This is a genomic window from Rhodococcus sp. PvR044, from assembly GCF_040548995.1.
In the GTDB taxonomy this organism is placed as follows: Bacteria; Actinomycetota; Actinomycetes; order Mycobacteriales; family Mycobacteriaceae; genus Rhodococcus_G; species Rhodococcus_G oryzae.
Genome location: NZ_JBEPSX010000003.1, coordinates 56,490 through 169,154 on the forward strand (window position 1 = coordinate 56,490; position 112,665 = coordinate 169,154).

Consider the following 112,665-nt stretch of genomic DNA (forward strand, 5'->3'; position numbering starts at 1 on the left):
GCGGTACCGCTGTTCGACCCGGACGAGCCCGGTCACGGCGACCGCCTGCACGCCGTCCTCGGCGACTGCAAGCCGTCGGCGATCCTCACCGCGACCCAGTCGGCCGCCGGCGTTCGCCAGCTGTTCCGTCACCTCCCCGCGGCGGAGCGGCCGCGGATCATCGCGATCGACGCGATCCCGGACACCGTCGGCGAGACCTGGGTGTACCCCGAGATCGGGCTCGACGACATCGCGTACCTGCAGTACACCTCCGGTTCGACCCGGGTGCCCGCGGGCGTGGAGATCACCCACCGGGCGGTCGGCACCAACGCGCTGCAGATGGTCGACGCGATCGAGCTGACCACCGACTCCCGCGGCGTCACCTGGCTGCCGCTGTTCCACGACATGGGCCTGCTCACGGTGATCCTGCCTGCGCTGGGCGGCAAGTACATCACCATCATGAGCCCGCGCGCCTTCGTGGCGCGTCCCTACCGCTGGATCAAGGAACTCGCCGCGATCACCGACGGCGCGGGCACCTTCGCCGCGGCGCCGAACTTCGCCTTCGAGCACGCCGCAGCCCGCGGATTGCCGAAGGACGGCGAGACGCTCGACCTGAGCAATGTCATCGGCCTGATCAACGGCAGCGAGCCGGTCACCACCTCGTCGATGCGCAAGTTCAACGACGCCTTCGGGCCGTACGGACTGCCCAAGACCGCGATCAAGCCGTCCTACGGCATGGCCGAGGCGACGCTGTTCGTCTCGTCGACCAAGCACAGCGACGAGGCCAGGGTCATCTACGTCGACCGCGACGAGCTGAACCGCGGTCGCATGGTGAAGGTCGACAAGGACGCCCCGGGCGCCATCGCCCAGGTGTCCTGCGGCTACGTCTCGCGCAGCCAGTGGGCCGCGATCGTGGACGCCGACACCGGTGCCGAGCTCGAGGACGAGAACGTCGGCGAGATCTGGCTGCACGGCAACAACATGGGCCAGGGCTACTGGGGTCGCCCCGAGGAGACCGAGCAGACCTTCCACAACCGGCTGTCCTCGACGATCGCCACGGGCAGCCACGCGGACGGCGCGCCCGAGGACTCGAATTGGATGCGCACCGGTGACTACGGCGTCTACGTCGACGGCGAGCTGTACATCACCGGCCGCGTCAAGGACCTGGTGATCGTCGACGGTCGTAACCACTACCCGCAGGACCTGGAGGCCACCGCGCAGGAGGCGAGCGCCGCGCTGCGCCCGGGCTTCGTCGCGGCGTTCGCGGTGCCCGCGAACCAGCTCCCGAAGGAGGTGTTCGAGGCAGGCGCAGGGCTGACCTTCGACGCCGACGACGCCTCCGAGCAGCTCGTGCTCGTCGGCGAGCGGGCGCCGGGGGCGGGCAAGGCCGATCCGGCCCCGATCGCCGACGCGGTGCGCGCGGCGATCTCCACCCGGCACGGCGTGACCGCCCGTGACGTGCTGCTGGTGCCCGCCGGATCCATCCCGCGTACCTCCAGCGGCAAGATCGCACGGCGCGCCTGCAAGGCCGCATACATCGAGGGGACGCTCCGTGGTGGTTACACGCAGACCGCGTTCCCCGATAGCGTGTAAAACAACCTTCTTCTTGACGGGTAGCGTGGTGTGTTGATGGCTGAGACAGAGATGACGGTCGCGCAGCTGCGCGAATGGCTGCGCAACTGGGTTGCCGAGGCGACCGGGCAACCGGTCGATCAGATCTCGGATGACCGTCCGATGGAGGAATTCGGGCTCTCGTCCCGGGACGCCGTCGCTCTGAGCGGGGAGATCGAGGAACTCGTCGGCATCACGCTGAACGCCACGGTCGTCTATCAGCACCCCACGATCGCCGCGCTGGCGACCCTGATCATCGAGGGCGAGCCGGAGGTCCCCGACGAGCCCGAGGACGCGGCGTTCTACGCGGTCAAGGACACCTCGCAGTCGCACGACATCGCGATCGTCGGCATGGCCAGCCGGTTCCCCGGCACTGGTCACAACCCCGACGAGATGTGGCGGCTGCTGATCGAGGGCCGCGACGCGGTCACCGAGCTGCCGGAGGGTCGCTGGTCGGAGTTCGCCGCGGACTCGCAGATTGCTGAGGCGATCGCGAAGGCCAACACCAGGGGCGGCTACCTCGACGACGTCAAGGGCTTCGACGCGGAGTTCTTCGCGATGTCGCCGCTCGAGGTAAAGAATGTCGACCCGCAGCAGCGCTTGGCCATGGAGCTCACCTGGGAGGCGCTCGAGCACGCCCGCATCCCGGCGAGCGAGCTCAAGGGCGAGCAGGTCGGTGTCTTCATCGGCAGCTCCGCCAACGACTACCAGCTGCTCGCGGTCAGCGACCCGGTGCACGCGCACCCGTACGCACTGACCGGGACCTCGACGTCGATCGTCGCGAACCGGGTCTCCTACTACTTCGACTTCCGCGGACCGTCGATCGCGATGGACACCGCGTGCTCGTCCTCGCTGGTGGCCGTGCACCAGGCGGTGCGCTCGTTGCGTTCCGGTGAGTCCGACCTCGCCCTGGCTGGCGGCGTCAACATGCTCGTCGCGCCCGCCGCGACCCTCGGTTTCAACGAGATCGGAATGTTCGCTGAGGACGGCAAGATCAAGGCCTTCTCCTCCGACGCGAACGGCATCGTGCGCGCCGAGGGCGGCGGCCTGGTCGTGCTCAAGCGGCTCGAGGACGCCGAGCGCGATGGCGACGACATCCGCGCGGTGATCGCCGGCTCGGCCGTCAACCAGGACGGCCGTTCCAACGGCATTGTCGCGCCGAACCCCGACGCGCAGGCCGCCGTGCTGAGGCTGGCGTACCGCGACGCGGGCATCGCCCCGTCCGGCGTCGACTACATCGAGGCGCACGGCACCGGCACCATCCTCGGCGACCCGATCGAGGCGGACGCGCTCGGCCGCGTCGTCGGCCGCGGCCGTTCTGCGGACCGGCCGGCCCTGCTGGGCTCGGCGAAGACCAACTTCGGTCACCTCGAGGCCGCCGCCGGCGCCGCGGGCCTGATCAAGGTCGTGCTCGCGATGCGCGAGGACAAGCTCCCGCCGTCGCTGAACTACGCGGGCCCGAACCCGTACATCGACTTCGACAAGGCGCACCTGCAGGTGATCCCCGAGGCCACCGACTGGCCGCGGTACACCGGCCGCGCCGTCGCGGGCGTCTCCGGCTTCGGCTTCGGCGGCACCAACGCGCACGTCGTGGTCCGCGAGTACGAGGCGCCTGCGGCGCCCGTGAGCACTTCTGGTCCGGATGGGGACCAGAAGGACTCACAGGCCACGGAGTCGCTCGATGTCGAGACGGAGGCCGCGGGCGTGCTCGCCGACGCCGCCGAGTCGATGGGCGTCGAGCCGGTCGTTGTCGCCGAGCAGCCCGAGGCCGATGCCGATGCGGAGCCGATGCCGGTGCTGCTGGCCGTCTCCGCCTCGATGCCCTCGCGCCGTCGCCGCGCCGCCGCCGACCTGGCCGACTGGCTGGAGACCGAGGCAGGCAGCACGACCCCGCTCGAGGACGTCGGCCGCACGCTGGCCCGCCGTAACCACGGCCGGTCCCGCGCGGTGGTGCTCGCACGCACCCGCGCCGAGGCCATCACCGGTCTGCGCGCGGTCGCCGCGGGCAAGCCCGGCCAGGGCGTGCTGTCCGCGGACGCACCCGCCTCCAACGGACCGATCTGGGTGTTCTCGGGCTTCGGCTCGCAGCACCGCAAGATGGCCAAGCAGCTCTACCGCGGCAACGCCGTGTTCCGGAAGACGGTCGACGAGGTCGACGAGCTCATCGAGTACGAGGCCGGCTACACGATGGCCGAGAAGTTCCTCGACGACTCGGTGGACTACGACGTCGAGACCGCGCAGGTCGGCATCTTCACCATCCAGATCGGCCTGGCGGCGGTGCTCCGCCACCACGGCGCCGACCTGGAGGCCGCGGTCGGCCACTCGATGGGCGAGGCGGCCGCCGCCTACGTCACCGGCGGGCTCTCGCTCGAGGATGCGGTCCGGGTCATCACCGCCCGCTCCCGGCTGATGGGCGAGGCCGAGTCGACGCTGTCCGGCGACGACATCCGCCTGATGGCGCTCGTGGAGTACAGCGCCGCCGAGATCGAGGCCGTGCTCGGCGACTTCCCGCATCTCGAGGTCTGCGTGTACGCCGCGCCGACCCACACCGTCATCGGTGGCCCGCAGCCCGAGGTGGAGGCCATCGTGGCCCGCGCCGAGGCCGAGGAGAAGCTCGGCCGGATCCTGCAGACCAAGGGCGCCAGCCACACCTCGCAGGTCGACCCGATCCTGGGCGAGCTCGCGGCGGAGCTGGCAGGCATCGAGCCGCGCAAGCTGAAGGCCGGGCTGTACTCCTCGGTCGACAAGGAGACCTTCTACCGCGCCGGGCATGACCCGGTCCATCCGGTCGAGTACTGGACCAAGGGCCTGCGGCACAGCGTGTACTTCACCAACGCGGTGCGCCTCGCCGTCGACGCCGGGCACACCACGTTCGTCGAGCTGGCCCCGAACCCGGCGACGCTGATGTCGGTCGCGGCCACCGCGTTCGACGCCGGGCTGCACGACGCGCAGCTGATCCCGACCCTCAAGCGCAAGGAGGACGAGGAGCTGGGCGTGCTCAGTGCCCTCGCCCAGCTCTACGTCCACGGCCACCCGGTGAATCTGCCGTCGCTGTTCGCGGACGGCGGCTACGCGGACCTGCCGCGGACCGCGTTCCTCCGCAAGGAGCACTGGCTCGACATCCGCATCTCCTCGGGCGGCAACGCCCGGGTGCCCGGTGCGCACGTCTCGCTGCCCGACGGCAGGCACGTGTGGGAGGTCGAAGCCGCCGCGGTCTCCGACCTGAACGCGCTGGCGACCGAGGCCGCCGCGCAGGTGCTCTCGGATGTGGTGCTGACCGCCGCCGTCGCGCGCGGCGAGGTCCCGGCCGCGGGCACGCTGACCACGACGCTGAACCCGCACCCGGGCGGCGCGTCGCTGCAGGTGCACGCCAAGACCGCGGACGGCTTCGCGCTGCTGCTCGACGCGGTGGTCACCGCGGGCGAACCGCTGCCCGAGCTCGTCGTCGCCGCGGCAGCTCCGTCGCCGCGCTCCAGCTCCCCGATGGAGGAGTTGCCCGAGGTGGTCGAGTCCTTCGGCGACCGTTGGGACCCGAGCAGCTCGCAGTCGATGGAGGAGCGGCTGGCGTTGATCGTCGCCGAGTCCATGGGCTACGCGCCCGAGGACCTGCCCGCCGAGATCCCGCTCATCGAGCTGGGGCTGGACTCGTTGATGGCGGTGCGGATCAAGAACCGCGTCGAGTACGAGTTCGACATCCCGCAGCTGCAGCTGCAGGCGGTCCGCGACGCGAGCCTGCGCGAGGTGGAGAAGTACCTGCGCTACGCGATCGACAACCGTGAAGAGGTCGCCGCGCTCGCCGAGAAGCAGCGCGTCGAGAAGGAGGCCTCCAACGCGGCCGCCGCCGAGGAGGAGGCGCTCGCCGACGAGGACACCAGCCCCGTCACCGAGGCCGAGGCCATCGTCGCCGCCGCCGCCGAGCAGGCCGCCCCGGCGCCTGTCGCGGAACCCGAGACGAAGGTCGACGCCCAGCAGGCGACGGCGGAGGCGACAGGAACCGATGTGCCCCCGCGTGACGCCGCCGAGCGGCTGACGTTCGCGACGTGGGCGGTCATCACCGGCCAGTCCGCGAAGGGCATCTTCAACACCCTGCCGGTGCTCGACGACGAGACCGCCGAGAAGCTGGCGGCCCGCCTGACCGAGCGTGCGGGCGGCGAGGTGACCTTCGACGACATCCTCGACTCGGAGACCATCGAGCAGCTCGCGGAGAAGGTGCGCGAGCACCTCGAGGACGGCGTCCGCATCGACGGGCTGGTCCGCACCCTGAGCCCCCGTCCCGAGGGATCCACCGCGGTGCCGGTGTTCGTGTTCCACCCGGCCGGTGGCTCGACGGTGGCCTACGAGCCGCTGCTCAAGCGGCTGCCTGCGGGGACCGCGATGTACGGGCTCGAGCGCACCGAGGGACCGATCGAGGAGCGTGCCAAGGCCTACCTGCCGCTGGTCCGCGAGATCCAGGGGGACGGCCCGTACGTGCTGTACGGCTGGTCGCTCGGCGGCGTGCTGGCGTACGCGGTGGCCAAGCTGCTCCGCGAGGAGGGCGCCGACGTCCGGATCGTCGGACTGATCGACACCGTGATGGCGGGCGAGAAGGTCGAGGACACCCCGGAGGAGATCAAGGCCCGCTGGAAGCGGTACTCCGCCTTCGCCAAGAAGACCTACAACGTCGACGCCCCGCTGCCGTACGACAAGCTGGCGGCGGCCGAGTCCGACGAAGCGCAGATCCAGATCCTGATGGACCTGCTGAAGATGAGCGGGACCAAGATCCCGGGCGGCATCCTCGAGCACCAGCGCACCTCCTGGCTGGACAACCGCGCCATCCAGACCGCGAAGCTCGAGCAGTACGACGGCGACGTGGTGCTGTACCTGGCCGATCGCTATCACGACGACGCGATGGCCCTCGAGCCCGCGTTCAGCACCCGGCAGCCGGACGGGGGCTGGGGCGAGTGCGCGAAGAACCTGGAGATCGTCCACGTCGGTGGCGATCACATCCAGATCGTGGACGAGCCGTACATTGCCAAGGTGGGGGCGGACCTGACCAAGAAGCTGGCCGACATCGAGGCCGAGAATCGGAGCAACTGAGTGAGCACCACTACGGCCGAGAAGCTGGCGGACCTTCGCGAGAAGCTCGAGCTGTCGAAGGCGCCTGGTAACCCGAGGGCCATCGCGAGGCGCAAGGAGAAGGGCCTGCCGACCCCGCGTGAGCGCATCGACATGCTGCTCGATCCGGGCAGCTTCGTCGAGGTCGGCCAGCTCGCCAGGATGGCGGGCGATCCCAACAACCCGTACGGCGACGGCGTCGTCACCGGGCACGGCACGGTCGAGGGCCGTCCGGTCGCGGTGTTCTCACACGACCAGACCGTCTTCGGTGGCGCGGCGGGCGAGATCTTCGGCCGGAAGGTCTCCGCGATCCTCGACTTCGCGATCAAGATCGGCTGTCCCGTCATCGGGATCAACGAGTCCGCGGGCGCGCGCGTTCAGGACGCGGTCGCGTCGGTGGCCTGGTACGCGGAGATGGGCCGCCGTCACGAGCCGCTGTCCGGGCTGTGCCCGCAGATCTCGATCATCCTCGGCAAGTGTGCCGGTGGAGCCGTCTACGCGCCGATCAACACCGATGTCGTGATCGCCACCGAAGAGTCGTACATGTTCGTCACCGGTCCGGACGTCATCAAGTCCGTCACAGGCGAGGATGTCAGCCTCGAGGACCTGGGCGGTGCGCGGAAGCAGGCCGAGTACGGCAACGTGCACCACGTCGCGGCCGATGAGAAGGCCGCGTTCGAGTGGGCCCGCAAGTACCTGAGCTACATGCCGTCCAGCTGCACCGAGAAGCCGCCGATCGTCAATCCCGGCCTGGAGCCGGAGATCACCGAGGACGACCTCACGCTCGACACGTTCATGCCGGACGCCGACAACGCCGGCTACGACATGCACGACGTGCTGCTCAAGATCTTCGACGACGGCGATTTCCACGAGGTCCGCAGCCAGAGCGCGCAGAACATCATCACCGGTTTCGCCCGGGTGGACGGCCGCCCGGTCGGCGTGGTCGCGAACCAGCCGATGTCGCTCTCCGGCGCGCTGGACGCGTCCGCCTCCGACAAGGCCGCGCACTTCGTGCAGGTCTGCGACGCGTACGACATCCCGCTGGTGTTGGTCGTGGACACCCCGGGCTTCCTGCCCGGCGTCGAGCAGGAGAAGGTCGGCGTCATCAAGCGCGGCGGCCGGTTCCTGTTCTCCTACGTCTCGGCCACCGTGCCGAAGGTGACGGTCGTGGTCCGTAAGTCCTACGGCGGCGGGTATGCGGTCATGGGTTCCAAGCAGCTCGGGGCCGACGTGAACTTCGCGTGGCCGACCGCCCGGATCGCCGTGATGGGCGCGGAGAGCGCGGTCGCGGTGATCGGCCGCAAGCAGATCGAGGCGGCGGGCGAGAACGCTCCCGCGGTGCGCCGCCAGCTGATCAACTACTACAACGAGCACGTCGCGACCCCCTACGTCGCGGCGGAGCGCGGCTACATCGATGCGGTGATCGAGCCTGCGGCCACCCGCCTCGAGATCCGTAAGGCGCTGAACCTGCTCCGCGACAAGGAGCTCCCGAAGAACCCGCGCAAGCACTCGCTGATCCCGTTCTAGCGCAGGGCGATCGCGCCGCCCGCGGGGCTCACGCCGGATCGACAGGTCCGGCGTCGGGGTCCGCGGCCGGCGTCAGCAACCGCGTCCGCATCAGGTCGAGGACCTGGTCGAGCGCGGCGCGGGTGGGCTGACCGGGCTCGTCGATGAGGTGCTCGGTCAGCACCGAATGCGGGGGCAGCAGCCCGTCCGGGTTCGCGGCGCCGCCGTCGATCTCGACGGCCACGAAGGCGTCGCCGAGCTGTTCGCGGAGGAAGTCGAAGCGTTCGGCCGGTGAGAGACGGTCGGAGTCGAAGCGCAGTCCCAGGACGGTCAGCCCGTTCGCGCAGCGCTGCTTCACCCTGGCCAGGTCACCGGGCGAGATGTCGATGGTTCGCCGTCGGCGCGCGGAGACGGCGAGGGGCAGCGAGGGCTGCGACAGGACCGGGGCGACCAGGACGTCGTCAACGGCCATCGCGAGTGCGTAGCCGCCGGTGAAGCACATGCCGACCGCGCCGACCCCTGGTCCGCCGCACCGATCGTGCTCGTGGGCCGCCAGCGCCCGCAGCCACGTGATCACCGGCGAGCTGCGCCCGGTCGCCAGGATCGTGAACTCGCGGCTGACACAGACCGGGACCATGGTGGTGACCGTGTCGGCCGCTGTCGCGACCCGTCCGTGGGTGCCCGGATCCGGATCCCGGCCGGGGCGCCCGAAAAGGTGCGGAAGCACTGCCGTGCACCCGATCTCGGCGACCCGGCGGGCGAACTCGAGCACCTTCGGGGTGATGCCAGGGATCTCCGCCATGATGATCACCGCCGGACCGGTGCCGCGGCGGTAGATCGCGCGCGTCGTGCCGTCGTGGGTGAAATGTGCGGCCTCGAAATCGCTCAGGTCGTCGTCCGGCATCTACCGAGTATGCGGCCGCCGACCCTCCGATGCGACGAAGACCGGCTCCCCGTGTGGGGAGCCGGTCTTCGTCGGGCGGGCGACTACTTCTCGTACACGCGCATCATGCCGGGGCTCCAGAAGCCGGAGCGTCGCACCTCGCCGGTGTCGACGACGGCGGCCTCAGCCTGTGGGAAGTACGGCGTGTACCGCTCCAGTGCGCCCCAGTCGCGGCCCCAGTCGTCGACCAGGTAGGTCGGCACCGTGGATGCCTCCGCGAGCATCTCGGTCCAGCCGAGCGGTCCGCCGTTCTCGTGGGACTGCCAGGTGTCGGTGGAGCTGACCGCGAGCGGGCGGTCGGGGAGGATGCGGAACCCGGGGACCTCGGCGACGCCGTACTTGTGGTCGAACGGGCGCTGGCAGGGGAACTGCAGGCCGACCGCCCAGTCGAGCAGCACCGGCTGGGTTGTGCCGATGTAGTCGTTGAGCGACTGCAGCTGCGGTACCCGCGGCGGGGTGAACGCGAGCCACTGATCGCCGGTCAGGTTCGGGTCGTTCGCGACGATCCGGACCACGTCGGTGCCGGCGGGCAGCTCGTCGATCGGCACCCGCAGGTTCCGCCAGGACGGTGCCGGGCCGATGTCCTTGGGCAGGTAGGTGCCGAGCGCGGTGATCGTGCCGTCGGCCTCGCGGTGCCCGGACTCGAGCAGCAGCGACTGACCGTAGGTGACCTCGCCGTCCTTGCTCTCCGACCAGATGCGCCCGGCCGCGGAGATCACGACCAGAGGCGACTGCTCGCTGCGGGCAGGCAGTCCGTACCAGCTGGAGGTCAGGCTGGCCGGCTCCTGGATCCCGGTCTGGTAGCTGCCAAGGACCGGGGTGGTCGCGGGGTTCAGGCCGTACGGCAGCTTGACGTTGCTGCCGTTGACGCCGACCGCCCCGGTGCCGCCCTCGGTGCCGGCGCCCGCGCCGGTGGCGAAGTTCGGGCCGACCGTCTGGCCGTCGGTGTTCGACTGGCCGGGCTTGACCTCGGTGTAGTCCGCGGACAGGTCGGTGGGCACGCCGTTCGGGCTGAACCCGGTCGGATCGCTGCCGCCGAGGGGGTTGTTCGGATTCAGGGGAGGATCCGACGGGTCGATGACCGGCTGCAGTCGGCCGGCGTTCGGATCCGCCTCGGTCAGCACGTCGTCGGCCAGACCGCACGGCGACCCGGTGACGGCGTCGATGTTGGAGCGGGCCAGCGAGTACGCCGGGTACTGGGAGACCGCGCCCTTGACCAGCGAGAGCACCTCGAACAGCACCATCAGCGCGGCCACCACCGTCAGCGGCACGGCCGCGAACTTCTTGATGCGCCTGCCCTTCTCGCTGGACGCCTTCACCTCGGTGCCGATGAAGTCCTCGCGGAAGTACTGCCATGCGACGACCAGCACGGCGACGACGAACAGCGCGAGCAACGCCGAGTTCAGCTGCCTACCGCCGAGCGAGACGGTCTTGTCGAACCACGGGATGCCGTAGCTGGAGACGTACCACCAGCCGTTGATGCCGGAGAAGGAGAAGGCGAGCACCAGGAGCAGTCCCGCCGCGAACATGGTGCGGTTGCGGCGCGAGCGCAGCGCGGAGGCGGAGACCGCCACCGCGGTGAGCGCGGCCAGCGAACCGGCGATGCCCGCGTACGCACCGAAGTGGTGGGTCCACTTGGTGGGGTTGAACATCATGAAGAAGATGGTTCCGAACACCACGCCGAGCAGGCGCCACGACGGGCCGACCGCCGCGCCAGGGATCTTCTTGCGGCGCAACAGCACGAACAGCGTGGTGAACAGGCAGAGGATCATCACAAGGAACGCGAACCGGCGGGCCACGGAACCGTCGACCGTCTGCACGAACAGGTAGTAGTACCGGAGGAACTCCTCGTACCAGTTCATGTTCGGGCCGATCAGGCTGCGCACCCGGGTGGCCTCGCGGACGCCCGCGAAGGTCTGGTCGGCGAACACCACGACGAGCACCACGGTGCCCGCCGCGAGCAGCGGGGAGATCAGCGGCCAGGCGCCGACCTCGCGGTGCCTGCGGACCAGGATCCGGACCATCGGCCGGGCGCCGGCCAGCAGGGCCGCCACACACATCAGGCCGGTCGGGGCGGCGCCGAGCGAGAACGCGGCGATCAGGATCGCGACCGCGGCGGGCAGCAGCCTGCCGGTGGCGATGGCGCGCTCCACCGAGCACCAGGTCAGCAGCGCGCCGAGGGCCACGATCGGCTCCGGGCGCAGGCCGTTGTTGTAGGCCATCCAGAACGCGAGGAACACCAGCCCGCCGGTCCACACCGCGGCGGAGCTGTGCCGAACCGCGCGGCCGAGGCGGGGGATCACCTCGCGGCTGATGACCAGCCAGCAGAGGATGCCTGCCAGCAGCGCGGGCAGGCGCATCCAGGGGCTGGCCGTGGAGATCTTGGCCATCGCGGCCAGCACCTCGTAGTACCAGCCGAACGGGGCCTCGGGGACACCGAACCAGCGGAAGTAGTTGGCCATGTAGCCGGCGTGCTCCGACACCCGGGCCATCGTGAGCAGGTAGCCGTCGTCCGCGGTGTTCGCGCCGATGAAGTGCCAGACCAGCAGGACGCCGACGACCGCGCCGTCGACCGGCTTGAACCGCCACCAGTGCGACGGGAAGAAGCGCCGGTGGCCGCGGCCGTCGGTGCCGTCGAGACGGGCGAGCGCGACCAGTGAGGAGATGGTCAGCAGGACCGCGAGCACCATCGCCGCGCTCTTGATCAGCGTGGGGGAGGAGGTGAACCGGGAATCGATGTTCGCCGTCAACGAGAGTCCGGCGGGGGCGGGGCCGTCCAGGCTGGTGAAGACGCCGACCACCTGAGGCCGCAGGTCTCCGGTCAGGGTGCCGGTGACCGGGTTGCCGCCGATGGACAGCCCCTCGAAGGTGGCGGTGGTGCTGTTGATGTCGGAGCTGAAGGTGATGGCCGTGCAGCCACCGGCCTCGACCCGGGCCCGCGGGGCGGATGCGACGACCACGTTGCGGTCGAGCACGTCCACGGTGTCGGCGGTGACCCGCATGAACATCGCGTTGAGCGGGGCGTCCGTGCCCTGCGGCGGGGCGGTGGCCAGCAGCAGGCCGCCCTCACGGGGCAGCTCGCGGACCAGCGCGCACGGCACCGTTGCCTGCAGGTCGATCGGCACCTGGGCCATCAGCGGCGCGTCGACGCTCGCGGCGACCCCCGCCTGCGGCCAGTTCATGGTGGACGTCGTCTGGGTGACCGGCAGGAACGGCGTCGCCAACGCGAACAGCGCACCGAGCAGACCGGTGACGACCGCGATCAGCCGCGCGGTGCGGTACTTCGCTCTGAAGTCGACCGGTGGCGGCGGTGCGGAAATGGCTGGTTCAGGGGCTGTCACGACGTCGGGCACGGTTCACGATGGTAGGCGAGGGTCGGTCGGCGTTCACATCGCTACGGAGAATCTCTGTAATCGGTGATCCACGCCCCCGTGACGCAGCCCTGAACCCCAGCTCAGCGGCCTGGTCGGCCGCTGCGGCGGAGGGATCGGCTGCGATCACGGGGTTCGCGATCGCAGCCGCCGTCACCGCGCCGGGATCGGCCCCGGGTCCCACAGCCCGGAACGGGTCACCGTCGCGGTGTCCACCCGGGCAGGCACCGCGGATTCGTCGAGCGGGGTGAACCGCTCCAGCGAGCCCCAGTCGCGGTCCCAGTCGCGGTCGAGGTAGCTGGGCATCGTCTGCGCGGCGAGCAGCAGGTCGGTCCAGCCGAGAGGTCCGCCGCCGAGGCTGTCCTGCCAGCCGTTGGTGGAGTCGGCGCCGACCCGGTCCGGCAGGATCCGGTACTCGGGCGCCTCCGCGACCCCGTACTCGTGGTCGAACGGCCGCTGGCAGGGGAAGGACAGGCCGACGGACCAGTCCAGCAGCACCGGTGCGCTCGAGCCGACCACCTCGTTCAGCGTCCGCAGCTGCGGCACCCGGGGCGGCGTGACGGCCAGCCACTGCCGCTGGGAGAGGTCGTGGTCGTTCGCGACCAGCCGCACGGCGGTGGCATCGGCTGGGATGTCGGCCATCGGGACCCGGAGGTTCCGCCACGACGGCGACGGGCCGATGTCGATGGGCAGCAGGCTGCCGCGTGCCTCGATCGTCCCGTCGGCTGCGGGGGCGCCGTACTCGACGACGAGGTCCTGGCCGTAGGTGACGACGCCGTCGGCGTCGACGGACCGGATCCGGCCCGCGGCTGTGACCACCAGGATCGGCGCCGCATCGCTCCGCTGCGTCGATGTACCGGCAGAGCCGGTATCCGGCAGCCCGTACCACCCGGAGGTGAGCTTCGCGGTGGACTGCTCGCCGGTCTGGTAGCTGCCGAGGACCGGGGTACGCGCCGGGTCGAGCCCGAACGGCAGCGCCACGGAGCTGCCGTTGATGCCCGTGCTGCCGGTGCCGCCGCCGGTGCCCGACGCGGTGCCGGATGTGGTCGTGGTGGCGTCGCTGTCGATGGTGTTCGCGCCGCCCGCGGCCTTGTTCTCCTCGTCGGCGGTCAGGTCGACGGGGACCCCGTTGGGGGTGAAGCCGGCGTCCGACTCCGCGCCCAGCGGATTGTCCGACGGGCTCACCGGGATGAGCGTGCCTGCGTTCGCGTCGGACTCGACGAGCACGTCGTCGGCCAGCGCGCAGGTGTCGCCCGCGAGTGCCTCGACGTTCGAGCGGGCCACCGAGTACGCCGGATACTGCGCGACCGCGGCCTTGGCCAGGGACAGCACCTCGAAGAGCACCACGAAGGCGGCCGCGAGCGTGAGCGGGGAACCGAGCAGCGCCCGCAGCCCGCGCGGCGGGGCCGCCTGCTCCTCCGGCCGGTACGGGGCCCGCAGGTGCTGCCAGCCCGCCAGCAGCAGCGCCAGCACCGCCAGGCCGAGCAACGCGGTGGAGAAGGCGTTGCCGCCGATGGACGGCGGCTTGTCCCACCACGGCACGCCGTAGCTGGAGACGTACCACCAGCCGTTAGAGCCGGTGAAGGCCAGCGCGAGCAGGAACAGCACGCCCGACGCGAACAGCGTGCGGTTGCGGCGCGAGCGGAGCGTGGCCGCGGCGACCGCGACGGCGGTCAGCGCGGCGATGGAAGCCGCCAGGCCCGCGTACACGCCGAAGTGGTGGGTCCACTTGGTGGGGGTGAACATCATCAGCACCAGCGAGCCGAACACGATGCCGAGGATGCGCCGCGACGGACCGGCGGCGGCGCCCGGGATCTTGCCACCCCGGCGCAGCATGATCATCGCGCAGACGACCAGGCAGAGGATCATCGTGAACACGCCGAACCGGCGGGCCAGCGACCCATCCGGGGAGACGTTCATCAGGGCGTCGTAGCGGTGGTATTCGTCGAACCACTTCACGTTCGGGCCGACCAGGGTGCGGACCCGGGTCGCCTCGAGCACGGTCGCGAGGGTCTGGTCGGCGAAGACCACGGCCAGCACCAGGGTGCCCGCCGCGGCGACCGGCGCGAGCAGCGGCAGCCACCCCACCTGGCGGGCCCGCGTGACCAGGATCGCCGTGATCGGCCGGGCACCGACGATCAGCGCGGCGACGGCGATCACCCCGGTCGGCCCGGCCGCCAGCGAGAACGCCGCGATGAGCACGCCGACCGCGGCGGGCAGCAGCCTGCCGGTGGCGATCGCGCGTTCGATCGAGCACCAGGTCAGCAGCGCGCCGAGCGCGATGATCGGCTCGGGTCGCAGGCCGTTGTTGTAGGGCAGCCAGAACGCGAGGAAGACCAGTCCGGCGGTCCAGATCGCGATCCGGTTGTGGCGCACCGCGTTACCGAGGCGCGGGATCACCTCGCGGCTGATCACCATCCAGCAGAGGATGCCTGCGAGCAGCGCGGGCAGGCGCATCCACGGGCTGGCGGTCGAGATCTTGGCCATTGCGGCCAGCACCTCGTAGTACCAGCCGAACGGGGCCTCGGGGACGCCGAACCAGCGGAAGTAGTTGGCCATGTAGCCGGCCTGTTCCGACACCCTGGCCATGTTCAGCAGGTAACCGTCGTCGGAGGTGTTCGCGCCGATGAAGTGCCACAGCGCCAGGGTGCCGACCACCAGACCGTCGACGCCGGTGAACCGCAACCAGTGCCGGGGCAGGAAGCGGCGCGCCGCGCGGCCGTCGGTGTTGTCGAGGCGGTGCAGCGCGATCAGCGCGATCAGCGTGGCCAGCGTCCCGACGACGATCGCGAGCAGCTTGAACACCGTGGGGCTGGAGGAGAACCGCGAATCGATGTCCGCGCGGACCTCGAGGCCGGCGGGGGCGGTGCCCCCTGTGCCGTTTGCGGCGGCGCCCTTGAGGTCGCTGAAGATGCCGACCATCTGCGGGCGCAGGTCGCCTGCGACGTCGACGCTCAGCGGCTCGCCGGCGTCGTCGGTCAGCCCGGCGAAGGTGGCGGTGGTGTGCGCGGCGTCCGAGAACACGGTGATCGCCGAGCACTTCGCGGCGACGTCGGCCAGCGGTGCCGAGAGCAGCACGCTGTTGCGCAGGATCACCTGCACCTCGCGGCCGGTCTCGCTCGCGGGATCGCCCGCGACCTTGACGGTGAGGCCGTCGAGCTCGGCGTCCGCCGCCTGCTTCGGGGCGGTGGAGAGCAGGACCTGCCCGTCGGGCGGTAGCTGCGTCGCCACCGCGCACGGGATGTGCGCGCTGAGGCTGAGCGGTTCGTAGCTGACCAGCGGCGCGGACACGCTGGTCAGTGCGCCGTTCTGCGGCCAGGACACGCTCGCGGTGGTCTGCTTGACCGGCAGCAGCGGGGTGAGGACGGCCAGCAGCAGCCCGGCCAGACCCGCGACAACCGCGATCAGGCGGGCGGTGCGCAGGGAGGTGCGGTCGGCTGGCGTGGATTCAGGCGCGTCGGACACAAGGTCCGATCGTATGGGACGGCGCCCGGGTCAGTGACCCGCGGCGACCAGGGCGCGCACATCCCACACCCAGACGTCGTCGGCGGCATGGCCGCTGTCCCGGAGCAGCTCGCTCACCGTCTCGCGGAGCACCTGACGGTTCTTTCCCGGCGGGAGCACTAGCACGTCGGCCCGCCAGAACCTCAGGTCCGCGACCGCCTGCGCGCGCAGTTCGTCGGTGATCGTCGGCGCCGCGCCGGTCTTGTCCACCTGGGCCAGCAACAGCGCCGTCGGCCGATCGTCCGGGCCGTACTTGGCCTTCTTGGCGGCGCCGGCCGGTCCGACGAAGTAACCGCCCGCGAGCGGGAAGCCGAAATCGGCCTTGGCCTGCCAGGACAGCGCGCGCGCGTCCTCGGGCCTTGGCAGCGGGACCGTCACGACGGAGCCGTCGTCGACGTATCCGCGCCAGGTCCCGTCGGCGAAGAACTCGGGAGCGGGTTTGCGGTCGACCGCGGGGAGCGGCATCGGGGTCAGCGGCAGCAGTGCGAGCACCAGACAGATGCACCAGGGCACCAGCGTCGCCCGCTCGCGGACGGCCCGGTCCGTCGCCATCGCCAGCAGCAGCGCGATGGCGGGGACCGCTCCCATCGCGAACCTGGTCTCGAGCACCGATTCGAGCAGCGGGACGTGCTCGAACCAGGCCCACGGCAGGGTGATCCCGGTCTTGTTCCGCCCGACGGTCAGCTCGGACCCGAGCGAGAGCACGCCCATCGCGAGCGTCGTCACCGTCGCCGCCCGCGCGAGCGGTGAGCGCCACAACCAGGCCGACGCCGCGGCGACGAGGGCCAGCAGGGGCCAGCCGAAGTAGGCGTTCTCCTCGGTGGCGCCGATCGAGACGTCCTGCCCGGGGTTGGTGCGCCCGCCGAGCGACTGCTCCGGGAACTGCAGCAGCGCCTTGAGATCGTTGCCCATCGCCCCGTGGTCGATGACCCGGTAGCTCTGCGGCCCGAAGAACTGCCACCACAACGGGATCGCGGTGATCGCCAGCGCGATCGCCGCCGCGAACAGCAGCGGCCGCCACGCGGACCGCACCGCGGCGCCTGCGAGCCGCGGCCGAAAGGCGAAGTACGCCACCGTGAACACGGCGAAGGACATGGCGCAGATGAGCAGCGGTTCCTCGCCGAGCAGGATCTGCGCCGCGACCAGCAGTCCGAGCGCGATCGTGGTCCGGACGCCCGCACCGCGGCTGAGCCGGATCACGCAGCCGAGGATCAGCGGCAGCAGCGCCAGCGCCACGAAGTTCGGGTGACCGTTGGCGTGCGAGATCATCCCAGGGGCGAACCCGCAGAACAGCCCGCCGACGGCCGCCGCGGCCCGCGACCGCACCGCGAACCGGGACAGCAGCCAGTACCAGGCGAAGGCGGTCCCTGCCAGGCCCGCGGTCAGCACCAGCGTCCAGGTCGCGGTCGGGCCGAACAGTAGCGTGACGGGCGCGAGCGGGATGCTGACGCCGAACATGGCCGTGTTGGCCATCAGGTTCACGCCATCCGGGTAGTTCTGCAGGAGCGTGCCCAGGGGGTTCTCCAGCCGGGTGACCGAGTGCGCCGCGACCGCGAAGAACCACTCCCACATCCGCTGGTCCTGGCCGCTGCCGGTCAGGTAGCCGACGGTGGGGGAGCGCCACTGGCGACCGAGCACCACCATCGCGAGCGCGGTGAACCCGAGCGCGGCGGCCACGTCCGGCCCGGCCCGGTGTCCCCGCAGGCGCCCGACGACGGCGCGCGCGGACCTCGGTGTGGTCGAGGTCCTCGCGGGATCCGCCAGCATCGGTGCCTGGGGCATTGCACGTTCCTGTCCGTCGGCGGGCCGACGGATTGCCGAGCCCTTGGCCCCGGCCACCGTACTCACCGGCCCCTGTGAGGTTCCTGTCGGCGGTCGGCCGGGCTCAGGACCGGGCAGCCACGAAGCGGTCCATGCAGCGCTCCGCCACCGCGGTGATCGTCAGCGCCGGGTTGACCATCGCGGAGGACCCCGGCAGCAGGGCGCCGTCGACGACGAACAGGTTGGAGTAGCCGTCGACCTGGCCCTCGTGGCTGCACGCCCGGCCCATCACCATGCCGCCGAGGCCGTGCCACGTGCACCCGGAGCCGAAGTCGCTGAGCCGGGTGTAGATCGGGATCCCGGTGGCGGGCGAACCGAACCGGGTCTCGGTCCGCTCGTGGAAACGGCCTGCGAAGTTCCGCCCGCGCGCGTCCACGTTGCTGTTCGACTCGCCGAACGGGTAGTTCAGTTCCGCTCGCCCGGTCGCCGGGTTGTAGTCGATCGAGCCGCGTTCGTCCGAGATGACCTGGATCAGGTTCGCCATGTTCGAGCCGCCCGCGATGTCCGGGAACGGCGACGCCTCCCAGGACATCGAGATCGGGCCGTCCGGATTGTCGTCGTCGTACATCACCGCGACGCCGGGGCCGCCCTGCTTGGCGCCGCAGTCCCGGCGCAGGAGTCCGCGGGCGATCAGGAAGTCGCCGTTGTTGCCGTATCCCTTGCCGACGTGGTCGTTCAGCCGGGTCAGCGAGCCCTTCGCCTTGGCGGTCGCGAGCAGCGCGGAGGTGTAGTACGAGCCGGCCGCCATGAACACGTAGTCGGCCACGAGCGTCTGGTGTTCACGCACCGCGCCGGACTCGTCGATCCGCTTGACCACGACCTCGAACCGGTCCTGCCCGGAGATCTCCCGGATCTCGATGACCTCGTGCAGCGGGAGGATCGTCACGTTCCCGGTGGCCTCGGCCTCGGGCAGGTAGTTGCGGTCGACGCTGTTCTTGGCGCCGGAGTTGCTGCCGTACGGGCCCTCACCGATCGAGTACGACGCGGGGGTGCGGCCGGCGAGCTCCGCGCGGACGACGTCCCAGTCGACGCAGAAGTCGTGCAGGACGGGCTCGCCGCCGAAATCCTCGATGTAGTCCAGCCAGGCTCGCGCACCCCGGTAGGCGGGGTTCGCGAGGAGGTCCGCCGGGAGGGGCGAGGTGCCGAGCATCTTCTTGGCGCGCGGGTAGTACGTCCGGTCGAGCTCGTCGTAGTCGATCTGGGCGGGGAAGACCGTGGCGAAATCCTTGCGCCGGGGCTGCGGCGTGAACGCGCCGAACGCGAGCGAGCCGCCGCCGACCCCGACGCCGTAGATGGCGTCGATTCCGTTGCCGTACACCCGGTCGATGAGGCCCGGGTACCGGGCGATGGACTGCAGCCGCGTCAGCTGGTTGATCGGCGGGTGGTCGGCGAACCACGCGGATCGGCCGTCGGGTTCGTTGATCGTGCAGAAGGTGGTGCCGTCCGGGTTGACCGGCCAGCGCCTGCCGCGCTCGAGGACCGTGGTCCGGACGCCGGCCTGGCCGAGCCTCAGCGCCGCGACCGCGCCACCGAATCCGCTGCCGACCACCACGGCGGTCTTGCCGCTCAACGCCGTTGGGGAGGCGCCCGCTCGCGCGGCGGTGAGGGGCCCGAGGGCCGCGCCCGCGGCCAGCGCGCCGACGCTCAAGGCGGCGCCGCGCAGGAGGGACCGGCGGTTCGGGTTGGGTTGCGGTGCTCGCTCGTCGATGGTCACGTCGGCAACCTACGCGGCCGCTGCGCAATCGAATAGTTAAACAATAAATTGGGAGCGCGTCGGATGGCCGCGACGGTGCTCGGTCGGAGGCTGGTGCCGCGCGCCGGATGCCGTGACCGGCTCTGGCAGGGCGCGGTCGAGCGATTCCACGTAGCGGCCGAGCTCGCCGGCCGCGTCGAGCATGGCGAGACCCTGGGCGGTGAGCCGTCGTTGCCAGTCGTCCAGCGCGGCGGCCACAGCGTCTGTGCCGCCGGCGCTTCGGACCTGCTGGACCACGGCGGCGATGCGGTCCAGCGGATAGCCCCCTCGCCGGAGGAGATGGGCGAGGTCGGCGTCGCGGACGTCGATCGCGCGGTAGCGGCGGTACCCGGTGGCCGCGTCGCGTGCCGGGGCGAGGATGCCGGAATCCTCCCAATTGCGAAGCGTCGCAGGGGTGACGCGGAGGTGGTGCGCGAGTTCGCCGATGGTTCTTGTTTCGGTGCCGTCCGATGGGTCCGTGGCGGGACCGGAATCGGCTGTCAGGTGACGCACCGCCTTCCTGACGGCCTCGAGGGTGTCCCGGTCGCGGAGGGACTGGCTGTGGCCGCGGTCGATGATCATCAGGAAGTCGTCGAGTTCGCCATCGTGGAGTGCGTTCATGATCTGTCCGCTTGCCGCATGGCCGTACGCCGGGAGGAGTGCGAGGTAGGCGCGCAGCGCCGCCGCATGCACCTCGGTGTAGACCCGGTAGCCACTGGGCGTGCGGTCGGCGGGTGGGATGAAGCCGTCCCGCTCGTAGTTGCGGACCGCCTGGGTCGAAATGCCGTGCTCGCGCGCGAGGTCGGATGGTCGCAGGTTGATCATCGATTTGAGACTTTACCGGGTATCTCGGTGGCTGATGCTTCACAAGTCTCGACGGATCTTTCAACGATACGATTGAGACACATGAGCCAGGACATCAGAGACTTCGTACCCGCATCATGTGACATTCTCGCGCTCGGAGAGCCGACGCATCTGGAACCCGCGTTCGCGCGGGTCCGCAACGAACTGTTCGCGCAACTGGTCGACCGCGGCTTCCGGTCGATCGCCCTGGAGACCGATCGCGTGGCAGCGCTCACCGTGAACGACTTCGTGCAGGAGGGGGTCGGGAGCCTTGATCTGGCGATGAGCGAGGGCTTCTCGCACGGCCTCGGGGACCTGGAGGCCAACCGGGAACTGGTTGGCTGGATGCGCGACTACAACGAGAACAGGCCGCCGACAGAGCGATTGGCCTTTCACGGCGTGGACGCCTCGACGGAGAACACCAGCGCACCCAGCCCGCGACGCTACCTCGAACACGCCCGCGACTATCTGGGGCTCGACCTCGACATCGCGGGCCTCTGTGGCGATGACGAACGCTGGAGCCGCGCCGAAGCGGTGATGGACTCGGCCGCGTCGATCGGCGCCACGGCCGAGGCCGAACGGCTGCGGACGACCTGCTCACCACGCTCTACGTACGGGCGCCGGAACTGATCGCGACCACATCGCGCGCCGAATGGCACAGGGCCGAAACGTATCTCACGGCAGGCCTCGGCCTGCTCCGCTACCACAGGCAGGCGGCGCAGCGCATCGACGAGAGCGAGCGGATATCGCTCCTGCTGGGCACCCGCGACGCGCTCATGGCCCGAAACCTCCTCGACATCCGAAGCATCGAGGATCGGCGGGGAGCGACGCTGGTCTTCGCGCACAACAGCCACCTGCAGGAGCGCCCGAGCACCATGCGGATGGGGGAGATGGACCTCGAGTGGTTCAGCGTCGGCGCCATCGTCGGGTCACTGGTGGGCGACCGGTACGCCTTCATCGCGGGCAGCCTCGGCCGCAGCGACGCGATCGGGCTCGGCGACCCGGAACCGGACACCTACGAAGGCTTCCTCCAGGCCCGGGTCGCCACCTGGGGTCTGACGCCCGCCGCCGAGGTCGCCGCCGGTCGCACCCGCACCGACAACACGCCGGCACAGGGCTACTTCCCGCTCGACCGGGCGACCCTCGACACGGTCGGTGCGATCCTGTACATCAGCTCCGGCGCAACGGCGCTCACGCACGCTCCCGGCTAGGCCTCGCCGGGGGCAGGCGGCGAGAGGGTGCGCATCGCCTCGCAGATCGTGGCGTGGATCCTCGACTCCTCGGCGAGGGCGTCGGGATCCCATGTCGGTTCGGGTGCGCCCTCGATCGCCGGGCCGAACAGCCACCACACGTTGTGCCAGGGGTCGACGAACCGGGCGAGGGAGCTGTCGCCGTAGAACGGCGTGGTCGATGTGATCACCCGGGAGCCTCGGTCGCCGGCGCGCCGGAGTACCTCGTCGCAGTCGGCGACGTTCACCTGGAGCAGCGCGGGGGTGAACGCCCAGTCCGGCTTGGAGTCGACGACCATCAGGCAGGAGTCGCCGATCCGGACCTCCGCGTGGATCAGCAACCCGTCGGTGTCCACCGCGTGCGCTTCCTCGGTTTCTCGGCCGTCGAGCACCTCGGTGAGGAACCGGATGAACGCCCGGGCGCCGCCACGGCCCTTCACCGCCGCGAAGGCGTTCAGGCTGCCGTAGCCATTGTGCAGGTCGGAATTGGATCGGATCAGCGCTCTCGTGGTCATGCCTGCGAGGCTGTCATCGAATGCGGTCAGCGGCTGTCCGCGGTTTGCACCGCCGGTAGTCAGGATCGGGCAGCCTGAGAGGGACCAGCATGCAGGGGCGGGTGACCAGGACACCCGGGTCGTGTCGACCCGGGTGACCCTAGCTGGTCGGTGATCGGACTGTTTCTTATCCGTGAGCGGTTCCCCGGGTCATTTCCGCCAGAACAGGTGGTGGGCCACACCACTCGGGCTGGGCACGATCTCGAGGTGGAACCGGTCGCGCAGTTCTTCCGGTGACTCCCAGAGCCGGAGCCCGGATCCGAACGTTATCGGGGAGACCGCCACGTGCATGGTGTCGACGAGGTCGGCGTCGAGGAACTGCTTGATGGCGGTGACTCCGCCGCCGAGTCGGACGTCCTTGCCCTGCGCTGCCTCGCGAGCCTGCTCGAGGATCGTGGCCGGGTCGCCGTCGACGAAATGGAACGTCGTGTCGGAGAGCGTGAACGAGGGCCGCTTGTGGTGGGTCATGACGAACACCGGGGTGTGGAACGGTGGCTCCTCGCCCCACCACCCGCGCCATTCGTGATCCTCCCAAGGGCCGCGCTGGGGGCCGAACTTGTTGCGTCCCATGATCTCGGCGCCGATGTTGCGGGCGAAGTCTCGTGTGAAGTAGTCGTCGAGGCCGCGGCTGCCGCCGGGGTCGGTGCGGGTGGGCCAGCTGGCCGTGGCGCCGCCCCACGCGAACATGGCACCGGGGTCGAGGCCGAACGGGCTCTCGAAGCTCTGGTTTTCCCCGGCGCCGATTCCGTCACTCGAAACATTGAAGTTCTGGACCCGCAGTAGCTGCTGACTCACTCTGTGCTCCCACTCTCGATGATGGTGATCAAAGTAGAGACTCCCGGAGACGCACAAACTCATCGGAAGGCTGACCGGCATCCCAGGAACGGCAGGCTACGAGGCCGCCTCGCGCCGCGAAGGCGGATCGGCCAGGGCTTCGGCGACCAGGTCCAGCGACAGGCCGAGAACCTGGGCGAGGGCGGCGACGGTGAAGAACGCGGGCGTCGCGATCCGTCCGGTCTCGATCTTGCGCAGCGTCTCCACGGAGATGCCGGCGTCCAGCGCGACCTCGACCATGCTGGCCTCGCCGCGGGCCCCGCGCAGCAGCTCGCCGAGCCGCCTGCCCCGTTCGAGTTCCTCCGCCGTCAGCGGCACGCGCACCATGATGCCTATAGTAATACCGGTATAGTTATTCGTAACCGGAGGTGGAGTGGGAATGGTCGAGATAAAGACCGAGGATGAGGTGCGTTCGATGCGGGCGGCCGGACGGGTGGTGGCGCAGGCCCTCGCGGCGGCGCGGGCCACGGCAGCGGTCGGGGTGAGCCTGCGCGACCTCGACGCGGCCGCCGCGGCGGTGATCCGAGAGGCGGGCGCCACCCCGGCCTTCCTCGACTACCACCCCGCCTGGGCGCCGTCGCCGTTCCCCGGCGTGGTGTGCGCCAGCGTCAACGACGCGATCGTGCACGGCATCCCGACGGACCACCGGCTCGCCGACGGCGACCTGGTGAGCCTGGATTGCGGGGCCTATCTCGACGGGTGGTGCGGTGACTCGGCGATCAGCTTCGTGGTCGGTGAGGCCGACCCCGAGGACCTGAGCCTGATCGCGGACACCGAGGCGGCGCTCGCGCGGGGCATCGAGGCCGCGCGGGTGGGGAACCGGATCGGTGACATCGCCGACGCCATCGGCGCCTTCGCCAGGAGCAGGGGGCGTGGGGTCCTCGCCGATCACGGCGGCCACGGCATCGGCCGCGCCATGCACGAGGACCCCGACGTGCCCAACGAGGGACGGCGCGGCCGGGGGATGAAGCTGCGCGCGGGCCTGGTGCTCGCGCTCGAGCCGATGCTCATCGGCGGCGGCACCGACGACTACCGGCACGACCCGGACGGCTGGACGCTGCGCACTCTCGACGGAACCCGCGCGGCGCACAGCGAACACACCATCGCCATCACCCCGGACGGGCCGCTGATCCTCACCGCCGCCTGAGGGCCGCGATCACGAGGCCGCCGTCAGGTGATCGAGCAGCACCGGCGCGAGGGTCTCGGGCGGGACGTCGTGGAAGCCGCCGTCGAGCGCGCGGTGCCGGGCGCCGGGGATCATCTCCGCGGCGCCTCCCACGATGATGATCGGCCGGCCGTCGCCGGACCGCTCGTACGCAATGACGGTGCCGTCCCGTGAAATCGCCTTGTACACGGGGTTCTGCTGCGGTGTTTCGGACGTCTCGGACATGGGCTTCCCTCGCTCCTCGGATCGTGTTCCTCTGTACTGACCGAACGTGGCACGAAAATTCATCGCGCGAGACCGATGAGTTTTCACCGCGCGGCTGGTCTGTACTCGGGAAGGCATTCGACGAAGGGTGGGAAGCGATGACAGAGGGCGCGGTTCAGGAGGACTTTGCTCCGCTGGCGGAGCCGTATCGGCGGGAGTTGTTGGCGCACTGTTACCGGATGTCCGGTTCGGTGCACGACGCCGAGGATCTGGTGCAGGAGGTGTACCTGAAGGCGTGGCGCGCCTACGAGAAGTTCGAGGGTCGCTCCTCGCTGCGTACCTGGCTGTACCGGATCGCGACAACCACCTGCCTGACCGCGCTGGAGAGCAAGGGCAAGCGCCCGCTGCCCACCGGCCTCGGCGCGCCGAGCTCGGATCCCGCAGGCGAACTCGTCGAGCAGGGCGAGGTGCCCTGGCTCGAGCCGATCCCGGATGCCCTCCTCGGCACCGCCGCGAGCGACCCGGCTGTGGTCGCGACCTCCCGCGAGAGCATCCGGCTGGCGTTGATCGCCGCCCTGCAGTTCCTGCCGCCGAAGCAGCGGGCGGTGCTGATCCTGCGCGAGGTGCTGGCCTGGCCTGCCGCGGAGGTCGCGGAACTGCTCGGCATCAGCACGGCGGCCGTGAACAGCGCCCTGCAGCGCGCCCGCGCGCAGATCGATCAGGCCTCGCCCGCCGAGGACGCCGTCGTGGAGCCGGTCGCGCCGGATCAGCGCGAGCTGCTTGACAAGTACATGGCCGCCTTCGAGACGTACGACATGGCCGCGCTCAAGGAGCTGTTCACCCAGGACGCCGTCTGGGAGATGCCGCCCTTCGTCGGCTGGTACCAGGGCCCCGATGCGATCCGCACCCTCATCGAGAACAACTGCCCCGCAAATGGTCCCGGGGACATGAAGCTGATCCCCACGGTGTCGAACGGGCAGCCCGCGTTCGCGATGTACATGCGCGAACCCGACGGCGGGTACTCCGCCTTCCAGCTGCAGGTGGTCTCGCTCGGGCCGTCGGGGATCGGTCATGTGACGGTGTTCTTCGACGTGTCGCTGTTCGGCAAGTTCGGGCTGCCCGAGACGCTGCCGGTCGGGTCATGACGGGCGCCGCGGTCGCGTGGCCGCTGGCCGACCCGGTCGCGTTGCTGGAGCGTTCGATCGCCTACACGTTGGGCAGCCTGCAGCTCGTGACGGAGGAGTCGATGGACCGGGCCACGCCCTGTCGCGGGTGGGACCTCCGACAGCTGTTGGCGCACATGAACGATGCCCTCGGCACTCTGCAGGAGGCCGCTCTGGACCGGCACATCGCGCTGGTACCCGCCGCGGGCGCGGCCGATCCCGAGTCCGATCCCGTTGCGGCGCTGTGTGATCGCGCCTGCCGACTGCTCGGTGCGTGGGCTCGTTCGGGTGATCCGGAGGGGATCCAGATCGGCGGCGTCTCGATGGCCGCGGGCATCGTGCCCGCTGCCGGTGCGCTGGAGATCGCCGTGCACGGGTGGGACGTCGCAAGGGCGTGCGGGCGCAACCGGCCGATCCCGCCGGACCTCGCCGAGGAACTGCGCACCTGTGCAACGCTTTTCGTCAGTGATGCGGACCGGCCGGCGCGCTTCGCCGCCCCCGTCGAGTTGTCGGAGGGGGCGGGGCCGGGGGAGCGGCTGCTGGCCTTCCTCGGCCGCGACTCGCGCGCCTAGGCGCCGGCAATCGCCCGCAACACCTCGAAGGTCTCCTGCTCGTCCTGCTCGGTGCCGTGGTCGCTGAGCTTGACGATGACTGTGCCGGTGGCCGGGTCGACGTAGGTGTACTGGCCGTAGACACCGAGCGCGGACAGGTCCGGGCTGTCTGGGGTGGGGTGCCACCACTGCGCGGAGTAGCCCCACGGCGAGCTCGAGACCTGGTGCGGGGCAGGGGCGCTGATGCGTTCGATCCAGGCGGGCGGGACCACCTGGGTGTCGCCCGCGCGCCCGCCATCGAGCACGAGCTGGCCGATCTTGGCGTAGTCGCGGGCGGTCGCGTTGAGGCAGCAGAACGCCTTCTCCTGGCCGCCGTCCCGGTCGAGGTTCCAGGTGGCGCCGTCCTCGGCGCCGATCGGGGCCCACAGGTTCCGCTCGAGCAGCTCGGTCAGCGGTCTCCCCTCGACCCGGGCCAGCACCTGTCCCAGGAGCTGGGTCTCGACGCTCCGGTAGTCGCCCTCGCTGCCCGGGCTGTAGGTGACCTCGCGGTGGTCGGCGACGAACTCGTCGAGGTCCTGGGTCAGGTACATCCGGGCCGTGCCGGTCAGCGGCCAGTACGGGTTGTAGTTCTCGGACACATCGACGCCCGCGGTCATGTCCAGCAGGTGACGCACCGTCACGGTGTCGTACTCCCCGCCGGTGGCGAGCTCCGGCAGGACGTCGACCAGCCGGTCGTCCTCGCTGAGCTTGCCCGCGTCGATGGCCTGACCGATCATCAGCGAGACGACGGACTTGGCCATCGACCACGAGGCCATCGGTGTCGTGGCCTCGACGCCGTCGCGGTACCACTCGTTGGTGAGTGCGCCGTCCCGCAGCACCAGGAAGGCGTTGGTGTGGGTGGTCTCGAGGAACTGCGTGACCGGGATCTGCTCGCCCCGCCACGGCACCGAGTCCGGCAGCGGAATCGAGTTCGACTGCAGCGGAGCGGGATCCGGCGAGGCCGCCACTGCGCGAGATGGATACAGCTCGCCCTGCTTCGACGGGGCCTCGGTCAGCAGCCGGGCCAGGGTCGGCGGCGCGGGGATCTCGAGCGCCGCGGCGGCCGCATAGGTAGCCGCCACCAGCGTCGCGGCGGCCACCGGGACGACGATCGCGGCCGTACACAGCCGGGAGCGCTTGCGAGGCGGCTCGGCGACGGTGGGCTCGGCGACGGTGGTGGGCTCGGTGGTGGTGCTTGGCTCGGTCATGCGTGGGTGATCCTCGATATCGGGTGGGTGGGTCTTTGGCGCCTTGCGGGGCCGGGTCAGTCCGTGCGCACGCGGGCGGACGCGGTGTCGGCCTTGGCGTCGAGCGCGGTCCAGAAGGCCTCGATCATGGTGGCGAGTACCAGATCCGGGCCCACCTCGGCCAGGGCAGACGCGTGTGCGGCGATCGCGGGGTAACGCCCCGGGTCCGCGCCGACGTACTCGTGGGTCCAGGCGCGTTCGTCGCCCGCGCGCAGCTTGTCCGGCAGCAGCGCGTGGCCGGCCTGCATCCCCGCGTAGGAAAGCACGGCCTCGGCCATCATCCGTTGGTAGCGGACCACATCCGCCGGCTCCAGCCCCAGCTCGCCGAGCGCGGCGAGCATCATCTCGACCAGGGCGAACTCGCCAGGGCCGCGGGTCGTGCGCGGGGCCACGGCGGCGCCGACATGGGGATGCTCGGTGAACACCGCGACCACGGCGCCGGCGAGGTGTTCCATCCGCTCCTTCGGGCCGAGCCCGGCGGGGACGCGATCGTGCGCCATCGTCAATAGACGGTCGCCGACGGCTCGCAGGAGCGCGTCCTTGTCGGAGAAGTGCCGCCAGACCGCCGACCGGTCCACGCCGAGCTCCTCGCCGAGGGCACGTCCGGTCAGTCCGTCGGGGCGGCCCCGCGCGGCGATCCGCACGGCGGCGTCCACGATCACCTCCGGCGTCAGTCGCGTGCGCGAACTCTCCTCGGCCATCCCTGTATCCCTCCCGCCGTGAGTCCTTCTGGTCCGCCCTGGGGTCAGAAGGACTCACGGGCCGCCTGTCATCGTCGTTGTCATCAATGATGACAACGCTGATGTGGCGGTGGGGGCAAACGGCGAAAGTGCTACGCGGCGCCGTCCCAGGCGAACGGTGCGAACGGCGGGTCAAGCGGCGCCTCGGTCATCCGATTGGCGAAGGTGGACAGCGTGTAGGTGCCGACCCCGAGTACGACCTCGAGGGCGTTGCGGCGCGTGAAGCCGTGGTCGAGGAACGCCTGCATCTGCGCCTCATCGACCCCGCCCGCGGCGTCCAGGACCTCGAGCGTGAACCTGCGGATGGCCTCGAGTCGCGGGTCGGAGAGCGGCTGCCGGGAGCGGAGGTCCGTGACCAGCTGCTCCGGCGCCGCGGCACGGGTGAGGGAGGCGGTGTGCAGGGCGACGCAGACGTGACACTCGTTGCGCGTCGCGATGGTCAGGACCAGCACCTCGCGTTCGAGTTCGGTGAGCGTGCTGCGCTCGAACAGGGCGTTCGACCGGGTGAAGGCCTGCAGTAGCTCCGGCGATTCCGACATGAGCGCCACGGGGGCGGGCAGGAACCCGAACTTCCCCTCGATGGTCGCCATGGTCGGGCGGGCGGCGCCGGGGGCGGTCTGGGCTGTGTGGTGGGTGAAGGGCATCTGGCGTCCTCTCTGCGGTAATATCGTCAACGTGGTTGTCCATATAGTAAACATGGTTGTCTATATTCGGCAAGGGGTGCGCCGTGGCCGTCGATGAGAGCCCCGGCTACGAGCTGCCGCTGCTGCTGTTCGCCGGATTCCGGACACTGATCGACGAGGTGCATCGCCAGCTGGCAGAGCAAGGGCACCCGGACATGCGGCCCGCCTACGGATTCGCGATGCAAGCCATCGGGATCGCGGGGACCAGCGCGAGCGAGCTGGGACGACGGCTCGGCGTCTCCAAGCAGGCGGCGGGCAAGACGGTCGATCGGCTCGAGGGCCTCGGTTACGTGGCGCGCGAGAGCGACCCGTCGGACGCCCGCAGCAAGCGGGTGGTGCTCACCGAGCGGGGGCTCGACAGCCTGCGACGGTCCGCGGTCGCATTCGACCGACTGCAGGCGGACTGGGCGGCGACGATCGGGCCGGAACGGCTGCGCGCGTTGGAGTCCGATCTGCGCGCCGTCACCGCTGGTCAGGGCTTCCGTCTCGACGCGCAGGCCTGGTTCGGCGGATAATTGACCCGCGCGCGATGAGTTTTGCGGTCGTCGCCGGTCTATATGGCAACCGCTTCGCGCGCCATGCACGAAGCAATCCAGCATCGGAGCCCGCCATGACCACCACGCCGCACACCACGACCACCGCACCCGCCGCCGGCTCGGCCGCCCCCTCGCGGGGTGCCCGGATCGCAGGCCTGATCATCACCGGGCTGGTCGTCGTGTTCTTCCTCTTCGACTCGCTCACCCACATCGCCAACGTCGAGCAGGTGCGCACCGCGATGGCCGACCTCGGGTTCGACCCGAGCCTGAACAGGGTCTTCGGTGTGGTGCTGCTGATCTGCCTCGCCCTCTACGTCGTGCCCGTCACGTCGATCCTCGGTGCGGTCCTGCTGACCGGCTACCTCGGCGGTGCCGTGGCCACCAACCTGCTCACCGAGCAGCCCATCCTGAGCACCACCCTCGCGCCGATCTACTTCGGCATCCTGGTGTGGGGCGGGCTGTACCTGCGCGATCTGCGGGTGCGCGCGATCATGCCGCTCGTCCGCGGCTGACCGACCTCGGATGCCGTCCCCCGCACCGAACCGGTGTGGGGGACAGCCGTGTTCAGCCGACCCGGGTGACGATCACGAACGGACCGACCTCGGTGGTGGTGAACCGGGGGTCGTCGAACAGCTTCTCCGGGAAGGTCACGGTGTAGCGGCGCACGTTCGGATCGTTGGGGTACACGTCCTCCGCCAGGCGCAGCGTGTAGCCGTCGGACCCCTTGCGGAAGACGAATACATCCGGTGTGCGCCAGGGGCTTTCGTCCATGGCCCGGACCAGCTCGTCGGGGCTCTCGGTCTCGGACCAGCCGGCGATCGCGGCGGCGCGGCGGTCGAACTGCGCCAACGGGTTCGCGTAGTGCGACGTCAGCCCCTGGAAGCCGAAGTACGGGTAGAAGCTGAGGAAGCTGGTGTCGGCGGTGAGCACCACGGTGTCGGAGCGCGGTCCAGGGCGCTGCGCGGTGATCGCCGCGTCGACCTCGTCGTAGTAGGAGGCGGCGCCGGGCGGCCGCTTGTCCGCCCGCTCGCCGTTGCCGTCGGTGTCGGTGTACGCGGTGGTGATCTCCGAGGCGAGCACCTGCGGGATGTTCTGGGCGAATGCCAGCGCGCCCAGCGCGCCGATCGCGACGATCGCGGCCCGGACCCGCGGATTCTCGCTGGTCGCCAGGATCGTCCAGCGCGCGAAGTCGAGGAACCCGAAAACGCCTGCGGCGCCGAGCAGGACCCACAGCACCGGTTCGAGGCGGAAGGACAGCAGGGTGTTGCCGATCGCCGTCACGGCCATCGAGAGCAGCCACCAGGCGTACACGGCGGCGACGCCGATCCCGAGCGCCTGCGCGCGCCGCGAGGACGAGGTGCGGCCGACCAGCCACACCGTGCCGAGCAGGCAGAGGCCGCCGAGCAGCGAGAAATGGAACATCGGCAGGGGCAGGTGGGCGCCCGAATCGGGCAGGTAGTGCAGTGCCGTGCCCGAGCTCGCGGTCGGGCCGGTGCGCAGCGCGTTCAGGTACGGCAGCCACACGATCAACGCGATGAGCCCGGCGATCACGCCCGTCACCGCCAGCCGGAGCAGCGGGTCCAGCGCCGCCCGTAGCCCGTTGGCCCGCACCGCGAGCGCGGCGGCGAGCACGGCCATCAGCGTCACCGCGAACGCCGCCCAGCCGAGGTAGAGGGTGTAGAAGGTGGCGGCGACGCCGAGGAAGATGCCCGTCCCGACGATCGCACCCCAGCCGTCGGCCCCGCTCCGGCCCGGTCGGTACAGCCCGCCCCAGGCCAGCACCAGCACCGGCGGCAGCAGCACCACGAGGACCGCGCTGTACGCCTCGGGGGATGCGTAGGCCAGCGCGATCGCCGTCACGGCCGTCGCGACCAGCACCGCCACGTGGTCGCGGATCAGCTTCGACCACAACACCAGCGACACGACGGCGGCCACCGCGATGGAGGCGATCGCGTACGGCTTGAACGCTTCCCAGCCCTCCATGCCGAGCAGATTCGCGACCCGGCCGCCGACCCAGAACCAGCCCGCCGGGTAGAACGAGGGCAGGTCCGCGTAGGTCATGTCGTCGAGCCGGGCGGTGTCCGTCATCCGGGTGAGGAACTCGGTGCGGAACTCCTGGTCCACCGAGATGCCGTGCAGGTACAGCTTCGTCGCGGCCAGCGGCATCCCGAGGGTGACGGTGACGAAGCCGGACAGCGCGGCCCAGGACAGCAGTTTCGCCGCGACCACCGCGCGGCGGGCCCGCAGCAGCCACACCGACAGACCCAGCGCCGCCAAGGTCACGACCTGCCCGACCGTGGTCAGCGCCTGGGTGACGTTGGAGGAGTTGAACGCAGGCCAGTCCACCAGCCCGAAGGCGATCAGCCCGACCGCGGCGACGGCGGCCGCGACGACCGCCGCCAGCCCCATCTCCCCGGCGGTGGATGCCGCGCGACGCAGCGGATCCCTGCGGGCCGCGGACGTGCTCGGAGCTGTGTCGGGGATCGGAGCTGCGGGAGCGTCAGTCACGAGCACTGAGCTTAGTGAACCGAGGGTGAGCCGGACGCGGGCGCCGCGGCGGGGTTGCGGGGGTGGCCGAATCGGCGCCCTTGGGTGCCTGGTGGTGTGGGCCTCGACGCGCCATATTTGGTGTAGTCCACCCGCACCCGATCCCAACGGAAAGCCTCAGATGATCTCTCGAACCGCAAAGACGCTCGGCATCGCGTTACTCGTCGCCGCGGGATCGATCGGGGCCACCGCCTCGGTCGCCCAGGCGGAGATCCGCAGCTCGGCCGAGGGAACGCAGGCGGTCGTCTGCGTGCACGACGGCAAGGAATACAGCGTCGGCAGCAAGGTCTATCTCCCGGACGGCAGCTACCAGACCTGTGAGAGCAACGGCCAATGGCGGCGGGTCATGCCTGGATGAGCGACGTGCGGCCCTGCCCGAACGACGAATCGGCCCCACCACGGTGCACTGTGGTGGGGCCGATTCGTCGGGTGCTGCGGGTCGTGTGGGGCTAGATCGGCAGCTTGCGGAAGATCGCCCGCGGCACGTGCCGCAGCGCCATCATCACGAAGCGCCAGGGGCCCGGGGTCCAGACGATTTCCTTGCCCTTGTCGGACGCGGCGACGGCGAGCGAGGCGACGATGTCCTTGTTGACCGTCAGCGGGGCTTCCTTGACGTGCGCGCTGAACTGGGTGCGCACCATGCCGGGCCGGACCACCGTGACCTTCGGTCCGAACTGGGCGAGGGCCTCACCCAGGCCGAGGTAGAAGCCGTCGAGGCCGGCCTTGGTGGAGCCGTAGACGAAGTTGGCGCGCTTGACGCGCTCACCGGCGACCGAGGACATCGCGATGATGCGGCCGAAGCCCTGCGCCTTCATCTTCTCGCCGACGAGCACACCGACCGACACCGCCGCGGTGTAGTTGACGTTGGCCACCAGCACGGCCTTGCGCTGGTTCTGCCACAGCTCCTCGGCGTCGCCGTCCAGCGCGAACGCGACGATCGCGACATCGACGTCGCCCTTGGACCAGGCCGCGTCGATCACCTTCGGGTGCGACTCGGTGTCCACGGCGTCGAAGTCGACGAGCTCGACCTCGGTGGCGCCCTTGGCCTTCAGCTGGGCGACGGCGGCGTCGCGGCCCGGATCGCCAGGCAGTGCGGCCAGTACCACCCGCATCGGAGCCTTCTTCAGGTACTCCTCGCAGATGGCCAGGCCGATCTCGGAGGTGCCGCCGAGGAGCAGCAGGGTCTGGGGGTTACCCACGGCGTTGATCACAGTTCCAACCTTCTGGACATATCGGAGGCGAAAACGCCTGTGGGGTCGTACTTCCGGCGGGTCGCGATCCACTCGTCGATCCGCGGGTACATGGCGTGGAAGGTCTCGGCGGTGGTGCGCGAGTCCTTGGCGGTGTACAGCCGGCCGCCGAATTCGAGGACACGCTTGTCGAGTTCGGTGACGAACTCGTTCAGGCCGGCCTTGATCGGGAAATCGACGCAGACGTTCCAGCCGTGCATCGGGAAGCTCAGCGGCGCCTGGTTGCCCTCGCCGAACAGCTTGAACACGTTGAGGAACGAGTAGAAGCCCGACCGCTGGATGTCGACGATGATCTTCTTGAACTCGTCGACCGCCTCGGGCGGCACCACGAACTGGTACTGCAGGAATCCGTTGGATCCGTAGGCGCGGTTCCACTCCCCGAACAGGTCGAGCGGGTGGTAGAACGCCGTCAGATTCTGGACCTGGTTGGTGGCGTTCTTCGTCTTCCGGTAATACAGCTCGCCGACGATCGTGAAGTCGAGTTTGTTGGCGAGGCCGTTCGGGAAGATGTCCGGGAACGTCACCAGAGGCTTGGCGTTGAACCGCAGTGGATCCTTCTGCAGCTTGGCCGGCAGCTGGTCCAGCTTCGCCAGCGAGCCGCGGGACACGGCCGCTCGGCCCAGCTTCGGCGGCGCGGAGATCGCGTCGAACCACGCCGACGAGTAGTCGTAGTTTTCCTCGGAGCCGTCGCTGTGCAGCGCGATGGTCTCGTCGAGGCTGGTGGTGCGGACGCTGTCCGCGATGAAGTACGCCGTCTCGGTGGGCGTCATCTTGATGGTGGCGCGCAGGATGATGCCCGTCAGGCCCATGCCGCCGACCGTCGCCCAGAAGAGCGCGGCCTTGGGATCGTTGCGCCCGCCCTTGGGGGTGAGCGTGCGGACCTTGCCGTCGGCGGTCAGCAGGTCCAGCGACACGACGTGGTTGCCGAAGCTGCCGGCGCTGTGGTGGTTCTTGCCGTGGATGTCGGAGCCGATGGCGCCGCCGATCGTGACCTGGCGGGTGCCCGGAAGTACCGGAACCCACAGGCCGAACGGCAGGGCCGCCTTCATCAGCTGGTCCAGATTCACACCGGCGTCGACGTCCACCAGGGCGGTGTCGCGATCGATGCGATGAATGCGATTGAGCGCATTCATGTCGATGACCAGGCCGCCTGCGTTCTGCGCCGGATCGCCGTAGGACCGGCCGAGCCCGCGGGCGATGACGCCGCGCCGCAGGTAGGACGGCTTGCCCTCGTTCTGCTCGGCGACCTGCGCGACCGCGCTGGCGATCACCTCGACGTCGGGCGTGGACAGCACCTGGGCGGTGGTGGGCGCGGTGCGCCCCCAGCCGGTCAGGGTGCGGGTCTGGGTGGTCAGAGGCTGCGGCTGCACGGCGGCGGCCGGGGACTCTTCAGCTGTCGTGGACATCGTTGTAGAGGTTACCTGGCGGTAGCGGATCCGACCCCTGGCGAGTGTGCAGGTATGGCCGCCGCCACTCGACGTTTGGCCCGGTAGCTGCACACTCGGCGCCCGGCCCGGACCCGCCGAGTGTGCAGCTCCCGTCGCCGTTCCTGGGGGTTTGGCCCGGCAAGTGCACACTCGGCCGGGCGGGACTAGACGATGAGTCCTGCGGTCTGGGTGCGGGCGCGGTCGAAGCGTGCGGCGACGTCGTTCCAGTTGACGATGTTCCAGAAGGCGTTGACGTAGTCGCCCTTGACGTTCTGGTAGTCGAGGTAGAAGGCGTGCTCCCACATGTCGAGCATGAGCAGGGGGGTGAGGCCGATGGAGATGTTGCCCTGCTGGTCGTAGAGCTGGACGATGATCAGTCGCTGGCCGATGGAGTCCCAGGCGAGGATGGACCAGCCGGAGCCCTGGATGGCGTTGGCGTTGGCGTTGAAGTGGGTGCGGAAGGCGTCGAAGCCGCCGAACTGGTCGTCGATGGCTGCGGCGAGTTCGCCTTCGGGCTTGTCGCCGCCGTCGGGGCTGAGGTTGTTCCAGAAGACGGTGTGGTTGGTGTGGCCGCCGAGGTGGAAGGCGAGGTTCTTCTCGTGCAGGTTGACGACGGGGGCGACGGCGTCGGCGGCGCGGAGTTCGGCGAGCTTGTCGAGGGCGGTGTTGGCGCCTGCGACGTAGGCGGCGTGGTGCTTGTCGTGGTGCAGCTCCATGATCTTGCCGGAGATGTGCGGCTCGAGGGCGGCGTAGTCGTAGGGCAGTTCAGGCAGCGAGTAGACAGACACGAGATGCTCCTTTAGCGGTTGACGTGAACCCGATCCTGCAACCTCAACCGCACTGGAGGTCCAGGGGTTGTGTGAGAGGTCACGCGCGCGCACCGGTGGCGGCGTCGCCTACTCTCGACCGGTGTCCGGAACCGCCAGCGCCCCCGAGCCGCACCTGCCGCTACCCGTCGAGCTGCCCCTCGTCGACGAGCCGGGCGGCACCGATGTGGACCTCAAGACGCAGATGGTGCGCTTCATCGCGACGGGTGGGTTGTCCGCGGTCGTCGACTACGGGCTGTACACGCTGTTCCTTGCGCTCGGGCTGCCGCGCTTCGTGGCCAAGTCGATCGGCTTCGTCGCGGGCACCAGCACCGCGTACCTGATCAACCGGCGCTGGACGTTCAAGGCGCCGCCCAGCCGCGCCCGATTCGTCGCGGTGGTGGCGCTCTACGCGGTGACCTTCGCCGTGCAGGTCGGGCTCAATGAGCTGATGAACAACGTGTTCGCGGACGAGTGGTGGCGGACCCCGCTGGCCTTCGTCATCGCGCAGGGCACCGCGACGGTGATCAATTTCGTCGTCCAGCGCGCGGTCATCTTCAAGATCCACTAGCGAACCGGTAGCGCGGTCGCGCTGTGACACGCTGTCCGCGTGGAACACAATCGGTTGTGGCCGATCGCGGACAGGGTGTCGCGGTTGTGGTGGCGCACGGTGGGGCGTCCCGTTGACCTGGGCGGTGACCACGCATGGCTGACGGCACCCACCTCGGCGGCGGGAGTCGTCCGGGACCACTGGCTTCCGGTCGAGGCGGAGCGACTCGGCGGAGCGCTCATCGCCGCGGATGCCGACGCCGGACTGCTGCCGGACATGGAGTGTCTCGCCGGACCCGGATTCGACCCCGAGCGGCTCGATCCGGCGATCCGGGATTTCTACGAGCACACCAGCCAATGGCGGATGGAGATCTGGACCAAGTGGTCACCGTTGTTCGCGCCGGCCGGATCGATCATCGGCCGGTTGTACGGCAAGCGGGTGCAGCAACTGGCGCTCCCGGTCGATCCGCTCGCCGCGGCGCACGGGGTGGACACCACGATCACGAAAGTGGTTGACGGCGAAGGCAACCACGCCGGCTCGGCCTGGTTGCGGACGCTGCGCGGTACGGGCGACTTCATGTACAGCGGGTACTACCGCAGCGCCCTGCTACCCGGACACGACCGGCCCAGTATCCACGTGAGCTTCCCGCTGGAGCACGGCAATGTCCAGGTCTTCCTGCGCCCGCAGAACGGCCCCGACGGGTCGCTGCTCCTGGAGTCCCCGGCAGGCGAGTTCGGTGCCGACGGCGCCTATGTCACCGTCCTCGAGCGGGGGCGCCACTATGCGGCCCGGGTCCCGATCCGCGAGGAGTTCCGCATCTACGTCGACCGTGAAGGCGTCCTCCGCACCGACCACGTGCTGCGGATGTGGCGACGGGTGGCGATGCGACTGCACTATCGGCTCGATCGGGTATCCGCGCCTCGAGCGGCCGGCGAGCAGGCGCCCGTCGTGCGTTCGGAAGCCACCGGCTGAGCTGGAGGGGCAGGTCACCGAGGCGGACCGGTGGTCAGCACGATCGTCGCGGACCGCGACCCGCCGCTCGCGTCGGTCCACCCCAGTTCGATGCGATCGCCTGGATGCCGGGCGACCATCATCGCGGTGAGTTCGGCCGCGGTCCGGATCGGCTTGCCGTCGAAGGTCGTGATCACGTCGCCGCGCGCCAGCCCGGCCCCCTCGGCAGGCGTGCCGTAGCTGACCGCGACCACCCGGGCGCCGGGGACCGTGACGGAGTCGCTGACGCTGATGCCGAGCAGGGCCGTCGGCCCGACGTGCACGGTCTCCGAGCCGCGGCCCTCGCGGACCTGGTCCACGACCGTGATCGCCTCGTCGATCGGGACCGCGAACGACTTGATCTCCCGCGGCGGTGCGGGTGTCGGCCCCTCGTCGTGCGAGACGGCGGTGCCCGCGGTGCTGACCCCGATGACGGAGCCGGTGGCGTCGACCAGCGGCCCGCCCGAATCGCCCGGCCGGATGTCGGCGTTCACCTCGATCAGGCCGGACAGCTTGTTGGTCGAGCCGTCGGCCGAGTCGCGCGCGGTGACGGATCGGTTCAGGGCGGTGACGATGCCGCCCGCCGCCAGCGGGACGCCAGCGCCCTCGGCGTTGCCGATGGCGGTCACCGGATCGCCGGTCCGTACCGCGGCGGAGTGGCCGAGCGCGGGCGTCGGCAGCCCGGTGGCGCCCGCGAGTCGCAGCACCGCGAGGTCGCGGGTCCGGTCGTACCCGGCCACCTCGACGTCGTAGCTAGCGCCGTTGCCCTGGTTCACCGCCATGATGTCGGTGGCGCCGTCGATCACGTGATGGTTGGTCAGGACGAGGCCGTCCGGGGTGAGCACGATGCCGGTCCCCGCGGTCTCGCGCCAGCCGACGCGGGAGATCAGGTGCACGGTCGTCGGCGCCACGCGTTGGTGGATCTGTTCGGGGGTGAGCAGGATCGGCGGCGGTGGTGCTGGTGGCGGAATCGACTGCGGGGTCGCGACTTCCGGGGCGACGACACCCGATTGTGCCGGGGCGGGAAGCTGGTTCGGCGGGTCCGAGGCCAGGCGTTGGCCGGCGAGCAGGCCGGCGGTGACGGCCGCTGCGACGGCCAGGATCGCCAGCGTCCGGCGGGCACGGCGACGCTGCGGGGTGGTCCGGTCGCGCTCGGTCCTGCTCATGTCCACCCGGCATCCGGAGGGGGCTCTGGTCGGCGTGGTGCGGTCGTTCAAGATTACGCGGACGGCCCATGCGCGGTCGGGCGTTTGGCGCCCCGCTTCACTGCCGGACTCGCCGAAAAGTGCCGATTTCGGCAGTTCGGCGCGGTTGCGGCGGTAGCGTCCCTGGCGCGTGCACGTTCATTCGTTGCGAACCGGGGAGGGGCACTTCCATGGAGGTCACATCGAAGGGGAGGTCGCGTCGTCTCGCTCGGGCGACGACCATCGCCCTCGCATCGGCGCTCGTGACGGCCGGCTCGGCAGGTATCGCCGTCGCGTCCACCGGCCCTGCTGCGCCCGGCGCCGCGCCGCCGACGGGCCTGGCGGAGTTCGCGGACTCGCTGACCCACCCCGCCATCGGCAGCCTGAACACCGGCTTCGCCGGGCTCGGCAGCCTCGGGCTCACCTTCGACTCCGGCAGCGCGGGGTCGTCCAACAACGGCCCCGACAACACCGGCTCGCAGAACACCGGGTCCTACAACACCGGCTCCGACAACGTGGGGTCCGCGAACACCGGCTCGGGCAACATCGGGTCCGCGAACACCGGCTCGGGCAATGTCGGGTTCGGTAACACAGGATCCGGCAACGTGGGGTCCCTGAACACCGGCTCGCTCAACACCGGCTCGGGCAACACCGGCATCCTCACCGAGGGAATCCTCGTCACCGGACTGGGATCGGTCGGCTTCGGATCCCTTGGCATCAACTGGAACTGAGCGCCTGCTCGGTCAGCCCATTCGTCGCTTGAGCACCATGTACACGGCGCGGCGCATGAACGAGGTGCCCAGCGCCTTGGCGTTGCCGATCCGCACGTCCATCGCGGACAGCAGTCCCGGTTCGGCCGCCCGCAGCGTCTCGTGGAAGGCCGCCGCCTGGGAGGCCTGCTGGCGCGCCAGCCGCACGCTCCACTGGCCGGCGTTGATGCGGAACGACGCGAGTGGACGGGGGATCGCCACGACGTCGCCGTGCAGGGCGACGCCGACATAGGTGGCCTCGTCGATCAGGTACGGGTTGGCGTCGTCCCACCAGCCGATCTTCTCGAGCACGGCCCGTCGCATCAGCACGCAGCCGGGCTCGCCGAAGATGTTCGCTCCCGCGGTCACGGCCCGCCGTGCGGCGACCCGACCGCTGACCGGCCCGGACAGGCCCGCCAGTCCGCGGGCGGCGAGCACGGTCTTGCCCGCCGCGTCGACCAGGGTGCGCTGCGAGGCGACCAGCACCGTCTCCGGGTGCTCGTCGAACGCGGCCACCTGCTCGGCGAGGCAGGTCGGGAAGATCGTGTCGTCGCCGCACACCAGCTTGAGCAGGTCGCCGTTCGCGGCCTGGCTGACGCGGTCCCAGTTGGCCTTGGCGCCTCCACCCGCCGGGGTGTTCAGGATCGTGACGCGGGGGTCGTCGGCGTAGGGGGCCAGGGCGGCGAGGGTGCCGTCGCTCGACGAGTGGTCGGCGATGATCAGCTCGAAGTCCTCGAAGGTCTGTCCGAGGATCGAGTCGATGGTTTCGGCGATGTAGTCGGCGTTGTTGTACGCCGGAACGACGACGGAGACCCGAGGCGTCATGCGGAACCAGACCTTTTCTTTCTACTGAAGGAGAAATCTCGATACCCGAAGAAGCTCGCGGTCGCGGTCACCGCGGTGATCGCGATCTGCGCCGGGATCGGCGGGAACCCGAACACCGACACCGCCAGCGTCATCAGGGCCATGTTGATCGCGAAGGCGCCGAAGTTGACCACGACGAACCGCCACAGGTCACGCAGCAGGTGCCCGCGGACGCGGAACACCAGGTAGCGGTACATCGCGAACGCGCACAGCACGTTGCACAGGTAGCCGGCGACGATCGCGAAGTGGTAGCCGAGCTGGTCGCCGAGGGCGAGCTGCCAGACGATGAACCAGGCCGTGCCGAGCGCCGTGTTGAACCCGCCGACCACCAGGAAGGCCAGCCCCTGGTTCTTCACCAGCCGCATCAGCGGTCCGGCACCGCCCGACATGCCCGCGGGCGGGGTCGCCTCGGCGGTGCCCGAACTCGGGTCGTGGGGACCTCGGTCGGTCAACTGGTGGTCCTTCATCGCTGGTGGTACTGCCCGGTGCACCCTACCCGAGGGGTTGGGTACCGGCGCCGAACCGCGGCAGCAGCCCGGACTCGAGCGCGGCGGCGAGCGACGGCGCGGCCGCGTCCTTGTCGGAGAGTCGGAACTCGAACTCGGCGCCGTCCCGGCCCGCGGTGGGCCAGTCGATGCCGACCTCCGGATCGAGCGGATCGATGCCGTGCTCGCGGCCCGGCGCGTACCCGGTCGAGCACAGGTAGACGACGGTGGAGTCGTCCTCGAGCGAGAGGAACGCGTGTCCGAGACCCTCGCTCAGGAACACCGCACGGCGGTCGACGTCGTCGAGCAGTACCGCGTCCCAGACCCCGAACGTCGGCGAGCCGACCCGCAGGTCCACCGCGACGTCGAGGACCGCGCCGCGGACGCAGGTCACGTACTTGGCCTGGCCGGGCGGCACGTCGGCGAAGTGGACGCCCCGCAGCACGCCTGCCGCGGAGACCGAGCAGTTGGCCTGCTGCAGGTCGAGGGTGCGGCCGGCGGCCTCGGTGAACGTCGGGTCCCGGAACCACTCCAGGAACACCCCGCGGTCGTCACCGAGCTGCTTGGGGGTGAACTCCCAGGCGCCGGGCACTTTCAGTTCGCGAAACTGCATTCCTCACCATTCCTTGCCGCGGTCGAGCAGACCGAGCAGATAGTTGCCGTAACCGGACTTGACGAGGGCCTCGGCCCGCACCCGCAGCTCGTCGTCGGTGATGAAGCCCCGCCGCCAGGCCACCTCCTCCGGTGCGCCGATCTTCAGGCCCTGCCGCTCCTCGATGGTGCGTACGTAGTTCGAGGCGTCGAGCAGCGAGTCGAAGGTGCCGGTGTCCAGCCACGCTGTGCCGCGCGGCAACACCTCGACCTGCAGCCGGCCCGCCTCGAGATAGGCGCGGTTGACGTCGGTGATCTCGTACTCGCCGCGTGCCGACGGCGACAGGTCGCGGGCGATCGACACCACGTCGTTGTCGTAGAAGTACAGCCCGGGCACCGCGTAGTTGGAGCGCGGCCGCTGGGGCTTCTCCTCCAGCGAGATCGCGCGACCGTCGCCGTCGAACTCGATCACGCCGTACGCGGTCGGGTCGGCGACCCAGTACGCGAACACCGCGCCGCCCTCGATCTCCTCGAACCGCGTCAGCCGGGTACCAAGGCCGGGTCCGTAGAAGATGTTGTCGCCGAGCACCAGCGCGGCGGAGTCCGAACCGATGTGCTCGGCGCCGAGCACGAACGCCTGCGCCAGCCCGTTGGGCTCGGCCTGCACCTGGTAGGTCAGGGAGACACCGAAGCGGGATCCGTCCCCGAGCAGCCGCTGGAACTGTTCGGCGTCCTCGGGGGTGGTGATCACCAGGATGTCGCGGATCCCTGCCAACATCAGCGTCGACAGCGGGTAATAGATCATCGGCTTGTCGAACACGGGCACCAGCTGCTTGCTGACCCCGAGCGTGATCGGATGCAGCCGGGACCCTGTTCCACCGGCCAGAATGATTCCGCGCATAGCGGGCAGTGTTCCAGTGTTCGGTTCCCTGGCAAACTCCGGCCACCGGTATCGTGCGGACCGTGAAGCTACTCGTGACCGGCGGTGCTGGATTCATCGGCGCCAATTTTGTCCAGCAGACCGTCGACGAGCGGCCCGATGTGGAGGTGACCGTCCTCGACGCGCTGACCTACGCGGGCAACGTCGAATCGCTGGCGCCGGTCCGGGACCGGATCGAGTTCGTCCAGGGCGACATCGCCGACGCCGACCTGGTCGACCGGCTGATCGCCGGGACGGATCTCGTCGTGCACTTCGCGGCGGAGTCGCACAACGACAACTCGCTGGGCGATCCGTCCCCGTTCGTGCGGACCAACGTGATCGGCACCTTCACGCTGCTGGAGGCCATTCGCAAGCACGGCGTGCGCTACCACCACATCTCCACCGACGAGGTGTACGGCGACCTGGAACTCGACGACCCGGCGCGGTTCACCGAGGCCACCCCGTACAACCCGTCGAGCCCGTACTCCTCGACGAAGGCGTCGAGCGACCTGCTGGTGCGCGCCTGGGCCCGCTCGTTCGGCATCTCCGCGACCATCTCGAACTGCTCGAACAACTACGGGCCGTACCAGCACGTGGAGAAGTTCATCCCGCGGCAGATCACGAACGTCCTCGACGGTGTCCGTCCGAAGCTCTACGGTCAGGGCCTCAATGTCCGTGACTGGATTCACGTCGAGGACCACAACCGCGCCGTGTGGACGATCATCGAGCGCGGCACGCCGGGGGAGACCTACCTGATCGGCGCGGACGGCGAGGTCGACAACCGCACCGTCGTGCGGACCATCCTGGAGTTGCTCGGCAAGGATCCGGACGATTTCGACGCGGTCACCGACCGGCCGGGCCACGACATGCGATACGCCATCGACGCAACCCGGCTGCGCACCGAGCTCGGCTGGCAGCCGCGATACCGGGACTTCCGCTCCGGCCTGGCCGCGACCGTCGACTGGTACCGCGACAACGAGCAGTGGTGGCGTCCGCAGAAGGACGCCACGGAACGGGCCTACGCCGCGGCGGGCGAGACGGTGCTGGGGTCCGCCGACCCGGCGAGCTGACCCGACTACCGGCCGAGTGAGTGCCGGGTCGCCTCCAGTGTGGCGGCGATGCCGGCGGGCAGGGTCCGGTACGGCCGGCGATCCAGTTCCGGCCAGACCGTCGAGCGCAACCGCAGGTCCCCGGACTGGACGTTCGCGAGCGGCGACGATGCGAGCACGACGGTGGGCTTGCGGCGGAAGACCGTCCGGCAGGCGCCGAGCAGGGCGCCGATGGTGGTGCTCTGGCCCGAGGCGAAGATCTTGGTGACCCGCTCGCCGGGCCGGGACTGCGCGAGGTCGAGGGCGTCGGCGACCATCGCGGCCGCGTCCGTCACGAACAGGTAGTCGCGCATCGTGTCCATCGGCACGTAGATCGAGATCGGTGCCGACATCAGGTAGCCGCGGCACAGGTGCGAGATGAGTCCCTGCGGCTTGGTCAGGTTCTGGCCGGGTCCGTACAGGTTGGCGAACCGCCCCACGACGACGGACGACCCCGTGTCGGCGCCGAAGCGGTGCATCAGCTGCTCGGCCGCCAGCTTCGCGCGGCCGTAGTCGCCGAGCGGTACCGGGTCGGTGTCCTCCGTGTAGGGCGCCCCGGACGAGCCGGCGTACACCCCGCCCGCCGAGGAGGCGTGCAGGACCACGCCGGGTCCCGCGGGGCCGCGGGCGATCCGGGCGATCTCGCCCAGTACGTCGGACACGACGGCGTTCTCCGCGGCGAACTCTTCGGCGGTGGTGCCGTTCACGCCGATCCCGGCGCACCAGACGAGCCGCCACGGTCCACCCTCGGCCGAGTCGATCACCCGGCGAGCGTCCGCGAAGAGCACCTTCCTGGCGAGGTCGCCGTCGTGCCAGGGAACCCGGCTGGTCTCGACCCGCAGGCCCCGTCGCCCGAGCTCGCGGGTGACGGCGCTGCCGAGCAGTCCGCCGCCGCCGACGACCCAGGTCGGGGTGTTCAAGTCAGGCTTCCGCCGGGTCGGTTCGGTGTTCGTGCGGCACCGGCTCGGCCCGTCCGAGCGGGCCCGCCGCCGGATCGCCGACGATCAGGTAGGGCGGCTTGCCCATCGCGGTCTTCACGTTGACCCCGACGTACTCGGCGATCACCCCGAGGGAGAACAGGATCGCACCCATGCCGAACAGCAGGATCACCATCGTCGAGGCCCAGCCCCGAACCTCGCTGTGGACATCGAAGAACAGGTACGACACCAGCACGTACAGCACCAGCGCCAGGCCGAGGGCGGCGAACAGCACCCCGATGAAGCTGACCATGCGCAGGCCCTTGGTCCCGCTGGAGAGCACCATGCGCCAGAAGTGGGAGAGCAGGCTGCGCAGGTGGTAGCCGGAGCGGCGGCCGTGCTCGGCGCGCAGCGCCACCGGGCTGGTCGTCACGTCGCCCGCGATCCAGCCGAGCGCGACGTCAAGGTAGGCCTCGGACCCGGCATATGCGGCCACCGAGCGGCCGACCTCGCCGAGGACCAGCCGGAAGCTCTGGAAGCTGCGGGTGTTGTCGCCGGACAGAGCGCGCGCGATGAGCCACTTCGAGCCCCTGGAGGCGGCGTTGCGCAGCATCCCGTGCGGCGCGGCGTTCGTCGGGCTCGCGTAGACGACGGTGGCCTGCTCGTCGAGTGCGGTGTCGAGCAGTCCGCCGATCGCGGCGGGGTCGTGCTGACCGTCCTCGTCCATGGTGACGATCCACTCGCCCCCGCTCGAGGCCATACCTGCCAGGGTCGCGGGGTGCTGTCCGAAGTTCCGACTCAGCCAGATCGGCCTGACGAAGGAGTGTTCGGATGCCAGCTGCCGGATGACCTCGGCCGAGTCGTCGGGGCCGTGGTCGAAGACGAGCAGGACCTCCTCGACCAGCATCGGTCGGCCTGCGGGGGTGAAGCGGGGCGTCGTCCACGGCAGGATCTCGTCGATCAGGGCGCGCAGCGTCTGAGCGCCCTGGTACACCGGCACCACGACGGAGATCCGGTGCGGAGCCACCGTGGGTCGGGCGTCATCGGAGGTCACGGGCTGGGAGTTTACTCGGGACGACGACGGTCGAACGCCCACGTCGTGTGTTCGCCGCCACCGTGTGATGTCTGCCGCGTTGTCGGCCTACGGGCAATCGTCGCCGTAGACCCATAGCCGGGCATTGCCCGCGACCAGGAGGGGCCGGTAGGTCCAGACCATCGCGGCGTCCTCGCCAGGGCGCTCCGCGACGCTCACCAGGTAGCAGGAGCGGTTGCCGGGGAAGATCCACGAACCGGGCGGCGACATGCCGACGGCCGAGTGATAGCCGTTCCATTCCAGCCCGGCGTCGACGTCGACGGCCGGGACGCCCGTCGCCACCAGGTGTTCGGCCGCGTTCCACCGGGCGGAGTCGTAGGCGAGACCGGCGGCGGTGATCATCAGCGAGACGACCGCCAGCCCGGCGAGCGCGGCCGCGGCGGGCAGTCGCTCGGCGACGCGGGCGAGGGTCGGGTGCCGCGGCGGCGTCGGCGGGAGTCCGGTCCGTTCGGACAGGACGATCGCCAGCAGCGTCGGCAGCAGCAGCAGCCAGTAGCGGTCGAACAGGTTCTGCCCGGTCAACGCGGTCGCGAGATTGCCGAGCACCATCAGCGCCCCGAACGTGCCGAGCACCGGGTCGACCCGGCGGAGTTGTCGCGTGAGCACGCCGGCGAGCAGCACCCCGGAACCGCACGCGAGCGCCACGATGAGCCACCACAGCACGCTGGGGAAGATCGCGGCGGGGCGGCCGTGGCCCGCTGCCCAGTACGGCCCGGCGGGGTCGAGGTAGTTGCCGACGAAGAAGTTCTTGGTGCCGTAGCGGTACACCGTCCACAGCGCGACCCCCGCGGCCGCGGCGGAGGCGAGGAGCGCGCCGCGGCCCCAGCGCCACGGGCGAGCCACCAGCAGCACCGCGGGCGCCGCACCCAGTGCCAGGACGAAATAGCCCTGGACCAGGATGCGTCCGCCGACCTTCGCCAGGCTCTCCGGCACGGCCAGCACCGGCGGGTCGCCTGCGCCGAAGGACTGGCGCCACAGTTCGAACCCGACGACCGCGGTGAGCAATATCGCGCCGGCACCCGCCACGGCGATCCAGTCACGCCTGCGCCGCGAGCGCCATGCGGTCACCGTGGCGACCGCCAACACCGCGGCCGGTGCGGCGAGCGCCTGCTCGCGGATCGTGAAACCCCAGAATCCGACGGCCATCGACACCGCCAGCAGCACCAGCGACCCGCTCCGCAGTGCCCTTCGGCCGACGGCGAGGCAGACCATGATCGCCGCCATCGCGGGCACGTCGAGCATGAAGCTGGTGGTCAGCAGGCCGAATCCCGGCCAGATCGCGACGATCAGCACGGCGAGGGCGGCGCGCGCCCGACCCACCGACGGCGCGACCAGGTCGTACACCGCCGCGAGCGCGACCACGCCGAGCACGGCCACGAAGAGGTGCTGGGCGACCAGCCAGCGGGCGAGCGGCCCCAGCACGATGAATAGCCCGAACAGCGCCGAACGGTTCCAGCCGAGCAGTTCGATGCCCCCGGTGCTCCCGAAGGTCTGCGCGATCCGGCTGTACGACCACGCGTCGTTGTGCGGGATGGACAGGCCGCCGGTCGCCGCGGACAGGGTCAGCGGGACGAGCACCCCGAGCAGCCCCGCCGCGGCGAGCAGCACCCAGGCGAGCCGGCTCCTGCGCGACGCCGCGCCTTCACCCGCGGGCAGCGAGTCGCTCCCGGTCGTCGCCATGACGTCGGGTGAGGGCGTTCGACTCATCGACAACCTTTCCGGTCCGCCCGCTCACGCCTCGCTGGTGTTCGCATCCACCGGGGCGTCGGCGCGGGAGGTGCGACGGCCGCGGTAGTACAGCCCTGTGAGTATGACGATCACCACGATCCCGAACCCGGCGGCTGCGAAACCCAGTCGCTGCCCCGGCGGACGGAACGTGATCTCGAGCTCGGCGTTGTCGGTGCCCGGCGGGACATCGACGTAGAGGAACGTGTCGCCGAGTCCCTTGGTCTGCAGCGGCTGACCGTCGAGCGTCGCCCGGTAGCCGGGCCACGCCAGCCGGGCGAAGATCACACTTCCTCCGTTGGGCGAGGTCACGCGCACGCGTTCGGAATTGACACTCGCCGATTCCGGGACCGCGTCGGCACCGACCGTCGCGGAGACCCGGCCCGGCTGGTCAGAGACGCGCCCATCGATCCGTTCGAGTACATAGATCTGGTCCGAGGCAGGTCGCGGGGCAGAGGTCTCCGGCGGCGTCACCCACTGCCAACCCTCGGGCGCTGGTTTCCGATCGAGGCCAGGGTGCTGCGCCTTCTGCACCACGACACGGTCGAGGAGCATCAGGTCGGCGAAGGTCTTTCCCGTGTACCGATCGATCGCGAACACGTTGCGGAAGGCGTCTTTGCAGGTCGACCCCTCGTACTTGATGCAGAGCAGATCCCCGAAGCCCTGGTGTCCGATCGGGGTGTAGGCGTTGACGTAATCGAGGTCCAGCACCTTCGCGTAGTTTCCGTACACCTGCGAATGCCACGGCAGGTTCGGGCTGTCGGGTGCATCCTCCGTCAGGCTCCTGGTACCCAGTTGCAGGGTGGTGCCCTCCCAGCGAGGGAACTCGGACTTGGCCTCGGATTGGCTCGACGGAAGGTGCCAGGTGCTCAGGACGGGCGAGTAGGTCGAGACCTGGTAGAAGAGGATCGGCAGGCTGGTCGCGATCAGCAGCGCCGCGACGGCACGATCGCCGAACCGCCGGGCCAGGTACAGGGCCAGGACACCGAAGACCGCGATCAGGGCGCCCCACATCACATGGCGCCCGAAGTACTGCGGTCCCGACGAGCTCGCGCGCAGCACCAGCACCAGGACCAGCAGGCCTGCCGCCACCAACCGTGGGCGCAGCGGGCGGGTGGTGCCGTAGCGGCTGAGCAGGGCCGCCAGCAGCACCAGGGAGATCACGGCCACGAACGGCAGCAGCCGTGCCGGCCACCGGATCTGGCCGATATCGCTGGGACCGGAGGTGAACAGCAGGATGAAACCGAGCAGCAGCAGCGGGGCGGAGAACTCCCGCAGCGCAGGCTGGGCCTTGCGCCACGCGATGAACGCGAGCGCCGGGATCGCGAACCAGGCGATGTAGGTGATCGGCGCGGTGGTCGTCTCCCCGGTCCACGACTCGATGCTCGACACCGACGACGGGATGCTCGCGGTGAACGTCTCCGACCACGGCGCGGTGAGGAAGTTGTCGTTGAGCGCGCCCTCCTCGCCGGTGCGCCAGGTCACCGACGAGGACAGCATCCCGGGCAGGAAGGTGATGGCGCCACACGCCGCTGCGGCCACGCCGGCCCCGCCGAGCAGCAGGGACGGTCGCCAGCGTCGCTGGTACAGGTATTCGCCGATCATCAGGCAGCCGATCAGCACGCCGGCCATCAGCGCGGAATGCGCGTAGCCGACGCTGATCGCCAGATAGAGGAACGCGAACAGGGGCAGCGGCCCGGACCGGCCGCGCGCGTACCGGACCCCGCTGGCCCAGGCCTGCACCACCCACGCCATGCCGATCAGCGAGGTGACCCAGGACGGGTCCTCGAAGTACAGGGTGAAACCGCCGAACGGGGCGGCCGCGCCCGCGACCGCGGCCCAGGCCGGGCGGGCGCCGTACTCCATCGCCACCCGGTAGACGCCCCAGCCGAGGACGATCGAGAACCCGAGCTTGACCGCCGTCGCCAGCAGGGCGAGGTTGTCCACCGACGGGGCGGCGTAGTTGATCGCCATCTGGACGGGATTCCACAGGCCGCCCTGGCCCTCGACCGGGTAGTTACCCGCCATCCACTGGTCGAGAACCAGCGTCGGGAACCACTGACCCTCGCGCATCAGGTGGCCGAGCTGGATCCAGTTGCCGACCGCGCCCGACTCGGTGTCGTCGACGTAGAAGTACCGGGGGTCCACGCTGAGGATGAGGAGGAACCCGAGGCAGATCACACCCGCGACCACGGCCCCCCATGCCCATCGGGTGCTCCGGGTGGATGCGGGCGGTTCGAATGTCACGAGAACTCCAGATAGCGCGGTCGGGTGCCCAGTGACATTAACCGAGGTCGGGCTCGGTGGTTTCGTCGGTCAACTGCACGTCGGGATACCCTGCGGGTGGACATTGGCGACACGATCGAGAGTTGGCGGTTGGATGAACAAGCCCGAATTCCTTGAGTCCGGGGCCCCGGCGGCCGAGGTCGCGGCGCGGTTGCTCGTGCAGCGCGGCGTCTTCGTCGGCATGTCGCCGATCGTCAACGACGACCTCTATGTCGCGTTCCGCAAGGGTTCCGGCGACCGGGAACGTCACACGCTCCGCCTGGACGCGGGTGCGCGCGCCCACACCAACACCTACTTCGGACGGTTCGCGGCCAGCTACTGGCAGCGCTGGACCACGGTCACCGAGGTGCGGGTCAGCCTGCGGGCGGCCGGCTCCGGCCGTTTCCGGGTCCGCCTGGTGGCCTCCGACATCGCGGGGCACCGCCGGATCGTGGGTGCCGTCGCGGGCTCGGGCGACGAGACCGTCGAACTCTCCTCGCCGCTGGACAAGTTCGTCGACGGCGGCGCCCTCTGGGTGGAGATCGACGCGCTGGACGCCCCGCTGACCGTGGACCGCCTCGAGTGGACCGCGGCCGCGCCCGAGACCGTCCGCCCCGTCGCGATCGCGATCTGCACGTTCAACCGCGCCGACGACTGCGCGAAGACAGTCGCGGCGCTGGCCTCCGACGATCGCGTGCTCGAGGTCATCGATTCCGTCTACGTGGTCGACCAGGGGACCGACCTGGTCCGGGACCGTGAGCTGTACGGCGAGGTCGCGCCCAGGTTCGGCGACAAGCTGCACTACCTGCGGCAGCCCAACCTCGGCGGCGCGGGCGGCTTCACCCGCGGTCTCTACGAGGTCTCCGCGGCCGACGGGCACGCCGACGTGATCCTGATGGACGACGACATCCTGTGCGAGCCGGAGACCGTCCTGCGACTGAACGCCTTCGCGAACGTGACCGTCGAGCCGACCCTCGTCGGTGCCCAGATGCTGTTCCTGCTCAACCCGGACTACCTGAACGTGGGCGCGGAGGATGTCGATCTCGGCACCCTGCAGCACGGGCAGAAGGTGCCGAAGGCGCTGCGCAACACCAGCATGCTGAAGAAGAACCAGGAGCGCCGGGTCGACGCTGGATACAACGCCTGGTGGACGTGCCTGATCCCGGCCGAGGTGGTCGCGAAGGTCGGCCTCCCCGTCCCGATCTTCTTCCAGTGGGATGACGTCGAGTACGGGGTCCGCGCCCGCGAGGCGGGGTTCGTCACGGTCACCCTGCCGAACGCGGCGGTCTGGCATGCGGACTTCTACTGGAAGGACTTCGACGACTGGGCGCGCTACTTCAGCACCCGCAACTCCCTGATCGTCGGCGCGCTGCACAGCGACCTGGACACCAAGCGGCTGGGGCGGCAGTTCTTCCGGCAGATCAGCGAGTACCTCGTCGGCATGCAGTACGGGCTGGCGGCGACCACGCTGCGCGGTATCGAGGATTTCCTCGAGGGCCCGAAGGTGTTGCAGGACGGCGGTATCGCGGCGATGGCCGCGATCCGCGCGGAGCGGGCCGAGTACCAGGAGACGGTCAAGCACGACGCGGCCACCGCCCCGGTGCGGTCCGCGGACCTCACCACCCGGCGCTCGGGCGGCGAGCCGAGCGCGATGCGTCTGATCCTGATCAAGCGGGCCATCGACCAGTGGTTCGGCCGCACCCAGCACGGCCTGGTCAGCGTTCCGCGCGAGGATGCGCACTGGTGGCACATCTCGCTGTTCGACCACGTGGTGGTCACCGACGCCTCGCAGTCCGGGGTGCGGATCCGTCAGCGCGACAAGGGCAAGGCGGTCGACCTGCTGCGGCGAACGGTCCGGGTGCTGCGGCGCCTGCGCGAGGACGGCGCCGCCGTTTCCCGCCAGTACCGTGACGCGGCCCCGCAGCTGACCAGTCGCGAGAACTGGGAACGCCTCTACGAGCAGTAGGCGGCGGCCGGAGGTCGTCCCCGTGCGGTCGGACCGCACGGGGACGCCTTGATCGGGGCCGGTGCGGCGGTCAGTTCCGCTCGAACCGTTCCTGCCTGCCCATCTTGCGCAGCCGCACCCAGTCGCGCAGACCGGCCGGGTCGCGACGGTTGATCAGGAAGAACCAGCCGAAGCGCAGCCACTCCTGCGGGAGCAGTCGTCGCATGCCCGGCTGCGAGAGCAGGTACCCGCGGTTGCGGTAGGTGTAGAACCGCTTCGTCTCGTTGTCCGGGTACTGGGTGTGCATCCGCCCGCCCAGGATCGGCTTGAACTCCTCGGCCCCGTTGGGATGCACGTACGCGGTCTGCAGGCAGGTGCCGAACGGCAGGCCGGAGCGGACCAGGCGGCGGTGCACCTCCACCTCGTCGCCGCGGACGAACAGGCGCAGATCCGGGACCCCGACCGCGTCGACCGCGGCGGCGGAGAACAGCGCCCCGTTGAACAGGGAGGCGATTCCCGGGAGCAGATCCTCGGTTCCGAGTTCGGAGCGCAGTCGTCGCCACTCGACGCCGCGGCGCAGCGGAAACGCCAGCCGGTCGGGGTCGTCGATGTCGCACACCACCGGGGACACCTCCGCGAGCCCGTGCCGGGTGGCGCAGTCGAGCAGGGTGGCGAGTACCTCGGGCCCCTCGGGGCGGCCGTCGTCGTCGGCCAGCCAGAGCCAGTCGGCGCCGAGGGACAGCGCGTACAGCATGCCGAGCGCGAACCCGCCCGCGCCGCCGAGGTTGTGCTTGGAGCCGAGGTAGGTGGTCGGCACGTCCGAGCCCTCGACGAGCGCGCGCACCTCGGCCTCGTCGGCGTTGTCGACCACCACGAGGTGGTCCAGCGGCCGGGACTGGGTGGAGAGCACCTTCAGCGACTCGGCGAGCAGCTCGCGGCGCTTGTGGGTGACCACCACGCCGATGATCCGTTCGGTCACAGGGCGGTCCCCGGCTGGTCCTGTTCGCGCTTCATCTCGGCGATGACGTGCCGCACGTGGTCGGCGGCGTCGTCGCCCTCGTAGGCGCGCACGACGTCCTCGATCTCGCCCCGCATGCGGATCTGGCCGTGGTCGACCCACATCGCGCTGTCGCAGAGCTGGGCGAGGAACTCGTTGGAGTGGCTCGCGAAGACCAGGATGCCGGAGCGCTCGACCAGCGCCTGCAGCCGGATCCGGGCCTTCTTCATGAATTCCGCATCGACCGCGCCGATGCCCTCGTCGAGGAGCAGGATCTCCGGGTCGATGCTGGTAACCACGCCCATCGCGACCCGAACCCGCATGCCCGTCGAGTACGTGCGCAGCGGCATCGACAGGTATTCGCCCAGTTCGGTGAACTCGGCGATCTCGTCCATCTTCGCCAGCATCTGCTTGCGGGTCTGGCCGAGGAAGAGGCCGCGGATGATGATGTTCTCGTAGCCGGAGATCTCGGGGTCCATGCCGACGCCGAGATCGAACACCGGCGCCACGCGCCCGCGGATCTTGGCGCTGCCACGGGACGGCTCGTAGATGCCGGACAGCAGCCGGAGCAGCGTCGACTTGCCCGCGCCGTTGTGGCCGACCAGCCCGATCCGGTCGCCCTCCTTGAGCGAGAGGGTGATGTCGCGCAGGGCCTCGACCACCACGACGTCGGAGTCGTTGCGGCCGATCGCGCCGCCGGCCTTGCCGAGGAAGGCCTTCTTCAGCGACCGCGACTTTGCGTCGAAGATCGGGAAGTCGACGCACGCGTTGTGCGTGTCGATACTGACGTGCTTCGTCATCTGTTGACCGCTCTTCCTAGACCCAGTAGGGCACGCGGGCCCGGTACTTGCGCAGTGCCACGAGCGCCAGCGCCCAGCCGGCCACGGTGATCCCCAGCACGATGTACCAGTGGTACAGCGCCTGCGGCTGCCCGATCATCGGCGCGCGGACGATCTCGAGGTAGTGGTAGAGCGGGTTGAGCTCGGCGATCCTCGCGCGTTCGGCGACCGCGCCGCCCTGCGCGACGAGGCTCTGGGTGGTCCACATGATCGGCGTCAGCACGAAGAGCAGCAGCGTCATCGACGACAGGATGGGGGCGATGTCGCGGTAGCGGGTGGCGAAGATGCCGAAGACGATCGACACCCACACCGCGTTGAGCACGAGCAATGCCACCGCGGGGATCGCCGCGAGCGATGCCCAGCTCAGGTCCCGCCATACCGCGAATGCGACGACCATGATCACGTAGATGACCAGGTTGTGCGCGAAGAACAGCAGCTGTCGCCACACCAGGCGGTAGATGTGCACGCTCAAGGCCGAGGGCAGCTGTTTGATCAGGCCCTCGTTGGCGATGAAAACCTCGGACCCCTCGATGATCGAGGCGTTGATCAGGTTCCAGACGATCAGGCCGACGGTCACGTAGGGCAGGAACTCGTTCAGCGGCATGTCCAGCAGCGCCGCGTAGAGGATGCCGATGGCGGTGGCCTGCACGCCGGTGGCGATGGTGATCCAGAACGGGCCGATCACCGAGCGGCGGTAGCGCTGCTTGATGTCCTGCCAACCGAGGCTCAGCCACAGTTCGCGCTGCGCGAATCCGTCCCTCAGGTCCTTGAACCCGCGACGGAGGGTCTGCGAGTCGGAGACCGGGGGGACATCGGTGGCCAATGCCTCGGATTCTGGGGCGGATGCTGACACGGTGACCGAGCCTACTGGTCGGCCGCGCGGGGCCGACCAGGCGCACGGCTACAGGTACTGGCCGGTACCCGAGCCCTGCTGCGGATTCTGGTGCCCGTGGCCTGCGCCCATGCCTGGTGGCAGCGCACCCTGGCGAATCTGCTCGAGCTGGGACCGGGCCGCCATCTGCTGGGCGAACAGCGCGGTCTGGATGCCGTGGAACAGGCCCTCGAGCCAGCCGACGAGCTGCGCCTGCGCGATCCGCAGTTCGGCGTCGGAGGGGACCGTGTCGTCGGTGAACGGCAGGGTCAGTCGTTCGAGTTCGTCGCGGAGTTCGGGGGCCAGGCCCTGCTCGAGCTCCCGGATCGAGGATTTGTGGATCTCTTTGAGCCGGTTCCGGCTGGCGTCGTCGAGCGGTGCCGCGCGGACTTCCTCGAGGAGTTGCTTGATCATGGTGCCGATTCGCATCACCTTGGCCGGCTGTTCGACCATTTCCGCGAGATTCTCGCCGTTCTCTCCCTCGGGGCGGCCCGCGCCCGCGAAGCCGGTGTCGCCCGGACCCGATCCGACGCCGGGGAGGCCTGCGGCGGCGACCATCATGGGTTGCCCGTCGGGTCCGATCACGACCACCTGCTCATTGTCCGGTTGCGTCATGGCTCCATCTTGTATCAGGAGAGCAGCCCGCGCATCGACCGACGGCGAACCATGCACGGGTTTCGGCGCGCGGCGCGGAACCCGGAAAAATTTGTGTTGTATGCAGTTACAGATACTGTGATGCCTCACAATCCGGCCATCCGCATCGCACCGATTCGAAATTAGGTCCTAGGCTGTCGGGCATGGCATACGACGTCGCCCGGGTGCGGGGACTTATCCCTTCGCTCGGAGACGGTTGGATCCATCTCGATCCCCAGGCCGGCATGCAGCATCCGGATTCGGTGTCCACCGCGGTGTCGACCGCGTTCCGTGGCTCCGCGGCCTCCCACACCGGCAGGCACGTCTCGTCGCGGCGCAGCGCCGCGACGCTGGAGGCGGCCCGCGAGGCGGTCGCCGATCTCGTGGGCGGCGACCCGGCTGGCGTGGTGCTCGGCCAGGACCGGGCCGTGCTGTTGGCCTGGCTGGCCGAGGCACTCAGCTCGAGGCTCGGCCTCGGCACCGGCGTCGTGCTCTCCCGGCTCGACGAGGAAGCCAACGTCGCGCCCTGGTTGCGGGTGGCGAATCGCTATGGTGCGCAGGTTCGTTGGGCCGAGGTCGAGATCGACACCTGCGACCTGCCGAGCTGGCAGTTCGCCGAGCTGATCGGGGCCACGACGCGACTGGTCGCGCTGACCGCGGCCTCCCCGATCGTCGGTTCGGCGCCGGACGTGCGGGTGGCCGCGGACCGGATCCACGAGGTCGGTGGCCTGCTGGTCGCCGACGCCATCGCGGCCGCGCCCTACGCGCACGTGGACATCCACGAGATGGGTGCCGACGTGCTCGCGGTGAACGCGCCGAGTTGGGGCGGTCCGCAGATCGGCGCCCTGATCTTCCGCGAGCCCGCGCTGCTCGACAAGATCCCCGCGATCTCGTTGAACCCGTACGCCACCGGACCGGAGCGGCTGGAGATGGGCGGGCACCAGTACGCCCTGCTCGCCGGGCTGACCGCCTCGATCGACTACCTCGCCGGACTGGACGAGACCGCCCGCGGCAGCCGCAGGGAGCGCCTGGAGACCTCGATCAGCTCGCTGCAGGACTACCACGACCGGATCTTCGACTACCTGATGGCGTCGCTGCGGCGGCTGCCCCAGGTGATGCTGATCGGCACCTCGCACAGCCGCGTGCCGACCATCAGCTTCACGGTCGCCGGGGTGCCCGCGGAGAAGGTGTCGCTGCATTTCGCCGAGCGCCGGATCGGGACCCTCGTCGGCGAGCGCGGCGGCAGCAGGCTGCTGGACTCGCTCGGGGTCAGTGACGAGGGCGGTGCCGTGACGATCGGCCTGGCGCCCTACACCACCCGGTACGAGATCGATCAGCTCGTGCGCGCCGTCGCCGCCCTCGGCTGATCGGCCTCACTCGAGCGTCAGCACCACCTTGCCGACGGTCTCGGGCGCATCCAACAGGGCATGGGCCCGCGCGGCCTCGGTGATCGGCAGCTCGGCGTGCACGACCGGCCGGACGGCGCCGTCCGCGACCATCGGCCAGAGTCGCTCGGTCACCGCGGCGACGATGGCGGCCTTGCTCGAGCGCCCGGTCTCCGGCCTGCCGCGCAGGCCCGTCGCGAACACCCGGCCCCGCTTGGCGAGCAGCTTGCCCAGGTCCAGCTCGCCGACCCGGCCGCCCTGCATGCCGATCACGCAGAGCTGCCCGTCCTTGGCCAGGGCATCGATGTTCCGGCCGAGGTAGGCGCCGCCCATGTTGTCGAGGATCAGGTCGGCGCCGCCGCGGGGGGTCGCGGACAGCGCGGCCACGAAGTCGTCCTCGCGATAGTTGACGGCGATCGACGCGCCCAGCCGACGGCACACCGCCAGCTTGTGCTCGGAGCCTGCCGTCGCGGCGACGGTGGCGCCGAGCGCGGCCGCCACCTGGATCGCGTGGGTGCCGATGCCGCCCCCGCCGCCGTGGATCAACACCACCTGGCCCGCCTGCAGGCCGGCGATCATCACCAGGTTCGACCACACCGTGCAGGCCACCTCGGGCAGCGCCGCCGCCGCGATCAGGTCCAGGCCCTCGGGCACCGGCAGGAGCTGGGTCGCCGGGACCGTCACCCGCTGGGCGTAGCCGCCGCCGGAGAGCAGCGCGCACACCGGGTCGCCGACCGCCCAGCCGCGCACGCCGTCGCCGAGCTCGGCGATGGTGCCCGAACATTCGAGCCCGAGGATCTCGCTGGCTCCCGGCGGCGGGGGATACAGGCCCTCCCGCTGCAACAGGTCGGCGCGGTTGATCGCGGTGGCCGCGACGTCGATGAGGACCTGCCCCTGCCCCGGCCGCGGATCGGGGACCTCGGCCCACTCGAGCACCTCGGGTCCGCCGGGGCCGGTCACGGTGATGGCGCGCATGATGTCGACGCTAGCCCGCGCCCGTCCCGCTGTCGCGGGAGCGGCCGAACCGGTGCGCCGACCCCTCCCGTCCGGGGCCGGGACCCGCTACCGTCACGCGGGTGACCTACTTCGGCAACATGCAGAACGAGATCTACCTGTCCGGGGTCGGCGGCGCCAGGCCCGATCTGCCGATGACCGCGGCCGGGCTCGAGGAGCTGGCCGCGACCACGCTGTCGCCGGAGGCCTTCGCCTACATCGCGGGCAGCGCGTCGAGCGAGCGGACCGCCGCCGCGAACCTGGCGGCCTTCGAGCGGCACTCGATCGTGCCCCGGATGCTGCGCGGGACCGCGGCCCCTGACGCGCGGGACCTCAGTGTGGAGGTGCTGGGTACCCGGCTGGCCGCGCCGGTGCTGACCGCGCCCGTCGGGGTCCTCGAACTGGTGCACCCGAACGCGGAGCTGGCGGTCGGCGAGGCCGCCGACGAGCTCGGGATCGGCTCGGTGCTGTCCACGGCGTCGTCCACCCCCATCGAGCAGGTCGGGGCGGTGTCCGGCGAGAACTGGTGGTATCAGCTCTACTGGCCCGCCGACGACGAGGTGGCGCAGTCGCTGGTGCGCCGGGCCGAGGCCGCGGGCGCGAAGGCGATCGTGCTCACCGTGGACACGCCGGGAATGGGCTGGCGCCCAAGAGATCTCGAGCTCGGTCACCTTCCGTTCCTGCAGGGCAAGGGGATCGCGAACTATCTCACCGACCCCGTCTTCCGTTCCCGGCTCGCCAGTGCGCCCGAGGAGAGCGCCGAGGCGATGCAGATGGCCGTGCTGACCTGGGTGTCGATGTTCGGGAACCACACCCTGCGGCCGGCCGACGTGACCCGACTGAGGGAGTGGACGGACCTGCCGATCGCGGTCAAGGGCATCCTGCACCCGGACGACGCACGCGCGGTGGTCGACGCGGGCGCGGCGGGCGTGGTGGTGAGCAATCACGGCGGCAGGCAGGTGGACGGTGCGATCGCCGCGCTTGACGCCCTCGCGCCGGTGGCCGCTGCGGTGGGCAGCCACGCGGATGTGTTGCTGGACTCGGGAATTCGGTGCGGGGCGGACGTGCTCACGGCATTGGCGCTCGGTGCGGACGCGGTGCTCTACGGCAGGCCGTGGGTGTACGGGCTCGGCCTCGCGGGCAAGGCGGGCGCCCGGCACGCGCTGCGAATCCTGCTGGCGGATTTCGATCTGACGCTCGGATTGGCCGGGTTTGCGAACCTCGCCGAGATCGACACCTCCGCGTTGCGCGCGGTGTCCGGCTGATGCAACGCCGGACTTTCAGACCGAGCGGTATGAATCATGAGCGCAGGCAACTAGAATGGTTGCGTGACAACACAGATCGACGGTTCTGAGGACGAGACCCCCCGCTGGCTCGACGACGCGGAGATGGCCGCATGGCGCGCCTTCATCGACGGCTCCCAGCGGCTGATGGGATTACTCAACCGCGAGTTACAGGATCGGCACGGGCTCAGCACGGCCGACTATCGAATTCTCGTGATGCTGTCCGAATCGCCGGACGGGTCGGTCCGGATGAGCGATCTCGCGGACGGCGTGATCTCCTCGCGCAGCAAGCTGACCCATCAGATCCGTCGGATGGAGGCGGACGGGATGGTCACCAGGAACACCTGCCTCGACGACGGCCGCGGGGTGCTGGCGATCCTCACCGAGGAGGGGCGCCGACGGCTCGAGGAGGCGGCCCCGACGCACGTCAGCGGGGTGCGTCGCTATCTCGTCGATCTGCTGGACGCGGACGAGCTGACGAGCGTCGAGAGGGTGTTCACGAAGGTGAACGCCGCCATCGGCGAGCGATCGGCGGGCTGACCCGGCGCGGTGGATTCCGCCGGGCGCCGGGGGTGCCGTTAGGATCTGCGGTGGAAGCGTGGCAGAGCGGCCGAATGCACTCGCCTTGAAAGCGAGCGTGGCGTTAAACCCACCGGGGGTTCAAATCCCTCCGCTTCCGCCAAGCTGAACGGCTCCGACCGGGGCGTGTCCTGGTCGGAGCCGTTCTGCGTGGTACGGAGTCCTCAGCCCTGCTGGGAGGCCTTCCAGATGGGCAGGCCGGCCCCGAGGGCGAACGCCAGGAAGGTGTCGTTCTCGTCGGGATCGCCGATGGTCACGCGCACGCCGTCCCCCGCGAACGGTCGCATGAGCACCTTCGCGGCGACGCCCGCCTCGCCGAAGGCCGCCGCCTGGTCGCCGAGCGGAAGCCAGAGGAAGTTGGCGGAGGTCGGCGGCACGTCGTATCCGCCCGCGATCAGCGCGTCCCGCACCCGCGTCCGCTCGGCGACCACCCCGTCGGTACGGGCGAGCAGTTCCGCGTCGGCGGCGAGTGAGGCGACCGCGGCGGCCTGGGCGACGCTGGTGACCGCGAACGGCAGGTGCACCTTGAACAGGGCGGCGATGATCTCCGGGTCGCCGATCGCGTACCCGATCCTCAGTCCGGCCAGGCCGTAGGCCTTCGAGAAGGTCCGCAGTACAACGACATTCGGCCGGCCTTCGGCCAGGGCGATGCCGTCGGGTGCGGCCTCGGCGCCGGCGTCGGGTCGCACGTACTCGTAGTAGGCCTCGTCCAGCGCGACCAGGATGTGCGGGGGGACCGCGTCGAGGAACCGCGCGAGGGCCTCGGCGGCGACCACGGTCCCGGTCGGGTTGTTCGGGTTGCAGATGAAGATCAGCCGGGTGCGGTCGGTGATGGCCGCGAGCATGGCGTCGAGGTCGTGCTCGTAGTCGGCGGTCAGCGGGACCTCGACGGGGGTGGCGCCCGCGACCTTGACCACCACGGGATAGGCCTCGAACGAGCGCCACGCGTAGATCACCTCGTCGCCCGGCCCGGAGGTCGCCTGCACCAGTTCGAGGCAGATGCCGACCGATCCGCAGCCGGTGGTGATCCGGTCCGCGCTCACACCGAGCTTGGCGGCCAGCGCGTCGCGCACGGCGACCGAGCCGTTGTCCGGGTAGCGATTGGCGCCCGCCGCGGCCTCGGCGATCGCCTCCATCACGCTGGGCAGCGGACCGGCGGTGGTCTCGTTACTGGCCAGTTTGATCGCGCCGGGAAAGCTGCGTCCCGGCACGTAGGGGGCGATTCTCGAGAGGTCGGGGCGGGTGCGCACGGTCATGGATCGACATTATGCGCCGCTTCCGATCGGGCGTGGCGGGTGCGGCGAAAAAGAATCCGGTGACCCCGAAAAGAATCTTGAACGGGTGGGCCGTGAGCGTGCCAAGGTATACGTATGTCGGGAATCTTCACGGACAGCGCGGTGCTGCGCGCCCTGGAGGAGCATCCGGACGAGCCCCCCGTTCGCGTCCCCCTGACGGCCGTCGAACCGGACGGACCCGCCCGCGGCGGCATCGTGGTCCTGCACGAATCGCGGGAGTTCACCGACAACCTGCTCGCTCTCATGCGCTCGCTCGCGGCCGAGGGCTGGCTGACGGTGGCGCCGCACCTTTTCCATCGGGAGCCCCTGCACAGCACCGCGGAGGTGTTCGGGGACAACCTGTTCGACGACTTCGACGCGGCCTTCGACTGGCTCACCGCGCGCGGGGTGTACCCGGACTGTGTCGGGGTGCTCGGCTTCGACGACGCGGGCACGGCCGCCCTGCTCGTCGCGACGTCGAGGCCGGTGGGCGCCGCGGTCAGCGTGTCCGCGCGCGGCATCGTCCACCCACTCGCGGAGGGTGCCCCGGCTCTGGTGGAGGCGGCCCCGAGGCTGCAGGCTCCGTGGCTGGGGCTGTACGGCGAGGACGACCCGGGTACCCCGCGCGAGGAGGTCGAACGACTGCGGGACGCGATCGCGCGCGCCGACGTGGCGACCCTGGTGGTCAGCTACAGCGGTCTCGCGCACCGCGCGGACGAGCCGCCGGAGTTCCCGGTGGACGGCGACGACAACGATCCGGCCGCGCAGGCGATGATGGATGCGCAGCGCCGGATCTTCGACTGGTTCGATGGCAATCTTCGCTAGAAATCGCTGTGACCGGCCGTTTTGCGCCCCACGCCGTGCCTGTGTAATCTTTCCATCCGGCGGTTCCGAAAGGACCTGAGCCTAGGAAGCGTGCCAGAGCGGCCGAATGGGACTCACTGCTAATGAGTTGTCCTCCTCAAAGGGGACCGGAGGTTCAAATCCTCTCGCTTCCGCCACGCTGGTGCTCGTAGGCCAGCACAACTGAAGACATGCGCCCGTAGCTCAACGGATAGAGCACTTGACTACGGATCAAGAGGTTAGGGGTTCGAATCCCTTCGGGCGCACAGTGAGGAGCCCCTCGCCGGCAGCAATGCCGGTGAGGGGTTTTCTCGTGGGCCTCCGGTTGAACTCCCGTCGGACGCAGCGGCTTTCGGCCGCGCGACCGGTGGTGGCGCGACTAGCACGCACGTTCGATTACCGCTAAGGTGGTTGTCGCGGGCCGATGGAGCCAGCCAGCTCGAAGGCATGGGCCCGCACCAAACGTGCCGCCCGGTTCCCCGACCTGGGGCGGCATGCGGGCCCCGCCGATCCACGTGATCGGCGGGGCTTTTCGCATCGATGATCAGGCGCGGCGGTGCCGCGAATTGCCGGATTTCTCCTCGCCATCTGTGTGCCGCCTGTGGACGGGCCTCCGGTCGGGCTGGGGATCAACAGTCCGTCGCCTCCGCGTCATCCCGTTATCCACAGGCCTGTGGATGGCAAAGCCGCAGGTACAGGCTAATTACATCGATGTAATCCACAGATTCGTCCACACTGTCCACAGTCTGGCGCCGGGTGTTAACAGGATTTGTCCACAGCTGTGGACAAGTCGCGGGATCGGTGACGGGCACGACGGCCGCCCGGTTGGGGGACACTGGGGAACCCAGGGCCACGGAAGGACAGCAGCCATGACACTGGCGTCCGCGCTGATCGGTCGGACCGAGACCGGGCGCGCCCAGCGCAGGCCGCTGCTGCTGCGGGACGCGCAGGCCAGTTCCCTCGTCGAGGCGTTCGTCATCATCGGGGTGCTGACGATCCTGGTCACCCGTGCCTACCTGCATCTGACCGGGTACCCACAGGTCGGCGGGTCCACACTGCACGTCGCACACGTGCTGTGGGGCGGGCTGCTGATGGTGGCGGCCCTGGTCGTGGTGTTCTCGTTCCTCGGCCTGCGGCCGCGACTCCTCGCGGTGGTGCTGGGCGGCATCGGATTCGGGCTCTTCCTCGACGAGGTCGGCAAGTTCGTCACCAAGACCAACGACTACTTCTACCGTCCCGCCGTCGCGATCATGTACGTCGTCGTGGTGGTCCTGCTGCTGCTCAACCGCTGGCTGCACGACTCCCGGCCGCCGAGCGTCGCCGAGGACATCAGCAACGCCGCCGCCATCGCGGTGGACGGCCTGATCCGGGGACTGCCGCCGGAGCGCCGGGCGCTCGCGCAGGCGCAACTGCACCGGGCGCAGGTGGCGGGCGCCGACGTGGCCGCGATCGCGGACATCGGTGACCTGCTCGCGCGCTGCGATCCGCGGGAGCCCGGCCGGTTCGGGGGAGTGCGGGCGTGGGAATCGCGGCGGATCCCGTCCGCGCTGAGCAGTCGCACCGCGGTCGGCGTGGCGGCCTTCGTCCTTGTGCTCTTCTCGACGTCCGGGCTGATCAACGCCATCGTCACGCTGTCCTCCGATCTCGAGGGCGCGGCCGGGACCATCACCACCCTCGGTCAGCTCGCAGGCACCGCCGTCGCGTGCGTGCTGAGCTGGGTCGGCGTCGTGAGGCTCCGCAACGGCAAGCTGTGGCCGCTGCAGTTCCTGCGGGCCGCGGCGCTGGTCACGGTGCTGTTGACCCAGGTGTTCGACTTCGTCGCGCAGGAGTTCGGGGCGTTGCTCAACGTGGTGGTCGGGTTGTTCGCGCTGGCGGTGCTGTCGGCCAGGATCGCGGTGCTCGAGCGCCGCGCGGCCGAGGCGGCGTGAGCGGTCGGCACATCCGCGACCCGCGAGGTTCCGCGCCACCGCTGCCCGAAGGCCCCACGTCGCTTACCGTAGTCAGGTGACCAATCCAGCTCAGGGCGCCGCGGCCACCGAATCGGTCTGGCCGGCGGTCCTCACGTGGCGGGCCCACACCGCTCCTCGGATGGAGTCGGTTCGTGTGCAGCTCGTCGGTAACCGGATCAAGGCGGCCGGCCGGATCATCGGTGGTCAGTGCGCCGAGCACCCGGCGTTCAGCGCGTCCTACGACCTGGTCACCGACGAGAACGGGGTGACCCGCAGGCTCTCGCTGCGGACCAGCCTGGCGTCGGGTGAGCGGCAGGTCTCGATCAGCCGGGACTCGGAGGGCAACTGGATGGTCGAGAACGGGACCAACCCCAAGCGATCCACCTTCGGCGGCGCGCTGGACGTCGACGTGGTGCTCAGCCCGTTCTTCAACACCCTGCCGATCCGGCGGCTGGGCATGCACACCGACTCCGAGGACATCCAGGTCCCGGTCGTGTACGTGTACCTGCCCGACCTGAGCGTGCAGGAGGCGAGCCTGACCTACAGCAGCGGCTCGGACGGCATCCACGTGCTCTCGCCGGTGTCGAGCTCCTCGGTCACCATCGACCGCGACGGCTTCATCCTCGACTACCAGGGCCTGGCCGAGCGGATCTGAGGCGGCTACGCCGCCTGTGCGTGGTTACCGAGTCCCTGCACTCACGAAGCGCGCACGGGCGCGCAGCGCCCCACCCCGGCGGCCGGCGTCGCGCATCCGTTCCACCCAGCCGTCCGCGCCGACCGAGACGTCGGTGATCTCCCAGCGGTCCAGGTTCTCGTAGCGCAGGCGCGCGGCGTGGCCCGCCGTCACCAGGGTCTCCGTGCTGCCGGTGTCCGCGAGGGCGTCGCGGGCGTCGGTCAGCAGCCGCAGTGCCTCGTCCAGCGCCACGATCAGCGCGCCCGAGTTCGCCTCGCACATCGCGCGCACCAGCTCCGGCGCGGTGCCCGCGACCCGGGTGCCGTCCCGGAACGAGCCCGCCGCCAGCCCGAGCGCCAGGTCGCCGCCTGCCGCCGCGGTCACCGCCAGCGCCTCCGCCAGCAGGTGCGGCAGGTGCGAGATGCGGGCGGCCGCCGCGTCGTGCTCGTCGGCGGCGGCCGGCACCACCACCGAGCCGCAGTCCACGGCCAGCGCGGCCACCTGGCCCCACACCACGGGGTCGACGCCGTCGTCGGTGCCGACCACCCACACCGCGTCGCGGAACAGGGCGACGTCGCCCGCCGCCCAGCCCGACTGCGAGGTCCCCGCCATCGGGTGCCCCCCGACGAACCTGGCGCCGAGGCCGTGCCCACGCACCGCGTCGAGGACCGCCCGCTTCACGCTGACCACGTCGGTGAGCGCGCAGTCGGGGGCGTGTGCGGCGACCGCGCCGAGCACGGCGTCGAGGGCCGGGACGGGCACCGCGACGACGATCAGCGCGCCGGACCGCTCGGCCCGGTGCAGCACCGCCTCGATGTCGGTGTCGGCGTCGTATCCGTCGGCGCGGGCGTCCTCGACGGCGCCGGCGGAGCGGTTGTAGCCCCACGCCGTCCGACCCGCGGCGACGGCGGCCCGCAGCACCGAACCGCCGATCAGTCCGAGCCCGAGAACGCACACCGGCGGGTCAGTCGCTTCATCAGACACCCGGATAGGTTGGCACATTTGCCAGCGGACTTCAGTTACCGGCGCCCGGCGGACTACGGTGACGGCATGGCAGCTCAGCGCGCGCGTGACAACAGCGCCCCCTCGGACCAGTTCGAGGATCTCGATGGCTTCGGCGTCGCGGTTGTCCTCGACGACGGCAAGTGGAAGTGCACGGCGCTGACCTCGGCCGCACTGAACAGTCTCGAGGCCGCGGAGACCGAGCTGCGCGAGATGCGGAGCTCCGGCGCCGTGTTCGGCCTGCTCGACATCGACGACGAGTTCTTCGTCATCCTCCGGCCTGCGCCGTCGGGCACCCGGCTGCTGCTCTCGGACGCCACCGCCGCGCTCGACTACGACATCGCCTCCGATGTGCTCGACGCGCTCAACATCGAGACCCCTGACCTCGACCCCGACGAGCTCGACGACGTCGACCCGTGGGAGGAGGGCGACCTCAGCCTGCTCGCGGACCTCGGCCTGCCGGAGCCGGTGCTCGGGGTGATCCTCGCCGAGACCGAGCTGTACCCCGACGAGCAGCTGGGCATGATCGCGCAGCGGCTCGGCTTCGCCACCGAACTCTCCTCGGTGCTCGACACCCTGCCCCGGTAGATGTCGCTGCCCAGCGGGGCGAGGGACCGCGACGAGGCGATGATCCGGGCCGCGATCGCCGCAGCCTCCGCCGCGGACTCCGCGGATGTCCCGGTCGGCGCCGTGGTCTTCGACGCGAACGGCGTCGAGCTGGCCAGGGCCGCGAACGCCCGCGAGGCCAATGCCGACCCGACCGCGCACGCCGAGATCCTGGCGCTGCGCGCGGCCGCCCTGGTGCATGGCGACGGCTGGCGGCTGGAGGGCGCGACCCTGGCGGTGACCCTGGAACCGTGCACGATGTGCGCGGGGGCGCTGGTGCTGGCCCGGATCGAGAAGGTCGTGTTCGGGGCGTGGGAGCCCAAGACCGGGGCCGTCGGGTCGCTGTGGGACGTGGTCCGCGACCGCAGGCTCACCCATCGCCCACAGGTGCGCGGCGGCGTGCTGGAGGACGAGTGCGCGGCGCTGCTGGAGGGCTTCTTCCGCGAGCAGCGCTGATCGCGCGGAGGTCCCGGTCAGCGGCCGATTTAGCGCCAGGCCCGGAGTCGGGTAAAGTCACCGGCGGTGGCGTGTCCGAGCGGCCTAAGGAGCACGCCTCGAAAGCGTGTGACGGGTAACCCCCGTCCGAGGGTTCAAATCCCTCCGCCACCGCCAAGGACCCTCACCTGCTCACGCAGGTGAGGGTCTTTTTTGCCATCAGAGGCGTCGCCACGTGCGACACACGCCGAGCGGCCCGAGGGCACGAGTTCACGCGTCATGGATGGTGGGTACAGTCCAACCTGCCCGGCAGGCCAGGTCATGGATACCCGCCCCTTGGCGCGAGCGAACCCAGCGATCGGAGGTGGACATGGCAACCGCGACTGCGAAGGACGCTGCCCGCAAACTGCGAATGCAGTACTGGAACGACGGCATGGGCAACATTGCCTTCCCGATCGATCCCTGGGAGATTGCCGAGCGCCTCGGTATCGCGGTTCGGCCCGCGATGCTGGACAACAACCTGGCTGGATTCATTGTCCGGGAGCAGGCAGACGGCCCGACCGAGATCTATGTGAACGAATCCGATCACCCGGTACGTCAACGGTTTACCCTCGCGCACGAGATCGGCCACTACATTCGGCACCAAGACGACCCCGAGCCGATGGGGTTCGTCGACGAGCGGGCCGAGCTCGCCTCATCAGGAACAGACTCCGAGGAGATCTGGGCAAACCAGTTTGCCGCCGAATTGTTGATGCCTGCGGCGATCGTGAAGAAATGGTGGGCTGAGGGCTTGTCGATCGGTGATCTGCGACGGAAGTTCAACGTGTCGACTCCCGCGATGAACAATCGCCTGGCCGGCCTGGGATTGCTCGGACGGTGACCGGGGATGGAACTGCCGTCGATCAAAGTCAGGTCGGCGCCAAATTGGCGCGCGCGACCAGGCTGGAAGAGCTCCACAAGCGACAGGCAGCTGTAGAGGAGCCTTCAGGCGCCCGGTCCGGCGACACTGATGCGGCGAATGCGCCCGCTGAATCCGATGGTGGCTCGGAATCTGGAGAGCAATCGGAGCGAGATGAGGACTCGAACAGTGCTCTCCTCGCGGCAGAGCTGCGCATACGGACTCTGAAGGCGAAGAACCGCGAGCAGGACATCAAGCTTCGGAAGCGCCTCGCACTCTGGTCGACCATCTTTGTCGGGGCGCAACTTCTCATGTCGAACGTGTTCTTCGGGGTGTACCTCTTCGTAAACCGGGAGAACCCCGATTCCCAGGTGATGATCGCGTGGCTGACCGCTTCGGTCGTGGAGGTCATCGGCATCCTGCTGGTCATCGCACGAAGTCTGTTCCCCGTCAAGAACGGGAACGGGCAGGGCTCCAGCTAGCCGGTTCTCGCTGCGGTCACCGCCGGGCCGCGTCCACCGCCGTGTCGATCAGCCCGGACAGCTCGGCGCCGACGCGGTCGAGTGCCTGCACGCTGCGCTGCGCCCTCGCCACGAGCAGTGCCCCCTCGATGGCGGTGACGGCGGTGGTCGCAAGGGACTCGGCGCGGGCCGCGGGCACACCCCGCTGGGCGAGGGCCGTCGCGATGGCCTCCTCCCAGGCCGTGAAGCTCTCGCCTGCGATCTCCCGCACGGCCGCGAAGTCCCCGCTCTCCAGCGCGCCCGCGGCCACCGGGCAGCCCGACCGGAAATCCGAGTCCAGCAGCTGCCGGCGGAACATGCCGATGAGCCGCGCCAGGGTCTCGGACGGTCCGCCCTGCGCGAGGCTCGACTCGATCAGCGTCTCCATCAGGCCGCCCGCCGTGCGGGTGGCCTCCTCGGCCAGCTGGGTCTTCCCGCCGGGGAAGTGGTGGTAGATCGACCCGCGCGGGGCCTCGGCGCGCTCGATGACGTCGGCGAAGGAGGTCGCGTCGATGCCCCGCTCACGGAAGAGGGCGATGGCGCTCGTGAGCATCCGGTCGCGGGCGGTGGGGCGTTGTGTCACGTGCTCGTTCTCCCTTGCTGCCTATGTCGGTCAGCATAGTTCGGTACTGTCGGCCCTCGAGACATGTCGCGCGACACAATCGGCGGGCCCTCGAGCGAAAGCGAGCGACCATGCACTGGTTCGATCTCGACCCGATCGACGACTCCTACCTCGAGACCGCGGATTTCGTCTACACCTACGGCATGGATCTGCGTGCGGGGGCGGACGAGGTGTGGCGGGGCCTGACCGGCGCCGAGCCGCTGTCGTGGTGCCGGCTGCTCGACGTGCACTACACCTCGGTGGCCCCGCACAGCACGGCGACGACCAGGGTCGCCAAGGTGGCGGGCGGCTTCATGCAGCTGCGCGAGCAGTTCTTCGTCTGGGACGAGGAGCAACGGCGGCACGCGTTCTACGTGGAACAGGCCAACGTCCCGCTGTTCCGATCGTTCGCCGAGGACTACCGGGTCGAGCCGACGCCGACGGGTTGCCGATTCGTCTGGACCTTCGCCTTCACCGCGCGCCGCGGCTTCGGGGTCCCGGTCCGGCTCGCGCTGCCGGTGAACAAGGCGCTGTTCGCGAGCTTCGCCCGGGACACCCGCAAGCACTTCGGCGCGGTGAACTGACACCCTGCGGAGCGCGTGGGAGGTCAGTACTGTCCCCGACATGAGCAGACGCTGGTGGGTACTCGGGGGGATCGCGGTCGTCGCGGTGCTCGCCCTCGTCGTGGGGCCGTGGGTGTACGGCACCTGGATCGCCGAGGACGATGCGCCCGCCGCCTCGGTGTCCACCTCCGGCGCCGAGCCCGCGACGGGGGAGGTGAACGGGCAGTGGGTGGTATACGCAGGCCTCCCGCCGAACGAGACCGCGGCCGGCTACACGGTGCACGAGATCCTCAACGGCGCCAGCGTCACGGTGGTCGGCTCCACCGGGGAGGTGAGCGGCTCGGCGACCGTCGAGGCCGAGAAGCTGACGGCAGCCGAGATCACCGTGCAGGTCGCGTCCATCGCCACCGACGACTCTCGGCGCGACGGGCAGTTCGACGGCAGGGTGATGTCGGCCGCCGAATTCCCCACCGCCACCTTCGTCCTCGACGGACCGGTTGACCTGTCCGGCCTGCCGGTCGACGGCACCAGCGGAACCGTCACCGCGACCGGAACCCTCACGATCAAGGGGGTCGCTCGGCCGGTCACCGCCGACGTCGAGGTGCTCCGGTCGGGCGATGCGTTGGTGGCCTCCGGCAGCATCCCGGTCACGTGGACCGACTTCGGTGTGCAGCCCCCGTCGCTGGGGTTCGTCACGGTCGACGGGTCCGGGACCGTCGACTTCCTGGTCAGCCTGCGGCGGGCCTGAGCGAACGGGACCCGAGGCCAACCGCGACGGCCAGCGCCGCCAGCGCGCCCACGTCCACGGCCCGCACCCGCGACGACTGCGGGTTCGTCGGTCCCACCGCCGCGGTCAGCGCGACGTAGCTGCCCATGCTCGTCGCGGCGGCGGCGATGGTGGGCACCCGGATCGACGGCACGAACGTGCCCGCCAGCAGTCCGCCGCCGACGATCGCCAGCAGCGCAGCGCGGTGGCGCAGCAGCACTTCCAGGTCGGCGTCGCCCACCCGCACGCCGTAGAGGGACTCGAGCCGTGACGTCGAGAGCGCCGCGGCGCCGGGTGCCAGGTTGACCAGTCCGACGCCGACCAACAATGCCCGTGCGATCCGATCGGCCCACATGGTTGCCCCTTTCGTGGTGGTTGTTGTGTCAGCATGGCGGTTGTGGACCGGTCGCCGCTTCCAGAAACGTGCGCTGTCACCGCGGCGCCCGCGCTGTGGGTCGGCTACGGGCACGCCGTCTATCTCGGGCCCTCGCTGCGGCTGGACCCGCACTCGACGGCGGTGTACTGCCTGGCGGTCGGCGTGGACGCGCCGCTCATCCTGCGGGTGGACGGGAGCGCCGACGTGATGCTCCGATCGGTGCTCGTCCCGCCGCGGACGAGGCACCAGATCGTCGCGACGGGGGAGCGAATGTTGTTCTGCTACTTCGATCCCGGCTCGGCGCGGGCGGGCGGGTGCCTCGAGCGGATGGCGGCGGCGGAGAGCGGGTTCGGGATCGGGCACCAGGCCGAAGCGGAGTTGATCGGCCTCTGTGGAGGCCCGGTCCTCGACGCAGGCCACATCCTGGACGCGGTGTCCGGCCCGGTCCGTGGGCCGGTCGACGAGCGGATCGGCGGGGTGATCCGGACGATCCGCGCGCAGCCGGGCGCGCCGGTCACCGCGGCGGAGTTCGCCCGCGACACGCACCTGTCGACGCCGTACTTCCTCCGGCTGTTCGCCACGGAGACCGGGACCAGCTTCCGCCGCTACCGGCTGTGGGCCCGGATGCTGCACGTCGCGACGGCGGTGTCGAAGGGCTCGGACCTCACCCGCGCCGCCGTCGACGCCGGCTTCGCGAGCCCCTCCCATTTCAGCGACGCCGTCCATCGGATGTTCGGTCTGACCGCGACCACGCTGCTGAGCGGCGGGGCCGCGATCGCGGTCGAGGGCGGCAGCTGAACCTCCTACTTCACGTTCGGGAAGAACGGGTCGACGGGGAAACAGGGCACCGGCGTCTGGTGATCCGGATCGAGGGCATTGAGCACGAACCGCCAGGCCCTTTCGCTGTAGAGCGACGAGAGGTGTTCGGACCTGTCCGCCTCGCAGCCGTCCTGCAGCAGGACGTTCGTGACGTTCGCGCCCGTGAGGAACTGCTCGGTGTACGGGGTCACCACCTCGTCGTACTCGGTCACGATCGTCGTGTACCGGACGCCGGGCCTGGTGTCGCCGTTGCCGTAGGTCTGCGCCATCAGGTCGGAACCCAATGCCTGCTGGGTGAGGGCCGGGGTGAGCCCGGTGACCACGTCGTAGAGGCTGCGGCCCACCGGCGGGACGAGGCTGCGGACATAGACGCCCCCGCTGAGCGTGGTGCCGTGTGCGCTCGGCGAGATCCCGATCTGCTTGTCCACCTTCCGATCTCCGCCGAGGGCGGTGAGGTCCCCCCGTCGCCACATTCTTACTTTTGAGTAAGTTAACACGTGAAGTGTGACGCGGGCCATCCTCCTGGCGGTGCGGTCATGGCGTCCATCCCGGCGGGCCGAACACATACCCGAACCGCTCCCGCCACGACCCGGCGGCCCGAACGTCGCGGCCGATGGCGGCGTACTCGTGTCCCTGCAGGGTGACGATGTTGTGGGTGCGCACCGGCGTGGTCAGCCCGTAGGTGGGGCGATGCGTCTCGGGAGTGAAGGTGCCGAACATGCGGTCCCAGACGATGAGGATGCCCGCGTAGTTCTTGTCGAGGTACTCGGGGTCGCAGCCGTGATGCACCCGGTGGTGCGACGGCGTGTTGAACACCAACTCGAACGGCCGGGGCAGCCGGTCCACCCGCTCGGTGTGCACGAAGAACCGGTACACCAGGTTGATCGAGAACCCGACGAACACCATCCACGGCGGGATCCCGATGAGCGGCAACGGGATCCACATCAGGATCTCGCCGCTGTTGTTCCACTTCTGTCGCAGCGCGGTGGCGAAGTTGAAGTACTCACTGGAATGGTGCGCCTGGTGGGTTGCCCACACGATCCGGGTGCGGTGGGCGATCCGGTGGTACCAGTAGAACAACAGGTCGACGCCGACGATCAGGATCACCCAGGTGTACCAGGCGTCTACCGGCAGGTGCCACGGCGCCAGGTACGTGTAGATGGCCGTATACCCGACCAGGGCGAGCGCCTTCCACGCCGCGCTGGTCAGCACGGACACCGCGCCCATCGAGATGCTGGTCTGCGCGTCCACGGCGTCGTAGCCGCCGCGCGGGGGATGGGCCCGCCCGTCCGCGCCGTGTTCGGGCGCGGCGAGGTACCGCGCCGCCGCCCATTCCAGGGCGAGGAACAGGACGAAGAAGGGAATGGCGAACGCGACCGGGTCGCGCAGCAGCGCCGGCAGCGAGTTCCACCATTCCGGCAGGGATTCCCACATGTAGAGCAGTGTGACCTGCGATACGGGACGCTGTCACCGGATGTTCACCCCCCGTGATGCGGGAGCCGACATTTGCATCCACAATGACCGGGTGAAACGCACTGTGACCGCCCTCGCACTCGGGGCCACTCTCCTTCTTGCCGGCTGCAGCTCCGAGGACACCTCGTCCGCGGCTGAGGCCTCCGCCGCTCCCACCGCAACCTGCCCCGGCGACGCCAACGCCGACGATCCCACCGCGACCGTGATCGCGAAGTCCGCGACGTTGCCCTCCGGCGTCACCGTCGACGGTGCCGTCACCAAGCTGAACAGCGGACAGACCCCGTCGACCGTGGATCTCACGGTCCGGGTCTGCGCGAGCGACCTCGACGGCGACGCGCTCAAGGACACCGCCTCCGCGATCGCCGTGACCGCCAAGCCGTCTCTGCTCGGTTCCATGATCGGGGTGCTGACCGTCACGGAGGTCGGCGGAGACTCCGTCCACACGACCAACTTCCAGGCCGAGAACTGGGATCCGGCGCAGCCGGCCGACAGCCACCGGGCCGCCTGGACCAGCTAGTCCCTTCGACAACGAGCAGGGCCCGCCCTTTCCGTGATGACGGAAAGGGCGGGCCCTCTGTCGTTTTCGGCCCGGTGGGGTCAGACCCGCGCGGGCTCCAGGTCCTCCTCGGGGCGGCCGTGTTCGGTGACGGCGTCACCGTGGCCCGGCCACCAGGCCTTGTGGCCCAGCAGTGCGGTGATCGAGGGCACCAGGAACATCGACATCACAAACGACGAGAGCAGGATGCCCAGCGCCACCGCGAAGCCCATCTCGGTCATCATGGCGATGCCGGACAGCATCATCGACCCGAAGGTGCCTGCGAGGATGATGCCGGCCGCGCCGACGGAGGGCCCGCCGTGCTCGATTGCCAATCGGGCTGCCTCCCTGGGGCTTCGGCCTTCCCTCGCCTCCTCGCGGAGTCGGGCGATCATCAGGATGTTGTAGTCCGTTCCGATCGCCACCACGAACAGATACAGCATGATCGGCAGCGAGAACGAGATGCCGGGACGATCACCGACCACGCTGAACAGGAACGCCGTCGCGCCCATGGTGGAGAAGAACACCAGCACCACCGAGGCCATCAGGTAGAGCGGCGCCACCAGCGAACGCAGCAGCAGACCCAGGATCAGCGCGATCAGCACGCCTGCGACCGGGAAGATCACCGACAGGTCGCGGTTGTTCGCGTCGCGGATGTCCGTGAACGCCGCGGTCGGCCCGCCGACCAGCACCTCGGTGCCCTCCGGTGCGGCCGCGTGCGCTGCCTCGCGCAGCGGGTCGACCGCGTCGAGCGCCTCGTTGGACTGCGGGCTGTACTCCAGCAGCAGGTTGATCTGCGCGGTGCTGCCGTCCTTGGAGATCAGTCCGAGGTCGCCCTGTTCGTTCGCGGGCATGGCGCCGCCGATGCCGGTGGAGGTGGTCAGTTCCTTCGCCACCCGCTCCACCTCGGCCGGGTCGAGCGGGGAGCCGTCCGTGGAGTGTAGGTACACCAGCGTCGGGTTGAGTGCGCCCGCCGGGAACCCGGACTGCAGGTCCTTGATGCCGCGCGCCGACTCGGTGGTGGACGGCAGCTGGCCGAGCTGGTCGTAGTCCGTCTTGAAGCCGAACATGCCAAGCGCCATCACGACCAGCAGCCCGCCGGAGACGAGTGCGACCACGCCGGGGCGGCGGCCGGTGAACGCGCCGAGCTTGGCGAAGACGGTGCCCTTGGGCTCCTTCTGCCACGACTTCGACGGCCAGAACACCTTGGTGCCGATCAGCGACACGATCGCGGGGATCAGCGTCAGCGACGCGAGCGCCATGATGCCGACGCCGATGGCCAGGCCGGGGCCGAGGCTGCGGAACGCGCCGAAGATCGCGAGCAGCAGCGCGCAGAACGCCACGATGATCGCGCCCGCCGCGGAGGCGATGACCTCGCCGACCCGCTCGACCGCATGGATCAGCGCGGTGGTCTTCTCCTCGCCCGCCCGCAGCCGCTCACGGAAGCGGAACAACAGGAACAGGATGTAGTCGGTGCCGACGCCGAACAGCACGACGGTCAGGATGATCTGCAGCGACTGGTCGACCTGCAGGCCGGTGCCCTTCGCGACCAGGGCGATGATGCCGGGCGCGATGGATGAGACGATGCCGACCGAAACGATCGGCAGCAGGGCCGCGACGGGGCTGCGGTAGATGACCAGCAGCAGCCCGATGATCAGCAGGACCGTGACGATGCCGATGATCGCCTCGGCGTTCTTGAACGCCTCCTCGTTGTCGACCATGAGGGCGGCGTCACCGGTGACGGACATCCGCAGGCCGCTGTCCGCGAGCGTCTCGCCGCCGATCTTGCGGATCTCCTTGACCGCCTCGCCGACCGGCTTCTCGTCGGGCATGCCCTGGAGTCCGACGCTGACCAGCTGGACTTCCTTGTTCTCCGCGAGCGCCTGCGGTCCGGTCTCGGCGACGACGACCCGATCGATATCGGTCGCGTTGATCGAACCGGCCAGGCCCTCAACCTTGGCCTGGTCCTCCGCCGAGAGCGGCTGCCCGTCCTCGCGCTTGATCACGATGGTCGCCGTGGCGTCCTCGGATTTCCCGAACTGCTCCTCGGCGAGGTGCTGTGCCTGAATGGACTCGTAGGTGTCCGGCAGGAAGCCGGACTGCTCCTTGTTGAGCACGTCGGTCAGCGTGGGCGCGAGCGCCACGACCGCGACGGCGGCGATGATCCACGCCGCAATGATTTTCCATGGATTGTGTACAACGAATCGAGCAAGTTTCCCGAACATGTGCCCCTCCACACCGCGTTCTGCAAGTTTGCCTACCGTGCGGTAGGTAGACTACGCACCCATTCGGGCCACCGACAACTGGAATGATTCGTCGCCGCGCTGCGCGGGGCCTTAGGGTGCCGTTGTGTTCGGACCGGACCGGAGGAAGAGAGGTGGTCGACGATGGGCGCGCGAGATACCAGGTCGGCCATCAGGGAGGCCGCGCTTCGGCAGTTCATCGCCAAGGGCGTCGAGCAGACCAGCCTGAGGGAGATCGCCGACGAGGTCGGTATCACCAAGGCCTCGCTCTACTACCACTACGCCTCCAAGGCCGACCTGCTGCTGGCCATCGTCACCCCGATCCTGTTCGTCATGCGTGACGTCGCCGACGTGCTCGATCAGGCGCCGCACACCGCGGACGGCATCCGGGAGGTGTTGCGCCGCTATCTGATCGGGCTGCTCAACCACCGCGCGGAGGGGTCGCTGTTCGTCCGGGACGCCTCGGCGATGACCGCAACCCTCGGCCCGATCCTGCCCGAGCTGATCGAGATCAACCGGCGGATCAACATCTGGTTGGCGGGCCCGGACGCCGCCACGGAGTCCACGATCCGCGCGGTCGCGGCGCTGGAGGTGCTCAACACGGCGCTGTCGGCGAACGCGGCGGTGCCGCAGGCCGACGACGAGGAGCTCTTGCGGGTGCTGCTCGACGCGGCGATGGGCGTGCTGCGGCTGTAGATCCGGTCGGCCGCAGACGCCCGCCCGGCTCACGCCGGGATCAGCGCCCGCTCACCCGCCAGCAGGCCCCGGCGCGCCAGGATCGGCCGCACCCCCTCGCCGAACCAGTACGCCTCCTCCAGGTGCGGGTACCCGGAGAGCACGAATTCGTCCAGCCCCAGCGAGTGGTACTCCTCGATCCGGTCCGCGACCTCCTCGTGGCTGCCGACCAGCGCGGTGCCCGCCCCGCCGCGGACCAGCCCGACGCCGGCCCACAGGTTCGGGGAGATCTCCAGCGACGCGGTGCTGCCGCCGTGCAGGGCCGCCATCCGCCGCTGTCCCTCCGACTCGGACCGTGCGAACCGGGCGCTGGCCTCGGCGACCGCGGTCGGGTCGAGGCCGGCGAGCATCGTGTCGGCGACGTCCCACGCCTGCCTCGAGGTGTCGCGGGTGATCACGTGCAGCCGGATGCCGAACCGGATGGTGCGCCCGGCACGTTCGGCGTGCTCGCGGACCGCGGCGATCTTCGCGGCCACCTGCGCAGGCGGCTCGCCCCAGGTGAGGTACACGTCGGCGTGACCCGCCGCCACCGGCAGGGCCGCCGCGGAGGAGCCGCCGAAGTAGATGGGCGGCACCGGGTTCGGCGGCGCCGAGGTGGTCGCGCCGACCAGCTTGTAGTGCTCGCCGTCGAAGTCGAACGGGGCCTCGCCCCACGTCCCGCGCAGGGCCTGCAGGAACTCGGCGGTGCGAGCGTAGCGCTGGTCCTTGGTCAGCCAGTCGCCGTAACTCCGCTGCTCCTGTGAGTCGCCCCCGGTCACCACGTTGAGCAGCAGTCGCCCGCCGGACAGGCGCTGGTAGCTGGCGGCCATCTGCGCGGCCAGCGTCGGCGAGATGACCCCGGGCCGGAACGCGACGAGGAACTTGAGCCGCTCGGTCAGCGGGATCAGGGCGGCGGTGGTCAGCCAGGCGTCCTCGCAGTGCGTCCCGGTGGGGGTGAGCACGCCGGTGAACCCGGACTGCTCGGCGGCGCGGGCGACCTGGGTCAGGTACTCGAGGGTCGGGGCCCGGTTCCCGGCGGTCCTGGGATCGGAGGTTGAGGAGTTCGAGTTGTCCACGATGCCGCGGCCGTCGCCGGCGGTGGGCAGGAACCAGTGCAGGTCGATGCTCATGAAGGGTGCTCCGAGATGTCAGTACGGCGGGCGTGTGCGCGCCGGTCGACGAGCCGTTGGGGCCAGGTCGTGGGAGGGGGGAGCGGGGCGGATCGCTACTGACAGAGCGCGGCGGCAACGCGCAGGAGGTCGACGTGGCGTCGCACCGTGAGCGCAGGGTTGCCGGACATGCGTCCAGGCTGGCAGTGGCGTGCGTGGCCTGTCAACTGCGCTTGCCCGATTTCATACCGCGATGGTAGGAATCAACCGCCGGACGGACCGGCCAGGCGAGGGGGCTGCCGTGCACATCACCGCGAAGGTGGACTACGCCGTGCGCACCCTGGTCGAACTGGCCGCGGCGGGGGAGGCGCTCGCGAAGGCGGAGTACCTCGCGAACGCGCAGACGATCCCGCACAAGTTCCTCGAGGCCGTCCTCGGTGACCTGCGCCGGGCAGGCATGGTGCACAGCAGGCGGGGCCCGGACGGCGGGTACTGGCTGGCCCGGCCCGCCGCCGAGATCACCGTCGCCGACGTGATCCGGGCCGTGGAGGGCCCGCTGGCGTCGGTGCGGGGCCAGCGCCCCGAGGAGGTCCACTACGACGGGCCCGCCGCCCCGCTGCTCGACGTGTGGATCGCGGTGCGGGTGAACCTGAGGGCCGTCCTGGAGGGTGTCAGTATCGCGGACATCGCCTGCGGCCGGCTGCCCGGATTCGTCGAGCGGCTCACCGCCGACCCGGAGGCATGGCGGAGGCGCTGAGCTGCGGGTTCGCCCGGTGTATCCCGCCGAGTCACGCGGTCGATTGGTAGCCTCGAAGCCTATGTTGTACTCACTGCTGCGCACCTACCTGCGCCCATACGGTGGTGACCTGGCGGGTGTCGTTGCGCTCCAGTTGATCTCGACCCTGACCACGCTGTATCTGCCGAGCCTCAACGCCGAGATCATCGACAACGGCGTCGCCAAGGGCGATACGGCTGTGGTGCTCTCCACCGGCGGCACGATGCTGCTCATCACGTGCCTGCAGGTCGCGTGCAGCATCGGCGCCGTGTACTTCGGCGCCCGCGCCGCGATGGGCATGGGTCGTGACCTGCGCGGCGCGGTCGTGCACCAGGTCGGCCGGTTCTCCGCGCGCGAGGTCGGCTACTTCGGGGCGCCCTCCCTGATCACCCGCAGCACGAACGACGTCCAGCAGATTCAGATGGTGGTGGTGATCAGCTGCACCATCCTGGTGGCGGCGCCGATCATGGGCATCGGCGGCATCGTCATGTCGATCCGTCAGTCGCAGGGCCTGGCCTGGGTGCTCGCCGTCGCGGTCCCGCTGCTCGGCCTGGCGATGTACCTGGTGATCTCGAAGATGGTGCCGCAGTTCCGGCTGATGCAGTCGCGGATCGACGCCATCAACCGGGTCCTGCGCGAGCAGATCACCGGCATCCGGGTGGTCCGGGCGTTCGTCCGCGAATCGCACGAGATGCGGCGTTTCGGCGCGGCCAACGAGGACCTGGCAGGCACCGCGTTGCGGGTCGGCAAGCTGATGGCGCTGATGCTCCCGATGGTGATGCTCATCGCGAACATCACCAGCGTCGCGGTGCTCTGGCTCGGCGGCCACCTCATCGACCAGGGCTCCATGCAGATCGGCTCGCTCACCGCGGTGCTCTCCTACATCATGCAGATCCTGATGGCGGTGATGATGGTGACCGTCATCGCCGTGATCCTGCCGCGCGCCTCGGTGTGTGCCGAGCGGCTCACCGAGGTCCTCGACACCGAGCCGTCGGTGCAGGCCTCGCCGAAGCCGCTCACCAGCTGGCGCGAGCGCGGCATCGTCGAGATGCGCGGCGCGACCTTCGCCTTCCCCGGCGCCGAGGCGCCGGTGCTGCGGAACGTCAGCTTCCTGGCCGAACCCGGGATGACCACCGCCATCATCGGTGGCACCGGATCCGGCAAGTCCACCCTGCTCAACCTGATCCCGCGGCTGATAGACGTCACCGGCGGCGAGGTCCGCGTCGGGGCCGCGGACGTCCGGGTCATCGACCCCGACCAGCTGCGTTCCTCGATCGGCCTGGTCCCGCAGAAGCCGTACCTGTTCTCCGGGACGGTGGCCAGCAACCTGCGGTACGGCAGGCCGGACGCGACGGACGCCCAGCTGTGGCGATGTCTGGAGATCGCGCAGGCCGCCGACTTCGTCCGGGCCATGCCGGGGGGCCTCGAGTCCCCGATCGCGCAGGGCGGCGCCACCGTCTCCGGCGGACAGCGGCAGCGGCTGGCGATCGCCAGGGCCCTGGTCAGGGAACCGGAGATCTACCTGTTCGACGACTCGTTCTCCGCGCTGGACCTGAGCACCGACGCCCGGCTGCGGGCCGCGTTGGCGCCGGTCACCCGGGACGCCTGCGTGATCATCGTCGCGCAGCGGGTCTCGACGATCATCGAGGCCGACCAGATCATCGTGCTCGAGGACGGTGCCATCGTGGGGATCGGCACCCACGCCGAGCTCGTGGACCGTTGTCAGACCTACGCGGAGATCGTCGCGTCCCAGCTCGCCGCGCAGGCGGCGTCGTGAGCGCCATGCGCGGCCCGATGGCCGCCGCGGGCCCGCCGTCGAAGAAGCCGATGGACTTCGGTCCGTCCGCGAGGCGTCTGCTCAAACGACTGTCCCCGGACAAGTTCGCGGTCGGACTGGTGCTCGTACTGGCGGCGATGAGCGTGGTGCTCAGCGTGGTGGCCCCGAAGATCCTCGGGCACGCCACCAACATCATCTTCGACGGTGTCGTCGGCAGGCAGCTGCCCGCGGGCCTCACCAAGGACCAGGCCGTCGACGAGTTGCGGGCACAGGGGCAGAACACCTTCGCGGACATGGTGTCCTCGATGGACGTGGTGCCCGGCACCGGGATCGACTTCGGCGCGCTCGGCCGGGTGCTCGCCGTCGTGCTCGTGATCTACCTGGCGGCCTCGCTGTTCAGCTGGGTGCAGGGCTACGTGCTCAACATCGTGGTGCAGCGCACCATCATGCGGCTGCGCGCGGACGTCGAGGAGAAGATCCACCGGCTGCCGTTGCGCTACTTCGACACCAACCCCCGCGGCGACCTGCTCAGCCGCGTCACCAACGACATCGACAACATCGCCCAGACCGTCCAGCAGACGATCAGCCAGCTGCTGACGTCCGTGCTCTCGGTGATCGGCATCCTGGCCATGATGCTGTGGATCTCGCCGCTGCTGGCGATGGTCGCGGTGGCGACCGTGCCGCTGTCGGTGCTGGCGACCACGCTGATCGCGAAGCGGTCGCAGAAGCACTTCGTGGCGCAGTGGACCACCACGGGCGCGCTGAACGCGCAGATCGAGGAGTCCTTCACCGGGCACGAGCTGGTGACCGCGTTCGGCCGCCAGCGCGAGGTCGGGGCCGCCTTCGACGAGCGGAACGAGCAGCTCTACCAGTCCGGTTTCCAGGCGCAGTTCATCTCGGGCATGGTGATGCCCGCGATCAACTTCCTCGGCAACCTCAACTACGTGGCCGTCGCGGTGGTTGGCGGCATGCGGGTGGCGTCCGGGTCGATGAGCCTCGGCGACGTGCAGGCCTTCATCCAGTACTCGCGTCAGTTCACCCAGCCGCTCACCCAGATCGGCGCCATGACCAACCTGATGCAGTCCGGCGTCGCGTCCGCCGAGCGGGTCTTCGCACTACTCGACGAGGACGAGCAGTCGCCGGACCCCGCGTCGCCCGCCACGCCGCTGGTCCGCCGCGGTCACGTCGAGTTCGAGAACGTGTCGTTCCGCTACAAGGAGGAGCAGCCGCTCATCGAGAACCTGTCGCTGACCGCCGAGCCGGGACACATGGTGGCGATCGTGGGTCCGACCGGGGCAGGCAAGACCACCCTGGTGAACCTGATCATGCGGTTCTACGAGGTGGACTCGGGGCGAATCAGGTTGGACGGCACCGACATCACCACCATGTCGCGCGACGACCTGCGGTCCCGCATCGGGATGGTGCTGCAGGACACCTGGTTGTTCGGCGGCACCATCCGGGAGAACATCGCCTACGGCCACCCCGACGCCACCGAGGCGCAGATTCGCGAGGCGGCCCGGATGAGTTACGTGGACCGTTTCGTGCATTCGCTCCCCGCGGGATACGACACCGTCATCGACGAGGAGGGCGGCAATGTCAGCGCGGGCGAGAAGCAGCTCATCACGATCGCGCGGGCGTTCCTCTCGCAACCGTCGATCCTGATCCTCGACGAGGCCACCAGTTCGGTGGACACCCGCACCGAGCTTCTCGTCCAGCACGCCACCGCGGCGCTGCGCAGCGACCGGACGAGTTTCGTCATCGCGCACCGACTCTCGACCATCCGCGACGCACACCTGATCGTGGTGATGGAGGAGGGCCACATCGTCGAGCAGGGCACCCACGAGGAACTGCTCGCCCGGCGCGGGGCGTACTTCGAGCTCTACAACAGCCAGTTCGTCGGACCGGCCGAGGCGGCCGTGTGAACGGGCTGATTGGATGACACGGTGAGCCAACCCTTCTTCACCCTCGGTACCCGGCTGCCCGGCCGCCCGGGCCGGACCGGCACCATCCACACTCCGCACGGTGAGATCCAGACCCCGGCGTTCATCGCGGTCGGGACCAACGCCACCGTCAAGGCGGTGCTGCCGGAGACGATGAAAGAACTTGGCACGCAGGCTGTTCTGGCGAATGCGTATCACCTGTACCTACAGCCTGGGCCGGACATCGTGGACGGAGCGGGCGGCCTGGGCCGGTTCATGAACTGGCCGGGCCCGACGTTCACCGACAGCGGCGGATTCCAGGTGATGTCGCTGGGCGTCGGCTTCAAGAAGGTGCTCTCGATGGACTCCGTCGGGGTCCAGTCCGACGATGTGATCGCCGTCGGCAAGGAGCGCCTCGCGCATGTCGACGACGACGGGGTGACGTTCAAGTCGCACCGAGACGGCTCCCGGCACCGGTTCACGCCGGAGATCTCGATGAGCATCCAGCACCGGCTCGGCGCGGACATCATCTTCGCGTTCGACGAGTTGACCACCCTGTTCAACACCCGTGGCTACCAGGAGGAGTCGGTCGAACGCACGCAGGCGTGGGCGGTGCGGTGCATCGCCGAGCACGAACGTCTGACCGCCGAGCGCAGCCACCGCCCGTACCAGGCGCTGTTCGGCGTCGTGCAGGGCGCGCAGTACGAGGACCTGCGCAGGCAGGCCTGCCGGGGGCTGGAGTCGATCGTCGGCGAGAGCGGCACCGGCTTCGACGGCTACGGGATCGGCGGGGCGCTGGAAAAGCAGAACCTCGGGACCATCGTGCGGTGGTGCAACGAGGAGCTGCCCGAACACAAGCCGCGGCACCTGCTGGGCATCAGCGAGCCGGACGACCTGTTCGTCGCCATCGAGAACGGGGCCGACACCTTCGACTGCGTGAATCCGTCACGGGTGGCGCGAAATGCCGCGATTTACACGACCACCGGACGGTTCAACATCAACACGAGCCGTTTCCGGCGCGATTACAACCCGATCGACGACGAGTGCGACTGCTATACCTGCAAGAACTATTCGAGGGCGTATCTGCACCACCTGTTCAAATCGAAAGAAATGCTGTCGTCGACGCTCGCGACCATTCACAACGAACGATTCACCATCCGGTTGGTGGACCGGATCCGGGAGAGCATCGAGGGCGGCTACTTCGACGATCTGAAGTCGGAGACTCTCGGACGGTTCTACGCCACCAGCCGCGTCTAGCCCGGCGTGCTCGCTCCGGCGAGCGAGTCGATCCAGCGTTCCAGGCGGAGGCCCTCGGCTGCCATGAGCTCGGGGTCCCGGAACGTATTGGTGAGCAGGGAAATGCCCTGGTAGGCGGCGATCAGGGCGACCGCGAGCTCACGGGAGTCGTCGCGGCCCATCGACCGGAACTGCTGCTCGGCCCAGTCGACCAGGTGACGCATGACCTCGGCGGCGTCGCGGTCCAGGCCATCGGTGCGTTTGTCGAGTTCCGATGACAGGGTCCCGAACGGGCAGCCGAATCGCGCGGCGACCTCACGCTGTTCCGTCCATCCACGCACCAGCGCATTGAGGCGCTCCTGCGGAGTGGGGTGCGCATCGAGCGCGGCGATCAACGCCTCGAGGCGCTGCGCGTGCGCGCCGATCGCCGCCCCGACCAGCTCGTCCTTGGTCTTGAAGTAGTAGTACACGTTGCCAACCGGGACGTCGGCCGCGCGCGCGATGTCGGTGAGGGTTGTCTTCTCCACGCCCTGCTCGTGAAAGACCTGGGCGGCGGCCTCCGCCAGGCGTTCCCGCTTGCCGCGCCGGGGCCCCACGCTCTCCGCTGAGTCAGTCACCTGACTAACTATAGACGGCCGCGTTGCCACCGGCTATCTTCAGTGTCAGTTAGTCAACTAACTAACTCGCGAGGGGCGTCGTCCGACGCGTGTGACCTCAGGAAACGACGAAGGGGAGCTGTTCATGATCGTGGTAACGGGAGCGACGGGGAACGTGGGCGTGCCGCTGGTGGGGGCCCTGGCCGCGGCGGGTGAGCAGGTCACCGCGGTCTCTCGGGGGTCGGCGGACGCGGTCCCCATCGGGGTCCGGCACCGGCAGGCCGATCTCACCGAACCGGACAGTCTCGGAGCCGCGGTCGAGGGAGCGGAGGCCCTGTTCCTCCTCGTTTCGGGGGAGGTCCTCGCGGCCGACGTCAGCCCGAGCCGGATCCTCGACGTCGCGCGTGCGGGCGGGGTTCGCCGAGTGGTCCTGTTGTCTTCCCAGGTCGCCGGGACCCGGCCGGACTCGCCCTCGCACGCGGGACTCAGGGCATTCGAGACCGCGGTCAAGGGGTCGGGCATGGAGTGGACGGTCCTGCGGCCTGCCGGCTTTGCCTCCAACGCGTTCGCATGGGTCGAGACGGTCCGTTCGCACCGTCGGGTCGCCGCGCCGTTCGGCGACGTCGGACTGCCGGACGTCGACCCGGCCGACCTCGCGGAGGCAGCCGCCGTGGTGCTGCGCGAGGCGGGCCACGCCGGCCGTACCTACGTACTCACCGGGCCTGCGCCGGTCTCGCCGCGTCAGCGGTCCGCGGCGATCGGTCAGGCGCTCGGCGAGCCGGTCGGATTCGCCGCGCAGAGCCGCGACGAGGCGAGGGCACAGATGCTGCGGTTCATGCCGGCGCCGGTGGTGGACGGCACTCTCGACGTCCTGGGCGCTCCGACGCCGGTCGAACAGCAGGTCAGTCCGGATCTCGAGGGAATCCTCGGCCGCCCGCCCCGGACCTTCGCCGAGTGGGCGGCGCGAAACGTCGACGCCTTCCGGTGAGTGGTCAGCTCGCGATCACGTACGTCGGTTCGTGCTTCTTGACGTAGGCGATCGCGCGGTAGGTGATCGGCATGACCAGCACCTCGACCAGCGTCTTCCACAGGAAGCCGACGATCAGGTAGTTGAAGAAGTCGCCCCACGTGCTGATCCCGATCGCGCCCGCCGCGATGGCGCAGAAGATCAGGGTGTCGGCGAACTCGCCGACCACGGTCGACCCGATGAGCCGTGCCCACAGGTGCTTCTCCTTGGTGCGCTCCTTGATGGACACCATCACCAGCGAGTTGAGCAACTGGCCGACGAGGTACCCGGCCAGGCCTGCCAGCAGCAGTCGGGGGTACACCCCCACCACTGCCTCGAGCGACGCCTGGTTGACATAGAAGTCTGCGGACGGCAGCTCCAGCAGCAGCCAGAAGCACGCGGACGCCAGGATCATGGCCCCGAAGCCCAGGTAGATGGCCCGCCGGGTGGCCTTGAAGCCGTACACCTCGCTGAGCACGTCGCCGAGGATGTAGGCCATCGGGAAGAGGAAGAACCCGCCGTCGGTGATGATCGGCAGGATCTGCAGCGGGCCGACGCTCAGCTCGGCACCCGCGAAGAAGGCCACCCCCTTGGTGGCGCAGATATTCGAGATCAGCAACACGGCGGTGAAGAGCGCCACGATCGTGGGGTAGTAGCCGCGACTGACGTGCGCGAAGGTCGCGTGCTCGGGGTTCTTCTCGGCGTGCTCTGACACTGTCACGACGCCATCCAAGCATCACAACGCCGCAGGGCGCGACCTCGACCCTGGTGGGAGGAGCTCGCGCCCTGCGGCGGGTGCGCGGTTTGTCCGGTTGTCCGGATCAGGGGGCGATCGGGCCCCTGACCACCACGCGGTAGGCGTACGTGGAGGCGATGACGGTCAGCGGGATGGTCACCAGCAGGCCGAGACCGCACAGCAGCGCGCCGACGATGTTGATACCGACCAGCGCCAGCGCGAGGAGCAGCAGGGCTCCGACGTTCTGCGAGATGGCGCTGAAGCTCGACTTGATCGCGGTGATCGCGTCCTGGTTCTGGTCGATCACGAACTGCAGCGTCCACCAGGTCAGGAACACGATGATCAGGCCCGGGATGATCAGCAGCACGAAGCCGATCGCGGACAGCACACCGACGATGACGCTGGCAAGGATGATCGCGCCGACGTTGTTGAACTGGAAGAACGAGCCGATCGCCGGCTTGTTGCCGTCCACCTCGTGCAGGGCGCCGCGGATCATGGCCGCCTGGATGAGGTATCCCACGACGGTGGTGACGATGGTGCCGAAGATGCCCCACACCGTGAAGGCCGAGGAGAAGTCGCCCGAGGTGTTCCCGGTGTTGAAGATCAGGCTGAGCGCCACCTCGATGACGGCGGCGATCAGGACGATGCCGATCCAGATCCCGGCGTTGGCCTTGAACTTGTTCCAGGAGTAGCCGAGCGCGTCACCGACCGTGAGCTGCGGGGTGCCGCCGGGGCCGCCGAAGCCGGGGGCCGAGAACGCGTCCGCGCCGTACCCGGGCGGCGGGGGATAGCCGCCTTCGCCCGCGCCGTATCCGGGGGGCGGCGGGTAGCCGCCGGGCATGTTCGGGGTTCCGCCCTGCTGGTATCCGGGCGGGGGCGGGTAACTGCCGGGCTGCGGCGCGCCCTGCTGCGGGTACCCGGGCTGCGGTGCGCCCTGCTGCGGGTATCCGGGCGGGGGCGGGTAGCCACCGGGGGGCGGCGGGTAGCCGCCGGGAGGCGGGGTGGCGCCGGGCTGCGGGTATCCGGGCGGCGGCGGGTACCCGCCGGCAGGCGGATTCTGCGGCGGAATCGGATTGTCCGGGGTGCCCTCGTTGCCAGGCTGGCCGGTCGGTGGGTTTTCGCTCACAGTCTTCCTTCTTTTGTGCGGTTGAGTTGTGGTGCGTCCCGAACTCGAACAACGGCGGGTTCGGGTGAAAATGGTCGTGCGGTGATCGATCAGCTCCTGACGACCTGGGTTCCGCCTGCCAGTTCGTCGTGCTTGCCCTGCTTGGTGGGGCTCGAATTGATGGTCACCGCGATCACGATGACCGCGATCAGGCTCAGCAGCCCGCCGATGAACGGGATGATGTTGAGCAGGTTGAACGCCTCGCGGATGGAGGCCTGCTGCGGGGTCGGGTTGCCGCCGCCGGGGCCGCGCACGCTCAGTCCGAGCATCTTCTTGCCCGGTGTCCAGCCCCTGATGTCGAAGACCACGAAATACGCGAACGTCAGGATGCCCGAGACCAATCCGCTGATGGCGATGTTGTCGGCGACGCCGAAGGCGATCAGCAGGATCCAGGTGACGACTCCGACCAGGATGTAGTCGACGAGCCGCGCGCCGAACCGAACCCCGAGGCTGCCGGGTTCGGCGCCGCCTGGGAATGCGCCCCCCGCCACCTGGTCATCGAATTGCGGCGGAGTCGGGTAGGACGGCTCGCCTGGTTGGTTCTGGTTCTGATCAAATCCACCGGTGGTCATGTTTTCCCCTCGGATGCGGTCTGATTGCTGCCATTCAACGGTGCTCGTCATACACAGTGCTTAGTGACCCTACGTGCGATCCCCATTGCCCGGTACCCTGCCGTTCGCCGAATACGTTTCGATTGCGCAAACATCCATTAAAGATCCGCGAATACCCAGGCGGTTCGCGGGAGCGCGACGGGATCGAAACCTCGAAGTAACTCGTCCAGGCCGGGCTTGTCGCCTGCCTCGGCCATTCCGAGGGAGGTTGCCAGGATTCCCCGCACCTCGTCGGGGGTGCGACCCAGGGCCCGCTGGTCGGCCAGCGTGACGGCGCCGTCGCGTTTGGCCAACCGCTTACCGTCGGAATTGAGTGCCAGCGGGACATGCGCGTAGCGCGGCACGGTCAGCGAGAGCAGCGAGGCCAGGTAGGCCTGCCGCGGCGCGGAGGAGAGCAGGTCGTCCCCGCGTACCACCTGGTCGACGCCCTGCTCCGCGTCGTCGACCACCACGGCAAGGTTGTAGGCCGGGATGCCGTCGCCGCGCCGGAGCACCACGTCGTCGATCGCGCCGGTGTAGCGGCCGTGCAGCTCGTCCTCGATCGCGAATTCGGTGATCTCCGCGCGTAGCCGGATGGCCGGGGGCCTGCCCGAGTCGTGCTTGGCCGCGATCTCGGCTGCGCTCAGGTCGCGGCAGGTACCGGGGTAGTGGCCGTCCGGTCCGTGCGGCGCCGAGACGGCCTGCTGGATTTCTCTTCTGGTGCAGAAACATTCGTAGGTTCGGCCGGCGGCGGTGAGTTCGTCGATGGCGGCGTCGTAGCGCACCAGGCGTTCCGACTGCCGGACGATCGGACCGTCCCAGTCCAGCCCCAAGGCCGCGAGGTCGTCGAGCTGTCGCGTTTCGGCACCCGCCCGCACCCGGTCGAGGTCCTCGATTCGCATCAGGAATCTCCGGCCGGTGGAGCGGGCGAACAGCCACGCCAGCATCGCGGTTCGGAGGTTACCGAGGTGCAGGTCGCCGGACGGGCTCGGGGCGAACCGTCCGGCACCGCTAGCGACTGCTTGCAGGTCGCTCGAAACGGCACCGCTAGCGACTGCTTGCAGGTCGCTCGAAACGGCACCGCTTGCGACTGCTTGCAGGTCGCTCGAAACGGCACCGCTTGCGACTGCTTGCAGGTCGCTCGAAACTGCACCGATCGGGGCCGACTGTGGCATGACGTCAGCCTATCGAGTGGGGTTGCCCGCCAGGAGGGGTCCCGGTGCGCCGTCGGCCCCCGCCCGGATGGACGGGGGCCGAGGCCGCGCAACTGAGGGGGCTCAGCTGCTGAAGGCACCGACCAGGCTGCCGAAGATGCCGCCCGCGCCGGAGAGGACCTCGGAGATGACGTCGATTCCGCTGCTGCCGGTGTCGGCGCCTGCGTCTGCGATCGGGGTGAAGTTTGCCATGGGATTCCTCCAGGAAGTCTGTGTCGTTCGATCTGCATCGCGGACTGTATCGGAGGTTCTGCGGGCGCGCATCCCTTGAAATCGCAGGGTTTCTGTTCGGTTAACGTCGGCCAAAGCTGCGGGAAACAACCTGCGCTGCAACCCTTCCGGAACATGAACAGTTCATGTAGAAGCTGGTCCGAATGGTCGCCGGCAGTCGGAGGTGGCATCCGCCGCGTCGTCCGGGGCGAATGTCGGCGAACCGTCACGGACCATGAAATCAGTTGATGGGCACTACTGTTCATCGTTTCGGACTCGGATACGAAAGGGCCCCGCCCGAAAACTGTTGGGCGGGGCCTATCTTGGGTGGGGCGAACGTCAGCTGATGGTCACGTTGTTCAACGTGTCGAGCACGGCCTTGATCGTGGTGCCGAGGATGCCCTCGATGTCGACGGCGGTCGCGGCGCCGGTGTCGAGTACGGAGCTGCCGTTGTCTGCCATGGTGGTTCCTCCCGAGTGGACTGTGCGCCGACGGCCGACGCATCGCGGACAGTAATGAAGGGTCCCGCGCCGCGCAGTGCGAGCGAAGCGGTCACCGCGTGCGGGCGTCCGCCGCAGGATCGATCGCCGTGGTCACGCGGGTTCCGGCCCGGGCGGCGTCCTTCGCACAGTGTCGACCGTCACAGCGCCTCGGGGTGGCTCAGGCCCTCCTGCCGAGCAGGCCGAGGACCCGCGTCTGCTCGTCCGCCTCGGCGGGAACCGCGACCACGGGGCCGCAGACCCCGGGTCCGTGCAGGGCCTCACCCATCCGCTCGGCGAAGCGGGCGAGCATCGCCAGGTCCCCGGGATTGATGGCCGTGTCGGCGCCGGTCGCCTTCGCGATGTCCCAGCCGTGTACCACCAGGTCGAAGGTGTAGAAGGAGCCGAAGGTGTCGGAAACCTTCGCCGTGCCCATCTGCCCCTCGTACTCACGATCGGCGCGCTCGGGATCGTCGAGGATCTCCTGCACGGCGTCGCGGGTCTGTGTCCAGGCCCCGACGGGATCGACAGCGACGTCGGGGACCGCAGGCAGCGTCATGCCCGCCGCGTTGACCGGGTAGGACTGGGTCTCGATGACATGCCCGAGCACGTCCCTGGCGGTCCAGCCCTCGCAGGGGGAGGTGTTGTCCCAGCGGTCGGCGGGCACGGCTTCGACGCGGCGGGTCAGTTCGGCGGCGAGTCGCCGGTAGAGATCGGCGTTGCTGGTCGTGGTGGTCATGGCTCCATGGTGCGACCTGCGCGACGACGCGGTCTTGAAGATTCACGACATCCGTCCTGGCCCCGGATACAACGATGGCCCCCGATCCGGAGATCGGGGGCCATCGTGTGGCGGAGGATAGGGGATTTGAACCCCTGAGGGCGTTAACCCAACCCGCGTTCCAGGCGAGCGCCATAGGCCACTAGGCGAATCCTCCGTGGGCGAGCATACCGGCTAACCCGCCAGGAAATGAAAACGGCCCCCCGATCGGGGCGAAAGCTCGGCCGCCTGTCCGCCCCCGGACGGGCATGGCTACACTCGTGGACGGATCCCGCGCGGCGCGCATCCTGTGAACTCCCCCAGGGCCGGAAGGCAGCAAGGGTCAATGGGCTCTGCCGGGTGCGCGGGGTCCCCTTTATTTTTGCGCACCTCCGACAGTCGCGCCGGTGAAAGGTCTTTCGGCATGCCTACCCAAACCCAAGTTGGGTTGATGAGCCATGAGGAACTCCGTTCGGAGCACGAGCGCCAGTCCGCGAATTACGCGCAGCTCAAGACGGAGAAGCTCACCCTCGACCTGACCCGCGGGAAGCCGTCGCCCGAGCAGCTGGACCTCTCGCAGGCGTTGCTCGCGTTGCCAGGAGTCGAGTACCGCGACGGCAACGGAGTGGACTGCCGCAACTACGGCGGCCTCACCGGACTGCCGGAGCTGCGTGCCATCTTCGGCGAACTGCTCGGCATCCCGACCGAGAACCTGTTGGCCGGCAACAACGCGAGCCTCGAGATCATGCACGACATCATCGTGTTCGCGCTGCTGCACGGCACCCCCGACTCGGTGCGGCCGTGGTCGCAGGAGCCGAAGATCAAGTTCCTGTGCCCGAGCCCCGGCTACGACCGGCACTTCGCGATCACCGAGTCGTACGGGATCGAGATGATCCCCGTCCCGATGCGGCACGACGGCCCGGACGTCGCGCTGATCGCCCGGCTGGTCGCCGAGGATCCGCAGATCAAGGGAATGTGGGCGGTGCCCACCTACTCGAACCCGACCGGTGCGGTCTTCTCGGAGGAGGTCGTGCGGACGCTGGCCTCGATGCCGACCGCGGCCCCCGACTTCCGGCTCTTCTGGGACAACGCGTACGCGGTGCACCCGCTGGTCGAGGAGTTCGAGGCCCCGCTGGACGTGCTGGGCATCGCGGCGGCGGCGGGGCACCCGAACCGGCCGTTCGTGTTCGCGTCGACGTCGAAGATCACCTTCGCGGGCGCGGGCGTCAGCTTCGTCGGCGGCTCCACGCAGAACCTGGCCTGGTACCAGCAGCACCTGGGCAAGAAGAGCATCGGGCCGGACAAGGTCAACCAGCTGCGGCACCTGATGTTCTTCAAGGACGCCGACGGCGTGCGCGCGCACATGGACAAGCATCGGGAGATCCTTGCGCCGAAGTTCGCGCTGGTCCTGCAGATCCTCGAGGATCGGCTCGGGTCGTCGAAGGTGGCGTCCTGGACCGAGCCGAAGGGTGGCTACTTCATCAGCCTCGACGTCGTCGAGGGCACCGCGAAGCGGGTCATCGGCCTGGCGAAGGAGGCCGGCATCGCGTTGACCGCCGCCGGCTCGGCCTTCCCGTACGGCACCGACCCGGAGGACAAGAACATCCGGCTCGCGCCGAGCTTCCCGTCCACCGACGACCTCGCGAAGGCGATGGACGGGGTGGCGACCTGCGTGTTGCTGGCCGCCACCGAGAAGTCGCTCGAGCAGGCGTAGCCGGGCCCGACGGGCCCGGCTACGCCTGCCCGCCGTCAGGGCAGCGGCAGTCGGCCCGCCGTCGACGCCGACCCCAGCCAGGTGTGCGGGTTTCCGTTCCAGCACCAGCCCAGTTTCGGTCGGCGCTGGCTGATCCACAGCGCGGGCACCCGCTTGTCCCCGCACCGTGACGACAGCAGCGAGAAGCACTTGTTCTTGCGGAGCATGTCGGGGCGCACGGTGATCAGCGCGACGCCCTCCGCCACGGTGAGCCCGGTGCTTCCTCTTTCGGTCAGCGACGTCAGTGCCGTCGCAGGTGTGACGTTCAGATACTCCGTCCCGGTGTCGACGTTCAGTAGCGCGTAGCCGATCCCGTCCGGAACCTCGACGGATTCGATAGGCAGGAACCGGGCGAGCTCGGCGGGCTCGAAGTCGGCGAACCCCCGTTGGGTGCCGAGGGCGGTGCGCGACATCGCCTCGTGCGCGTCGATGGAGGCGCCCTGCGCGGTACGCGCGACGACCAGGACGAACGGGATGTGATCCTCGCCCTGGTCGGCGGCGCTCTCCTGGTGCGCGAGCACCACCGCGCGGAGCGGTTCCAGCGCGGCCGCGAAGTCGTCGTCGGCCAGCCCGGCCAGGCCGGGGTAGCCCGACTCGGTGAGTGCGCCGATCTGGCGGTCGAACTCGATATCGGTCGGGGTTGCAGTCAAGGATCCCTCGCTTCCGTACGGTGTACCGAACTCAACGGGCGGCGACGCGAGATTGTTCCCTGACGCCTGCAGGGTCGAAAGTTCGCCGCCGGAAATGGCAGGATCGGGCCATGGCACTCACGCTGCACCTCGCCGGAGACGCTGATGCGGATGCGCTGCTCGCAGCGGATCCACTCGCCCTGCTGATCGGGATGCTGCTCGATCAGCAGATCCCGATGGAAGTGGCCTTCGCCGGGCCGAAGAAGCTAGACGATCGGCTGTCCGGCCTGGACGTGCACAAGATCGCGGAGATGGATCCGGACGCGTTCCTCGCGCTCTGCGCGACCCCGCCGGCCGTGCACCGGTTCCCCGGGTCGATGGGCAAGCGAATCCAGGACCTGTGCATCTACCTCGTCGAGCACTACGACGGCAGGACCGAGGCGATCTGGACCGAGGGTGATCCCGACGGTCGCGAGGTGCTGGGGCGGCTCAAGGCGCTGCCCGGCTACGGGGATCAGAAGGCCAGGATCTTTCTCGCGTTGCTGGGCAAGCAGATCGGCGTCGCGCCGGAGGGCTGGCGGGAGGCGGCAGGGGCGTACGGCGACGACGGCTCGCGCCGGTCCATCGCCGACGTCGTCGACGACCGCACCCTTGGCGAGGTCCGCGAGTTCAAGAAGTCCGCGAAGGCGGCGGCGAAGGCCGCGAAAGCGAAATGACGTGCACTGTTCCCGGCCCCTGGAGGGGAGGGCGGGAACAGTGCACGTCCGATCAGCCGCCGCTCGATCTCGAGCTACCGCGGCCGCTCGTTCCCGATCTCAACCAGCGAGCTTGCTGAAGTTCGGGAAGTTGGACAGTTCCCAGCCGCCGTCGACGACCAGGCTCGCGCCGGTGATGTAGCCCGCGTCGTCGCTGGCCAGGTACAGGCACGGCCCGGCGACCTCGTCGGGCGTCGCCGCCCGCGCCATCGGGATGCGTTCGAGGAACATCGCCTGCGCGGGCTCGTAGGCCAGCACCGGGGCGACCAGCGGGGTGTCGACGAGTCCCGGCAGCACGGAGTTGACCCGGATGCCCGACGATGCCAGCTCGAGAGCGGCATTCTTGCTGAACATCTCGACGCCCGCCTTGCCGGTCGCGTACGGGCTGCCCCCTGGCATCGGCACATGGGCGTTCAGCGAGGAGACGTTGACGATGGCCCCGCCGCGCCCACCGGCGCTCATGCGCCGCGCCTCGTGCTTGGTGCAGAGGAAGACGCCCTTCTGCACCAGGTCGATGGTGAAGTCCCAGTCGGCCTCGTCGAGATCGACGATCGCGCCCACGCGGGACGCGCCCGCCACGTTGAAGGCCAGGTCCAGCGCCCCGAACCGGGTCACCGCGGCGTCAAGGGCCGCCGCGACCTCCTCCTCCTTGGTCACGTCGGCGGTGACGGGCAGGAACGCCTTGCCGAACTCGGTGGCCATGGCGCCGAGCGCATCACCGGCCAGGTCGATCCCGACGACATTCGCGCCCTCGGCCATCAGGCGGATCGCGATGGCCTCGCCGATGCCGGACGCCGCGCCGGTCACCGCCGCCGTCTTGCCGACAAACCGGTTCTCACTCATCCGTGCTACTTCCGTTCATCGCTGGGTTGCTCATTTTTCGCCCGCTCGCAGGAACCGCCCCGTGCGACGGGTCCCGAGAACCGGAGTCGGTTCCCCTTCTCGGACCACGCATTCGCCGCCGACGAACACCGCGGACACCGCGTCGTCGTTCCGGTTGACCATCCTGGAGAGTCCGTCGTACTCCGGGACCGGGCATTCGGCATAGGCGTCGAGCGAGGCGTCGAGATGCGCCGGGTCGATCACCACCACATCGGCCCGGTCACCCTCGCGCAGGTGTCCGGCGTCGAGTTGGTACCAGTCGGCGAGTTCGCCGGTGAGCCGGTGCACCGCCTGCTCCACGGACATGATCGGTGTCCCTGCCTGCTCGGCGTCGCGGACGCGACGCAGCAGGCGGAGGCCGAAGTTGTAGAAGGCCATGTTGCGCAGGTGCGCGCCGGCATCGGAGAAGCCAAGCTGGACACCGGGATCGGAAGCGAACTTGTTGAGCACCTCGGGGCGGTGGTTCGAGATCGTGGTGCGCCACCGGACCTTGGTGCCGTGCTCGACCACCAGGTCAAGGAAGGCGTCCACCGGGTGCACTCCGCCCCGGTCGACTCCGACCTGTCCGAAGGTCTTGCCGATCACGGATTCGTCCGGGCACTCGACGATCTCGGCGTCGAAGAAGTCGCGGTGCCAGACCCGGGGCCCGTACTTCTTGTCGTAGTCCTTGCGGAACCGGCGGCGGTAGGACTCGTCGGCCAGCAGCGCGCTGCGCGCCTCGAGCTGGTTCGACAGGTCCAATGCCGCGGCGCCGGAACCGAACTCCTCGAAGACCGGCAGGTCGATGCCGTCGGAGTACACCTCGAACGGGACGGGCAGGTGCTGCCACCGGAAGTCGCCGCGCATACCGTTGACGGCCCGTGCCATCGCCGGGAAGACATGCGCCACAGCCGGTATCGCCTTGACATCGGCGGCCGAGAGCAGGCTCACCTTCAAGGGGCGACGGAAGAGCCCCACGCTGCTCAGCGCCAACGCGACCATGGACTGCGGGCGGCCGACGTCCGGGCCTGCCTGCAATGCCCTGCCCCGGCGCCGCAGGATCCCACTGAGCCTGCGACGTTCCTGCCGGGTCGAGTACGTCGAGGGCAGGGTCCGGGACCGGCAGACCTCGCCGTCGAGCTTGTCGAACAGCAGTTCCTGCGAGGACATGCCGATGAAGCCGGCGTCGAGCGCCTCCTCGAGTTTGGCCGCCATCGCGTCGAGTTCGGCTGGGGTGGGCTTGACGTCCTTGCGGGTCGCCCGGTCCAGGCCCATCTGCGCGGCACGGATGTCCGAATGGCCGATGAAGGAGGCCACGTTCGGGCCCAAGGGCAGCGCCTCGATCGCCTCGACGTACTCGTGCGCCGAGGTCCAGGTCTTGGACTCGGTGAGCGTGTCGACCACGTGTTTACGCGGGATGGCCTCGACCCGGCCGAACAGGTCGCCCGCGTCGGAGGGGCCGGCATGGACCGCCGACAGCGAGCACGACCCCAGGAAGATCGAGGTGACGCCGTGCCGCACCGACTCCTTGAGTCCCGGACTCAGGATGACCTCGACGTCGTAGTGGGTGTGGATGTCGACCATGCCCGGGATGACCCACTTCCCGGCGGCGTCGACCACCTGCGGGCAGTCAGCCTCGTCGAGTGCGTCGACCGACGCGGCGGCCACCCGCCCGTCGCGGATGCCGAGGTTCCTGGTCTCGGACCGTGCGCCGGTGCCGTCGAACCACCGGCCGTTCTTGATGATCACGTCGTAGCTCATCGCAGACCACTCCATTCTCGAACGTCTATTGCAGACCGGGGCGCCATCAGACGACCACCTTGGTGCGCATCGTCTTGCCGGTCGCGTTGCGCGGCAACGGCGAGGTGGTGATCCGCCACCGGGCCGGGACCTTGAAATAGGCTAGGCGTTCGCCGGCGAAGGCCCGCAGTTCCTCCTCCGTGACGGCGTCCTCCGACCGCGCGACGACCACGGCGGCCACCTCCTGGCCGAGGTCGGGGTGATCGACGCCGATCACCACGCACTCGAGGATCTCGGGGTGCTCGTCCAGGCACTGCTCGATCTCCATCGGGTACACGTTCTCGCCGCCGCGCAGGATCAGGTCCGACCGTCGTCCGGTGAGCCGGACCATGCCGTTCTCGATCACACCGAAGTCGCCGGTGCGTAGCCAGCGGTCCTCGGTGATCGCCGCGGCGGTGGCCTCGGGGTTGTCCCAGTAGCCGAGCATCACGTAGGGGCTGCGCGCGCAGATCTCGCCCTCCACCCCGTCGGGGACCTTCTCCCCGAACGGGTCCCGGACCTCCACGGCGACGCCGATGATGGGCCGGCCGAGGGTGCCGGGGAAATGCGCGAGATCGAGGGGGGTGGCGACGGAGATCGCGGTGGCACTCTCGGTCTGGCCGTAGCTGTCGACCAGGGAGTTGCGCGCGAACGGTACCTTCTCGCGCAGGCGGTCCTGGAACGCCGCCGAGGACGGCGCCGCCGACAGCGCGAAGGCGGTGACCGAGGACAGGTCGTATCGCGAAAGATCCTCGTGATCGAGCAGGCGATTGGCCATGGTGGGAACGGCGGCCCAGTTGGTCACGCGCTCGCGTTCGACCAGCCGCAGCATCCGGTCCACGTCGAACGAGCCCTGGTAGATCACCACCGCGCCACCCGTCGCCAGCCGGGGCACGGCCAGGTTGTGCAGGCTGGCGATGTGGAACAGCGGGGAGGTGAGCAGGTACCGCCGGTCGCTGGGTGCGTCCGAGTTCGGGTCGCCGCCGGTGAACGCGGCGGCGAGCGCGTCGCTGAACCGGTGATAGTCGATGGTCGCGAGCACGTTACGGTGCGAATGCACGGCGCCCTTGGGGCGGCCGCTGGTCCCGCTGGTGTACAGGATCACCGCCGGATCGTCCTCGGCCACTGCGGTGTTCGGCAGTTCGGCGCCGGCGAACTCGGTGAACAGTCGGGGCAGGTCCTCTTCCATGGTGAGCACGGTGGTATCGGTGCCGAGCCCGGCGAGCACCGCGGCACGCTTGGCATCGGCGATCACGACGGTGGGCGTGGTGTTGCCGATGCCGTACTCGACCTCCTGCGGCGCCCACCAGGCGTTGAAGCCGACCGCGATAGCGCCGAGAGCCTGGGCCGCCCAGAAGGTGACCAGCCACTCGGGGGTGTTCGCGGCGAGGATGCCGATCCGGTCGCCCTTGCCGACGCCGTACCGGTCCCGGAGTGCGGTGGCCAATGCGGCCACGGCGGCCCCGTGCTGGGTGTAGCTCATCCGGGTGTCCTCGGTGACCAGGTAGTCGCGGTCGCCGTAGGAGAGCGAGGCCCTCAGGACGTCGCCGAGCGCCCGGTCGCGGATGCGCATGACCGGGATCTCGGCCCCGAGCACGTTCTCGAGGCCGAGCTCGAAGCGCCCGCCGGGGCCCGTCAGCCCGGCCATCACGGAGGCGATGTACGCCTGGGGGTCAACAGACTTCGTCACTGCATTTCCTTTCGGATCGTGTCGTACCCGGTCACGGAACCAGCACCGCTCGTCCGCGGATCTTGCCCGCCTCGAGGCGGTCGAACGCCTCTCGGGCGTCGGCGAGGTCGAACCGGTCCACCTCGACGGTGAGCAGCCCGGCCTGGGCGAGGGCGACGGAGTCGACGAGGTCACTCCTGGTGCCGCCGTAGGACTTCCGAACCGACGCGCCCCACGGCCAGCCGGGGCCTCCCGCCGGATCGGCCGTCACTCCGGGGACACCGCCGCCGAGCCCGACCATCCGGTACGCGCCGTTGGGCGCCACGGACTCGACCGCCATCGTGGCGGTGGGGTCGACGCCGACGAAGTCGAACACCGCGTCCGCGCCGCGGCCGTCGGTCAGCTCGAGGATCTGGCGTGCGGTGTCGGGACCGGATTCGAGGGTGATGTCGGCACCGCAGCGCTTTGCCAGGTCCAGCTGATCCTGGCCGAGGTCCACCGCCACGATCCGGGTCGGGCTGAGCGCGCGCAAGATCTGCACCGCGACGTGCCCGAGCCCACCGATGCCGATCACCACGGCGGTCGAGCCGGGACGCAGGTGCTCGTTGGCACCCCGAATGGCGTGGTAGCTGGTCAGCGCGGCATCCGCCATCGGTGCCGCCTGGAGGAAGTCCAGGTCTCCGATGGGGACGAACGACCGGGCGGGGATCCGGACGTACTCGGCCATGCCGCCGTCCGGGCCGAGCCCGGGGCACGGCGGCATGGCGGTCCGGCCCGCGGCCAGGCAGACGTTCTCGTTGCCGCTGATGCACTCCCGGCAGACGCCGCACGACCAGCACAGGTAGACGAGCCCGCGCTCGCCGACCTGCCGCACGTCGACCTCGCTGCCGACGGCCTCGATGGTGCCCGCGATCTCGTGCCCGATGGTGAGCGGTTCCTCCCGCATCTTCACCGGGAAGTGCAGCAGGTGCAGGTCGGAGTGGCAGATGCCGGCCGCGCCGACGCGGATCAGCAGGTCGGACGGGCCGATCTCCGGCACCGGGACTTCCCGGATCTCGATGACACCCGGATCCGTGAGCTGTAGTGCCCTCACAGGGAGACCTCGCTTCGTGCCGATCGAACGGCCTCGTTGGTGGCGTGCAGGTAGGCGTCGCTGCGATCGGAGCCGATCAGTCCCGGCGCCATCTTGTTCATCGTGTAGGCGAAGGTGACCCGGTTGTCGAGGTCGTTGACGAGCATCGACCCGCCGAACCCTGCCCACCAGCACACCCGGCCGTCGCGCACCAGCGGGGCGGTGTCCGGTTGGGGGAGGCCGTAACCGATGCCGAATCGCAGCGGGGTGAGGATGGCCAGGTCGATGCCGTCGGCCTGCTGCTCGAAGATCAGGTCGATGGTGGCCTGGGAGAGCAGGCGCGTGCCGTCCAGTTCGCCGCCGCAGGAGATCAGGGACTGCAGGCGGGCGACCGAGCGCGCGTTGCCGTGACCGTTCATGGCGCCGAGTTCCGTCTGCCGCCACTCGGCGGTGTTGACCTTCTCCAGGTCGAGCCACGGGCAGGTCACCGATTTGACCAGGATGCTGTCCTGGTCGAGCGTGGACATGTCGAAGTTGATGGCCGGCGCCGGGATCATCGGTGCGATCCGGCCGAAATGCTCGGGGCCGGTGCCGATGTGGAAGTCGGCGCCAAGCGGCCCGGCCAGCTCCTCGGCGAAGAAGCGGCCCAGGCTGCGGCCGTCCACCCGCCGGATCACCTCGCCGACGAGGTGCCCGTAGTTCAGCGCCTGGTAGCCCGACGCGGTGCCCGGCTCCCACCAGGGCGCCTGGGTGGCCAGCCGGGCGCTGGCGGCCTCGGTGTCGTAGATGTCCTCGAGTTCGATCGGCCGCTCCCAGCCGGACACGCCGGAGGTGTGCGAGAGCAGGTGCCGAACCTCGATGTCAGCCTTGCCGTTCGCAGCGAACTCGGGCCAATAGTGTGCGACCTTCTGGTAGACGTCCAGCTCGCCCCGGTCGACGAGCAGCAGCGCGGACAGCGCCGTCATCGTCTTGGTCAGGGAGAAGACGTTGACGATCGTGTCCTCGGCCCAGGGCGTGGTCTGCTCCTGGTCGGCGTAGCCGCCCCAGACGTCGACGACCGGCGCACCGTCGAGGGTCACGCAGATCGACGCGCCTAGCTCCTCGCCCGACGCGAGCTGCTGTTCGAGCGCCTCGCGGACCGGCTCGAAGCCCGCCGCGCAGAATCCCTGTGTCAGTGTCATGTCGTTGTCCTCCCTCACGCGTTCTGCATGGCACGGGCAGGCACGGGCAGGGTGTTGCCTGCGGCCTGGGCGCGCTTGCCGCCGCTGACGATTTCCTTCTTCAGGTTGCGCACGTAGGGATCGAACTCGCACTGGATGGTGTGCCGTGGGGACTTGTAGTACGGCTTGAGGTAGTACTCCTCGTCGGCGGCAAGGACGGCGCCCATCTCGCTGGGTGCCGGGGGCAGGTACTTGCCCGCGAGGTAGGCGGCGACGAGCTTGCTCTGCTGCTCGGCGAAGTTCACCAGGGTCGGCATCGGCTGCGCGAGGCCCATGAAGAACAGGTTGTCGATGTCGGGCTTCATCATCCGCTTGAACAGCGGGAAGCGGTTCTCGCTGTCGGGCAACAGGTTCGGATCGGTGAAGAACGGAAAGCTGATGTGGTAGCCGGTGGCGCAGATGATCACGTCCACGTCAAGGGTGCTGCCGTCGGCGAAGCGCACCTGCTTGCCCTCCAGCGCGGTGATGGCCGGTTTGAACGAGATATCGCCCGAGCCCGCCTTACCGAGGAACTCGCCGCTCGCGGACGGGTGCGCCTCGAAGGGCTGGTGGTCGGGCTTGGGCAGACCGTAGCCCTCCATGGAGCCGAGGTTCTTGTTCAGGAAGCGCCGTTTGAGCGCCAGGGAGAGCGGGCGCGGTATCCAGGCGGGCATCGTCATCTTGTCGCCTGCCGTGCCCTTGAGGTACTTCGGCAGCACCCAGACCCCGCGGCGGGCGGAGACCGTGAGCTTCTTGGCGAGGAAGCGCTGCGAGAGCTCGGAGGCGATGTCGAGGCCGGAGTTGCCCATCCCGACCACCACGACGTTCTTGCCGCGCATGTCGATCGGGTCGAACGGGTCGTTGTATGCGTGGCTGTGGATGAGCGTGCCGTCGAACTCTCCGGGGTAGTCCGGGGTGTTCGGATCCCAATGGTGGCCGTTGCAGACGATCAGCGCGTCGTAGGTGCGCGCCTCGCCGTTGGACAGCGTGACCGTCCACAGTCCGTCGTCGTCGCGCTCCGCGTGTTCGACGGAGGTGTTGAACGTGATCGTCTCCCGCAGGCCGAAGTGGTCGACGTAGTCCTTGAAGTACTGGAACAGCTGCGAGTGGTGCGGGAAGTCGGGCCATTCGGCGGGCACCGGGAAGTCCTCGAAGGCCAGGCGCCACTTCGAGGTGTCGATGTGCAGGCTCTGGTAGCAGGCCGACATCCCGTTGGGATTCTTGAAATACCAGTTCCCGCCGACCTCGTCGGAGGCCTCGAAGCAGTCGTACGGGATGCCGTAATCCTTCAGGCGCTTGGCGGTGGTGATTCCTGACGGACCGGCGCCGATGACGCAGACGCGGGGCAAGTTCGGGGAGTGCATGGAGATCTCTTTCTGCCGGGGGCCGGGGCCGCGGTCTCGTCCCTTCCCGGCCGGCGCGGTTGTGCGCCGGTGGAATCGCGACTGTGACGATAGCGGTATGTACGACATGGTGTGACCTACGACATAGAATAGCGTTGACTGACGGCGTGTCAAGTGAATGACGTAAGGTCGCTTTGCTGGCGCTGCGGCGACTGAATGGGCCGCGAGTAAACTCCGATTGGTGGTGGATGCAGTGAGCAATGCGACGAGCACGGGCAACAGGCGTGGCACGCTCCGAGCCGAGCAGAAGCGGGCGACCCGAGCCCGGCTGTTGGAATCGGCTCGGGGGCTCTTCGCTGCCAGGGGCTACGCGGCCGTGACGGTCGATGACATCGCCGCCGAGGTCGGCTGCAGCCGGGCGACCTTTTACCTGCACTTCCCCGGCAAGGTGGACATCCTGCTGGCGGTGGCAGGGGACGGCATGGCGCCGAGCGCCCTGGCGTTCTATCAAGACCTGGACCGCGTGCTCGACACCGGATCGCGCGCCGAGTTCACGGACTGGATCACCCGGGCCATCGAGTGGTTCCACCAATACAAAGAGATGCTCCCGGCCTGGGACGAGGCGACTGCCCTGGAGTCCGACTTCCAGGCCGTCGCCCGGGATGGGATCCTCGCCCTCCCGAACTCGATGACGAGCTACCTCGCGCGCTGGCCGGAAGACAGGCGCGACGAGGCCCGGCTGCGCGTCGAACTCCTTGTGACGCAACTCGAACGGTTCTTCACACGGTGGGCGATGCTGGGGACGATCGATGTCTCCGCCGAGGAGGCCGCGGAGGTCCTGACGGACATCTGGTTCCCGGCGCTGACGGCCCCCGCCGCGTCGTAACGCCTGCCGGGCCGAACGCGTTGTCCCCCGATCGGGGGACAACGGATTCATCCGCTGTGGGGCCCGTCCGGTGGACGGAACCCGAGGCGGAAACGGGTGATAGTTGTCTCAGCGCCGGAATGGTCCGGCTCGAGATATCAAACACTCACTCGGACAGGATCATTCATCATGAGTATCGCCACCGTTCGTCGCCGTCGCCTCGCCCGCATCGCCACCCTGCCCCCGCTCGCCCTGGCCTTCGCCGCCGCGACCGTCGGCTTCACCGGTGCGGCGGCGTCCGCCGGGACGCTCCCCACGACCGGCCCGACGATCGCGATGACGATCACCAACAACACCGGTCAGCCCATGGTGCTGCAGGGCTCGGGCAATCCGTACGGCGAGTGGATCCAGGGGCCGCGCGCGGTTCTCGCGCCGTGGAGTTCGGAGATCGTCACCGCGACGAACAACGATCCGCGGGGGATCGGTGTCGATGTCACCTACGGGCTGCCCGGCGACGCCCAGGCCGTGTTCATGGCCAACAACTACCAGGGCGACGTGAGCCTCGACGGGACCCGGATGACCGGAAATGACGGGGTCTACTACGGCATCGCGAGCACCGTGGACACCGGCTTCCCGAACCTGAACGCCGGCTACACCATCACCATGCACCCCTGAGGCGGCTCCGCCGCCTGTGAGTACTTGTGGCCTCGAGGGGGGCCACAAGCACTCACGGGCGGCGCGGCACGCCTACTCGGCCATTGCGGCGCGCACCTTCTCGGTGTCCGCTGCCGTCCAGCCGTCGGGCGCGAGGATGTCCGCCCAGATGTTCACGGCGTCCGCCTGGAAGGTGTGCCCGTGGCCGTCCGGCACGTCCGCCGAGAAGACCATGTCCATGGTCACCTGCCAGAAGGTGACGAACGGGATCCAGCGCATGTCCGGATTGACGTCAGGGCCCAGCGGCTCCCGCAGCCAGTCCGGTCGGTTCAGCAACAGGTCGAACGACCACCAGGTGATCGGATCGCTCGCGTGCTGCCAGTAGACGATCCGGGGTATGCCCCAGGGGCCGTCGAGTTCGAGATCCTGTGCGGCCGAGGCGAACCGGACGTTGGCACCGCCGTCTATCACCGGAAGTCGTTCGGGCGAACCGGGATCGCGGCCCGCGGTGACGGCCGACCACTGCGGGGAGAAGTTCGGCGTACCCACCCACAGCGCGCCGTCGGTTCGGGCGAGCATGTCCTGGGCGCCCGCGAACGCGGACTGGCCGCCGAAGGAGCCGAGGCTCTCGCCGAACGCCAGCAGCTTCGGGCGGCTCTCGGCGGGCCGCGACTCCCATTCCGCGTAGACCGCCTCGAACAGCGCCCGCCCCGCCGCCTTCGGTGACTCGCGGTCCGCGATGAACGACAACGCGCTGGGCAGGAAGGAGTACTGCATGGACGCGATCGCGGAGTCGCCGTCGGCCGTGTACTCGAGGGCGCCCGCCACCGAGGCGTTGACCCAGCCGCGGCCGGTGCCGGTGGCGACGGCCAGCACCGCGCGGTCGAAGGCCCCGGTTCGCACCAGTTCCGCGACGACCTGATCGGCGGCGTCCGTGATCGACTCCGCGGACTCGCGGCCCACGTACACCCGGATCGGCGTCCGCGCGGGCCTGCCGGTGGCCGCGGTGATCTGCTCGGCGCTCGGGCCGCCCGCGACGAAGGTGCGACCCTCTCGCCCGAGGCTCTCCCACGGCTCGGCGGACGCCGGAGATCCTGAGCGTTCGGGCATCTCGGGTCGGACCACGTTGACTGCGGTGCTGTGATCGGCCGCGGCCGCCGACCGGTTCGCAAGGCCGATGAGTCCCTGGTACACGATGCCGTCGACGATCATCAGGCCGACGGCGACCACGACGACAAGGCTCGCGATCCTGGCAATCGGTGCGGGCATGTAGCGGCGGCCAAACGCCGCCATCCGGTTGGTGGCGCTCCTGGAGGCGCGGGCGATCCAGAGCAGCAACGCCGCGATGCCCAGCGAGATCATCAGCACCAGAAGGTAGTTCGCCTCGTGTTCCTCCTCGACGCCGACGAGATCGCGCACCACCTGCTGGGACACCGCGCCGAGGATCGCGAAGGCCGGGACGAGAACCACCGTGAACCCGAGCAGGGTCCATCGTCCGATCCGCTTGGTCCGCTCGGAGTATCGAGGCGAGATGCCGCATCTGCGTACCGCCCAAGCCGCGAGGCAGCCGATCCCGTAACCCGTCGCGATGCTGATGCCGGTGGCGACCCCCTGCAGGTACCACAGGCGTGGCAGCAGGGAGGGCGTCAGCGACCAGCAGAAGAAGAGCAGTGCGACGGCGAGCCCGACGGGATGCAGTGACCGGCCGTAGCGGCGTGCGCGATCGGCGAATCCGTCGGTGTTCGGGGCGTCGGCCGGGTGCGACCCGGCCGGGGGGAGCGTCGTCGTCATCGTCATCGTCGTTCCTGGTCCGGTCGCGGGCGCCTCCGGGTGGGAGGGGCGGCTGCTGCGGTCCTACCTATCCGGACCGGGCGGATCGTATCGAACCCGGAAGCGGCGCGTCCCGGTTCAGTCGGTGACGTCGTCCGGGTCGGGCTCGGCCGGGCGATGACGCTGCTCGTCGTGCTCGCGGGAGAAGATCCCCGGCGGCGGCCCGGTCGGCCCGCCGTGGGCGAGGACCGCGTGCTCGTAGGCGGACTCGGCGTGCAACGCCAGGTCGACGCCGGCGATCTCGTCCTCGCGGCTGACCCGGAAGCCCATCCACCGGTCGATCGCCTTGCCGAGCGCGTAGGTGACCCCGAAGGCGTAGAGGCCGACCACGACGACCGCCAGCGTCTGCTTGCCGAGCTGGGCGAGCCCGCCGCCGTACAGCAGCCCCTCGGCACCACCGGTCATCACCTCGGCGGCGAGCAGGCCGATCAGAACCGTGCCGACGATGCCGCCGATCAGGTGCACGCCCACCACGTCGAGCGAGTCGTCGTAGCCGAAACGGAACTTGAGGCCCACCGCGAAGGAGCAGACGACGCCGGCGAGGGTGCCGACCACGGCTGCGCCGAGGACCGTGACCCAGCCGCAGGACGGGGTGATCGCGACCAGGCCCGCCACCACGCCGGAGGCCGCGCCGAAGGTGGTGGGGTGCCCGTCGCGCTTCTGCTCGACGAGCAGCCAGCCGAGCATGCCCGCGCAGCCCGCGACCAGGGTGTTGAGGAAGACGGCCGCGGCGGTGCCGTTGGCCGCGAGCGCGGAACCGGCGTTGAACCCGAACCAGCCGAACCACAGCAGTCCGACGCCGAGCAGCACAAGCGGCAGGTTGTGCGGTCGCATGGGCTCGGAACGGAAGCCGATGCGCGGGCCGAGGACCAGCGCCAGCGCCAGCCCGGACGCGCCGGAGACGATCTCGACCACCAGGCCGCCCGCGTAGTCGAGCGCGCCGAGCTGCGCGATCCAGCCGTCCGGACCCCATACCCAGTGCGCGACCGGCGCGTAGACGGCCAGCGCCCAGATCGGGACGAAGACCATCCACGCGGAGAACTTGGTGCGGTCCGCGATCGCACCGCTGATCAGAGCGGCTGTGAGGATCGCGAAGGTCAGCTGGAAGGTGGCGAACAGGAACTCGGGGACGCCGCTGTGCACGGTGGCCGGGGTGATGTCCGCCATCCCCAGGTGCTCGAGTCCGCCGAGCAGGCCGCCGCCGATGTCCTCACCGAAGGCGAGGCTGTAACCGACGACCAGCCAGACCACGGTGACCAGGGCGATCGAGACGAAACTCATCATGATCATGTTGAGCACGCCCTTGGAGCGGACCATGCCGCCGTAGAACAGGGCCAGCCCCGGTGTCATCAATAGGACCAGGGCGGTGCTCACCAGCAGCCATGCGGTGGCTCCGGCGTCGATGGTCTCGGGCACGTCGGTTTCTCCTCACGCGTGCGGGCCTCGGCCGCACGCGAGTGGTGACGATGGCCTGTCGTGGTTTCGCCTGCGCTGCCAATGTGTTGCGGCTGTGTTTCGGATTCCGCTCACCCGGGCCGCCGCGCAGGTGCGGGTTCCGGCGCCGGAGGCCGGGGGACGGCGGTCCGCCGACGCGGTGTCGCCCTTCGCCGGTACCCTCTCCGCGTGGCCCTCTACCGGAAATATCGACCGGCAACCTTCGCCGAGGTGGTGGGGCAGGAGCACGTCACCGACCCCCTGAGCACCGCCCTCGACGCCGGACGCATCAACCACGCGTATCTGTTCTCGGGCCCGCGCGGCTGCGGCAAGACGTCGTCCGCCCGGATCCTGGCCCGGTCGCTGAACTGTGTGGAGGGTCCGACCTCCACCCCGTGCGGTGTGTGCTCGTCGTGCGTGGCGCTCGCCCCCGGCGGCCCCGGCAACCTCGACGTGATCGAGCTGGACGCCGCCAGCCACGGCGGCGTCGACGACACCCGAGAGCTGCGTGACCGGGCGTTCTATGCGCCTGCGGAGTCCCGGTACCGCATCTTCATCGTGGACGAGGCCCACATGGTCACCACCGCGGGCTTCAACGCGCTCCTCAAGATCGTCGAGGAGCCGCCGGAGCACCTGATCTTCGTCTTCGCGACCACCGAGCCGGAGAAGGTGCTGCCGACGATCCGGTCGCGCACCCACCACTACCCGTTCCGGCTGCTCGCGCCGTCGACCATGCGCGGATTGCTGGAGAAGATCTGCGCGCAGGAGAACGTTGCCGTCGAGGCCCCGGTCTATCCGCTGGTGATCCGCGCGGGCGGCGGATCGCCGCGCGATTCGCTCAGCGTGCTCGACCAGCTGCTGGCCGGAGCGGGCGACGAGGGCGTCACCTATCAGCGCGCGCTGTCCCTGCTCGGCGTCACCGACGTCGCGCTCATCGACGACGCGGTCGATGCGCTCGCCGCCGGTGACGGCGCCGCGCTCTTCGGCACCGTGGACAAGGTGATGGACGCCGGCCACGATCCGCGACGGTTCGCGGTGGATCTGCTCGAGCGGATCCGCGACCTGATCCTGATGCGGGCGGTCCCCGATGCGGGGGAGCGCGGCCTGGTCGACGCCCCAGGGGACGTGCTCGAGCGGATCCGCGAGGAGGCGGAACGGATCGGTCCCGCGACTCTGGCCCGCTACGCCGAGGTCCTGCATGCCGGACTGGGGGAGATGCGGGGGGCCACGGCACCCCGGCTGCTGCTCGAGGTGATGTGCGCCCGGATGCTGCTGCCGTCCGCAACGGATGCGGAATCGGCTGTGCTGCAACGGCTGGAGCGGCTCGAACGGCGGGCCGAGGGTGGCCTGCCGGTCGCGGAGCCGGTCGCCGGAACACGATCGAGCGCGCCCGCGGAGCCCGCGGCGCGGCCGAGTGCCCCGGAGCCCGAGCCGATCTACCAGCGTCCGTCGCAGCGCGCGGCGGCGCAGCAGCGGCACCCGGAACCGGTTCAACCGGCGTCGCCGGAACCGGCCCCGCCGGTTCGGTCCGAGCCGGTCCCGCCGGAGGTCGTCGCCCCTGTGGCGGCCGAACGTGGTGCGCCGGAGCCGAGTGTGCCGCAACCCGCGGATTACGCCGCCGCTCCGGTCGAGGTGCCCGCCGCCGCGCCGGAGCCGGTCCCGGCCCCGCAGTCGCCGGAGCCCGCCCTCGCGGCCCAGGAACCGCTTGCCCCGGCACCTTCGGGCTCGGAGCCCGTTGTCCCCGAGCCCGTTGTCCCCGAGCCCGTCGTTCCCGAGCCCGTTGTCCCGGAAGCGGTCACGCCCGAACCCGTTGCACCCGAACCTTTTGCGCCTCCCGTCGAGCCGGCGCCTGTGCGCGAACCGGAACCGGCGGCCGTCGCGGAACCCGAGCCGGCGCCGTCCGAGCAGGTCGCGCCGCCGGTGTCCGCGCCCGCTGCGGCCGGTCAGCCCGACGCCACCGCGGTCCGCGCCGTGTGGTCCGAGGTCAGGGCGAAGGTGCGAGACCGGAGCCGCACCGTCGAGGTGATGCTCTCGGGCGCCACCGTCCGGGCGGTGGAGAACGGCCGCCTCATCCTCATCCATGCCTCCGCGCCGCTGGCCAAGCGTCTGGTGGAGCCGCGCAACGCCGATGTGATCCGCGACGCGCTGCGGGAAGTGTTCGGCGTGGACTGGGCGATCGACTGCGAGGTCGGTACCGCCGCGCCGGCCGATGCTCCTCCGCGCGCTCAGCCCGCCCGCCAGCAGCAGGCGAAACCGGCTGGCGCGCCGCGATTCTCGCGTCCGAGCCAGGAGCAGGCGGCATCCGCGCCCGCCCCGCGGACCGAGTCGCCGTCGGGGCCAGGCGCCGATGACATCCCGCCGCCCGAGGAACCCGACTATCCGGACGATCCGGGCCCGCCGCCCGCCACGCCCGAGTCGGTCACCCCGGAGGACGAGGAAGAGATGATGGCGCAGGCCGCCGAGCCGGCCGACCCGTCCGTCCGCCGCGATCCCGAGGAGATCGCGCTCCAGTTGCTGGAGACCCACCTCGGGGCCAAGCGAATCGACGGCTGACAAGCCCGTCTCGTTCGCTCACCCTCCCGCGCCCGCCCCGCCGAGTGTGCAGCTGTCGTCGCCTGTCCTGGGCCTTTGCCCCGTTCCCCCAAGCACTTCGTGCAGGGAGGTGCCCCCAGGTGCACACTCGGCGGAGGGGCTCCGTACTCGGAACCGTCGCCGTCGCCGAGGTCTTGACAACCTACAACTGATTGGTTGTATGTTGGGTGAGTGAACGGAGACGATGAGGACCGGGCGGACGCCCTGTTCTTCGCGCTCGCCGATCGGACCCGGCGCGACATCATGCGCCGCGTGCTGGCGGGGGAGCACTCGGTTTCCGGGCTCGCGGCGAAGTACCAGATGAGCTTCGCGGCGGTACAGAAGCACGTCGCGGTACTGGAGAAGGCCGGCCTACTGACCAAGCGGCGCAGCGGTCGGGAGCAGCTGGCCAGCGGCGACGTGGCGGCGGTGCGATCGGTGGCGTCCATGCTCACCGAGCTGGAGCAGGTGTGGCGCGGCCGCATTGCGCGAATCGATGAACTCATTGCATCCGACTCGACCAAGGAGGAGTGAATCATGCCTGTGACCAACGTCCAGCAGGACCTCGACAACCTGACCCTGACCATCACCGCCGACTTCGCGGCGCCGGTTACGCGGATCTGGCAGGTCTACGAAGACCCGCGCCAGCTGGAGAAGGTGTGGGGACCGCCGACCTACCCGGCGACGGTGGTCGACCACGACCTCACGCCCGGCAGCCGTACGACCTACTTCATGACCGGCCCGGACGGCGAGAAGTTCGCCGGGTAGTGGCAGATCACCACCGTTGACGAGCCGACGAGCTTCTCGTTCGACGACGGCTTCGCCGACCTGGACTTCAACTCGAATCCCGAACTGCCCGTATCGAAGAACGTCTTCACCTTCGCGGAGCGCGATGGTGGGACCCGCGCAACATATGTGAGCACCTACGAGTCTGCCGAGGCGCTGCAGCAGGTGTTGGACATGGGTGTGATCGAGGGGGCCTCGTCGGCGATCAACCAGATCGACGAGCTGATCGCCTCCTGATCGACACGTCGCCGACACGCGGTTCAGCAATGAACGGCCGAACGACGGCACCGTTCTAGCCTGGGTTCGTCGGTAACCAAGCGAGAGGATGCCCATCATGGCACTGCCCACCTTGACTCCCGAACAACGTGCCGCGGCCCTGGAGAAGGCAGCGGCGTCCCGCAAGGCCCGGTCGGAACTTCGTGAGGGCCTCAAGTCGGGAAAACTCACCTTCACCGAGATCCTGGACCGAGCAGAGTCGGACGAGATCGTCGGAAAGACGAAGGTGCTCTACTTGATCGAGTCCCTTCCTCATTTCGGGAAGATCAAGGCTCGCGACATCGCCGAGTCGGTCGGGATCGCGGAGACACGACGGGTGTCCGGCCTGGGTTCGCGCCAGCGCGCTGACCTACTCGCGAAACTCGGCTGAACTCACCCCATTCGCTCGGCGAGGGTTCTCGGACAGGACTAGGGCGTGTCTGACAAATGAATCGGCGGCGCGCTGAGAGTCTGGAGCCGTGTCGCGGTTTCAGGTTCTCTCGGATGCCCAGTGGTCGTTGATCGAGGGGATGCTGCCGCGGCCGACACGGCGGGGCTTGTCGACTGGTCGCTGTCGGTGGACTCCACGATCGTCCGCGCGCATCAGCACGCGACGAACACCACCCGCCTCACAGGGGGCTGGATCGAATTACACGAATCTGCGGGAAGAGCCGCCTGACCATGCCATTGGACGGTCTCGCGGTGGGTTGTCGACGAAGATCCATCAGCTCGTCGACGGCAACGGGCTCCCGCTGGTCACACTGATCACGCCGGGGCAGGCCGGCGACTCGCCAATGTTCCTGCCGTTGATGTCACAGCTGCGCATCGGGCGCGACATCGGCAGACCACGGACCCGGCCCGATGCGGTGCGTGGCGACAAGGCGTATTCATCGCGTGCGATCCGCGCGCACCTGCGCAGCCGCGGTATCAAGGCCGTCATCCCTGAACCCGACGATCAGAAGGGACACCGCAAGCGGCGCGGATCACGTGGCGGCAGACCTGTCGGGCTCGACACCGCCGACTACAAGAACCGCAGCGTCATCTGCGCCGCTACAGCCACATCAAGCAATGGCGAGGCCTCGCGACTCGATACGACAAGCACGCCGTCGTCTACCGTGCCGCCGTCATCCTCAACGCCGTAATCGTCTGGACCCGGGCCCTATCAGATGCTGCAGCTGGTTAGTGCCATCACCGTCCTATGATCGTGCTCGTGGGTGATCATGAAGCACTCGGCCGCGACGAACTCGTCGGTATCGTCCGCCAACTTCAAGAAGCAAAGGGAACTGAGCAAGAGCAAGACAGACTTCTCGAAGTACTGCTGGCCAACGTGCCCGACCCGAATGTGTCCGACCTGATCTACTGGCCCGTGTCCACGCTCACGCCCGAAGAGATCGTTGATCGCGCATTGGCCTACAGGCCCTTCACGCTTTAGAGCATTACCAGCACTCCGAACGACGCCGATCGGGGTGGCGCAGGTGGGACTTGAGCGGGCGTCCAGAGACGACACGGGAGAGCCCCGAACACTGATCGGCGCTCTGCCGGCCTCGCCGACAAACTCAAGCTCACGGCCGCTCGGCGCACCACCAGACCAATTGTCAGACACGCCCTAGTTGTGAAAGTCGATGTAGACGACCTGCGCCGCGACACCCTCGAGCATCTGCAGGAGGTGGTCGATCCACTCGGCCTCGGTCATGTCGCGGTCATGGAACCCGAACCACCCGGTACGGCAGACCGCGATCCAGTCGGCTTCGCCGTCGTCGCCGCGCAGGGTCACGAGGTGGCCCGGGAACCACCACGGCAGCCGCCGCTCGGGCTCCTCCCCCGGGTGGCCTTCCTGCGGCGCCGAGCGCAACTGGTCGCCTCGCTCGAGTGCCGCCTTCGTCTCGGCTAGCACCGTGACCAGCTCCGCCACAGGCTCGCACTGGCTATCCCGGTACACGTCCTCCCAGCGGCCACCGACGACCCACCAGTCCCAGCGCGAGTCGGGGTTGTACGTCGAGTACACCTCTCCGTCTTCGCCGATGTCCTCGGCGTCGTAACACTTCGTTGCCTCTTCGTACAGCCACCCGGCGTCGTCGATCTTCGTCAGCTTGAATGCGAAACCCGACTGGTCGGACTCGGGAGCCGAGAGGTATGCGAGGTGTTGCGGGTTCATCCACTCCTTCGCGTACCCCGCAGGGTCGGCGAGGTACATGGCATACCGGCCGTCGCGGTACTCCTCAATCTCGGTGCGCTCCTTCGCGATCAACTGCTCGCGCGTGTACTCGACGTACCGGTCGACTTCGCGATGCTCACTGAACTTCTCGAGTACCTCGGCGAGGTACTGCTCCTGATCAGTGACTTCATTCGGGACGAGGACGGCTCCCACAAAGTGCGTCATGCCTTCGTCTCCTTCTGCTTCACGGCCGTGACCGTGACCCGCGCCGGCGACCCCTTACTCGTCACCGGCCGCGTATTCCTGAATGCCTCGCAGTGCTCCTGCCGCGCGTCGCCAGCCGCGTTGAACGCCTCCCACTCGCTACGTGTCTCTCCTCCATCGCGATGACGAGGATCTTGCGGTCGGCGACACTGCGTGCCAGCCACTGCTGTTCGTCTCGCCCCCACGGGCCGAACACCTCCGGCAGATCACGCCACGCGATCCCGCACCGACACCGGTAGATGATCCCCTCGACCATGGTCCGCGCGTCCGCGAACGGCCGCCCGTTGCGCCCCGTCGGCCGCGGCAGCATCCCCTCGATCAACGACTACTGCGCATCCGAGAGAACCTGAAACCGCGACACGGCTCCAGACTCTCAGCGCGCCGCCGATTCATTTGTCAGACGCGCCCTAGGCCGAACGACGCTCGCGCGACGCCACGTTCCGCCTCGCGAATTCGATGCTGAGCGCGATGAGGGTCTTGCTCTCCTCGAGCATGATGCCGAGCACCGGGAAGGCGTGGATCTGACCGCTCCACAGGTGGGTCTCCACCGGCCGACCGGCCCGCTCGAGCCGGTCGGTCATGATCTCGACGTCGGGCCGCATCAGCTCGTACTCGGCGGCGGAGAGGAACACCGGCGGGAACAGAGTCGGGTCCGCCGCCACCGGCGACTGCGCCCCGACGATCAGGTCCGGACCCGCGAGCCAGCGGTCCTTGAGATTGCGTACCTGACGCATCGGCAGGTAGGCGTCGCGCTTCATGTACTCCGGGTCGTGTGACTCGAGGTCGACATTGAGCAGCGGCGAGTACCCGATGACCGCTGCCGGCGGCGTGATGCCCTGCAACGCGCAGATCTCGGCAACCTTCATCGCGAGATAGCCGCCCGCGGAATCGCCGGCGACGATGATCCGGGTCGGGTCCTCACAGGTCTCCAGCAGCGCGGTGTAGGCGGCCATCGCGTCGAACAGGGAGGTGCCGATGCCGCCGTACGGCAGCTGCCGGTACTCGACCGAGATCACCGGGACTCCCGAGCGGGCCGCGAGTGCCCCACAGGCGGCGCGATGGGTGGCCAGCCCGCAGAAGACGAATCCGCCGCCGTGGAAGTAGAGGATGGTCGCGCCCTGCAGGGCGTCGGTTGCGCGCCTCGGATGGGTGACCTTCTCGCACGGCACCCCACCCAGGGTCACCGGCTCGACGCTCACCCCCTTGGGAGCGGGCGTCCGGTCGGACCACTCATCGAGCTTCCCGAGCGCGAGGATGCCGCGATCGGACATCGGCCACACCGTGAACAGCGGTTTGATGAAGATTCTCGCGAACCAGAACACCAGCCGTGCTCGAAGACTGACGTTCCAGTGCCACACAATTGATCCCTGCATCGGCCTGCTGCCCCTCGTTTGTGCCGGCTTTCGGTTCCACCACGATAGGGCGGCGGCGTGCCGCCGACCAGCGTTGCCGTCGCCCGCCCGGCGTGCGACGACTATTCCGCGCGCGCGGCCTCGCGGGCGAGCATCCGATCCCGCGATTCCTCGAACCGCTCGGCTGCGCGGCGGAGATCGTCGAGGTGCGCCGCCAGCCGGTCCCGCGCCCGCTCGCCCGCATCGGTGAAGTCGTTGCGCTCGAACACGTTCCAGATGCGGAGCACCGGCATGACGACGTCGTCGAGATGCTGCCGGAGATCGTAGATGCCGTGTTTGGCGAGGAGCACCGCGTTCCGCCGGAAGCCGGGCATGGACAGGCCGGGCATCTGGAAATTGAGCAGCACGTCGGTGATCGCCTCGAGCGCCGCGTCGGGCACGAGGTCCATGGCGGCGCCTGCGAGGGTTCGGTAGAAGACCATGTGCAGGTTCTCGTCCGCCGCGATCCGGTCGAGCATCCGCTCCGCGACGTCGTCCGCGCAGGCATGTCCGGTGTTGCGGTGTGAGAGCCGGGTGGCGAGCTCCTGAAACGTCACGTAGGCGACCGAGGGCAGGAACGCGGCGTTCAGCGGCGAGTCGAGGCCGTTGGTCAGGTGTTCCATCCGGTACTGCTCGAGCTGGACGGGGTCGACGGCGCGGGTGACCACCAGGTAGTCGCGCATGACGATCCCGTGCCGGTTCTCCTCCGCCGTCCACCGGTTGACCCAGGTGCCCCACGCCCCGTCGAGGGAGAAGCTGGCGGCGATCTCACGGTGATACGAGGGCAGGTTGTCCTCGGTCAGCAGGTTGGTGATCATGGCGATCTTCGCCAGCTCGGAGAGCCGCGACTGGTCCGGGTCCCAGTCCACCCCACCCATTTCCGCGAAGTTCCGGCCCTCGTCCCATGGCACGTAGTCGTGCGGATTCCAGTTCTTGGTCATCGACAGGTGCCGGTTGAGATTGGCTTCGACCGTCGGCTCGAGCTCCCTGAGCAGGTCGAGCTGGGTGAACGTCATGGTCATGAGAACTCCTTGGGAAGGAAGAACCTCGAGAACCAGTACCTGGCCCGCGGCGATGCCCGCGGTTGTCCAGGCCCTATTGAACACCGCGAGTCGCGACACTTCCAGGAAAGCCACAGATTCGGCGGCGGGCCACGCGCCGTTGCACGTCAACGCGTGGCCCGCCGTTGGCCCGGTCCGTGTCGCGGGTGCCCGACCGGGTGCTCAGGCGTCGACG

The 112,665-nt window shown here is 69.5% G+C and carries 107 protein-coding genes, 5 tRNA genes, 1 other RNA gene and 1 pseudogene (2 of these 114 running past the window's edge); 51 read left to right on the forward strand and 63 right to left on the reverse strand.

Annotated features, from left to right (window positions below; genetic code table 11):
- The 3 genes in view from fadD32 to ABIC28_RS08770 are tightly spaced (at most 51 nt apart) and all read left to right on the forward strand, a layout consistent with a single transcriptional unit that may run on beyond the window.
- Positions 1-1,572: the 3' portion of a long-chain-fatty-acid--AMP ligase FadD32 gene (gene fadD32 / locus ABIC28_RS08760; RefSeq protein WP_097214129.1), read on the forward strand. Its footprint begins 312 nt before the window's first position; only the last 1,572 of its 1,884 coding nucleotides appear in the window; its start codon lies off the left edge, out of view; its stop codon occupies positions 1,570-1,572.
- Between the two features lie 51 nt (positions 1,573-1,623).
- A complete protein-coding gene (gene pks13 / locus ABIC28_RS08765; RefSeq protein WP_354578821.1) occupies positions 1,624-6,666 on the forward strand; it encodes a polyketide synthase Pks13 in 5,043 nt (1,680 codons plus the stop codon).
- Positions 6,667-8,211, forward strand: a complete 1,545-nt coding sequence (locus ABIC28_RS08770) for an acyl-CoA carboxylase subunit beta (protein ID WP_269590398.1) — start codon at positions 6,667-6,669, stop codon at positions 8,209-8,211.
- Positions 8,212-8,239: 28 nt separating this feature from the next.
- Here the strand turns inward: ABIC28_RS08770 and ABIC28_RS08775 are convergent, their stop codons facing one another.
- The 6 genes from ABIC28_RS08775 to ABIC28_RS08800 all read right to left on the reverse strand — a co-directional run bounded on the left by ABIC28_RS08775 (position 8,240) and on the right by ABIC28_RS08800 (position 20,386).
- Positions 8,240-9,094: a dienelactone hydrolase family protein gene (locus tag ABIC28_RS08775; RefSeq protein ID WP_097214126.1), complete on the reverse strand. Its 855-nt coding sequence runs from the start codon at positions 9,092-9,094 to the stop codon at positions 8,240-8,242.
- An 83-nt stretch (positions 9,095-9,177) separates the two neighbouring features.
- Entirely contained in the window at positions 9,178-12,486 is a 3,309-nt protein-coding gene (locus tag ABIC28_RS08780; protein ID WP_354578472.1) for an arabinosyltransferase domain-containing protein, read from the reverse strand.
- A 171-nt stretch (positions 12,487-12,657) separates the two neighbouring features.
- The gene (locus ABIC28_RS08785; RefSeq protein WP_257017821.1) at positions 12,658-15,969 is read right to left on the reverse strand and encodes an arabinosyltransferase domain-containing protein; all 3,312 of its coding nucleotides are present in this window, start codon (positions 15,967-15,969) and stop codon (positions 12,658-12,660) included.
- A 30-nt stretch (positions 15,970-15,999) separates the two neighbouring features.
- Entirely contained in the window at positions 16,000-17,790 is a 1,791-nt protein-coding gene (locus ABIC28_RS08790) for a glycosyl transferase (RefSeq protein ID WP_097214124.1), read from the reverse strand.
- A 103-nt stretch (positions 17,791-17,893) separates the two neighbouring features.
- A complete protein-coding gene (locus tag ABIC28_RS08795; protein ID WP_097214168.1) occupies positions 17,894-19,537 on the reverse strand; it encodes a GMC oxidoreductase in 1,644 nt (547 codons plus the stop codon).
- Between the two features lie 42 nt (positions 19,538-19,579).
- Positions 19,580-20,386 carry a TioE family transcriptional regulator gene (locus ABIC28_RS08800; protein ID WP_097214123.1) on the reverse strand — a complete coding sequence of 269 codons (807 nt, stop codon included), beginning with the start codon at positions 20,384-20,386 and terminating at the stop codon, positions 19,580-19,582.
- A gap of 27 nt (positions 20,387-20,413) precedes the next feature.
- Between ABIC28_RS08800 and ABIC28_RS08805 the strand changes: the two genes are divergently transcribed.
- Positions 20,414-21,034: an erythromycin esterase family protein gene (locus ABIC28_RS08805; protein WP_354578476.1), complete on the forward strand. Its 621-nt coding sequence runs from the start codon at positions 20,414-20,416 to the stop codon at positions 21,032-21,034.
- The gene (locus ABIC28_RS08810; RefSeq protein WP_354578823.1) at positions 21,034-21,615 is read left to right on the forward strand and encodes an erythromycin esterase family protein; all 582 of its coding nucleotides are present in this window, start codon (positions 21,034-21,036) and stop codon (positions 21,613-21,615) included. Before ABIC28_RS08805 ends, ABIC28_RS08810 begins: the two co-directional genes overlap by 1 nt.
- Here the strand turns inward: ABIC28_RS08810 and ABIC28_RS08815 are convergent.
- The 3 genes from ABIC28_RS08815 to ABIC28_RS08825 form a co-directional block, all read right to left on the reverse strand.
- Positions 21,612-22,148, reverse strand: a complete 537-nt coding sequence (locus ABIC28_RS08815) for a VOC family protein (protein ID WP_097214122.1) — start codon at positions 22,146-22,148, stop codon at positions 21,612-21,614. The genes ABIC28_RS08810 and ABIC28_RS08815 overlap by 4 nt on opposite strands.
- A 189-nt stretch (positions 22,149-22,337) precedes the next feature.
- Complete coding sequence (locus tag ABIC28_RS08820; RefSeq protein ID WP_257017819.1) at positions 22,338-22,982, reverse strand: dihydrofolate reductase family protein; 645 nt, start codon at positions 22,980-22,982, stop codon at positions 22,338-22,340.
- Between the two features lie 96 nt (positions 22,983-23,078).
- Entirely contained in the window at positions 23,079-23,348 is a 270-nt protein-coding gene (locus ABIC28_RS08825; RefSeq protein ID WP_097214121.1) for a helix-turn-helix domain-containing protein, read from the reverse strand.
- 52 nt (positions 23,349-23,400) lie between these two features.
- Between ABIC28_RS08825 and map the strand changes: the two genes are divergently transcribed.
- On the forward strand, positions 23,401-24,168 hold the full coding sequence (gene map / locus ABIC28_RS08830; protein ID WP_209927893.1) for a type I methionyl aminopeptidase: 768 nt from the start codon (positions 23,401-23,403) through the stop codon (positions 24,166-24,168).
- 9 nt (positions 24,169-24,177) lie between these two features.
- On the opposite strand, the gene ABIC28_RS08835 is transcribed toward map, so the two are convergent.
- A complete protein-coding gene (locus tag ABIC28_RS08835; RefSeq protein ID WP_354578480.1) occupies positions 24,178-24,411 on the reverse strand; it encodes a hypothetical protein in 234 nt (77 codons plus the stop codon).
- A 137-nt stretch (positions 24,412-24,548) separates the two neighbouring features.
- Here ABIC28_RS08835 and ABIC28_RS08840 point away from each other — a divergent pair, with 137 nt between their 5' ends.
- Positions 24,549-25,535 carry a sigma-70 family RNA polymerase sigma factor gene (locus ABIC28_RS08840; protein ID WP_097214119.1) on the forward strand — a complete coding sequence of 329 codons (987 nt, stop codon included), beginning with the start codon at positions 24,549-24,551 and terminating at the stop codon, positions 25,533-25,535.
- A complete protein-coding gene (locus ABIC28_RS08845) occupies positions 25,532-26,125 on the forward strand; it encodes a TIGR03086 family metal-binding protein (RefSeq protein WP_354578482.1) in 594 nt (197 codons plus the stop codon). The genes ABIC28_RS08840 and ABIC28_RS08845 overlap by 4 nt, the downstream gene beginning before the upstream one ends.
- On the opposite strand, the gene ABIC28_RS08850 is transcribed toward ABIC28_RS08845, so the two are convergent.
- The 3 genes from ABIC28_RS08850 to ABIC28_RS08860 form a co-directional block, all read right to left on the reverse strand.
- Positions 26,122-27,351, reverse strand: a complete 1,230-nt coding sequence (locus ABIC28_RS08850) for a serine hydrolase domain-containing protein (protein ID WP_354578484.1) — start codon at positions 27,349-27,351, stop codon at positions 26,122-26,124. The two genes, ABIC28_RS08845 and ABIC28_RS08850, sit on opposite strands and share 4 nt — an antisense overlap.
- Before the next feature lie 56 nt (positions 27,352-27,407).
- On the reverse strand, positions 27,408-28,091 hold the full coding sequence (locus ABIC28_RS08855) for a TetR/AcrR family transcriptional regulator (RefSeq protein ID WP_354578486.1): 684 nt from the start codon (positions 28,089-28,091) through the stop codon (positions 27,408-27,410).
- 131 nt (positions 28,092-28,222) lie between these two features.
- A complete protein-coding gene (locus ABIC28_RS08860; protein ID WP_245221076.1) occupies positions 28,223-28,774 on the reverse strand; it encodes a carboxymuconolactone decarboxylase family protein in 552 nt (183 codons plus the stop codon).
- Between the two features lie 83 nt (positions 28,775-28,857).
- Between ABIC28_RS08860 and ABIC28_RS08865 the strand changes: the two genes are divergently transcribed.
- Together ABIC28_RS08865 and ABIC28_RS08870 are read left to right on the forward strand one after the other, a co-directional pair.
- On the forward strand, positions 28,858-29,328 hold the full coding sequence (locus ABIC28_RS08865; RefSeq protein ID WP_257017818.1) for a MarR family winged helix-turn-helix transcriptional regulator: 471 nt from the start codon (positions 28,858-28,860) through the stop codon (positions 29,326-29,328).
- Between the two features lie 95 nt (positions 29,329-29,423).
- Positions 29,424-29,861 (forward strand): DoxX family protein, encoded by a 438-nt coding sequence (locus ABIC28_RS08870; protein ID WP_097214114.1) that lies wholly within the window; start codon positions 29,424-29,426, stop codon positions 29,859-29,861.
- Positions 29,862-29,913: 52 nt separating this feature from the next.
- On the opposite strand, the gene ABIC28_RS08875 is transcribed toward ABIC28_RS08870, so the two are convergent.
- Positions 29,914-31,758, reverse strand: a complete 1,845-nt coding sequence (locus ABIC28_RS08875) for a galactan 5-O-arabinofuranosyltransferase (protein ID WP_354578825.1) — start codon at positions 31,756-31,758, stop codon at positions 29,914-29,916.
- A gap of 259 nt (positions 31,759-32,017) precedes the next feature.
- On the opposite strand from ABIC28_RS08875, the gene ABIC28_RS08880 reads away from it, so the two are divergent.
- Positions 32,018-32,254 carry a hypothetical protein gene (locus ABIC28_RS08880; protein ID WP_097214112.1) on the forward strand — a complete coding sequence of 79 codons (237 nt, stop codon included), beginning with the start codon at positions 32,018-32,020 and terminating at the stop codon, positions 32,252-32,254.
- Between the two features lie 91 nt (positions 32,255-32,345).
- Here the strand turns inward: ABIC28_RS08880 and dprE2 are convergent, their stop codons facing one another.
- The 3 genes from dprE2 to ABIC28_RS08895 form a co-directional block, all read right to left on the reverse strand.
- Entirely contained in the window at positions 32,346-33,107 is a 762-nt protein-coding gene (gene dprE2 / locus ABIC28_RS08885; RefSeq protein WP_097214111.1) for a decaprenylphospho-beta-D-erythro-pentofuranosid-2-ulose 2-reductase, read from the reverse strand.
- The gene (gene dprE1, locus ABIC28_RS08890) at positions 33,104-34,552 is read right to left on the reverse strand and encodes a decaprenylphosphoryl-beta-D-ribose oxidase (RefSeq protein WP_097214110.1); all 1,449 of its coding nucleotides are present in this window, start codon (positions 34,550-34,552) and stop codon (positions 33,104-33,106) included. The genes dprE2 and dprE1 overlap by 4 nt, the downstream gene beginning before the upstream one ends.
- Before the next feature lie 185 nt (positions 34,553-34,737).
- Complete coding sequence (locus ABIC28_RS08895) at positions 34,738-35,361, reverse strand: superoxide dismutase (protein WP_209927950.1); 624 nt, start codon at positions 35,359-35,361, stop codon at positions 34,738-34,740.
- A gap of 121 nt (positions 35,362-35,482) precedes the next feature.
- Between ABIC28_RS08895 and ABIC28_RS08900 the strand changes: the two genes are divergently transcribed.
- Both ABIC28_RS08900 and ABIC28_RS08905 read left to right on the forward strand, forming a co-directional pair.
- Positions 35,483-35,950 carry a GtrA family protein gene (locus ABIC28_RS08900; protein WP_097213128.1) on the forward strand — a complete coding sequence of 156 codons (468 nt, stop codon included), beginning with the start codon at positions 35,483-35,485 and terminating at the stop codon, positions 35,948-35,950.
- 39 nt (positions 35,951-35,989) lie between these two features.
- A complete protein-coding gene (locus ABIC28_RS08905; protein ID WP_209927883.1) occupies positions 35,990-36,901 on the forward strand; it encodes a hypothetical protein in 912 nt (303 codons plus the stop codon).
- 14 nt (positions 36,902-36,915) lie between these two features.
- On the opposite strand, the gene ABIC28_RS08910 is transcribed toward ABIC28_RS08905, so the two are convergent.
- Positions 36,916-38,085, reverse strand: coding sequence for a S1C family serine protease (locus tag ABIC28_RS08910; RefSeq protein ID WP_354578488.1), 1,170 nt, complete (start codon positions 38,083-38,085; stop codon positions 36,916-36,918).
- Between the two features lie 209 nt (positions 38,086-38,294).
- Between ABIC28_RS08910 and ABIC28_RS08915 the strand changes: the two genes are divergently transcribed.
- Positions 38,295-38,834, forward strand: a complete 540-nt coding sequence (locus tag ABIC28_RS08915; protein ID WP_354578490.1) for a pentapeptide repeat-containing protein — start codon at positions 38,295-38,297, stop codon at positions 38,832-38,834.
- A 12-nt stretch (positions 38,835-38,846) separates the two neighbouring features.
- On the opposite strand, the gene ABIC28_RS08920 is transcribed toward ABIC28_RS08915, so the two are convergent.
- The 4 genes from ABIC28_RS08920 to rfbA are packed head-to-tail and all read right to left on the reverse strand — an operon-like array spanning position 38,847 to position 41,693.
- Positions 38,847-39,677: a glycosyltransferase family 2 protein gene (locus ABIC28_RS08920; protein WP_354578492.1), complete on the reverse strand. Its 831-nt coding sequence runs from the start codon at positions 39,675-39,677 to the stop codon at positions 38,847-38,849.
- Positions 39,674-40,168, reverse strand: a complete 495-nt coding sequence (locus ABIC28_RS08925) for a GtrA family protein (protein ID WP_354578494.1) — start codon at positions 40,166-40,168, stop codon at positions 39,674-39,676. Before ABIC28_RS08925 ends, ABIC28_RS08920 begins: the two co-directional genes overlap by 4 nt.
- Positions 40,169-40,208: 40 nt before the next feature.
- The gene (locus ABIC28_RS08930; RefSeq protein WP_209927880.1) at positions 40,209-40,814 is read right to left on the reverse strand and encodes a dTDP-4-dehydrorhamnose 3,5-epimerase family protein; all 606 of its coding nucleotides are present in this window, start codon (positions 40,812-40,814) and stop codon (positions 40,209-40,211) included.
- A 3-nt stretch (positions 40,815-40,817) separates the two neighbouring features.
- Positions 40,818-41,693 carry a glucose-1-phosphate thymidylyltransferase RfbA gene (rfbA, locus tag ABIC28_RS08935; RefSeq protein ID WP_354578496.1) on the reverse strand — a complete coding sequence of 292 codons (876 nt, stop codon included), beginning with the start codon at positions 41,691-41,693 and terminating at the stop codon, positions 40,818-40,820.
- Positions 41,694-41,755: 62 nt separating this feature from the next.
- Between rfbA and rfbB the strand changes: the two genes are divergently transcribed.
- Positions 41,756-42,781: a dTDP-glucose 4,6-dehydratase gene (gene rfbB / locus ABIC28_RS08940; protein ID WP_097213159.1), complete on the forward strand. Its 1,026-nt coding sequence runs from the start codon at positions 41,756-41,758 to the stop codon at positions 42,779-42,781.
- A gap of 5 nt (positions 42,782-42,786) precedes the next feature.
- Here the strand turns inward: rfbB and ABIC28_RS08945 are convergent, their stop codons facing one another.
- The 4 genes from ABIC28_RS08945 to ABIC28_RS08960 form a co-directional block, all read right to left on the reverse strand.
- Positions 42,787-43,719, reverse strand: a complete 933-nt coding sequence (locus ABIC28_RS08945) for an NAD-dependent epimerase/dehydratase family protein (RefSeq protein WP_097213120.1) — start codon at positions 43,717-43,719, stop codon at positions 42,787-42,789.
- 1 nt (position 43,720) lies between these two features.
- Entirely contained in the window at positions 43,721-44,728 is a 1,008-nt protein-coding gene (locus tag ABIC28_RS08950; protein WP_097213158.1) for a glycosyltransferase, read from the reverse strand.
- 129 nt (positions 44,729-44,857) lie between these two features.
- Positions 44,858-46,516, reverse strand: coding sequence for a glycosyltransferase family 39 protein (locus ABIC28_RS08955; protein WP_354578499.1), 1,659 nt, complete (start codon positions 46,514-46,516; stop codon positions 44,858-44,860).
- Between the two features lie 24 nt (positions 46,517-46,540).
- On the reverse strand, positions 46,541-48,781 hold the full coding sequence (locus ABIC28_RS08960) for a hypothetical protein (RefSeq protein ID WP_097213118.1): 2,241 nt from the start codon (positions 48,779-48,781) through the stop codon (positions 46,541-46,543).
- A 133-nt stretch (positions 48,782-48,914) separates the two neighbouring features.
- Between ABIC28_RS08960 and ABIC28_RS08965 the strand changes: the two genes are divergently transcribed.
- A complete protein-coding gene (locus ABIC28_RS08965; RefSeq protein ID WP_097213117.1) occupies positions 48,915-50,765 on the forward strand; it encodes a glycosyltransferase in 1,851 nt (616 codons plus the stop codon).
- A gap of 70 nt (positions 50,766-50,835) precedes the next feature.
- On the opposite strand, the gene glfT1 is transcribed toward ABIC28_RS08965, so the two are convergent.
- Genes glfT1 through ABIC28_RS08985 form a run of 4 tightly spaced genes read right to left on the reverse strand, consistent with a single transcriptional unit; the run spans position 50,836 to position 54,066 of the window.
- Entirely contained in the window at positions 50,836-51,723 is an 888-nt protein-coding gene (glfT1, locus tag ABIC28_RS08970; RefSeq protein WP_209927876.1) for a galactofuranosyltransferase GlfT1, read from the reverse strand.
- On the reverse strand, positions 51,720-52,541 hold the full coding sequence (wzt, locus tag ABIC28_RS08975; RefSeq protein ID WP_097213115.1) for a galactan export ABC transporter ATP-binding subunit Wzt/RfbE: 822 nt from the start codon (positions 52,539-52,541) through the stop codon (positions 51,720-51,722). Before wzt ends, glfT1 begins: the two co-directional genes overlap by 4 nt.
- 16 nt (positions 52,542-52,557) lie before the next feature.
- Positions 52,558-53,433 carry a galactan export ABC transporter permease subunit Wzm/RfbD gene (gene wzm / locus ABIC28_RS08980; RefSeq protein WP_269589585.1) on the reverse strand — a complete coding sequence of 292 codons (876 nt, stop codon included), beginning with the start codon at positions 53,431-53,433 and terminating at the stop codon, positions 52,558-52,560.
- Between the two features lie 48 nt (positions 53,434-53,481).
- Positions 53,482-54,066: a bacterial proteasome activator family protein gene (locus ABIC28_RS08985; protein ID WP_097213113.1), complete on the reverse strand. Its 585-nt coding sequence runs from the start codon at positions 54,064-54,066 to the stop codon at positions 53,482-53,484.
- A gap of 182 nt (positions 54,067-54,248) precedes the next feature.
- Here ABIC28_RS08985 and ABIC28_RS08990 point away from each other — a divergent pair, with 182 nt between their 5' ends.
- A complete protein-coding gene (locus ABIC28_RS08990; RefSeq protein WP_097213112.1) occupies positions 54,249-55,451 on the forward strand; it encodes a cysteine desulfurase-like protein in 1,203 nt (400 codons plus the stop codon).
- A gap of 6 nt (positions 55,452-55,457) precedes the next feature.
- Here the strand turns inward: ABIC28_RS08990 and ABIC28_RS08995 are convergent, their stop codons facing one another.
- Entirely contained in the window at positions 55,458-56,444 is a 987-nt protein-coding gene (locus ABIC28_RS08995; protein WP_097213111.1) for an NAD(P)H-quinone oxidoreductase, read from the reverse strand.
- A 119-nt stretch (positions 56,445-56,563) separates the two neighbouring features.
- Between ABIC28_RS08995 and ABIC28_RS09000 the strand changes: the two genes are divergently transcribed.
- The 3 genes from ABIC28_RS09000 to ABIC28_RS09010 all read left to right on the forward strand — a co-directional run bounded on the left by ABIC28_RS09000 (position 56,564) and on the right by ABIC28_RS09010 (position 58,427).
- A complete protein-coding gene (locus ABIC28_RS09000) occupies positions 56,564-57,727 on the forward strand; it encodes an alpha-hydroxy-acid oxidizing protein (protein WP_354578827.1) in 1,164 nt (387 codons plus the stop codon).
- A gap of 123 nt (positions 57,728-57,850) precedes the next feature.
- A complete protein-coding gene (locus ABIC28_RS09005; protein WP_097213156.1) occupies positions 57,851-58,285 on the forward strand; it encodes a MarR family winged helix-turn-helix transcriptional regulator in 435 nt (144 codons plus the stop codon).
- Between the two features lie 52 nt (positions 58,286-58,337).
- Positions 58,338-58,427, forward strand: a tRNA-Ser gene (locus ABIC28_RS09010).
- 61 nt (positions 58,428-58,488) lie between these two features.
- On the opposite strand, the gene hisC is transcribed toward ABIC28_RS09010, so the two are convergent.
- Positions 58,489-59,580 (reverse strand): histidinol-phosphate transaminase, encoded by a 1,092-nt coding sequence (gene hisC / locus ABIC28_RS09015; RefSeq protein WP_097213110.1) that lies wholly within the window; start codon positions 59,578-59,580, stop codon positions 58,489-58,491.
- 114 nt (positions 59,581-59,694) lie between these two features.
- Between hisC and ABIC28_RS09020 the strand changes: the two genes are divergently transcribed.
- The 5 genes from ABIC28_RS09020 (at position 59,695) to ABIC28_RS09040 (ending at position 63,045) form a co-directional block, all read left to right on the forward strand.
- On the forward strand, positions 59,695-60,423 hold the full coding sequence (locus ABIC28_RS09020) for a dienelactone hydrolase family protein (RefSeq protein WP_354578504.1): 729 nt from the start codon (positions 59,695-59,697) through the stop codon (positions 60,421-60,423).
- A gap of 84 nt (positions 60,424-60,507) precedes the next feature.
- Positions 60,508-60,599 (forward strand) — tRNA-Ser (locus ABIC28_RS09025).
- A 35-nt stretch (positions 60,600-60,634) separates the two neighbouring features.
- Positions 60,635-60,707, forward strand: a tRNA-Arg gene (locus ABIC28_RS09030).
- 603 nt (positions 60,708-61,310) lie between these two features.
- Complete coding sequence (locus ABIC28_RS09035) at positions 61,311-62,369, forward strand: hypothetical protein (protein WP_354578506.1); 1,059 nt, start codon at positions 61,311-61,313, stop codon at positions 62,367-62,369.
- A gap of 76 nt (positions 62,370-62,445) precedes the next feature.
- The gene (locus tag ABIC28_RS09040) at positions 62,446-63,045 is read left to right on the forward strand and encodes a putative glycolipid-binding domain-containing protein (RefSeq protein WP_077043172.1); all 600 of its coding nucleotides are present in this window, start codon (positions 62,446-62,448) and stop codon (positions 63,043-63,045) included.
- 24 nt (positions 63,046-63,069) lie between these two features.
- Here ABIC28_RS09040 and ABIC28_RS09045 read toward each other — a convergent pair whose 3' ends face one another.
- Positions 63,070-64,065 (reverse strand): prephenate dehydrogenase, encoded by a 996-nt coding sequence (locus ABIC28_RS09045; RefSeq protein WP_354578508.1) that lies wholly within the window; start codon positions 64,063-64,065, stop codon positions 63,070-63,072.
- A 48-nt stretch (positions 64,066-64,113) separates the two neighbouring features.
- On the opposite strand from ABIC28_RS09045, the gene ABIC28_RS09050 reads away from it, so the two are divergent.
- From ABIC28_RS09050 to ABIC28_RS09070, 5 genes are all read left to right on the forward strand, one after another.
- The gene (locus ABIC28_RS09050) at positions 64,114-64,653 is read left to right on the forward strand and encodes a tRNA adenosine deaminase-associated protein (protein ID WP_077043983.1); all 540 of its coding nucleotides are present in this window, start codon (positions 64,114-64,116) and stop codon (positions 64,651-64,653) included.
- The gene (locus ABIC28_RS09055; RefSeq protein ID WP_257017623.1) at positions 64,654-65,127 is read left to right on the forward strand and encodes a nucleoside deaminase; all 474 of its coding nucleotides are present in this window, start codon (positions 64,654-64,656) and stop codon (positions 65,125-65,127) included.
- Between the two features lie 65 nt (positions 65,128-65,192).
- Positions 65,193-65,283: transfer RNA gene (locus ABIC28_RS09060), tRNA-Ser, on the forward strand.
- 193 nt (positions 65,284-65,476) lie between these two features.
- Positions 65,477-65,986, forward strand: coding sequence for an ImmA/IrrE family metallo-endopeptidase (locus ABIC28_RS09065; RefSeq protein WP_179800637.1), 510 nt, complete (start codon positions 65,477-65,479; stop codon positions 65,984-65,986).
- Positions 65,983-66,486: a hypothetical protein gene (locus ABIC28_RS09070; protein WP_354578511.1), complete on the forward strand. Its 504-nt coding sequence runs from the start codon at positions 65,983-65,985 to the stop codon at positions 66,484-66,486. The genes ABIC28_RS09065 and ABIC28_RS09070 overlap by 4 nt, the downstream gene beginning before the upstream one ends.
- Before the next feature lie 16 nt (positions 66,487-66,502).
- Here the strand turns inward: ABIC28_RS09070 and ABIC28_RS09075 are convergent, their stop codons facing one another.
- Positions 66,503-67,087 (reverse strand): TetR/AcrR family transcriptional regulator, encoded by a 585-nt coding sequence (locus tag ABIC28_RS09075; RefSeq protein WP_257017622.1) that lies wholly within the window; start codon positions 67,085-67,087, stop codon positions 66,503-66,505.
- A gap of 110 nt (positions 67,088-67,197) precedes the next feature.
- Here ABIC28_RS09075 and ABIC28_RS09080 point away from each other — a divergent pair, with 110 nt between their 5' ends.
- On the forward strand, positions 67,198-67,689 hold the full coding sequence (locus tag ABIC28_RS09080; protein ID WP_354578514.1) for an SRPBCC family protein: 492 nt from the start codon (positions 67,198-67,200) through the stop codon (positions 67,687-67,689).
- A 40-nt stretch (positions 67,690-67,729) separates the two neighbouring features.
- Positions 67,730-68,416, forward strand: a complete 687-nt coding sequence (locus ABIC28_RS09085) for a YceI family protein (RefSeq protein ID WP_354578516.1) — start codon at positions 67,730-67,732, stop codon at positions 68,414-68,416.
- Here the strand turns inward: ABIC28_RS09085 and ABIC28_RS09090 are convergent.
- Positions 68,397-68,789 (reverse strand): hypothetical protein, encoded by a 393-nt coding sequence (locus ABIC28_RS09090; RefSeq protein WP_354578518.1) that lies wholly within the window; start codon positions 68,787-68,789, stop codon positions 68,397-68,399. The genes ABIC28_RS09085 and ABIC28_RS09090 overlap by 20 nt on opposite strands.
- Before the next feature lie 33 nt (positions 68,790-68,822).
- On the opposite strand from ABIC28_RS09090, the gene ABIC28_RS09095 reads away from it, so the two are divergent.
- Positions 68,823-69,608, forward strand: coding sequence for a helix-turn-helix domain-containing protein (locus ABIC28_RS09095; RefSeq protein ID WP_354578520.1), 786 nt, complete (start codon positions 68,823-68,825; stop codon positions 69,606-69,608).
- Positions 69,609-69,613: 5 nt separating this feature from the next.
- Here ABIC28_RS09095 and ABIC28_RS09100 read toward each other — a convergent pair whose 3' ends face one another.
- Together ABIC28_RS09100 and ABIC28_RS09105 are read right to left on the reverse strand one after the other, a co-directional pair.
- Positions 69,614-70,057 (reverse strand): hypothetical protein, encoded by a 444-nt coding sequence (locus ABIC28_RS09100; protein WP_354578522.1) that lies wholly within the window; start codon positions 70,055-70,057, stop codon positions 69,614-69,616.
- Positions 70,058-70,163: 106 nt separating this feature from the next.
- Positions 70,164-71,063 carry a sterol desaturase family protein gene (locus tag ABIC28_RS09105; RefSeq protein ID WP_354578524.1) on the reverse strand — a complete coding sequence of 300 codons (900 nt, stop codon included), beginning with the start codon at positions 71,061-71,063 and terminating at the stop codon, positions 70,164-70,166.
- 91 nt (positions 71,064-71,154) lie between these two features.
- Here ABIC28_RS09105 and ABIC28_RS09110 point away from each other — a divergent pair, with 91 nt between their 5' ends.
- Positions 71,155-71,619: a hypothetical protein gene (locus ABIC28_RS09110; RefSeq protein ID WP_143548494.1), complete on the forward strand. Its 465-nt coding sequence runs from the start codon at positions 71,155-71,157 to the stop codon at positions 71,617-71,619.
- 80 nt (positions 71,620-71,699) lie between these two features.
- Here the strand turns inward: ABIC28_RS09110 and ABIC28_RS09115 are convergent, their stop codons facing one another.
- Positions 71,700-73,862 carry an MMPL family transporter gene (locus tag ABIC28_RS09115; RefSeq protein ID WP_209927861.1) on the reverse strand — a complete coding sequence of 721 codons (2,163 nt, stop codon included), beginning with the start codon at positions 73,860-73,862 and terminating at the stop codon, positions 71,700-71,702.
- A 162-nt stretch (positions 73,863-74,024) separates the two neighbouring features.
- Here ABIC28_RS09115 and ABIC28_RS09120 point away from each other — a divergent pair, with 162 nt between their 5' ends.
- Positions 74,025-74,576 (forward strand): TetR/AcrR family transcriptional regulator, encoded by a 552-nt coding sequence (locus ABIC28_RS09120; RefSeq protein ID WP_097213098.1) that lies wholly within the window; start codon positions 74,025-74,027, stop codon positions 74,574-74,576.
- Positions 74,577-74,605: 29 nt separating this feature from the next.
- Here the strand turns inward: ABIC28_RS09120 and ABIC28_RS09125 are convergent, their stop codons facing one another.
- Positions 74,606-75,724 (reverse strand): LLM class flavin-dependent oxidoreductase, encoded by a 1,119-nt coding sequence (locus ABIC28_RS09125; RefSeq protein WP_097213097.1) that lies wholly within the window; start codon positions 75,722-75,724, stop codon positions 74,606-74,608.
- A 95-nt stretch (positions 75,725-75,819) separates the two neighbouring features.
- Positions 75,820-75,894, reverse strand: coding sequence for a putative leader peptide (locus tag ABIC28_RS09130; protein WP_354578830.1), 75 nt, complete (start codon positions 75,892-75,894; stop codon positions 75,820-75,822).
- Positions 75,895-76,004: 110 nt separating this feature from the next.
- On the opposite strand from ABIC28_RS09130, the gene ABIC28_RS09135 reads away from it, so the two are divergent.
- The 4 genes from ABIC28_RS09135 (at position 76,005) to tgt (ending at position 81,431) form a co-directional block, all read left to right on the forward strand.
- Positions 76,005-76,460, forward strand: a complete 456-nt coding sequence (locus ABIC28_RS09135) for an RrF2 family transcriptional regulator (RefSeq protein WP_097213152.1) — start codon at positions 76,005-76,007, stop codon at positions 76,458-76,460.
- A gap of 61 nt (positions 76,461-76,521) precedes the next feature.
- On the forward strand, positions 76,522-78,255 hold the full coding sequence (locus tag ABIC28_RS09140; protein ID WP_097213096.1) for an ABC transporter ATP-binding protein: 1,734 nt from the start codon (positions 76,522-76,524) through the stop codon (positions 78,253-78,255).
- 5 nt (positions 78,256-78,260) lie between these two features.
- On the forward strand, positions 78,261-80,177 hold the full coding sequence (locus ABIC28_RS09145) for an ABC transporter ATP-binding protein (protein ID WP_097213151.1): 1,917 nt from the start codon (positions 78,261-78,263) through the stop codon (positions 80,175-80,177).
- Between the two features lie 9 nt (positions 80,178-80,186).
- Positions 80,187-81,431: a tRNA guanosine(34) transglycosylase Tgt gene (gene tgt / locus ABIC28_RS09150; RefSeq protein ID WP_502945001.1), complete on the forward strand. Its 1,245-nt coding sequence runs from the start codon at positions 80,187-80,189 to the stop codon at positions 81,429-81,431.
- Here the strand turns inward: tgt and ABIC28_RS09155 are convergent.
- The gene (locus ABIC28_RS09155; protein WP_257017619.1) at positions 81,428-82,027 is read right to left on the reverse strand and encodes a TetR/AcrR family transcriptional regulator; all 600 of its coding nucleotides are present in this window, start codon (positions 82,025-82,027) and stop codon (positions 81,428-81,430) included. The two genes, tgt and ABIC28_RS09155, sit on opposite strands and share 4 nt — an antisense overlap.
- 124 nt (positions 82,028-82,151) lie before the next feature.
- On the opposite strand from ABIC28_RS09155, the gene ABIC28_RS09160 reads away from it, so the two are divergent.
- Positions 82,152-82,994, forward strand: a complete 843-nt coding sequence (locus ABIC28_RS09160) for an NAD(P)H-binding protein (protein WP_269589574.1) — start codon at positions 82,152-82,154, stop codon at positions 82,992-82,994.
- Positions 82,995-82,998: 4 nt separating this feature from the next.
- Here the strand turns inward: ABIC28_RS09160 and ABIC28_RS09165 are convergent, their stop codons facing one another.
- The 8 genes from ABIC28_RS09165 to ABIC28_RS09200 form a co-directional block, all read right to left on the reverse strand.
- A complete protein-coding gene (locus tag ABIC28_RS09165) occupies positions 82,999-83,733 on the reverse strand; it encodes a queuosine precursor transporter (protein ID WP_306455745.1) in 735 nt (244 codons plus the stop codon).
- A 100-nt stretch (positions 83,734-83,833) separates the two neighbouring features.
- The gene (locus tag ABIC28_RS09170; protein WP_354578531.1) at positions 83,834-84,874 is read right to left on the reverse strand and encodes a hypothetical protein; all 1,041 of its coding nucleotides are present in this window, start codon (positions 84,872-84,874) and stop codon (positions 83,834-83,836) included.
- 89 nt (positions 84,875-84,963) lie between these two features.
- On the reverse strand, positions 84,964-85,485 hold the full coding sequence (locus ABIC28_RS09175) for an RDD family protein (RefSeq protein WP_354578533.1): 522 nt from the start codon (positions 85,483-85,485) through the stop codon (positions 84,964-84,966).
- Between the two features lie 137 nt (positions 85,486-85,622).
- Positions 85,623-86,567 carry a tRNA glutamyl-Q(34) synthetase GluQRS gene (gluQRS, locus tag ABIC28_RS09180; RefSeq protein ID WP_374102922.1) on the reverse strand — a complete coding sequence of 315 codons (945 nt, stop codon included), beginning with the start codon at positions 86,565-86,567 and terminating at the stop codon, positions 85,623-85,625.
- A gap of 213 nt (positions 86,568-86,780) precedes the next feature.
- Entirely contained in the window at positions 86,781-86,909 is a 129-nt protein-coding gene (locus ABIC28_RS09185) for a hypothetical protein (RefSeq protein WP_257017617.1), read from the reverse strand.
- A 357-nt stretch (positions 86,910-87,266) separates the two neighbouring features.
- A complete protein-coding gene (locus ABIC28_RS09190; RefSeq protein ID WP_257017616.1) occupies positions 87,267-87,389 on the reverse strand; it encodes a hypothetical protein in 123 nt (40 codons plus the stop codon).
- A 199-nt stretch (positions 87,390-87,588) separates the two neighbouring features.
- Positions 87,589-88,146: a TIGR03086 family metal-binding protein gene (locus ABIC28_RS09195; protein WP_354578536.1), complete on the reverse strand. Its 558-nt coding sequence runs from the start codon at positions 88,144-88,146 to the stop codon at positions 87,589-87,591.
- 108 nt (positions 88,147-88,254) lie between these two features.
- Positions 88,255-88,342, reverse strand: a tRNA-Ser gene (locus ABIC28_RS09200).
- A gap of 106 nt (positions 88,343-88,448) precedes the next feature.
- Here ABIC28_RS09200 and ffs point away from each other — a divergent pair.
- Positions 88,449-88,543, forward strand: an RNA gene (gene ffs / locus ABIC28_RS09205) — signal recognition particle sRNA small type.
- Between the two features lie 45 nt (positions 88,544-88,588).
- Positions 88,589-89,878 (forward strand): aspartate aminotransferase type Ic, encoded by a 1,290-nt coding sequence (locus ABIC28_RS09210; protein WP_097213088.1) that lies wholly within the window; start codon positions 88,589-88,591, stop codon positions 89,876-89,878.
- 35 nt (positions 89,879-89,913) lie between these two features.
- On the opposite strand, the gene ABIC28_RS09215 is transcribed toward ABIC28_RS09210, so the two are convergent.
- A complete protein-coding gene (locus ABIC28_RS09215; protein ID WP_354578538.1) occupies positions 89,914-90,567 on the reverse strand; it encodes a DUF5701 family protein in 654 nt (217 codons plus the stop codon).
- A gap of 110 nt (positions 90,568-90,677) precedes the next feature.
- Between ABIC28_RS09215 and ABIC28_RS09220 the strand changes: the two genes are divergently transcribed.
- Complete coding sequence (locus ABIC28_RS09220; protein WP_097213086.1) at positions 90,678-91,262, forward strand: HhH-GPD-type base excision DNA repair protein; 585 nt, start codon at positions 90,678-90,680, stop codon at positions 91,260-91,262.
- 99 nt (positions 91,263-91,361) lie between these two features.
- Here the strand turns inward: ABIC28_RS09220 and ABIC28_RS09225 are convergent, their stop codons facing one another.
- The 6 genes from ABIC28_RS09225 to ABIC28_RS09250 are packed head-to-tail and all read right to left on the reverse strand — an operon-like array spanning position 91,362 to position 99,245.
- The gene (locus ABIC28_RS09225) at positions 91,362-92,144 is read right to left on the reverse strand and encodes an SDR family NAD(P)-dependent oxidoreductase (RefSeq protein WP_097213085.1); all 783 of its coding nucleotides are present in this window, start codon (positions 92,142-92,144) and stop codon (positions 91,362-91,364) included.
- A 30-nt stretch (positions 92,145-92,174) separates the two neighbouring features.
- Entirely contained in the window at positions 92,175-93,923 is a 1,749-nt protein-coding gene (locus tag ABIC28_RS09230; RefSeq protein WP_354578541.1) for an N-acyl-D-amino-acid deacylase family protein, read from the reverse strand.
- A 46-nt stretch (positions 93,924-93,969) separates the two neighbouring features.
- Complete coding sequence (gene casG / locus ABIC28_RS09235) at positions 93,970-95,631, reverse strand: steroid-24-oyl-CoA synthetase (protein ID WP_354578543.1); 1,662 nt, start codon at positions 95,629-95,631, stop codon at positions 93,970-93,972.
- A 31-nt stretch (positions 95,632-95,662) separates the two neighbouring features.
- Positions 95,663-96,703, reverse strand: a complete 1,041-nt coding sequence (locus tag ABIC28_RS09240) for an NAD(P)-dependent alcohol dehydrogenase (protein ID WP_354578545.1) — start codon at positions 96,701-96,703, stop codon at positions 95,663-95,665.
- Positions 96,700-97,863 carry a serine hydrolase domain-containing protein gene (locus ABIC28_RS09245; RefSeq protein WP_354578547.1) on the reverse strand — a complete coding sequence of 388 codons (1,164 nt, stop codon included), beginning with the start codon at positions 97,861-97,863 and terminating at the stop codon, positions 96,700-96,702. The genes ABIC28_RS09240 and ABIC28_RS09245 overlap by 4 nt, the downstream gene beginning before the upstream one ends.
- Positions 97,864-97,877: 14 nt before the next feature.
- Positions 97,878-99,245 (reverse strand): flavin-containing monooxygenase, encoded by a 1,368-nt coding sequence (locus tag ABIC28_RS09250; RefSeq protein WP_097213080.1) that lies wholly within the window; start codon positions 99,243-99,245, stop codon positions 97,878-97,880.
- 220 nt (positions 99,246-99,465) lie between these two features.
- Here ABIC28_RS09250 and ABIC28_RS09255 point away from each other — a divergent pair, with 220 nt between their 5' ends.
- Entirely contained in the window at positions 99,466-100,110 is a 645-nt protein-coding gene (locus ABIC28_RS09255) for a TetR/AcrR family transcriptional regulator (RefSeq protein ID WP_257017615.1), read from the forward strand.
- 168 nt (positions 100,111-100,278) lie between these two features.
- Complete coding sequence (locus ABIC28_RS09260) at positions 100,279-100,764, forward strand: hypothetical protein (RefSeq protein WP_354578550.1); 486 nt, start codon at positions 100,279-100,281, stop codon at positions 100,762-100,764.
- Positions 100,765-100,836: 72 nt separating this feature from the next.
- Here ABIC28_RS09260 and ABIC28_RS09265 read toward each other — a convergent pair whose 3' ends face one another.
- The gene (locus ABIC28_RS09265) at positions 100,837-102,534 is read right to left on the reverse strand and encodes an alpha/beta hydrolase (protein WP_420030250.1); all 1,698 of its coding nucleotides are present in this window, start codon (positions 102,532-102,534) and stop codon (positions 100,837-100,839) included.
- Between the two features lie 117 nt (positions 102,535-102,651).
- Complete coding sequence (locus tag ABIC28_RS09270; protein WP_097213078.1) at positions 102,652-103,989, reverse strand: ammonium transporter; 1,338 nt, start codon at positions 103,987-103,989, stop codon at positions 102,652-102,654.
- Positions 103,990-104,196: 207 nt separating this feature from the next.
- Between ABIC28_RS09270 and ABIC28_RS09275 the strand changes: the two genes are divergently transcribed.
- The 6 genes and pseudogenes from ABIC28_RS09275 to ABIC28_RS09300 all read left to right on the forward strand — a co-directional run bounded on the left by ABIC28_RS09275 (position 104,197) and on the right by ABIC28_RS09300 (position 109,051).
- Positions 104,197-106,560 carry a DNA polymerase III subunits gamma/tau gene (locus ABIC28_RS09275; RefSeq protein WP_354578553.1) on the forward strand — a complete coding sequence of 788 codons (2,364 nt, stop codon included), beginning with the start codon at positions 104,197-104,199 and terminating at the stop codon, positions 106,558-106,560.
- Between the two features lie 210 nt (positions 106,561-106,770).
- Positions 106,771-107,112, forward strand: coding sequence for an ArsR/SmtB family transcription factor (locus ABIC28_RS09280; protein WP_077043144.1), 342 nt, complete (start codon positions 106,771-106,773; stop codon positions 107,110-107,112).
- 3 nt (positions 107,113-107,115) lie between these two features.
- Positions 107,116-107,601, forward strand: a pseudogene (locus ABIC28_RS09285) (SRPBCC family protein).
- 97 nt (positions 107,602-107,698) lie between these two features.
- On the forward strand, positions 107,699-108,010 hold the full coding sequence (mihF, locus tag ABIC28_RS09290; protein ID WP_269589564.1) for an integration host factor, actinobacterial type: 312 nt from the start codon (positions 107,699-107,701) through the stop codon (positions 108,008-108,010).
- Positions 108,011-108,149: 139 nt separating this feature from the next.
- The gene (locus ABIC28_RS09295) at positions 108,150-108,761 is read left to right on the forward strand and encodes a transposase (RefSeq protein WP_269589601.1); all 612 of its coding nucleotides are present in this window, start codon (positions 108,150-108,152) and stop codon (positions 108,759-108,761) included.
- A 68-nt stretch (positions 108,762-108,829) separates the two neighbouring features.
- Positions 108,830-109,051, forward strand: a complete 222-nt coding sequence (locus tag ABIC28_RS09300; protein ID WP_209927850.1) for a bacteriocin immunity protein — start codon at positions 108,830-108,832, stop codon at positions 109,049-109,051.
- A 174-nt stretch (positions 109,052-109,225) separates the two neighbouring features.
- On the opposite strand, the gene ABIC28_RS09305 is transcribed toward ABIC28_RS09300, so the two are convergent.
- The 5 genes from ABIC28_RS09305 to ABIC28_RS09325 all read right to left on the reverse strand — a co-directional run.
- Positions 109,226-109,987, reverse strand: coding sequence for a hypothetical protein (locus tag ABIC28_RS09305; protein ID WP_354578556.1), 762 nt, complete (start codon positions 109,985-109,987; stop codon positions 109,226-109,228).
- Between the two features lie 73 nt (positions 109,988-110,060).
- Entirely contained in the window at positions 110,061-110,348 is a 288-nt protein-coding gene (locus ABIC28_RS09310) for a transposase (RefSeq protein WP_354578834.1), read from the reverse strand.
- Between the two features lie 97 nt (positions 110,349-110,445).
- Entirely contained in the window at positions 110,446-111,411 is a 966-nt protein-coding gene (locus tag ABIC28_RS09315; RefSeq protein WP_097213073.1) for an alpha/beta hydrolase, read from the reverse strand.
- A 101-nt stretch (positions 111,412-111,512) separates the two neighbouring features.
- Positions 111,513-112,451 carry an acyl-ACP desaturase gene (locus ABIC28_RS09320; RefSeq protein WP_097213072.1) on the reverse strand — a complete coding sequence of 313 codons (939 nt, stop codon included), beginning with the start codon at positions 112,449-112,451 and terminating at the stop codon, positions 111,513-111,515.
- A gap of 201 nt (positions 112,452-112,652) precedes the next feature.
- Positions 112,653-112,665, reverse strand: partial view of an SDR family NAD(P)-dependent oxidoreductase gene (locus tag ABIC28_RS09325; RefSeq protein WP_269589562.1) — the final stretch only. Its footprint extends 833 nt past the window's final position; only the last 13 of its 846 coding nucleotides appear in the window; its start codon lies beyond the right edge, outside the window; the stop codon is at positions 112,653-112,655.

Excerpts from the sequence above, each read along its gene's own strand:
- ABIC28_RS08995 (WP_097213111.1), bottom strand. The coding sequence starts at position 56,444 with ATGCGCGCCATCACCGTGACCGGCCCCGGCGGACCCGAGGTGCTCGAG.
- ABIC28_RS09195 (WP_354578536.1), bottom strand. The coding sequence starts at position 88,146 with ATGACCACCACGACCAGCAACGCCGATCTCTACCGGCGACTCGCCGCC.
- ABIC28_RS08845 (WP_354578482.1), top strand. The coding sequence starts at position 25,532 with ATGACGGGCGCCGCGGTCGCGTGGCCGCTGGCCGACCCGGTCGCGTTG.
- ABIC28_RS09225 (WP_097213085.1), bottom strand. The coding sequence starts at position 92,144 with ATGAGTGAGAACCGGTTTGTCGGCAAGACGGCGGCGGTGACCGGCGCG.
- ABIC28_RS09120 (WP_097213098.1), top strand. The coding sequence starts at position 74,025 with ATGGGCGCGCGAGATACCAGGTCGGCCATCAGGGAGGCCGCGCTTCGG.
- ABIC28_RS09210 (WP_097213088.1), top strand. The coding sequence starts at position 88,589 with ATGCCTACCCAAACCCAAGTTGGGTTGATGAGCCATGAGGAACTCCGT.
- ABIC28_RS08965 (WP_097213117.1), top strand. The coding sequence starts at position 48,915 with ATGAACAAGCCCGAATTCCTTGAGTCCGGGGCCCCGGCGGCCGAGGTC.
- ABIC28_RS09020 (WP_354578504.1), top strand. The coding sequence starts at position 59,695 with ATGTCGGGAATCTTCACGGACAGCGCGGTGCTGCGCGCCCTGGAGGAG.
- ABIC28_RS08860 (WP_245221076.1), bottom strand. The coding sequence starts at position 28,774 with ATGCCCTTCACCCACCACACAGCCCAGACCGCCCCCGGCGCCGCCCGC.
- ABIC28_RS08990 (WP_097213112.1), top strand. The coding sequence starts at position 54,249 with ATGGCATACGACGTCGCCCGGGTGCGGGGACTTATCCCTTCGCTCGGA.
- ABIC28_RS09090 (WP_354578518.1), bottom strand. The coding sequence starts at position 68,789 with ATGTGGGCCGATCGGATCGCACGGGCATTGTTGGTCGGCGTCGGACTG.
- ABIC28_RS09080 (WP_354578514.1), top strand. The coding sequence starts at position 67,198 with ATGCACTGGTTCGATCTCGACCCGATCGACGACTCCTACCTCGAGACC.
- ABIC28_RS08920 (WP_354578492.1), bottom strand. The coding sequence starts at position 39,677 with ATGACGCCTCGGGTCTCCGTCGTCGTTCCGGCGTACAACAACGCCGAC.
- ABIC28_RS08875 (WP_354578825.1), bottom strand. The coding sequence starts at position 31,758 with ATGGGGCTGGCGGCGGTCGTCGCGGCCGCCGTCGCCGCGGTCGGGCTG.
- ABIC28_RS09315 (WP_097213073.1), bottom strand. The coding sequence starts at position 111,411 with ATGCAGGGATCAATTGTGTGGCACTGGAACGTCAGTCTTCGAGCACGG.
- ABIC28_RS08910 (WP_354578488.1), bottom strand. The coding sequence starts at position 38,085 with ATGAGCAGGACCGAGCGCGACCGGACCACCCCGCAGCGTCGCCGTGCC.
- ABIC28_RS09320 (WP_097213072.1), bottom strand. The coding sequence starts at position 112,451 with ATGACCATGACGTTCACCCAGCTCGACCTGCTCAGGGAGCTCGAGCCG.
- ABIC28_RS09045 (WP_354578508.1), bottom strand. The coding sequence starts at position 64,065 with ATGTGCCAACCTATCCGGGTGTCTGATGAAGCGACTGACCCGCCGGTG.
- dprE1 (WP_097214110.1), bottom strand. The coding sequence starts at position 34,552 with ATGTCCACGACAGCTGAAGAGTCCCCGGCCGCCGCCGTGCAGCCGCAG.
- ABIC28_RS08930 (WP_209927880.1), bottom strand. The coding sequence starts at position 40,814 with ATGCAGTTTCGCGAACTGAAAGTGCCCGGCGCCTGGGAGTTCACCCCC.
- ABIC28_RS09295 (WP_269589601.1), top strand. The coding sequence starts at position 108,150 with ATGCTGCCGCGGCCGACACGGCGGGGCTTGTCGACTGGTCGCTGTCGG.
- ABIC28_RS08985 (WP_097213113.1), bottom strand. The coding sequence starts at position 54,066 with ATGACGCAACCGGACAATGAGCAGGTGGTCGTGATCGGACCCGACGGG.
- ABIC28_RS08815 (WP_097214122.1), bottom strand. The coding sequence starts at position 22,148 with ATGACCACGAGAGCGCTGATCCGATCCAATTCCGACCTGCACAATGGC.
- ABIC28_RS08880 (WP_097214112.1), top strand. The coding sequence starts at position 32,018 with ATGATCTCTCGAACCGCAAAGACGCTCGGCATCGCGTTACTCGTCGCC.
- ABIC28_RS09190 (WP_257017616.1), bottom strand. The coding sequence starts at position 87,389 with ATGGCAGACAACGGCAGCTCCGTACTCGACACCGGCGCCGCGACCGCC.
- hisC (WP_097213110.1), bottom strand. The coding sequence starts at position 59,580 with ATGACCGTGCGCACCCGCCCCGACCTCTCGAGAATCGCCCCCTACGTG.
- ABIC28_RS09125 (WP_097213097.1), bottom strand. The coding sequence starts at position 75,724 with ATGAGCATCGACCTGCACTGGTTCCTGCCCACCGCCGGCGACGGCCGC.
- ABIC28_RS09000 (WP_354578827.1), top strand. The coding sequence starts at position 56,564 with ATGCAGAACGAGATCTACCTGTCCGGGGTCGGCGGCGCCAGGCCCGAT.
- ABIC28_RS09095 (WP_354578520.1), top strand. The coding sequence starts at position 68,823 with ATGGCGGTTGTGGACCGGTCGCCGCTTCCAGAAACGTGCGCTGTCACC.
- ABIC28_RS08955 (WP_354578499.1), bottom strand. The coding sequence starts at position 46,516 with ATGAGTCGAACGCCCTCACCCGACGTCATGGCGACGACCGGGAGCGAC.
- ABIC28_RS08800 (WP_097214123.1), bottom strand. The coding sequence starts at position 20,386 with ATGATCAACCTGCGACCATCCGACCTCGCGCGCGAGCACGGCATTTCG.
- ABIC28_RS09265 (WP_420030250.1), bottom strand. The coding sequence starts at position 102,534 with ATGACGACGACGCTCCCCCCGGCCGGGTCGCACCCGGCCGACGCCCCG.
- rfbA (WP_354578496.1), bottom strand. The coding sequence starts at position 41,693 with ATGCGCGGAATCATTCTGGCCGGTGGAACAGGGTCCCGGCTGCATCCG.
- ABIC28_RS09310 (WP_354578834.1), bottom strand. The coding sequence starts at position 110,348 with ATGCTGCCGCGGCCGACGGGGCGCAACGGGCGGCCGTTCGCGGACGCG.
- map (WP_209927893.1), top strand. The coding sequence starts at position 23,401 with ATGGTCGAGATAAAGACCGAGGATGAGGTGCGTTCGATGCGGGCGGCC.
- ABIC28_RS09050 (WP_077043983.1), top strand. The coding sequence starts at position 64,114 with ATGGCAGCTCAGCGCGCGCGTGACAACAGCGCCCCCTCGGACCAGTTC.
- ABIC28_RS09245 (WP_354578547.1), bottom strand. The coding sequence starts at position 97,863 with ATGACACTGACACAGGGATTCTGCGCGGCGGGCTTCGAGCCGGTCCGC.
- ABIC28_RS09250 (WP_097213080.1), bottom strand. The coding sequence starts at position 99,245 with ATGCACTCCCCGAACTTGCCCCGCGTCTGCGTCATCGGCGCCGGTCCG.
- ABIC28_RS08835 (WP_354578480.1), bottom strand. The coding sequence starts at position 24,411 with ATGTCCGAGACGTCCGAAACACCGCAGCAGAACCCCGTGTACAAGGCG.
- ABIC28_RS09055 (WP_257017623.1), top strand. The coding sequence starts at position 64,654 with ATGTCGCTGCCCAGCGGGGCGAGGGACCGCGACGAGGCGATGATCCGG.
- wzt (WP_097213115.1), bottom strand. The coding sequence starts at position 52,541 with ATGACGAAGCACGTCAGTATCGACACGCACAACGCGTGCGTCGACTTC.
- ABIC28_RS09260 (WP_354578550.1), top strand. The coding sequence starts at position 100,279 with ATGAGTATCGCCACCGTTCGTCGCCGTCGCCTCGCCCGCATCGCCACC.
- ABIC28_RS08855 (WP_354578486.1), bottom strand. The coding sequence starts at position 28,091 with ATGGCCGAGGAGAGTTCGCGCACGCGACTGACGCCGGAGGTGATCGTG.
- ABIC28_RS09230 (WP_354578541.1), bottom strand. The coding sequence starts at position 93,923 with ATGAGCTACGACGTGATCATCAAGAACGGCCGGTGGTTCGACGGCACC.
- ABIC28_RS09105 (WP_354578524.1), bottom strand. The coding sequence starts at position 71,063 with ATGTGGGAATCCCTGCCGGAATGGTGGAACTCGCTGCCGGCGCTGCTG.
- pks13 (WP_354578821.1), top strand. The coding sequence starts at position 1,624 with ATGACGGTCGCGCAGCTGCGCGAATGGCTGCGCAACTGGGTTGCCGAG.
- ABIC28_RS08775 (WP_097214126.1), bottom strand. The coding sequence starts at position 9,094 with ATGCCGGACGACGACCTGAGCGATTTCGAGGCCGCACATTTCACCCAC.
- ABIC28_RS09185 (WP_257017617.1), bottom strand. The coding sequence starts at position 86,909 with ATGGCAAACTTCACCCCGATCGCAGACGCAGGCGCCGACACCGGCAGC.
- ABIC28_RS09065 (WP_179800637.1), top strand. The coding sequence starts at position 65,477 with ATGGCAACCGCGACTGCGAAGGACGCTGCCCGCAAACTGCGAATGCAG.
- ABIC28_RS09220 (WP_097213086.1), top strand. The coding sequence starts at position 90,678 with ATGGCACTCACGCTGCACCTCGCCGGAGACGCTGATGCGGATGCGCTG.
- ABIC28_RS09140 (WP_097213096.1), top strand. The coding sequence starts at position 76,522 with ATGTTGTACTCACTGCTGCGCACCTACCTGCGCCCATACGGTGGTGAC.
- ABIC28_RS08825 (WP_097214121.1), bottom strand. The coding sequence starts at position 23,348 with ATGGTGCGCGTGCCGCTGACGGCGGAGGAACTCGAACGGGGCAGGCGG.
- ABIC28_RS09035 (WP_354578506.1), top strand. The coding sequence starts at position 61,311 with ATGACACTGGCGTCCGCGCTGATCGGTCGGACCGAGACCGGGCGCGCC.
- ABIC28_RS09160 (WP_269589574.1), top strand. The coding sequence starts at position 82,152 with ATGATCGTGGTAACGGGAGCGACGGGGAACGTGGGCGTGCCGCTGGTG.
- ABIC28_RS08850 (WP_354578484.1), bottom strand. The coding sequence starts at position 27,351 with ATGACCGAGCCAAGCACCACCACCGAGCCCACCACCGTCGCCGAGCCC.
- ABIC28_RS09145 (WP_097213151.1), top strand. The coding sequence starts at position 78,261 with ATGCGCGGCCCGATGGCCGCCGCGGGCCCGCCGTCGAAGAAGCCGATG.
- ABIC28_RS08840 (WP_097214119.1), top strand. The coding sequence starts at position 24,549 with ATGACAGAGGGCGCGGTTCAGGAGGACTTTGCTCCGCTGGCGGAGCCG.
- ABIC28_RS09115 (WP_209927861.1), bottom strand. The coding sequence starts at position 73,862 with ATGTTCGGGAAACTTGCTCGATTCGTTGTACACAATCCATGGAAAATC.
- ABIC28_RS08790 (WP_097214124.1), bottom strand. The coding sequence starts at position 17,790 with ATGCCCCAGGCACCGATGCTGGCGGATCCCGCGAGGACCTCGACCACA.
- mihF (WP_269589564.1), top strand. The coding sequence starts at position 107,699 with ATGGCACTGCCCACCTTGACTCCCGAACAACGTGCCGCGGCCCTGGAG.
- ABIC28_RS08870 (WP_097214114.1), top strand. The coding sequence starts at position 29,424 with ATGACCACCACGCCGCACACCACGACCACCGCACCCGCCGCCGGCTCG.
- ABIC28_RS09085 (WP_354578516.1), top strand. The coding sequence starts at position 67,730 with ATGAGCAGACGCTGGTGGGTACTCGGGGGGATCGCGGTCGTCGCGGTG.
- ABIC28_RS08915 (WP_354578490.1), top strand. The coding sequence starts at position 38,295 with ATGGAGGTCACATCGAAGGGGAGGTCGCGTCGTCTCGCTCGGGCGACG.
- ABIC28_RS09005 (WP_097213156.1), top strand. The coding sequence starts at position 57,851 with ATGGCCGCATGGCGCGCCTTCATCGACGGCTCCCAGCGGCTGATGGGA.
- ABIC28_RS09175 (WP_354578533.1), bottom strand. The coding sequence starts at position 85,485 with ATGACCACCGGTGGATTTGATCAGAACCAGAACCAACCAGGCGAGCCG.